This is a genomic window from Phenylobacterium sp. P4_E10 (genome assembly GCF_056401675.1).
Genome location: NZ_JBFUIW010000010.1, coordinates 1 through 110,700, shown reverse-complemented (window position 1 = coordinate 110,700; position 110,700 = coordinate 1). Strand labels below are relative to the sequence as shown.

Sequence of the window (110,700 nt, the reverse complement as noted above, 5' to 3'; positions counted from 1 at the left end):
GGTGAAGCTTGCTCGGACGATCGAGCGCTATGGGTACGTCTCAACTTCAGCGCGGCCGTGAGCGGACCTGGTTTGGCGGTCCCTAGGATGCAAGCGCCGCGGTAAAATAGCCCGCCGCGCGCTTCGCCGTGATCTCGACATCGGCGCGCCGGGGCACCAGGGCGTCGGGAAGCTCGATCTGCTGAACGATGTGGAGCCCGCCGTTCTCCAGGGCTTCCGATTTCTGATTGCTCATCGACACCCAGCGATCGATCCGGCGCAGGCCCAGCCAGTGCAGCACGTCGACCGACAGCGACTGGAACCGCATGTCCGAGACGCCGGCCACGGCCTCGGTGTGGGTGAAGTAGTCTGCCGGGCGGTCGCCGCAGGTCGACTGGCTCCGAGCGTTGTAGACGAGCAGCTTGACCACCTCGCCCAGCGCCCGGCCTTCCTTGCGATTGTAGATGATGACGCCAAGCCCGCCCTGCTGCGCCTGGCGGATCGCTTCTTCGACGCCAAAGGCGAGATAGGGGCGGCATGTGCACAGGTCGGAGCCGAACACGTCAGAGCCGCTGCATTCGTCGTGAATGCGGCAGGTGATCCGGGTCGAGGTCCGGCTCAGCCGCGCCGGATCGCCAAACAGATAGACGCTGGTGCCGCCGATGGGCGGCAGGAAGACCTTGCGATCGGGCTGCGAGAGTAGTGCTGGGTACATGCCGTCGGTGACGGTGAACAGGGCTTGCCGCAGCGCCTGTTCGGGCAGGCCCAGGCGATCGGCGACCCCTGGCAGCCACCAGACGGGCTCGATGGCGATCTTGGTGACGTGGATGTCTCCCATGCGTCCCAGGACCTGCCCGTCGGCCGACAGGCGGCCACATTGCAGGGCGGCGTTGACCTCGGACATCGACAGGTGGCCGGCGGTGACGGCGATGCTTGGCCGGATGTCCATGCCGGCGGCGCGCTCTACGGCGAACACCTGGCCGACCCTGTGGCCCCAGGGGTCCATGCTCACGATGCGTCCAGGTTCGGACCATTGAGGAAAGGGTCCGAAGGCGGCCGGGGGCGAGGTCCCGGTCAGGTCGGGCCGGTGACGGGCCGACAGGTCGCCGCTCGCCACCGCCAGGGCCTGGTAGATGCTGAACGCCCCGGCGTGGACGCCGATGGCGTTGCGATGCTCGCCGGCGTCGAGCCCAGCCACCACCGGACCTCTGGCCCGGGGATCAACGGCGCCCCAGTGGATGATCGGAGGTTTTGTCATCGGGCCGCCGCCTTGGCCTTGGGTGAAACCGGACAAAAGCCATGGCGCGCGTCCAGGTCTCCGCCTCGGCGCAGGATGAAGACGATCTGTTCGAGGCGACTGAGGCCGACCACGGCGGCAGTGAAGGGGATCCACCAGGCCCAGTTCGTCAGGACCACCAGCGGCCACAGCATGAACAGCAGAAAGGCTCCGGCCTTGGCCGACCAGAAGTGGAACATCATCATCCGGCCCGCCAGCAGCCGGGAGACCGGGAGGTAGAGCAGGGGAGCACCGAACAGGACGACCAGGGCCAGCAGGTGGTCATGGACGACCCCAGGGATCGCCAGAATCAGGAACAGCAGGATGGCCACTGAGAAGACGTTGTCGACCGCGGCGTCCAGCTGAGCTCCGAAGGTCGAGGCCTGGCCCATCCGGCGGGCCAGCCAGCCGTCCGCCAGGTCCGTGGCGCAGGCCGCCAGATAGACGCCGAGGGCCCATTTGGGTTGGCCCAGGACCAGGAGGATCAGGATGGGCGCGATCAGCACGCCCCGTGAGAGGGTCACCAGGTTTGCGAGCTTCAGCCGCCCGCCTTCGATGACCCAGGATCTCATCGGCATGGGCCGCTCTCCTGTTCAACGAGGCGCAGGGTGGTTGGCCGCGCGATCAAGGCGTCGACCGAGAATGCGCCGCCGTGCAGGGGACAGACGATCTGGTCGTCCGCGTTGACGAAGCCGAACTTCAGCGGGCCGCCCCGGTGCGGGCATTGGTTGAGGACGAGGTAGAGCTCATCCTCGCGCCCCAGCAGAAAGTATTCGCGGCCGTCCCGGCGGATGGGGGGCAGGTCCTTGCCGATCCAGGTGGCGCTCATGCCGACACCGCCGTCGGGAGGCGACCGAAAGCATCCTCGGGGAAGTCCGCGAAGAGCTGGGCCTCGACGACGCCGAGACCGCCAACCTGGATCAAGACGGCCGGGTCGAGGGCGGCGGCGCTAAAGGGCGTTACGGGCGCGCCAAGGCGGCAAAGCTCGGGTCGCCGGGGCTCGGCGCGCCGTTGCTCGACGGCGGCGTCGAACGCCCGGCTGACCGCCAGCATCTGGTCGCCCGCCTTGGCGAAGGCCTGCCGGGTCAGCTCCGCCCCCGCGACGATCTCTACGCCGACTTCCGGCCCATGGGCCGCCACCAGCGGCGCGGCCACCTCCTCGATCACCATGCGGGTGTGGTGCAGGTCGATATGGGCGTGCTCGCCGAAATAGCGGGCGTCCACCTCAGGATGGAACTTCGCCAGATAGCGGAAATGGTCCCGGGTCGAGCGCTGATAGGCCGTCTCGGCGTGCAGCAGGAACCCGATCTGCAGGAACAGGTGGCGCGGGTTCTGGAACAGGCAGTGGATGGTGTTGTGCAGGCGGAGGGAGGCGGTGTCGAACAGCGGCCAGCAGGCGTTGTATTCGTCGGGCAGCCCAAAGCCGCGCATCACGGCGCGGTACAGCATGCTGTGCTTGCGATCGTGCACGCCATAGCCGAATTCGTCGATCAGGATGCGGAACAGCGCCGACTGGGCGGGTCCGAATTCGCCGATCAGCCCCAAGGCCGAGGCGGAGGCCTCCGCCAGCAGGTCTGCCGAGGATTGCAGCAGGAAGTTGCGGTAGTGAGCTGCGCGATGGGGGCTGGTCTGCAGGAAGGCCACGAAAGGGTTTTCCGGCGCATCGCGGACCGTCTTCACCAGGGCTTCGGCATAGGCGGCCCAGTCTGTCCCCATCGACGCCGCGCGAGCCCGTTCGATGGTCGGGGCGATCAACAGGTCTTCGAGCTCGGCGCGAGCGCCCTCGACGAGGGCCAGGGTCGCGGGGTCGTAGCGGCGGCGAAGCTGCTCGACGGCGTTTCCCGCCGCGCCGTCAGCCGGCAACAGGACGTAGCGCGATTGATAGGCCCGCATCAAAGTCTGGTGGCGGGCGTGGATCAGGAGAGCCGGATCCCTCGCGAGATCGCCCTCGGCGTCGATGCGCATGTCCCAGATCGCCGGCTCGCCGGGCTGGCCTCGTCCCGACAGATGGCGTCCGATGCGCCCGATGTCGGCGGCCTCGATCATGCCGCCTCCAACGGGCTGTAGATCGAGATGGCTACGCCGCTCAGCGCGAACAGCTCGTCCAGCCGCCACCGCGACAGGGCTAGCGCGGGGCCGCCCGGACCGGCGCGCAGGTAGGTCGGGGCGTCCTCGGCGCCGGTGATGACCGGGATCTGCTTGATGATGATCCGCGACACCAGGCCGAGGGCGTGGAAGGAGTGCAGCAGGCGCGAGCCGCCCTCCACGATCAGACTTCGCACGCCGCGCGCGTCCAAAACGGCCATCAAGGCCGGCAGGTCGACCTCGTCGCCGCCGCAGACCACCACCTCGACATGAGGGCGGCTCTCCAACTCGGCGATCGTCGTGGGCAAGGCCCTGGCGGAGACGGCGATCAGGGTCGACACCCCGTCGTTCAGCAAGCCGCAGTCGCGCGGCAGATCGCCAAGGGAGCAGGGGACCACGCGCAAGGGATTCGCCCCCTTGGCATGACGTACTGTCAGTTCAGGATCGTCGTTCCGAACGGTGCCGGCGCCGACCATGATTGCGTCATGGGCCGCCCGCTGGCCGTGAAACCAGGTCCTCAGATCGTCACCATAAAATCCGAACAGGTCTTTGCTCGACGCCCCCGGGCCCAGCGACAGCTTGCCGTCGATGGTCAGTTCCGACAGCGTTGTGACTTGAACCATCGATCGGCCGCCACTTGAACTCCGACGATGTTAAACGGTCAGCTTAGCCGTTGGTTTCCCTTGAGAAACGTCGTTTGCCAAATGACGATCGCCGTCACGCCCAAGCGCCCTGGGTGGTCGCCGATCGGCAACGTTGGCGGTGCTAGCGATACATGGGTCGTGCGGCGGCCAGGTCATTGCGGATCGTCGTCGCTGCGACGCCGGCCTCGCCCATGGCGTGGCTGATTTGGTCAAGGCCGATGACGACGTCGCCCGCCGCGTAGAGCCCCGGGATCGTGCAGCGCTGATGAGCGTCGACGACGACGCAGCCCTCGCCAGTGATCTTCGCGTCCAGCATCACCGCAAGACTCGAGTGAGGGTCGCTCCCGAGCGCCGGATAAAGCGTCTGGACGTGCGCGCGCCCGGCCTGACCAAGCACGCTGATCCCGTCGTCTTCAAGCCGGATATCGCTCGCCGGGCCCTCCAGCAGGACCACCTCCGCGTCCTTGAGCGAGGCTCGCTCATCGGCGCTGAGCTGGTGGCGCTGCGGTGCGATCAGGGTGACGTGACGGGTGAAGGTCCGCAGGAAGAGCGCCTCGGCGGCGCCGTGGCCGCCCGAGCCCAGCACGCCCACGATCTGGTCCCGGACCTCGAACCCGTCGCAGACCGGACAGTAGCGGAGCCGGCCGCTTGCGAGCGCCTTCGCGTGCAGCTCCTCGCTCATCTCCGGCCGGCGGTTGGTGACGCCGGTCGCCAGCAGGACGGCGCGCGCCCGGACCTCGCCTCGGGAAAGCGTGGCGACAAAGCCGTCGCCGTTCCGGGCCAGTTTGTGAACGTGGTCCTGGATGATCTTGGCGCCGGCCTTCAGCGCGTGGGCGCTCATGCGGGCCAGCAGGTCCTTTCCCGAGACGCCGTCCGGAAATCCGGCATGATTGTGGGAGCAGGCGATGAGCAGCGCCCGGCTGTCGCCGGCGTCGATGACGACGACATCGAGTCCGAGGCGGCCGGCGTAGATCGCTCCGGTGAGGCCTGCGGGACCTCCGCCGATGATCAGGCAGTCCACTGTATCGCTCACGTGAAGCTCCGCGCTCGAACGAGCGGACAGGTGAACGTCGCGGCGCACTGGCGGTTGCCCCGGCTCACCACACCCATTTGAGGTGCGGCGGGCCTTCGGGCGCTAGATCGCCCGCGCGCGCCCTTCCCAATAGGGCGCCCTGACCTTGTTGCGCTGGATCTTGCCAGCTTCGCTGCGCGGAAGCGCTTCGACGAAGTCTACGCCGCGTGGGATCTTGTACTTGGCGACAAGCTTGGAGGCGAAATCCAGGATGTCGCGACGCAGATCGTCCGAGGGTTCGTATCCGGGACGCAGCTGGATCACCGCGCGGACCTCTTCGCCCCACTCGTCGTGGGGAATTCCCACCGTGCAGCTGTCCTCCACCGCGGGGTGCTTGATCAGCTCGTTGTCGATCTCCTGCGGGTAGATGTTGACCCCGCCGGCGATGATCGTCTCGGCGCTGCGGCCGGTGAGGTAGAGCCAGTCGTCCTCATCCAGATAGCCGACGTCGCCCATGGTGAAGTAACCGTCGCGGCGGCCGGCGTCGGTCTTGGCGTCGTCCTTGTAGTAGGTGAAGCCGCCCTGGTCCTTGAGGCTGAGATAGATGGCGCCGGGGACGCCCGGCGGGCGCTCCTCGCCGTTCTCGTCCAGGATCTTGGCGGCGTCCTTGTGCGGGCGGCGGCCGACCGCGCCGGGGTGGTCCAGCCAGTCCTGCGAGGTGATGGTGAAGCCGACGCCCCCCTCCGAGCCGGCGTAGTATTCGAACAGCACCGGCCCCAGCCATTCGATCATGGCGCGCTTCACTTCGGGCGGGCAGGGCGCCGCGCCATGGGTGATGCGCTTGAGCGAGCTCAGGTCGTACTTGGCGCGGACCTCTGGCGGCAGGGCCAGCATGCGCTGGAACATGATCGGCACGAAATGGCCGCGGGTGATCTTCTGTTCGTGGATGATCTGCAGGACCTGCTCGGCGTCCCACTTGTCGATCAGCACCGTCGGCACGCCATTGTTGAGCGCTCGGCGGATGTCCCCCGCCAGCGGAGAGGCGTGGTAGGCCGGTCCGGTGCAGATGTGCTTGTCGACGGCGCGGTCGTAGATCGGGTCGTAGCCGCCGATGGCCTGGGCGTTGGGCTTGTAGACCCCCTTCGGCCGGCCGGTCGTGCCGGACGAGTAGAGCATGGTCGAGCCGCGCACGGGGTCGTCGATGTTCTCTCCCGTGTACGCGGCGATGCCGGCATAGGGGGCAAAGTCCGGCAGGTCGCCGCCGATGGCCACCTTGACCTTCAGCTGCGGACAGGCCGACGCCGCCTCCGCGATGCCCGCGATGCGGGTGTCGGCGAAGAGCGCCTTGGCCTCGCAGTTGTCGACCACATAGGCGATCTCATCCGGCTTCAGGTGCCAGTTCACCGGGGTCAGGCGAAAGCCGCCGCGCAGGGTGGCGAACAGCACCTCGGGGAACTCGACGCGGTTGGAGCAGACGATGGCGACGGCGTCGCCGGCCTGCAGGCCCCGGTCGCGCATCAGCCGGACCAGGCGATTGGCGTTGGCGTTCAGCTCGCCGAAGGTGCGGCTGCGGCCAGAAACCTCAAGGACCGCCATCTTGTCCGGCTGCAGGTCGGCCCAGACGGCCATGCACATGCCGGAGTCGACCGCCGCATCCACCCGGGCCTTGATCTCGGCCCCCTCGAGCCCCGCCGGCGCATTCATCCCCATGTCTCCCGTTTTCTTTTCGTTGTCTTGGCCCGCAGTCGCGGGACGGCCTCAGCTCCAGAGCGGAGAGGAGGCCTTCATGGCGCGGATCATGAAGGTGACGCTGGCGACGTCCTGCCCGCTGGCGGCGTCGGCGATGTCGACGTCGTACCAGACGTTTTCCGTCTTCGGACTCTCGGTGATCTTCCGCATCGTGGTGCGGCCGACATAGTCCTTGTCGGCCAGCAGCGGCCCGGCCAGATGGCGGACTTCCAGAGCGCCGAACAGGCCGACATAGGGCGTCTTGGCCTTGGCCATCACAAAGGGGCGGCTCATGTGCGCCAGGCGAATGGCGTAGGCGGGCGACAGCACGCCTTCGGCGTCATAGAGCGGCAGGCGCTCGGTGATGCGGCCAAGGCCCACGTCAAAGTCGGCGCGGTTCACCCGCATCGGGATGTCCGAGGTGGTGTCGCCCGCGCGGACGTCAGCGTAGATCCGCAAGCGGGCGGGATCGGCCTCGGCCTGCTCGGCCATGCGGCGGGATAGTTCCGAGCCTGCGTCGCGGGCCTTGGGCGAGGCCGTTCCGACGCAGACCTGCTGGCCGGCGCGATTGAACATCTGCAGGCGCGCGCGCGGGTCGCCGGTCTGGACGACCGCTTGAACCTCTTCCTTGTCGACCGTGGCCTGGCTGAAATGCAAGGAGATGTCGCCAGTCTCGAACCAGGCGCGGCCATACATCTCCACCAACATCGGCACGAACTGGTCCATGTGGACCGAGCCCGGCACGGTGCCGCCCTTAAAGCCGAGTTTGGAGGCGACCTCGTCGTTGTGGATCGAGCCCGGCGCCTGCTGGAAGCCGTTGTGCGGGGCGCGGAACTCGCCGGTCAGGGTGTGCTGGGTGGCGGCGTCGCTCATGGCACGGCTCCTTCGGTGACGAGGCCCATCATGTCCTCGAAATTGGCGCGGTAGAAACGGTCGCGGTCGTCCTCGCTCAATCCGTCGAAGGTGCGTTCGAAGCGGGCGATCGGGTCATTGGTGCCCTCCGGGTGCGGGTAGTCGCTGGAGAACATGTAGAGGTCGGCGCCGCTGTCGCGGATCAGGTAGCCGGCGTCCTCGCCCGGGAACGGCGTGAACTTCACTTGGCGGCGGATGATCTCGGAGGGCTTGGCCGAAAGCTCCTTCAGGTAGGGGTCGGTGCGGCCGAAGGAGCGCGCGCCCATGTCCATCTGCCGTAGGAAGCCCGGCACCCAATAGGCGCCGTACTCGATGACGCCGCCGCGCAGTTCCGGCTGGCGATCGAAGAGACCGTCATAGACCAGCGCGCCGAGGAACATCTCGGCCGAGTGGGGCAGGGCGACGTAGTCCTTGAAGCGCAGGTTCTCGCCGCCGCCGTGGAGGTCGGGCGACCTGGGCTTGCCGTTGTTCACATACTCCTGCGGCAGGGTGCGCGAGCCTGCGCCGATGTGCAGGACGAACGGCGTGCGGGTCGCCGCCAGCAGGGCCCAGAACGGATCGAGGTCCGGGTGGCCGGGAGATTTGTCGCCGGCCGCCGTGGAGGGCACCCAGATCGCGCGGCAGCCGAGGCGGATCGCCTCCTGCGCCTCCTCGAGCGCGCGGGCAGGGTCGTCCAGCGGCACAAAGGCGACGCCCAGCAGGCGCGGGTCGCGGCAGAAGGCGGCCATCGCCTTGTTGGCGGCCCGCGCCCCGGCATAGAGCACCGTCTGGTCGCTGCTGGTCCGGAACGGCCGCAGGGCCGAGGTCGGGAAGACAAGCTGGCTTGCGAAGCCCAGTTCCTCGAGCGCGCGAATCCGCTCGGCCGGATCATGGGCGCCGTAGGCGAGCCGCCCCTTGGGGCCGCCGATCAGGCCCTCAATGATTTTTTCCTTCGGCGCTTCGATCGGTGGGCGGGTCGAGGGCGGGTCGCGGCGCAGCAGCCGGTCCTTCATGGCGTCTTCGGCGAACGGGACCAGCCAATCGGCCGGCTCCATGACGTGGCTGTCAGCGTCGTGGAAGACGCGCCCGGCGGCGTAGGGCATGTCGTTTCCTCCTCGTTATTGACATTGACACTATGACATCCGTTCGGGCCTGTCTCGACAAATGCGGGCGACCAGGATCGCCGTCGGGCCCGCGCAAACTCGCCTCGGCCCGCAAGCCGGTCTAAACGCGAAGCTGGGCAAAGACGCTTGAGTCGAAAGGCCGATGATCAACCGCCGGATTCATAGTCAGCACGAACAGCTCGCATGAGCCGCGTGCGACTTCGGCGGGGCCAGCGCTTGGCGCCCGAGGCGCGCCGGGAGAGCCTGCTGGCGGTCGCCGCGGACCTGCTGCTGGAACAGGGCTATCTGCCGCTGGGCGTGCAAGACCTCGCCGACGGCGCGAAGGTCAGCAAGGCCCTGGTCTACAAGTATTTCCCCGGTCCGCACGACCTCTACAACGCGCTTCTCGAGGCGAGATTCGCCGGCCTGATAGAGGCTGGCCTGGGTCCGGCGGCGCGAAAGTCGGGCGCCGTTGAGCTCGCGGCGGCGACGGCGGAGGTCTACTACCGCTACGTCGCCGAGACCGGTCCGCTCATCCAGCTCATCTTGCGCGACCGGTACATGGCCGGGCAGGTCTCCCGTGGTGCGATCGCTGTCCGCGACCGTTTCGTCGGAACCGTGGCGCGCGCTGTTCGAGAAGAGTTCGGCCTGCCGGTTCGGCGGGCCGTTGCGTGCGTCAGCATCGGCCTCACCATGCCCGAAGAGTGCGGACGCCTGGTCTATCAGGGCGATCTCGACCTTGAGCGCGGGGCGGTTCTCTGCCGGGAACTCGTCCTAGGCGTGATCGACGTCGTCCGTCGGGGCGGGCTGGAAGCGCGCCGCTAGTCGCCTGTTGCCGGCCTCGACGATCTCGGCGGCGAGATCCTCCGCCAGTTCAAGGCCGAGCCGTCCACGCGCCAAGAGCCGGCCGGTGCGCAGGACGGCGCTGGTGAGGACCGTGGTCGCCGCCCTGGCGACATCCTCGGGCACGCCGTGGCTGTGGCTGAAACGACCGGCGACGACCTCGGTATTGGCGGACCGCAGGGCGCGTTGCTCGCGACGCAGCCCCTTGCGAACGGCCGGCGCGGCCTGCAGCACCTGGAGGAGTCCCCCTCGGCTTGCGACCTCGCGCAGATAGGTCACGGTGGACAGCCGCAGCCGCTCGGCCGGCCGGGTGGCGGTGTCGATGCGCTGGAGCCGGGCCGCGCGCACCGACTGCAGTTCGCGACGGGCGAGCTCGATCAGCAGGTCATCCACCGACGGGAAGAAATGATAGGCCCGCGGGGCGGTGAGCCCGACGTCACGCGCGACGCGCTTGATGGTGACCGCGTGCAGGCCCTCGCGCACGATGATCTGCGCCGCAGCGTCGAGCAGGCGCCCGCGGCGCTCTTCGAGCGGCAGCTTCGGGCTGGCGCGCCGGGCGACTGCGCGGCCCGGTGAAATCGGCAGCGCGTCCTCCACTCCAGGCGGCGCCGGTGGCAGTTGGGGCGGGGAGGGCGGTCGCCCCGCCTTGACCTTCCCCCAGTGTCCGCGTGAGGGGTAAGGGATCGCGGTCCGATCGCAGATCTTGGCCAGCCCGCTGGCGCTGAGGCCGAGCTGGCGCGCGACGACCGACAGCGGCTCTCGCCACACGCGCTCGAAGAGCGCTTCACGGGTCAATTCGATGGTCTGCGGCGCCGTCATTGAAGCCCTAGCATAGCCGTACTCCCGCCCCGCACCAGTGCCGCCGGCCGAGCGCCGAGGTTTGCGTGATGACAATCACACTACTTTGGATACAACCCTCCCCTACGTGATACGACGGGATGGCAGACATGCAGGCGACGCTCTCAGCTCCGGACGCCCTCGAAGACTTCCGCCATGAGGTTCGCGCCTGGCTGGACGAGGCCTTCCCCTCCGAACTTGCCGGACGCGCGCCGCAGGCGGGTGAGGCCGAGCCGAGCAGCGAGGCGTTTGGTCGGTGGAGGTCCGCCCTCTGCCTAAAGGGCTGGGCGACGCCCACCTGGCCCGCGGCCTATGGCGGCGGCGGCCTGACGACGGCGCAGGCGCGTGTGCTGCGCGAGGAGATGCGCCGGGTCGGAGCCTGGAATCCGATCGGCTACAGCATGGGCGTGCGGATGCTTGGGCCCACCCTCCTGGAGTACGGAACCGAGGCGCAGAAGCAGGCACACATCCCCCGTATCGCCCGCGGCGAGACGCGCTGGTGCCAGGGCTATTCGGAACCGGGCGCCGGTTCGGACCTGGCGTCGCTGCAGACCCGGGCCGAAGACCGTGGCGACCACTTCCTGGTGAACGGCCAGAAGACGTGGACGAGCGGGGCCAACCACGCGGACTGGTGCTTCTGCCTGGTCCGCACCGACCCGACCCGCAAGCACGACGGCATCTCGTTCCTGCTGATCGACATGCGCTCGCCCGGGGTGGAGCCGCGGCCGATCCAGCTGATCTCGGGGCGCTCGCCGTTCTGCGAGACCTTCCTGACGGACGTGCGGGTTCCGAAGGACAACCTGGTCGGTCCTCTGAACGGCGGCTGGACCGTCGGCAAGCGGCTGCTGCAGTACGAGCGCCAGCGGAGCGAGGACGCCCCGCCGCGGGCCACCGAGAAGCGCCCGATCGAGGAAGTCGTCGTCCAGTACCTCGGGCGCGACGAGACCGGGCGCCTGGCCGACCCCGATCTGCGCATGCGGCTGGCGCGGCACGCGATGGAGCGGCAGGCCTTTGCGCTCACCATGCAGCGCGCGGCGCTCGAAGCGGGAGCGGGCGGGCCGACCGCGGCCACCTCCATCCTGAAGAACGTCTCGTCGCTGCTGGTCCAGGAGCGCGCCGAACTTCTGGTCGAGGCCCTCGGCCAGCAAGGGCTGGGGTGGGAGGGCGATGCCTTCCAGACCGACGAACTGGCCTTCGTCAGGGAATGGCTGTCGGGCAAGGCCAACACGATCTTCGCCGGGTCCTACGAGATCCAGAACAACATCATTTCCAAGCGCATCCTTGGCCTGCCCGAGCATGCGGCGGCGAGCGCCGAAGGCCGATAAGCCCAGGACCCCTAAGCGGCGACACGAGCGGTGGAACTTGAGCGATGGTCGGCGCCTTTCACTTCGGCGACCGGTCAGGGGCGCTGCGCCTGTGGCCGGATATAGCGCCACGCCGCGACCGCGCTGCTGCTGAGCAGGGTGGTTTCGTGGCTTGAAAACGGAGCTTGAGAGTCTGGGTCTGGTCCAATGTCGGACAGTCACCGCATCGGAAGTCGCATAACCGCCGCTCCTCAGGAGACGGCCGGGGTGAACACAGCCGCTGGCCTTGAGCACGCACAGGGCGACCCGCAGGTGCTGGCTGCGCTCTACCGGTTGACCGATCGGCTGTTCCGCGCCGAAACCGAACAGGACGTCTACCAGGCCGGGCTTGACGCCATGGGCGAGGCCATGGGCTGCGAACGCGCCTCAATTCTACGCTTCGACGACCAGCACGAGATGCGGTTCGTGGCTTGGCGAGGTCTGTCTGACGCGTACCGAGCGGCCGTCGACGGCCACACGCCTTGGACGTCCGGCCAGCGCGATGTCGAGCCGATCATGGTGGCCGACATCGAGGGCGCCGGTGAATCGGCGGCGATCACTGCGTCTATTCTCAAGGAGCAGATCCGGGGGCTGGCCTTCTTTCCCCTGACCATCGCCGGGGCGGTGGTCGGCAAGTTCATGGTCTACTATCGCGGACGGCACGACTTCACCGAACGCGAGGTCGGCGTGGCGGTGACGATCGCCCGGCAGCTCGGCTTTGCGCTCGAACGCCTCACGGCGGCGGAGGCGATCCGGCGCGAGCGCGAGCGCTTCGAGGCGGTTATTGAGTCCATTCCGGTGATGATCAAGATCTACGATCCGCAGACCGGAGAGTTGATCCTGAACAAGGAGTTCTCCCGGGTCCTGGGTTTTACGAGCGAGGATGCCGAGACGATCGACCTGATGGCGCGTCTGTTCCCGGACGAGACCGTCCGCAAGCAGGTCGCCGAGTTCATGGAGTCCTGTCCCGAGGGATGGCTCGACACGCCCATGACGACCGCGACCGGTGGGCCGGTCGAGGCCAGCTGGGCCAACATCCGGCTCTCCGACGGCACGCGCGTCGGGATCGGCGTCGACATCACCGAGCGCCATCGAGCCGTGGAGCGCCAACAGCTGCTGCTGCGCGAAATGGATCACCGGATCAGGAACCTCTTCACGCTCGCCAGCGGGATCGTCTCGGTAAGCGGCCGTCGAACGCGCGACGTCGACGCCCTGGTCGAGGACGTGCGCGACCGCCTGGCGGCTCTGGCCCGCGCCCACGCCCTAACGCTGAGCGGGGGCGGGGAGGAGGCCCACTCGACCCCGGTAAGGCTGCAGTCCCTGATGGCGGCCATCCTCTCGCCCTACACAGACGGCGAAGGGCGGATCACGATGGCCGGGATCGACGCCGAGCTCACCGACCCTGCGGTCAGTTCACTGGCGCTGCTGCTCTATGAGTTCGCGACCAACGCCGCGAAATACGGAGCGCTTTCCGCCGAGCAGGGACGTGTCGTCGTCGAGACGACCCAACAAGGCGGCCGCTTGAAGCTCGTCTGGCGAGAGATCGGCGGCCCCTTGCTGGACGCCGAGGGGCGGCCAGAGGGCTTCGGGTCGCGTCTGATGCAGGCCAGCACGCGCCAGTTGGGCGGGGAGCTCAAGATCGAGCGGCGACCAGAAGGCCTCGAGATCACGCTGCACCTGCCGCTGGATCGGATTTCGCCGGAAGCCCAGACCGGGCGCGCGACCACCCAACGCCTGGCGTCGTGACCGCCCGGGCGGGCCAGCGATTGGCCTAGTCGAGCTCGATCCTTGAGGCTGATACCGCGGGCCGCGCTCGCTCGACCTATTTGCCGGCGGCAGGAACCTTGTTGGTCGCGCGGGCTTCCTCTCCCACCTCTCGAAGGATTTTCACAAATGTTACGAACCTATTTAGCCGTCGCGCTCGGCGCGACGCTGCTGTCGGCGTGTGGCCAGCAACCTGCCGCCCAGGCCGCCGACGACACGAAGGGGCCGGTGGTCGCCGCCTCCGAAACGCCCCGCAACGCGGCGATCGACGCCACGGCGGGCGGCGGCGAACCGGGACCGACCCCGGGCGCCAACTCCTTCACCGAAGCCCAGGCCAGGGGCGCGATCGAAGGCGCCGGCTACGCCGTCGTCGGCTCCCTGACCCAGGACGCCAACGGAATCTGGATGGCCAAGGCGACGAAGGACGGAGCCCAGGCCAACGTCACCGTCGACTACAAGGGCGCGGTCAGCGCGTCCTGAGCCCCAAGCACAGCACCAGAATTGGACATGCAATGAGCAAGACCATCACCCGGCTGTTCGACAGCCATCTCGAGGCCCTTAACGTCGTCGACGACCTTGAAACGGCCGGCGTCGATCAGGACCAGATCAGCATCGTCTCCAACAACGCCGACAATTGGCATGAGGGCCACAGGCATGCTGGAGGCGCCTCGCGCACCGGAGGCCCTCTGGGCGACCGCAACGGCGACGGCGAGAACGATGTGGCCGACGGCGCGGGCAAGGGCGCAACCGCCGGCGGGCTGATCGGCGGCGGCGCGGGCCTGCTCGCCGGACTGGGCATGCTGGCCATTCCGGGTCTCGGCCCGGTGGTCGCGGCCGGCTGGCTGGTGTCGACCGCAGTCGGCGCGGCCATTGGAGCGGCCGCAGGCGGGACGGCGGGCGGCTTGCTTGGGGCGCTTAAGGAAGCGGGACATTCCGACGAGGACGCCAACATCTACGCCGAGGGCGTTCGTCGCGGCGGGACCTTGGTGAGCGTGCGGGCGGACGAGGACGAGGTCGGCCGCATCGAAGAGATCCTGGAACGGCGCACGTTCGTCGACACCGCCCGGCGTGGCGAGACCTATCGCCAGGCCGGCTGGTCGCGCTTCGACCAGGCCGCCGCGCCCTACAGCGCCGACGACGTGACGCGCGAGCGCCAGGCCTATCTGAAGGAGGACCGCTCCTTCATCACCGCCGAGCCCGGTGGGGCGCGCACCCTCGACGAGCCGCTCTCCGGCGAGCGTTCCCTCGATCGGCCCGATGCTCCGCGCACCTACTAAAACCTGAGTTCGGACCATCGGACCCCGGCCGCTCTGCGGCCGGGGTTTTCGTTGTGGCTGGCGTGGATTAGGCCTTTTCCAGACGGCGTATGAGAGCGGCCAGCTCCCCTTGGCCGTAGGGCTTGGCCAGGCGTGCCACGTCCTTGGCGACGCCGGGCGCCAGTTCGGCATAGCCGGTCGCCAGGGCCACGGGGACCCAGGGATAGTCCCGCTTCAACGCCTCGATCAGATGCAGGCCGCTGAACCGCGGCATTGCGTAGTCGGTGATCACCAGGTCGAACGGCAGGTTCTCCAGCGCGCTGAGGGCCTCCACCGCCGAACTGCAGGTATGAACCTGGTGCCCGAGGTCCTCCAGCATGGCGGCGATGTTCAGGAGCACCAGTTCGTCGTCGTCGACCGCCAGGATGCTGAGCGGCCTGACCGGGGCAAGCGCGTCCGGCGCCTCCAAGGGTTTGGCTATTGGGGGGGCGGTGCTGGCGCAGGGAAGCCAGATGTCGACGCGTGTGCCGTGGCCCGGCCGGCTGTGGAGCGAAAGGCGGCCGCCTGACTGTTCGGCCAGGCCGTGCACCATGGGCAGGCCAAGGCCGGTGCCCTTTCCGACGCCCTTGGTCGTGTAGAAGGGCTCGAGCGCCCGGGCGAGCGTGTCCGCGTCCATGCCTTCGCCGGTGTCGCTGACGCTCAGCTTCACATAGTCGCCGGCGGGGAGGGCCGTTTCGGACTTGGCCGCCAGCGAGACCGTGCGGGCCTCGATCTTGATCTCGCCTCCGTCCGGCATGGCGTCGCGGGCGTTCAGGGCCAGGTTCAGCAGCGCCATTTCCAGCTGATTGGCGTCCGTGCTTACCGGCGCGAGCCGCATCGGAAAGCGCGTCACCACCTCGATCGAAGACCCAAGCGAGCGCTGCAGCAGGTCGGTCATTCCGCCGACGAACTTCGCCACGTCGACAGCCTCGACCCGAAGGTCCTGTTTGCGCGCGAAGGCGAGCATCCTTTGGGTGAGGTTCGCGCCGCGCCTGGCGCCCAGCATCGCATTTTCCAGCAGGGCCTCGGACTTCGGGTCGCCCGGCAGCCGCTTGCGCAGCAGTTCGAGGCTGCCGATGATCGCCGTCAGCAGATTGTTGAAGTCGTGGGCGACCCCGCCTGTCAGCCGCCCGATTGCGTCGAGCTTCTGGGACTGCAGCAGAGCCTGCTGGGTTTGCTCCAGAGCCTCCTGGGCGCGCCGTCGCTCGGTGATGTCACGGGTGATCTTGGCGAAGCCGATGATCTGGCCCAGGCTATTGCGGATCGGGTCTATGACCACGTTCGCCCAGAACTGCGATCCGTCCTTGCGGACCCTCCAGCCTTCACGCTCGAACCGACCGGCCTCGACGGCTTCCTTGAGCGCCGTTTCCGGCAGTCCGGCCTGGCGATCCTCAGGAGTGTAGAAGCGCGAGAAGTGCTGGCCGATCGCCTCGTCGGGCAGATAGCCCTTGATCCGCTCGGCCCCGACGTTCCAGTTCGTGACGAAGCCGGCCGGGTCGAGCATATAGAGCGCATAGTCGGTCACGCCCTGGACCAGGAGACGGAACTGCTGCTCGCTTTCCCTGATCTTGGCTTCGGCGCGCCTGCGTTCGGTGAGGTCGCGCGTGACCTTGGCGTAACCGACCAGCTCGCCTCCCGGTGTCCTGATCGGATCGATCAGAACGTGGGCCCAGAAGCGGCTGCCGTCCTTGCGAACCCGCCAGCCTTCGCTCTCGAAGCGGTCCTCCGCCGCGGCGATGGCCAGCGCCCGGGCTGGCCGGCCCGCCTGGCGGTCCTCCTCAGTGTAGAACCGGGAGAAGTTCTCGCCGAGGATCTCGGCTTCGCAATAGCCCTTGAAGCGTTCGGCGCCTGCATTCCAGCTGGTGATCCGGCCGGTGGGATCGAGCATGTAGATGGCGTAGTCGGTAATGGCGTCGACGAGCAGTCGGTAGCGCCCGTCATCCATCAGGGCTGCCTTGAAGTTTCCCAAACGGCCCATGACACTCCCCTCAAGCTGTTCACTCGTAGTCAAAGCTTGAGCGTGCGCGAGGGGCGAAGGTTCCCTCGCTTGCCCGCTGGGCGGCGCCTTGGCTCCGGGCGGAGCAGAAGCCAGGCAGGCGCATTTGACTGAGATGACACCTCCCCCGCGGCCGGCGAAGCGGTCACGCAAGACCCTCTCGCGGGCCAATCTTGAGGCGCTGGGCGCCGCGCGGTTGGCGGAGATCCTGCTGGAGGCCGCCGACGAGGACGCCAATCTCAAGCGACGTCTGCGCATGAACCTCGCAGGGGAGGTCAGCCCGGAAGACCTCGCCGCCGAGATCGGCAAGCCGCTGGCGGCGATTGAGACCCGCCGCTCGCGGGTCAGCACGCGCGGCTACAAAGGCTTCGTGCGAGATCTCGACCTGCAGCGCACGATGATCATCGGGCCGCTGGCCGATCAGGCCCCTAAGTTGGCCCTGGAGCTTCTGTGGCGGTTCCTTGCGATGGCGCCCGCGGTCTTCGCGCTCACGCGGGACGCCCGCGGCCTGGTCGCAGAAAGCTTCGAGGCGGCGCTCGGCTCCTTGGCGGACCTTATCGGCAGGGCCGGTCCCGACCCCTCCGATCTCGCCTGGCGCGCCTCCGCGCTCATCGAGAACGACCGGACGGGACGCTACGGCGAGCTCGTCGCGCTCATCGGCCCATCGCTGAGCGCGCCGGCGCGCGGCGCCTTGCGGGCAGAGGTCGATGCCCTGTGGGCGAAGTCCAGGCGGTCGGAGCGTCTGCGTCTGGACGCACGCAGGCTGGCCGACCTGGACGGCGACGCCGACGGCTATGTCGCGACCTTTTCCGAGGCGGAGAAGGACGATCCGGCCTCCGGCGCTGCGATCGTTCTGCGATTGACTGCGGCGGGCCGGCTTAAGGATGCGGAGGCGGCGCTTCGGCGCTCGGCGCCGCCCATTGGCCGCGAGGCGCGCGGACGGGCCGATTGGGATGACGCCCAGATCGCGCTGGCGGAAGCTTCAGGACAGGCCGAACTGGCGCAGGAGCTGCGGTGGGCTGCGTTTGAGCGGGGCCTTCGGGTCCAGCCGCTGCGCGATCATCTCAAGCGGCTCTCCGGATTCGACGATGTCGAGGCAGAGGGGCGCGCGATGGCCGCCGCCCTCGCACATCCACGCTTTTCGGACGCGCTGGCGTTCCTGATCGCCTGGCCGTCGACGACCGATGCGGCCAAGCTCGTGCTCGCCCGCGCCGATGAGATCGAGCCCGGTAGGGTCGAATTGCTCGAGACCGCCGCAGGCATGCTCGAAGTCCGACACCCGGTCGCCGCCTCCCTGCTGCTGCGCGCCATGGTGGGTGACACCCTGCGCTGGCGACGTGCGGAGCGCGCCGAGGCAGCCAGCCACCAGATCGAGCATCTGCAGAGCCTGGCCGCCGGCGTTGAGAATTGGGGGGACCAGGAAACTCATGAGGCGTTCGTCGAGCGGGTCGGCCGCCAGGTTTCACATCGGCGCGTCGGGTGACGTCCGGCTGGCATCCATGGCGATCGCTGACCCATTGAGATCCAGGCCCGCCGCTTCGTCCGTCCATGAGAGCTTCGTAAGGCAGCAGGACAGAACCGCGCCGTAGCGGCGGAGAAAGGGTGTCCGATCGGCGGGCGAAAATCCTGCGGGCGTCGATCAACCTTGCGTCGTTTTAAACAAAAGCATCGAGGCGTTGTTTGGCAAAGTAATTGCGAAATCTGTCGACTGACAACCCGCGTCAGACAGTCTGAATTCCCGCCGTTAAATTATATTACCTTGACTCAAGATTGAGGGTGGTTTGCCCTCGACATTAATGGCAGCGCTTTGGGGAAAATTCATGGACCCTGTCAAACAGGTGCTCTTACAGGCGGCGGGCGTTTTCTTCGAGTTTGCAATGCCCCATCTTGGCAGGGAATTAGATGCGGGTCGCAACAGCGGGCATTCGGTCAAGCTGAAACGTGCAATACTTCAAGCTCGGATGCGGCGAGCACAAAGATCAGGGGACGTGGACGGTCTCCAGCGTGTGCTTGATTCATTTTGGCGGAGCGCCTCGGGCGACAAGTTCCACGTTGAGCAGGGTCAGGCGAGTTTCGAGCACTTCCGAGCGAACCATGCCAAGGCGATCGACGCCCTTGATCAATTCGTCCGAACCTCGGATCTCGGCTTCTCGCGGCTTGTAGAAATCGGATGCGGGAACGGCGCTGCATTAGCCTATTGCGCCGAGAAGCTTCCCTGGGCCGAGCAGGTGGTCGGTATAGATATCAATGCCGGCGCCATCGACCGGGCCGTCGCAGGTCAGCCGCCCGGATCTCGGCTGGATTTTGCATGCGCCGATGCGGGAGATTGGCTGGCGGCCCACCCGCAAGCTGGAACGGTGATGCTCTCCAACGGCGGGGTTCTCGAGTACTTCTCGCAGCAGGGCGTTGACCGTCTGATTCAAACGCTGGCGCTCTCCCGGCCCGCCGCTCTTCTGCTGCTAGAGCCTTTGGACGCCAGCCACGATCTCGACCAGCAACTAGATTCCTACCCCTTCGATTCAGCGGGCGGGGCTGGATCGGAGACCACCTTCTCGCACAATCACAGAGCCCGGCTGCAGCAGGCTGGCTTCGAAGTCGTCTTCGCTGAACACACTCAGTTCGCCGCCACCCGAGGCATCATAATACTCGGTGTTTTGCGGTAGGGGCCGCCGCCACAACCACTGCCGTCGCCCTCCCAGGATGGAGGGGCATGAATTGGCGCACGCGAAACGGGCGCGTTCGCTTCCAATGTGCTTGCTGGCTGTGACTTAGACCCCGCCTGGGGGTGTGGTGTTTCCCCAACGCCTTGAAAGCGTTGGGGAAACATGGTGCCGCCGGGCAGGATTGAACTGCCGACCTCAGCCTTACCAATCGCGTAGGTTGTATTTCGTATTCTTGGAGAATCTACGAAAACGTCCGCAAAAACACGATGTTAGTTTCGAAAAAGCCGTATGCTATTGGCGGTGATTTGCGCTCGTGTGCTTATTATGTGCTTACTAGCATTACCTATGAGGGTATGGTTGTGGGCGTCGATCATTCAGGACGGAAGGCATGGGCGGCGAGCGCAAGAGGCTGACGAAGCGGGCGGTGGAATGCGCCCCCTCTGGGCGCACCGACGCCTATCTCTGGGACAGGCAAGTCGTGGGCTTTGGCCTCAAGGTCTCGCCGGCGGGCGGCCGGGTCTATGTGCTGCAGTATCGTTTCGGCGGCCGAACCCGCCGTTACAGCATCGGCCCGCACGGATCGCCCTGGACGGTGGAGACGGCGCGAGAGCGGGCGCGGATCCTGCTGGGCCAGATCGCCAGCGGCGAAGACCCGCAGGAAGCCAAGACAGCGGCGCGCCGGGATCTGACGCTCGCCCAGCTGTGCGACCTCTACCTTGCCGAGGGTCTGGCCACCCGCAAGGCGAACTCAATCTCCTCGGCCCGCAGCGACATCGAAAACCACATCAAGCCGCTGCTGGGGGCCAAGCGCGCCAATCTGATCACCCGCCAGGAGGTCGAGCGGCTGCTCCGGTCGGTCGCCGAAGGCACGACGGCCAGGCAGGCCAAGAGCGCCAAGAAGCAGGGGCTGAGCCGCGTTCGCGGCGGGCGCGGCGCGGCCAATGCGGCGGTGGTGACCCTCTCGGCGGCTATGAGCTTTGCCGTGGCGCATAAAATCCGCGACGACAATCCGGCCTATCGGGTGCGCCGATATCCCGAAAAGAAGATCGAGCGGTTTCTCTCTCCCCTGGAACTGGCGCGGCTCGGCGAGGCCATCGCTGCGGCCGAGGCGCTGGGGGTGGAGCACCCATCGGCCATCGCAGCTCTGCGACTGCTGATCCTCACCGGCTGCCGCAAGAACGAGATCCTCACCCTCAAGCGCGCCCACATCGACAGCTATCACCGGTGCCTGCGGCTGCCAGATAGCAAGACCGGCGCGAAGGTCGTCCATGTCGGAGCGCCGGTCATGAAGGTGATCGAGGCGATCAAGCCGACCCCTGGAAACCCTTATCTACTGGCGGGGACCGGCGGGGAGGGGCACTTCGTCAATCTGCAGAAAGCCTGGGATCGCGTGCGAGAGGCCGCCGGTCTGGAGGATGTGCGGCTGCATGACCTGCGCCACGCCTTCGCCAGCCTCGGCGCGGCGCGCGGCGACAGCCTGCTTGTGATCGGGGCGCTGCTGGGTCACCGCACCGCCTCCACCACCGAGCGCTATGCGCACCTGGCGGCCCACCCGGTAAAGGACGCCGCCGAGCGGATCTCCGGCGAGATGGCCCGGTTGCTTGGCTATGGCGAGGAGGTCTGCTCGCCGTCGCCCGAGCCGCAGATCGAAGAGGAAGAGGTCGACCAGGTGCGCGCGGTGCTCGGCCAGGTGCGCCGGGCGCGCTGGCTCGACACACGCGCGGCCGCGGCCCTGGTCGGTCACACCGTCGGAACCCTGCAGACCTACCGCTGGATGGGGGTGGGGCCGCCCTTCCGAAAGATCGGGCGCAGGGTCGTCTATGACGCGGGCGAACTGGAAGTTTGGCGAAGCGCCAACGGGCCCATCGGCGAGGGCGACGCGCCCTCATTTGCGCAACTCACATAACGGCGATATCGGTTTGGTTGCGGCCCAGGGGGAAACACCTATGAATTGGAATGCTGCGTCCCAAGTGGCGACGACATTGGGCCTGGCGGTGGCCGGCGTCAGCGCCGGCCTTGCCCTGATCACCTACCGAACCCAGGTTGAGGCCCAGGCCGACGTCCATATGCACGGCCTGTTCAACGGGTTTCTCTCGGCCCAATTGCACAAGGCTGACCCGGAAGCGCTTGAGACGCTGAAGCTCTACGTCCTTGAGGAAATGGTCGATTGGGTGCGCGAGCAGGAACGTGCGCTGCTCTGGTGGGGCTGGTCTCGCCCTTTCTCGATTAGTCGGCGGCGCAAAGAACTCAAGCAGTGGGAATCTACCATTCGCGGTAATCTGGGCGATCCCAAAGAGATCTACGAGCGGATCAATCGCGAACAGTCCAAGCCCTCTTATGGGGACGCCTTCCACGCCTTTGTGGCCAAGTGCTGCGCCGAGCCCCAAGGCGCCTGAAGCCTAGGGACCCCGTAGCTTTGCGGGTTGCGGGCGACGTGGCCTTGCGGCGTCCTTGCCAATGGCCGCGCTCGAGATCGGCGGCTCTGGCAATGGAGACGTGCTCGATGAGCGAGCGACACCCCGATGCATCCCCGCGCTACCTGCGCACAGATGAGGCCGGACGCGTTCTGGGCCTCTCAGGCCGCACCTTGGAGAAGCACCGCAGCTCCGGCACAGGTCCGGTCTACCGAAAGATCGGCGGGTTGGTGGTCTATACGGCCGCTGATCTCCACGCCTGGGCGGACGCGGGCGTGCGTAGCTCGACGTCTGACCCGGTCAGCCGGAGCGGGCGCCTGCGGCCGGCGAGCCGGCGAAAGAACCACTGCGACTAGCAGGCATGCTGATCGTGGTTAGGGCGACAGGTACCCCAGGCCGATAGCGCGTGACACCGCCTGGACGCGGGTGCGCACGCCCAGGCGTATGCATGCTTCGGCGATGTAGTCGTCGACCGTACGCCGGGAGATGCCGAGGATCTGGCCGATGTCGGGCGAGCTCTTCCCGGCTTGGGCCCATCTGAGGCATTCGATCTGCCGCTTGGCCAGCAACGGTGGGACGTCGGCATCGATCATGACTGGTCTGCTCGCCGCAGCCCGGGCCAGGTCGAATGCAGCAAAAATCTGAGCCGCCGTGAGCCTGGAAAGGCCCTCGCCCAGCGTGTCCATGACCTCTTCCAGGGAGGAGAGCGCGATGCTGACGGCCTTGTTGTCGGCGGCGAGGACCGCGAGCTCGGAAGAGCCGAAATGAGGGCAAAGCAGCAAGGCCGGCAGGTCGCAGTCGGTGGCGGCGGCAAAGGCGGCCAGTCGATCGAACGTGAGGCCCCGTCCGGCTTCAAGGTCGTCGTAAGTCGCCAATGGCATGTCGAGGATGCAGGCCAAACCGCGCCGGCTCATCCTGCGTCGACGGCGGATGCGCCCGAGAGCCTCCCCCAATGCCCTAAGCTCGCCGGAGCTGGCGCCGTCCGCCATTCCGCCACAACCTCCGGATGTTATGGAGTTCAGCCATAGCCCAGATTGCCAGCGTGCGCGCCCCCGCATTTTTACGGGGGGACTGTCGCTTCAGTCGGCGGCGCAATCTGGCGCTCGATGGACGCCCGCGGCCTCATACCCTTCATGAGGGTCTGGCGCGCTCGCAAAACCTATGAGAAGTTGAATCTGGAATCGACGGCTCGATACCGGCGATCCCCGCGCAAGACGTGTCGAAGCGACCCCGCTTGTCGGGCGGCCCACCGAATACAAAACCACATCAGCCGATCCTGCAGGTCGGCGTGGGAATAGGTGGGGCGTGCTTACTTGCTTCGCACGTATCGAACCGCCCGGCTTCTCGGGCTGCGCGGCAAGAAGCAGGGAAGGACCATGGAGAAGCTCTCCACCAAGCGGCGGGGGCTGGCCGCATCCCGCCGTGGCGATCCAAGCCAAACCGGCGCCACTGACGGCCAATCGCCAACGACTGCTGTGCGCTCACGCGACTCTCGCGCGGAGGGCCGGATCGCGGGTCTCTTTCGCACGTACGGCGCCTGGCTCGCTCGGGCCCTCCGCCGGCGCTACGGCGAACAGGCAGAGGATCTCGCCCAAGAGGCGTTTATGCGGGCGGCGAAGTATGGCGAGGCTGGCGCGGTGATCCGCCATCCCAAGGCGCTGCTGCTTCGCATCGCTCACAACGCCGCGGCCGATCAAGCCCAGAGGCACTCAGAGGCCGTGGCTCGCGCCTCGGTCGTGATCGAATTCTCGGACTACGTCCTTGAGCCGTCCCAGTCCGCCGAGCAAATCGAGCTCCTGTTGCTCAAGCAACTGATCATGCGGATGCCGCCGATCTATCGCGACGTCTTCGTGCTCAGCCGGTTTCGGGCGATGAGCTACGGCGAAATCGCGCAGACCCTCGCGCTCCCGCTCAAGACCGTCGAGTGGCGCATGTCCAAGGCGCTGGCGTACTGTTCCGACGCGCTGGCCGATCAGGGCGATGATTGACGTGTCCAGGCCGCTAGCCAGCTTGGGCGGGAAATGTCGTAGAGTGCTCTTTGACCGAGCTTATCGGCGAAGGCCGGCCTCACGTTTCAGCTAGCGTACGACGGGCTCGTCGCACGGGCTCGAAAGGGCTGCTTCAAAGCGACCAAGGAAACCATGATCACACCAAAGCTCATGTCCGTGCGGACTTGATGTGGAGAACGCAATTTTTGCCGCCCGCAGGTCGTCGCTGCACCGAAGCTGGGCCTCCCCGACGACGCCGCCGTCGGGGCCAAGGACCACCAGCCAGTAGGGTTTCCACGATGGGCTGGCCAGGGGCGCGCGGCAGCCTCAGGTGGGCCGGTCGGCGCCCGATCCGCTCCGCGCGGCTTCGACACCCGAACGGACTACGGATTCTGCCTTGTCGACTAACGAGCCATCGTCTCCGGTGAGGCCTTGGTCGCCCGCCTCCTGCTTGGCCGCTGCAATTGCGGCCTCTCCGGAGGCGCGAAGACCCTGGGCGGCGGCGGCGAGTTTCTCTTGCCCGGCCTCGACGAGATCATCGCGGGCGGCGCCGAACGTGCGGTCCTCCAGTGAGGTCGCCGGCAGCGCTGCTCCCACGGCCACGCCGACTGCGAGACCTAAAGCGCCGATAATGAGCGGCTCCTGCTGCAGAATGTCCTCGAACGATCTGGCCGTCTTGCGCCCCGCGGCGCCCGCCTGACCGCGCAGGTCGTGCAAGCTCTCTGTCGCCCGGTCGGTGACGTTTGAAATGGCGTCCTTTACGCCGCTGGCCGCTTCGCTGACCTTGTCGGCCAAATGCTCGGCCTTTCCCGACACCCCATGGGAAGATGAGCTTGGGCGAGCGATGTCCATGTCCGGATTGCTCTGATAGGTTCGCGCTAGAGCGTCCGAAGCCTCGTGGTCGCCCCTGCCCATCATCAGCCAGGCGACGCCGGCGCCGATCATGGCCAGCGCCACCGGGTTTTCTCGCACTTGCACGCCGAGATTGCTCATCATCTCGCCGGCTCCGCCTCCTTTGAAACTGCGGCTGATTTCATCGATCAACTGCCCAGGGGTCATCTTGTCCTTGAGCGCCTCGACCGTGCGATCGAGCTCGCCGCGGGCCGATTCAACTTCGCGTTCGATGTCTTCGGAGGAGCGGTTCATGTGACTTGTTCCTTGGCCAGGTGTGCGTCCTTCTCGGCCTGACGCAGGCTGCGTTCGGGCGTGAGCTGGCTTGGCGCAGCCGCCTTGGCCCCAGCGCGAACGAGCACAACGCCCAGGATGGCCACGGCGACGCCCACGATCAGCGAAGCCCAGCCCGCGCCTATGACCTTGGCCAGTGCGATGACGACGGCCTGCAGGAGGATCAGCAGGGCGACCATCAGACAGATTGCGCCCGCAGCAATCTCGCCGGACGCTTTCGCCAGCTGCCCCATCTTTTCGGAGACTTCGGCGCGGACGAGCTCGGATTCCTTGCGCAGGAGGCCGGTGAGGTCGCTTGAAAGGTCGCCGATGAGCTGCGGGAGGGTGCGATTATCGCTATCAATCATGGCTCAAGCCTCGGGTCCGAGTTGGTCAGGCGAGGAGTCTTCGCCAGCGCTCATGGCCGTGGTGGCTTCGTCCTGAAACGCCGCCGGTTCTGGGCCTTTCTCGTGTTGAGCAGAGCTGCGCGCAAAGCGCCCGATGGCCACCCCCGCTAGAACTGCGCCAGCTAGAAATGCGGTCGGATTGTTTCGTCCAAGATCGCGAGCGGCCTGCAGCATTGCTTCGGGTGTCTTCCCGGAGATGGTGCGCGAGAAGGCCTGTAAGCCGTCGGCGGCCTGACCGGCCAGTTGTGCGGCGAAGGTCTGTTCCTGCGCGCCCAGATCGTCACGCGCCGTGCGGATCGCATCGGCAAAGACGGCCAGGGCGTCGCTCACCGCCGACTTCTTCTCCTCGACCTGACCGATGACTTGTTCGCGCGCACGCTCAGCGAAGTGGGCGGCTTCTCCGCGAACAGCCTCGCTCGCTTCACCGATCTTTTCCCGCGCCTTGGCGACTTCATTGCGGGCGATGTCGCGGCCCGTGGTGGAGGAGGAGACGCCGCTAGCGCCCCCTTCGGGGTAGGTGCTCGACATGTCGTTGCTCCATGAAAATGCCTAGGTCAAACCCAGGAAGGAGAGGACGGCCAGCACGACAACGACGAGTCCGACCAAGTAGATTATGCTGTTCATGCCCGCGGCTCCTAAGTTGGAGACATCTCAAGCGATCACAGGGGCTTAGGTTCCTAAGGCGTGGCTTGCGCGGACAGGAAATTCTGCTCCGCCAGCCGAGCGCGTTCGAGCGCGTGGATAAGTGAAAGCCTGGGGCCGACGGTGCGCTGCGCGGCGGCGACGGGGGCACGACGCTGGGGCCCGCAAGCTCGCCCAGCACGCGACCTCCAACTCTTTCAAGTCGCGATCGACCAGCTATGAGTCATGGGCCAACCTTGCCCGGCGGTGGGTTTTGTTTGGACCGAGCCGGGCTTTGAAGCAGGGCGCGGCGGAGCGGGAGTCTGATGAAGCGGGCGGGTGTCCAATCCGTAGGGATCGGGTAGAAAACGGATCGCACCGTTCTCGACGCGCGCGGTCCGATAGACGATGTACACCGGTACAGGCTTTCGGAGGGTTAGGCGCGTCTCGGGCGGCCTCTCGGTCGACCATGATGCTCCGAACAACCAACGTCCCAACTTGTCCGATTGAGCCAGTCTCACGCAGCCGGCGCTTCGGTAAGCGGGGAGGGCGGAGAGCCGCCCACGTTCGGGGGTATCGTGCAGATAGACCCCAAGAGCGTTCGGCATCGCGAACTTGACACGGCCCAGCGTATTGGCGGGGCCAGGACGCTGGCGAACACGGAGCACCGCGCCTTGCGCGACGGTGGCCCAGTCGACAGTTTCGGCGCGAATCTCGGCCGCGGCGGGCGTCCAATCCTGGAGCACTTCCATGTTTTGGTCCAAGAGCGTGCGAGGCCCGGCGCGCAATACGCGCGGGGCGACACGCCGGCTCACGAGATCGGGCGGGATGTTCCAATAGGGATTGAGAACGGCGTAGCGCAACTGCGCGGCCATCAAGGGCGTCGGATCCTCGCGCGCGCCCGCGACGATGCGCATAGAGGCGACCGGTTTGTTCCGCTCATAAAGCCATAGTCGAGCGGCCGGCACGTCGACGAGGACGAACCGTTCGCCCAAATCGCTGGGAAGCGCCCGCAACCGTTCGAGATTGGCCTCAACCTTCGCATCTTCAGCGGGCGATAGGGCCAAAGCCGCGCGGGCGGCGACAAGCTCGGCGTAGAGGGGGTTGCCGTGGATCAGTCCCTCGAGATGTTCGGCTAACGAGGGTGCTCGCGCGGCCGCGCGAAGGACATCCAGTCCATTGCGAGGCGGCGCCAGTTCGCGATCGGCGAACTCTACGCGAACTGTCGAATTGCGCGCCGCCAGTGCTGCGCGCACGAGGGCTTCAGAAAGCGCCAGTTCCGCATTCGCCAATGCTGCAGGTGAACCGCCGACGGCGCGTTGGATGCTTGCGGCTAGCCGCTCGTCATTTCCGGAAAGGGTGAGGACGGCTTGCGCCTCTGGACGGAGTTTGCCATGGCGCACCCAAAGCGGCTCGGGGTGTTCCCGATAGAATGCGGTCAACGGATCCTGCGGCGAGGCGGACAGGCTATGTCGGAGCACCTGCGCGGCCAGGTCGGTTCGAAGCTGGTCGACCTGGCCGGCGCAGGCAGCCAGACCCACCGCCGCAAGGAGCCCGCACCCGTAGCGAAGGCGCGTAGCTGGGAAGCGCACGGCGGCCGCCCGGCAGGCGGGTTTAGCCCCGCTCGCCCGCCATCTGTGTGGCTTGATCGTTCACCGCCCCCGAGGTTTGAGCCGTGTCGGCGCCGTACGCACCCGCGTTAGGCGTCTGCGCGGTTGAACGGTCGGGCGATGATGGGGCCATCGTCGATGGCGGCGGTGCGGCTGGAGCGACCACATCCGGTGGCGCGGTCTGGTCCATCTGGGGGGCGGTTTGCGCGATGGCGACGCCGCCGGCCACCAACGCGGCAACGCTTCCGACAAGGAGAAAGTTACGAAGCATGTCCGAGTCTCCTTTGGTTTATTGGACGCCCATAAATCGGCGGCCCAATATATTCGTTCCGGGTTGGCGCAATATTTATTCAATAATCATTGCTAAGTTTATCATTTGATATTCAAGCGGCGGCGTGTTGAGGCGGGTGTCGCTGGGGCCGGATCTGGCGAACAGCCCGAACGCTCTATATTGCTCAGTCCCTTCGCGCGCCGCCGATTAGTTCCGGGGGCGCTGGCGTGAGCTCTACCCAGACCGACGCATGGTCGCTGGCCTTCGGCCTTCCGCGATGCTCGCGGTCCACCCCAGCCCTCGTCATGCGCGCGGCGGCGGCCGGGCTCAGGAGGATATGATCGATCCTCAGCCCGGCGTCCCGCGCATAGGCGTTTCGCAGATATTTCCAGAAAGTATAGACGCGCTGGCGCGGGAACTGGCGCCGCAAGGCGTCGGTCCAGCCGCGGCCGAGGAGCTGGACATAGGAGTCCTTTAGCATCGGCTGGAAGAGTGCGTCATCTCGCCAACGAGCCGGAGCATAAACATCAAGATCGGTAGGAATGATGTTGAAGTCTCCTGCCAGGATCGCCGGCGCGCCCGAGCCCAGTAGCGCATCGGCCCTGGCGGCAAAGCGCTGAAACCAGCCGAGCTTGAAATCGAATTTGGCGCTCCCAACCGGATTTCCGTTGGGGGCGTAGAGGGAGGCGACGACGAGGCCTTCCACAGCGGCCTCCAAATAGCGGCTTTGCGCATCCTGCAGATCGCCGGGCAGTCCGCGCCGGGTTTCGACCGGCATGGCGCCCCTGACGAGCACCGCCACGCCGTTCCAGGACTTCTGGCCGTGCCAAAGCGCGCCGTAGCCCGCCTTTTCCAGGGCTTTAGCCGGAAAGTTCTCATCGGGCGCCTTCAATTCCTGCAGGCAGACAACGTCCGGCTTGGTTTCGGCCAGCCATTCGAGGAGATGGGGAAGGCGCGCCGTGACGCCGTTCACATTGTAGGTGGCGATCCTCAAGGTCGCCGGCCGGCGCAAATGCGACCTAGGGATGCCCCAGCGGGCCGTGACTTAAGCGCTCGCAGCTGCATCGCGAGGTAACGGCCCAGGCCGCAGATGTGTTGCGGTGGTGTTCTCCGCAGGCGCCAGCGATCGCAGCATGCCCGTTGGGCGCGCAGAATGCCCGGGGGAGCCTAGTATAGGTCAGCGGCGCCTAGGCGATCACCCCGTCTCCGACTGGGGGTCATGTCGTGGGGCGCCGCCGTCATCACCACGTACTGGCGGTCGCCGCCTCCTTGTGCTCGCGTTGGCGTCGTCGCCGTGCGTCAGTTCGAAATCAACGCAATCACCAGAATCGCCAAGGCGGCGATAACTAGCCAGAAGACGATTATGCGCCCGGCGGGCCTGGAGTTGATGGGCGGCGCCGGCGCATGGCCCGTACGGCCGTCATCCACGCCGGGGGCCGAGTCCGCCGCATTTGTGTGGGTCGCTCTTGGATTGGTCATTCTGCACCTTTCTGGAGCACCTGATCTGAATTCACCAAGCCTGACGAATACTGCTCCGGCAGCGCGCGCTGACTACGGCGTTAACCGCATCGCGCCGATCGCGTCGAACCAGCCAAGGAAGCGGCCGTCTGCGGCGACGAGCTCGTGGCCAAAGAGGCTCGCTGCGCCAAATGCGAGATTGGCCGCCTCTTGATCGCTGTCGCAGTCGAGATTGAGTTCGCCCTCCACCTCTCCATCCAGACCTATGACGAGGACGGTGTAGTTCCTGGGCAGTATAAGGTCAGATATCATCGAGCGGACGCAGCTCCCCGACCGAATTTTGGACCAGAAGCAGGATGGGATGTCCGCTGAGCGCGCCGATCTTGAGCAGCCGCAGCCCAGCCTCCTCGGCATCGACCCGATAGCGGAACGTCCCCCATCGCCGTCCATGGCTCATCAGACTCCAGCCATCAGCGATCCGCACTACGGCCAGTTCTGAGACGTTCTGCGACCCGGAGACTTCCATCATCGTTACAGCAAGGCCCAATGGCCAAGCGAGCGCATTCACCTTTGATGGTTTTCGATCGCCCGAGCACAAAGTTGCGGCCAGGCGATCAACTTATGGAACCGCGAGGTGGAAGGCGGAGTCTCCTGAACTCAGCTTGTTTCAACCGGCGAATATGCTGTTGGATAGACGCGACATCATCGTGATCGGCGGGTCGGCAGGATCCCTTAAGCCGCTGCGGACCCTGCTCGGCGGCCTCTCGGCCGACCTGGCGGCGAGCGTTTTCATCGTCGTTCACCGGCCGCAGACAGGCCCACACTATCTGGGGCAACTGCTCACCAAGGGCTCGGCGCTGCCGGTGACCTATGCGCACGAGTACGACGCCATTTCGCCCGGACGGGTGCTGATTGGCCCGGCCGGAAAGCACCTTCTGCTCTCCAGCCACCATGTCGTCTTCGGCCACGGGCCGAAGGAAGTCATGGCCCGTCCATCTATCAACGCCCTGTTCCGCTCGGCTGCACTTGCTTTCGGCCCGCGGGTGATCGGCGTGCTGCTGAGCGGCCTCCTGAACGACGGGGCCTCCGGACTGGCCGCGATCCGGGAATTGGGCGGCGTCGGCGTCGTGCAGGATCCCGCTGAGGCCGAAGCGCCGGACATGCCGCGTGCGGCGCTGGCGACGGCGGGCGCCGATTTCGTCGTTGGCGCTGAGGGCTTGGCGGGCTGTGTCGCTCGCCTCGTGCAGGAGCCGCCCGCACTCGGTCGTCCGGCCCCGCTGGGCCTTCAACTGGCTGTTGACGCCGCCCGGGGGCCCGGCGGCTCAAGGCCACGCCGCAAAGGGGGAGGGGGCCTGTCTCCCGATATCGAGGAGGCGTTGCTTCTGGCGCTGCGGATTCTGGAGGAGCGCGAGGAACTGGTCAGCCGTCTGGCCAAGGAGGTGGCGGCGGCCGGCAAGGGCGCGACCTTGCAATTCTACTCAAGCCGCAAGGAAGATTATCGCCGCAACGCCCAGACCCTGAGGTCAGCGCTGGCCGATATCAGGCGTGTTGAAGCCGTCGAACCGGCCTATGATGAAACCGATTGGGCGACGGGAATCTAGGCGTCGTCATTCTGCGGCGGCAGAGACAAAAGGTATGCCCGTGGCGATGCGAGCCAAGTCGAAGCAGAAGACTCCGGGCGAGCCGCCCGTCATGGTCGCTGTCGCCGCTTCGGGCGCGAGCTTGGCGTCGCTGAACCAGCTGTTCAAAGTGATCGGAAAGTCCAACCCCGCCAGCTACGTAGTCGTACTTCGTCAGGTGAACGGTGTGAACGCCGAGGAAGTCGCCGACGAACTTGCTCGGCTGAGCGGCCTGCCCGCACAGATCGTCGGCGATCAGCTGATCCCGCAGGCCGGAAATATCTATGTCACGCCGCATGGCGCCCTGACCCGGTTCGAGGACGGGCATGTCAGGGTCACGCCCGCACCGGAGGCGCCCGAGCACCGTGCGTCGATCGACAGCCTGCTGACATCATTGGCCGAGGCCTATCGTCATCGGTCGATCGGCGTCGTGCTTAGCCATCTCAACGCCGACGGCTTGGCCGGTATTGCTTCACTGAAGGAAAACGGCGGCCTGGCGATCGCCGAGTACGATCCTCAGGGCAGTTCGCCCCCCGCGCTCGACCCGGCCGGGGTGGCCGATTTCGTGCTGCCGGTCGAGAAGATCGCTGAGCAGATCAACGTCCACGTCAAGCATCTCGCCGTCACGCCTTCGATTGCAGAACAGGCCGAAGCGGTCGAGGCCGGGACGCGGACCAGTTTGAACCGCATTGCAGCGGTGCTGCGCAACGCGACGGGGCATGATTTCCACGGATATAAGCAGAACACCTTCATTCGCCGGGTTCAGCGCCGCATGCAGGTGCGGCAGATCGATCACCTTGAGGCCTACGTCGACTTCCTCCGCGCAGAGCCTGAGGAGGTGGGGCGCCTGTTCCAGGATCTGTTGATCGGGGTGACCCAGTTCTTCCGCGATCTTCCGGAATTCTCGCTGCTGGAGACGGACGTCGTCCCGAAGCTGTTCGCCGGCAAGGGCGCAAGCGACCAGGTTCGGGTCTGGGTGCTTGGCTGCGCGACGGGAGAGGAAGCTTATTCGATCGCCATCCTGCTGCGCGAACACATGGCTGGCCTCGATATCGTCCCCCCTGTGCAGATCTTCGCCACGGACATCGACGGCCGAGCTCTGAACCTGGCCCGGGCTGGGCGCTATCCCGAAAGCATCGCAAAGGACGTATCGCCCGAAAGGCTGAGCCGTTGGTTCATCAAGGAGGGGGCGACCTACAGCGTGGTCAAGGAACTGCGGGAGATGTGCATCTTCTCCCAGCATAACGTGATCCGAGATGCGCCGTTCTCCCGCACCGACCTGGTGTCTTGCCGCAACCTGCTGATCTATCTGACGGCCGAGCTGCAGGACCGGGTCATCCCGCTGTTCCACTTTGCGCTCAGGCCAGGAGGCTTCCTGTTCCTCGGGCCGTCCGAAACCGTAACGCGGCATGCGAAGCTCTTTGCACCTCTGGATCGGCGCCACCGGATCTTCCGGCGTCTCGAGAGCCATGCAAGGGTGCTGCCGCAGTTTCCTCTGGCGGCGGGCGCGCGCGGTCGCATGGCGCCGAGCGCTCCCAGCGAACGCCGGGTGCGGGCCGACAACAGCCTGGCCAAACAGGCCGAGCGGATCGTGGAGCGCTACGCACCGGCCTACGTCCTTCTGGACGATCAGTATGAGGTGCTGCAGTTCTCGGGGCGCACAGGCCGTTATCTGGAGCCTGCAGCGGGCGCGGCGAACCTCAACTTACTCAATCTCGTGCATCGAGATCTGCGGATCGACCTCCGTTCCGCCCTTCACACTGCGGCGAACGACAAGGCCGTGGTGAAGCTGGACAGGCTCCGCATCGAGAGCGACGGCGAACCACACCTAGTGGACCTTGTGGTCGAGCCGCTTCAACTCGGCGAGGCCGGCCCCAATTTCATAGTTCTGTTCCGAGACGGCGGCGCCGCCGCGCCGGGGCAGGGCGAGGAAGCGCCCTCGGCGGCGGCGCTTCGCGATGAACATGTCCTGCGTCTGGAAGCGGAGTTGCGGCTCACCAAGGAGCGGCTGCAGGCGACGATCGAAGAGCTCGAGAGCACGAACGAGGAGCTCAAATCCTCCAACGAGGAATATCAGTCGATCAACGAGGAACTGCAGTCGGCCAACGAGGAACTGGAAACCTCCAAGGAAGAGCTGCAGTCGGTCAATGAGGAGCTGCAAACCGTCAATGGCGAACTGGCGCACCGGGTTAACGAGTTGGCGAAGGCCAACTCCGACATGAAGAACCTGCTTGAAAGCACGCAGATCGCGACGGTCTTCCTCGACAATGATCTGCGCATTAAGACCTTCACGCCCAGCATCGCCGAGGTCTTCCACCTGGTCGAGACAGACCATGAGCGGCCGATCAGTCACATCGCCTCACGGGTCCTCTATCCGCAGCTGGAGGAAGACGCTCAGCGAGTGATCCGAACGCTCGGGACTATCGAGCGCGAGGTGGTCGACGCCAGCGGGGCGGCTCATTACCTCGTTCGCGTTCTTCCCTATCGCAGCGTGGACAACTTCATCGCCGGGGTGGTGATCACCTTCGCAGACGTCAGTGAGATCGTTCGGGCGCGGTCCGATCTGCACGAGAGCGAGGAGCGCTATCGTCTGATCGTCGAGAGCGCCAGGGACTACGCGATCGTTTCGATGGACGCCGAGCGGACCATCAATGGCTGGAACCCAGGCGCGGAGAATATCTTCGGCTGGCGCAGCAGCGAAATCGTCGGCCAGAAGCTCGACCTGTTGTTCACGCCGGAAGATCGCATGGCGGGGGCCGCCGCCGCCGAAATCAAGACCGCTCTGCGGGATGGGCGCGCCGGCGACGATCGGTGGCACCAGAAGAGCGACGGTTCGCGGTTCTGGGGCTCGGGCATTCTGATGCCGCTGCGAGATCGCAATCAAGGCTTCGTCAAGATCCTTCACGACCGGACGCAGGAACGCGAGCAAGTCGAGCGCCAGAAACTGCTGACGGCCGAGTTGCAACACCGGGTGAAGAACATCTTGGCCGTGGTGCGTTCGGTCTCCCAACGGACGCTGGAGAAGTCGGCCGATCTCGAAGAGTTCCGGGCCCATTTCGACGGCCGGCTGCGGGCGCTGGCCCGCACCCAGAGCGTGCTCGTCCGCAGCGCCTCGGGCCTGGTAAGCCTCGATGAACTGGTGAGGGACGAGATGCTCTCCCACGCTGCTCAGGAAGGCGATCAGGTCAGCATCGACGGACCACCGGTCACCCTCCGCGACCGGCAGGCGGAGATCGTTTCCCTGGCGCTGCACGAACTGGCCACCAACGCCGTAAAATATGGAGCACTATCGCGAACCGGCGGTCACGTGTCGGTCGCCTGGCAAGTCTTCATCGCCGGCGCTGAGCCGCGGCTTTCGCTCAGCTGGATTGAAACGGGGGTTCCGGTGATGGACGCCAACCCACGTCGTCATGGCTTCGGTCGCGAGCTCATCGAACGGGGCCTGCCCTACGAACTCGATGCGGCGACCTCCCTGGAATTCGCGCCCGGCGGCGTTAGGTGCACGATCGAGCTGGCGATCGACGAACTCGAAGAGCCGAGCGAGGACGAAGGGGAGGTGGCGTGAGCGGGGCTCTTAGCGGACGACGCGTGTTGGTCATCGAGGACCAGTACCTGATCGCTCAAGACATGTGCGCGCTCGTCCGCGAACTGGGCGGCGATGTGGCCGGGCCAGTCGGTCGGGTCAGCGAGGGCTTGGACATGATCGATGGCGACGGGATCGATTTGGTGTTGCTGGACGTCAATCTCGCCGGTCAGATGATCTTCCCCGTGGCGGTGGAACTGAAGCGCCGCTCTGTCCCTTTCATTTTCGCCACGGGTTATGACGCCGCGGTCATTCCGCCTGAGTTGACCGCGGCCCCGCGAGTTGAGAAGCCTGTGACCGCGGCGGCGTTGGTCGCGGCGTTGAAAAGTTTGGAGTCGAGTACGCGAAATTAGGGGATTTCGATGAGCGCCACGCAGGTCCGTCCGCGCATCGCAGCCGATCCAAGGGATATCCTCTTTCGTCGGCTTTCCGCCTTTGCCTCTCTGAGCCTGGCAGACTGTGGCATCATCCGCGGCCTGCCGTTGAAGACGGAGGTCCATGAGGCTGGGTCCGAGCTGATTGCGGAGGGTGCCGTTCCGCAACGCTCTCGTGTCCTCGTCGCCGGGTGGGCCTGCCGCCAGCGGCTGTTGCCCGACGGGCGCCGGCAGATTTTCAACTTCATCCTTCCCGGTGACGGGGTCGGCTTCTGCAGTGGCCAGCGAACGCCGGCGCCGACCACGATCGTGGCGGTGACGAGCGTCGAGCTGATCGACGCCAGTCCGTTGCGCGAAGCGGCCAACGACCGACGGACCTATCCGGGCCTTGCCCTAGCCATTGCGGCTGCGGAGCGGGCCGAGGAGGCCCTGCTGCTGGCTCAGATCGTCCGGCTGGGCCGCCAGACCGCCTACGAGCGGATGGCGCACTTCCTGCTTGAGACCCGTGATCGATTGGCGCTCGTCGGGCTCGGAGACCAATTGCGCTTTCCGCTGCCGCTGATTCAGGAGACGCTCGCCGACGCGCTGGGGCTTTCGATCGTCCATATCAATCGAACCCTCCAGCAGTTGCGGCGCGATGGCCTCATCGAGCTTCGCGCCAGCACAGCGATGCTGCGCCGCCCCGAGCAGCTGACCGCAACCGCCGATTATCGCCCGGTTTCGGATGGGGGGCTGCGTCAGGCAATTTAACATGGGTGAATGCACGGGCGCAGGCCGGAGCGCCCCATGTTCGCGTGTTGCCGTCGCGCGGGCGGTCGAGGTGTTCCCATGCGGCATCTGGTTGACCCTTGCCGTCGCCTTTCCCTGACCGCCCGCGCAGTAGCTGAAGCGTCGGAGTCGGCGCAGCGGGGTGAGAATGACTTCGACGACGCTGAGCGGCCAGGAGCCGGCTGCGCTCTATCGGTTTACTGACCGACTATTCCGTGCCGAAAGCGAACGAGATGTCTACGAGGCCTCCCTCGATGCGATAGCTGAAGCCATGGGCTGCCAGCGCGCCGCGATCCTGCGTTTCAACGAGCGCAACGTCATGCGGTTCGTTGCGTGGCGCGGTCTGTCCGATGGCTACCGGATCGCGGTCGACGGCCACTCGCCATGGACAGCGGGCCAGCGCGACGTGGAGCCGCTGACGGTCTCCAACATCGAAGACGCTGGCGAGTCAGAGGCGATCACATCAGTCATTCTGGGCGAGAACATCCGAGGACTGGCCTTCATTCCCCTGACGATGTCCGGAGGCGTGGTGGGCAAATTCATGGTCTACTACGAGGATCCCCACGCCTTTACCCAGCATGAAATCGACCTGGCTGTCACGATCGGCCGGCAGATGGGGTTTGGCCTGGAACGCTTAGCCGCCGCCGAGATTTTGCGCCGCGAGCGCGAGCGCTTCGAGGCTGTGGTCGAGAGTATCCCCGTCATGATCAAGCTCTATGACCCGCAGAGCGGCGAGTTGATGCTCAACAGTGCGTTCTCGAAGGTGCTGGGCTGGACGGGGGACGAAGCGCGGGGCGTGGACCTGATGGCCGAGTTCTTCCCGTCAGAGCCCCTGCGCGAAAAGGTGCGCAGTTTCATGTCCCGAGGGTTGGCTTGACACCCCTATGGTCACCCGGATGGGCGCCCTGGTCGAAACCAGTTGGGCGAACATCCGTCTGTCGGACGGAACCCGGGTCGGCATCGGGCTGGACATCACCGAGCGTAAGCGGGCGCTTGAGCGCCAGCAACTGCTGTTGAATGAAATGGATCATAGGATCCGCAATCTCTTCACGCTCGCAGGCGGCATCGTCTCGCTGAGCGGCCGAGGGCAGAGCGATGCCGCCGCCCTGGTCGCGGACGTCCGCGAGCGGCTCGCGGCGCTGGCCAGAGCACATGCGATGACGGTGGCCGGCGCGGATGGTGCGTCCGAGCAGAGTGCGGGCCATCTTCATGCATTGATCACCGCGATCCTCTCTCCGTACGGCGTGGGACAAGCCGCTCGATATTCGATCGTGGGCCGCGACCTGGCCCTCTCAAGCGAAGCCGTCACGTCGCTCGCGCTGCTGTTCTACGAGTTCGCCACCAACGCGGCGAAGTACGGCGCCCTCTCAAGCGAGCAGGGCCGTATCCAGGTAGAGTGCGCCGCGCGTGACGGACAGATGTCGGTGACCTGGCGAGAGCTCGGCGGTCCCCACCTCGGCAAAGAGCAGGGGATCGAGGGCTTCGGTTCTCGGCTGCAACAGGCCAGCGCCAAGCAGATGGGCGCCGACCTACGTCGGGAATGGCGGCGAGAAGGCCTCGTCGTAAAGCTGCGCGTTCCGATAGAGCGCCTAGCCCGCGACCATTCGCATGTCAGCCAACGATTGGCCTCTTGATCCTCAAAAGAAAGCGGCCGCCCGGAGGGCGACCGCAGTTAACCAGCGAATTGGTTCCAGGAGATTTGATCAGCGACGATTTTCCCATCCGCGGCGCGCCGCCTCCGCGTGTCCGCGAGAATCGCCGAACCAGCCGCCGTGGCCGCGATCGCCGTCGTCGTCGCGGCTGCGGGAGCGATAGCCGCGACGATCATCGTCGTCGCTGGTGAACCGGCCGCGGTCATCGCGGTCGCGATCTTGGGTTCTGTAGCCGCGCCGATCATCGTCGTAGTCCCGGCTCCTATAGCCGCGATCATCGTCGCTCATGAAGCGGCCGCGGTCGTCGCGGTCACGGTCCTCAGACCGGTAGCCCCGGCCGTCATCACCATCGTCATAGCGCCCGAAACTGCGGTTCTCGCCCCGGCGTTCGGCCCAACCGCGGCGCGCAGCTTCGGCGTGACCTCCAGAGTCGCCGTACCATCCTCGGCCGTCGTCGTCGCGTCCGCGCGATGAATAGCTGCGCCCGTCGTCGTAGCGGCTGCGGCGATAGCCGCGGTCATCGTCGCTCATGAAACGGCCGCGTTCGTCCCGGTCGGGACCTTGTTGTCTCGCCACGTCTTCCTCCGATTGATATCCCGCCCCCACGCGCTCAGGCCCGCCGATCGAAACGCTTGCCGAGGGCGACAGTCGACGGTTCTGGAGGGCCTGCTTCTCGTCCCGGACCCGTCGGGCAAGTTCCAGGGTGTCGACTCCGGCCGCCTTCGCCTTGGCGAAGAGGCCCTTTCCCGGAGCTTCTTCCTCCCCGACGTGGTGCTTGATCTGCTCGGCGAGCACCTTGACCTTCGCGTCGCGAAAGCGGTCTGTGCGGTCGCCGTGCAGGAGATCGCCGATCAGGACCTTGGCGCTGTCGTGTTCAACCTGCGCTTCGTCCAATGGTTCTTCGTCCGACGCCGCCTGCCGACACGCCGGATAGAAGATCTTCTCCTCGACCAGCGTATGTATGACGAGGGCCCTGCACACCTCCTGAATGATCTGTTCCTTGCGCTGGTCGTTCGCCGCTTCGTACTCCCCGAAGAGACGTTCCACTTGTCTATGGTCGGCCTTCAGCAACTCGATCGCTGACCCTTCCGCCGCGGCGGAAGCGGCGCCTTCAGTTGTGGTTTCCTCCTGTTTGGGGGGTGGAAGTTTGCCTAGGCGCTGCGTCAGGGGGTGCTCGCGCCGTTCTCCTCGTCCTTTGCCATGGTTCCTCCGGCAACCGCGTCCTTGGTGAGCCAAAGGCCCTCGCGGATGTGGGCAGTAAACCCGCTTGCATGATCTCCGTTTCAGCTGTGCCGATGATTTAAAGGGCGGGATAGGAGTAACAAATGTTATTGCGCCGGACCTGCGCTGCAAAGCCTTTGCAGCATCGCCTTCTAGGTGCGCCATAGCGTAAGATCTATTTATGGTATTGGCGTCGCAACTGCCGATGACCGCTACGGTATCCACAAAATCTATCGTCGAATTTGCATCAATTGTGAATGAGGCGCGGATGAGCGAGGAATAGGTCTCCGATCCTTTGGTCGATATTTGAAGGAGCCGAACGATGAACGTTGAGTTTCGCGTCCAAGGCGACGGTGACACCTGGAGCGTACGTCGGGGCTCGACCGCGCCGTTGACGTTCAGCAGCGAGGGCGCAGCCATTGCTGCTGCCGAGGGCCTGGCCCGTTCAGCAGCCGCGCACGGCGAAAAAGCGTGCGTGCGGATCTTGCGGGATTTCGGCGAAGAGGAACGCTGGAAGTTTGCGCCCGATCCGTTCACTCGGCGCGAAGGCGTCAAGTACGAGCCGGAAGCCGACGCTCGCCAAGGCTGAGACGCACGCGCTTGTGGCTGCCTAGAGCTCTTCGACATGCAGGTTCCGCAACCGGGCTTCCCTTGGAGGCCGTTTGGAGGAGGCTGCGTGAGCTGGACCAGATCAGCTCAATATCGCTCGTCGTGGGCCTTTCGCGATGCTCGCGGGCCGCGCGGAGGGAAACTGGCCAGTAGTGTCGGATACCCAACAAGGCGCTGTTTTTTCTGCTGAAATGCATCTCCGCCGTAGGAACGCAGCGGGGCGAGGGTCGTTTTTCCCCTCCCAAGGAAGTCCGTTTTTAGGGTCGGGCGAGCGCGGCGCGCTGAGCCCAAAGGTCAAGGAGCGAGGATGTCGAACGATCATCTCTCGAAGGCGCTTGAGAGCGATGCGCCCCTCACCGCCGCTGTTCACCAGCGCGCCGTGGCAGGCGAGGCGGCCGAGGCCCGGGGGTGGCACGAGGCCGCGCTCGTCGGCCGGACTATTACAATCAATAGGCCGCGCGCCGAGGTCTATGCGTTCTGGCGCGACTTCCGCAATCTTGCTCAGTTCATGGAAAACGTCGTCAGGGTCGAGCCAGGCGACGATCGGCGCTCCCACTGGGTTATCGAAGCGCCCGGCGGCAGGACTGTGGAGTGGGACAGCATCCTGACGGAGGAGCAGCCCGAGCGGCTCCTGAGCTGGGAGTCCGCCGAGGGCGCCGACATCCGCAACACCGGGCGCATCGAGTTTCGTGACGCGCCGCCGGGACGGGGCACGGAGGTGACGGCGAGCATTGTCTACAATCCCCCCGGTGGAGATCTCGGCAAGCTGATCGCCAAGCTCTTCCAGAAAGAACCGAAGGTGCAGGCCAGGCGCGATCTGCGCCGTTTGAAGCAGCTGCTTGAGACCGGCGAAATCTCCACCTCGGCGGCCCCCGACGCCGGCCCCCGCGGCAGCTTTTCCTAGGTCTCCAGTTGAGGACTTTCGCATGCGCGCACTGACCTGGCACGGCAAGCACGACGTTCGGATGGAGAGCGTTCCCGATCCGAAGATCGTCAATCCCCGCGACGCGATCATCAAGATCACTTCCACAGCGATCTGCGGCTCGGACCTGCATCTCTACGACAGCTACATACCGACCCTGCACCGCGGAGACATCCTCCGACATGAGTTCATGGGCGAGGTCGTAGAGGCTGGGCGCTCAAGCACCCTGCAGAGGGGGCAGCGGGTGGTCGTGCCGTTCGTTATCGCCTGCGGCAAGTGCTTCTTCTGCGAGAAGAGCCAGTTCGCCGCCTGCGACAACTCCAACCCCGCCGAGAAGGCCGACATGTCGGAAATCATGTACGGCTATCCGATGACGGGAGCCTTCGGCTATTCGCACCTGACGGGCGGATATGCCGGCGGTCAGGCCGAGTACGTCCGCGTTCCCTATTCCGACGTCGGCCCGATCGTCATCCCCGACGGCCTAGAGGATGAGAAGGTTCTATTTCTCTCTGACATTCTTCCCACGGGATGGATGGCCGCGGAAAACTGCGACATCGAACCTGGAGACACCGTGGCGGTCTGGGGCGCTGGTCCCGTGGGCCTGTTCGCCGTCCAGAGCGCATTCCTACTCGGCGCTCATCGGGTGATCGCAATCGACCACCATCCACATCGCCTCGATCTGGCCCGCCAGAAAGGCGCAGAAGTGATCAATTATCACGACGTGAAGGTGCGCGAAGCGTTGTTCGAGATGACGGGCGGCATCGGCCCGGACGCGGTCGTCGACGCCGTCGGGATGGAGAGCCATGGCTTCTCCTTCGACAACATCGTTGATGCAGTGAAGACCAGCACCAAGCTTGGCACCGACCGGACCCACGCCCTACGCGAGGTTATTATGGCTTGCCGTAAGGGCGGGCGGGTCTCCGTCCCGGGCGTCTACGGCGGGATGGCCGACAAGTTCCCCATCGGAGCGCTGATGGAGAAGGGCCTGCAGCTCAAGATCGGGCAGACCCACGTCCAGAAATACATGCCCATGCTCCTGGAGATGATCGGCGAGGGCAGGATCGACACCACCTGGCTGATCAGCCATCGGCTGCCGCTCGAGGACGCCCCCGAGGGCTACAAGATGTTCAAGGAGCAGCAGAACGAAGTCACCAAGGTCGTGCTCAAGCCCGACTGGCAGAAGGAAGCCGCATGATGTCTGAACTTCGCCCGCTCGCCGTGGTCACCGGCGCGTCGTCGGGGATTGGCTATGAACTGGCCAAGCTGTGCGCCGAGAACGGATATGACCTCGTGATCGCCGCTGATCGGCCCGAAATCGTCGAGGCCGCACAAGCCTTGGGGGCCATGGGCGCCGCCGTCGATCACCTCCTAGTGGATCTCTCCACCCTCGAGGGGGTGGATGAGCTTTGTGAGGTGATCGGCGAAAGACCGGTGGACGCACTCTTGGCCAACGCCGGTCACGGCCTAGGCAAGGCGTTCCTCGATGAGGATTTCGAGGCCGCTTTGCACGTCGTCGACACCAATATCACCGGCGCCATCTATCTCGCCTATCGGATCGGTCGCGAGATGCGCGAACGCGACCGGGGGCGCATTCTGTTCACCGGCTCCATCGCCGGGCTGATGCCGGGCTCCTTCCAGGCGGTCTACAACGCCACCAAGGCTTTCGTAGACAGCTTCGCCTGGGCGCTGCGCAACGAGCTCAAGGACACGGGCGTGACCGTAACTTGCCTCATGCCAGGAGCAACCGAGACCGAGTTCTTCGAGCGCGCCGGGCTGGAGGACACCAAGGTCGGCCGTTCCAAGAAGGATAATCCCGCCGACGTCGCCAAGACGGGCTTTGACGCGATGATCAAAGGCGAGGGCGACGTGATCCACGGCTTGAAGAACAAGGTGCAGGCCGCGGCTGCGGCGGTGACGCCCCAATCGATACTCGCCGAACAGCATCGCAAGATGGCCGAGCCAGGCAGCGGCGAAACCTAAATGGCGCGGGGTGCTGGAGGCGTTCGCGCCGCGCTCATCAGAAGGCGCCTAGCCGGTCGGAGTCGAAGGCGACTTCACTCGATCTGGTCCATTCGGCATTGGGCGGGAGCCTTGTCGGGCCTCATTCGGATGAGCCGCACCCCATGTCGAAACCGGCCTGCGGAGACATGGTCGAAAGCAACCTCCACTACAATTTCCGGGCGCAACGGCTCCCATTGCGCCGACCGATCGCTAGACCAGCGACTCGGGCCGCCGGGGGCTGCGCCGGTAAAGCCGGGGGCGGCGCGCAATGACTCGAGCCGTTCGGTAAGAGCGGGCTTGTCCACGGCGCCTAGGCCCGCGGCGAAGCCCACGTGATTGAGCAGGCCGTGGTCGTCGTAGAGACCAAGCAGCAGCGAGCCGACCAACCGGCCTCGGCTGGCATACCGGAACCCACCGACGACGCAGTCAGCCGTTCGCTGGCGCTTGACCTTGACCATCGTGCGCTCGCCTTCGTGGTAGCGGTCGACGAGCCGCTTGGCGACGACCCCTTCCACGACGCCGCCTTCCAGCCAGGCCTGCGCCGTTAGACGCTCGGCCACGCCTGGCGTCAGCGAGAGTTGCGCAAGAGGGCCAGCATGCGCAATGAAGGCTTCCAGCGCCGAGCGTCGCGCGTGGAAGGGTTGGGGCCGCAGATCTTCGCCCGATGGGCTCTGCAGCAGATCAAACGCGGCATAGGCGGCCGGATGTTCCTCAGCCAGCCGCCGAACGCGGCTCTGCGCCGGATGCAGGCGCTCCTGGAGGGCTTCGAAGGAGAACCCGCCGCCACGAGCGATCAGCAGTTCCCCGTCCAGGACGAACAGATCAGCCGTCAGGCTCGCGAACATCGTCGACATCTCAGGGAAATAACGCCCGAGGTCCTTACCGGCCTTGGATTGAAGCCTGACGCCGTCGGGGCCGCGGAACGCCAGGCAGCGAAAGCCGTCCCACTTAGGTTCGAACCACCAGTCCTCGCCTTCAGGCAAGCTGTCAGCCGACCGCGCTTCCATTGGCCACGACACGCTGATCAGGGAAGGGGCCTTGCTGCTGACGCCCAGATCTTGCGTTCGGTGAGGGCGCCGGATCATTGGGGCACCGCGCAGTCTCAGGCGTGGGAGATACGCGAACCGCCGTCCGCCAAGGCTGCAGCGGCGCCGGGTCCGGCCAGGCCAAGTACGAGGAAGCTCCGCCCGCGCAACGCATTGAAGTTGATCCAGATCTGACAAAGGTCGCGGCGGAAGCGCTCGCCCAGCATCGAAGGCGCGCCTGGGCCCGCGGGCTCCTGCACGGTCGGCTCTTGACCCGACAGGTTGGGGTTTCGAACGCGGTCCTGCTGGCTCATGGACTGCTCCAGACAGGCCAAAAACGAAGGCGTTAGCGCCTTGTTCCGCCAGCACGGTCCATTCGTAGCAATGGGCGTCAGGCGACTACTATTCGTGACCGCACCTCCACTCATGACGGCGCCGACAGCCTACTTCTGGCGCGCTGGCTTCAGGTGGCGGCCGGCCACCAGCATCTTGCCGGCGTGGCGGGCCTTGGCCGCCTCGATCAGGGTGCGCGCGGCGTTGAGCACTTCGCGCTGGATGGCGCGGTCGGCGTCCAGCGCCTCGTGGCTGGTCGCATAGGGCGCCCAGTAGCCGATGTAGCGATCAAGTTCAGCGTTAATCCCGGCCGGGACCAGGTCCATGAAGCGCAGCCAGTCTGAGACGCTGCGGCGGACGTTCTCGGCGCCCTCTACGTCGCCGTGCACCACGACCGAAAAGACCCGGCCCTCAAGATGTTTGGGATAGTCCCAACCAGCCAGTTCAACGGCCTTGGCCTTCTTCGCATCCTTGCCGTGGGTAAGGGTCGGATCTGGGTTGCCGCCGTCGGCGCAGACCAGCCGGTCCATCATCAGCTTCAGCGGCGAGGAGACCTGATACCAATTGACTGGGGTGATGATCATCACCCCATGGGCTTCGACCCACATCGGGTAGATCTCGTTCATCCAGTCGTGGACCTGGCCGAGCGCGTAGTTCGGATAGCAGGAGCACGGCCAGTGGCAGAGCGCCGCGGCGGTCGAGAAGCAGGCCTTGCAGGGGTGGATCTCGCGGCCGAACTCCGAGGCCAGCCGCGAGAGGTCGAGGAGGTTCACGGAGACGCCTTCGGCCTCCATCTCCTCGCGCGAGAGGTCGGCCAAGCGGTAGGACTTCGACATCTCGCCCGGGCAAGTGTGCTCGCTGCGCGAGGAGGCGTTGATTATTAGGATGCGGCAGGACCCGTCCTGATCGTCGTGCCGCGCCTGGGCTGCCTCGATCGCAGCCTTGGCGGCCAGCCAGTCAGTGGAGAGGTCATATTCTGGATCGGCATAACCGGAGCCGGCCTTGCGGGTGCGCGGCGCCTTGCGGCTGTTCGAATAGGCGTCCCAGGCGGCGGACATGATCTTGTCGAGCTCGACGGCGAGTGGTTCGAAGACCGGATCGACGAAGGCGCTGAGGTAGCGTTCGCGAAATTCCGGCTCGGACAGTTCAGGGCTCGGCATCCCCTTGCGGGGCTCTGGGGTGTTGGCCATCGGCTCTGGGGTCTTGCGCATCGCCGCTTCCTTTTCGCCCGATGGCAACGGCGTGCGCAGGTGAGGGTTCCGCCAGGGGCTGGGAGCGCCCGCGCGGCGGAACTGGCTCTGCTGATCCAAGATCGATCAGTCGCCACACGAGGTCAGGCGTTCGGCCGCTGGCGGTTGGCGCACGACGCCTGGATGCAGGCCTTACGCATCGTGGCTTGGCGGAAAAGGCCTACCCTCGCTTAAGAAGGGGGTGGCTTTAGCCTGATGATGAAGCCGCAATTGGGCGCGACGTCGAATGGCCCTCCGACCTGCGCGCCTTCGTCGTCGCGCGTGGAGGACAGCAGGACTTCACCGGCCGGCAGCTCCAGATGTCCGCCCCTTCCGCCGACGTCCAGAAAGACCAGGAGGCGGCGATCTCGCCAGCTTCGCTCATAGACCAGCAAGCTTGCGCCGGAACTCACAGCTGTGAAGTCTCCCGCCCACAGCGCCGGCTCCCTGCGTCTAAGGTGAAGCAGCGCCTGATAGAGGTGCAAGATGGAGGTGCTGTCCGCCAACTGGCGGGCGGCGTTGGCCTCCTGCCAGTTCGAGCTCAGGAGCAGCCATGGTTCGGCGGTGCTGAAGCCGGCATGGCGCGCATCAGACCACAGCATCGGCGTGCGGACCGGATCGCGGCCGAGCCCGAGCCCAGGCGTACGCAGCTCCCAGGGATCGCGGACCTGAGCCCGGGCGATGGCGGTGTCGGTCATGCCCAGTTCATCGCCCTGATAGAGCGTGGGGGTTCCGCGCAGGGTCAGCAGGAGCATCGCCGCCACCCTGGCCTGGGCGACCCCCAGCCGGGAGGCGAGTCGAGAGCGGTCATGGTTCGACAGCACCCAGTTCGGCCAACCGCCCTCCGGCAGCAGCGTTTCATAGGCGCAGACAAGATCCATGATCGCCGCGGCCGTCCAGGGCGTGGTCATCAGGTGGAAGTTGAAGGGCAGGTGGAAGCCGTCCTGGGCCCCTCCATAATAGTCCATCAAGCGGGACAGCGGCAGGTACGCCTCTCCAATCAGCACATGTTCCGAAGCCCTGGCGTCGAGACGGCGGCGCATGGCGGCGATCGCGGCATGCACCTCGGGCTGGTCGACGGTGTGCGTGCGCAGCAGCTGCTCGGTCGGCGCCTGCCCCGGACGCCAGTCGGGGTTCGGGGGATTGTCGGTCAGCTGCTCGTCCTCAAACAGATGATGGATCGCATCGACGCGAAACCCGTCCACACCCTCGTCCAGCCAGAAATCCAAGACCTCCAGCATGGCCCGCGCCACCTCGCGATTGCGCCAGTTGAGGTCGGGCTGGGAGGGCAAGAAGGCGTGGTAATAGTACTGTGAGGTTGCGCGATCCCAGGTCCAGGCTGGCCCCCCGAACTCTCCGCGCCAGTTGTTGGGTGGGGCCCCGTCCGGCGCTGGATCGCGCCATACGTACCAGTCGCGTCGGGGGCTGGTCCGCGAAGCACGGCTCTCGACGAACCACGGGTGCTGCTCCGAGGTGTGGTTGGGGATGTAGTCGAGGATGAGTTTCAAGCCGCGCCGGTGCACCTCCTGGACCAGCTGGCGAAAGCCCTGCCTTGTCCCGAACAGGGGATCGATCTCCCGGTGATCGGACACGTCGTATCCGAAGTCGGTCATCGGGGAGGCGAAGATCGGGGACAGCCAGATGGCGTCGACACCGAGTTCCGACAGGTAGTCGAGGCGGGTGATGAGCCCCTCTATGTCCCCGACCCCGTCGCCGTCGGAGTCCTGAAAGGACCGGGGGTAAACCTGATAGATGGCGCCGTGCCGCCACCAGACGAAGTCTTCGTGCACGAACGTTCTGGCGTCCCCGCCTAGCATGAGCGGATGGTCCCTCGGTGCCGAGGCAAACAACAGCGGTCGGGCGCAAGAGTTCCGGCGGAACCTAAGCTGCGTCCGGCTCTTGTCGTGGGCGGAGGATCGCATGGCTGAGCCCCTAAATCCGCCGCCGGTTGTGGGAGCCGGCCGCAAGGAGCTTCCGGCATATGTCGCCAATGGCCTGATCGGGCTGCGGGTGCGTCACATGCCGCTTGCTGCGGGTATGGCGCTGCTCAGCGGTTATACCGGCGAGCACGCCGAGCGGAAGATCGAAGCCGCCGCGGTGGCGCCCTATCCGCTGGCAGGCGACCTGGCCTTGAATGGCGTCTGGCTGTCCGATGTCCCCGAACAGGTGACGGAACTTGAACAGGCCTACGACTTCGCCGCGGGCGAATTGACCAGTAGGTTCACCTTTTCCGCGGAAGGGCGGACGGCGCAGGTTGAGGTGATCACCTTCTGCAGCCGTAGAGAACCAACCCTGGCTTGCCAGGAGATATCCATCCAAGTCGATGCCGCTTGCGAGCTCGAGGTGCGGGCCATTCTGGATGCGCGCGGGTGTGATGGCCGGGCGCTGCGCCAGATGAGGGACACTCCCGGCGAGAGCGGATCTTCGATCGACGGCGCGCTTTTGTGGGAGTCGGCCGGCGGGCTATCTGCCTGCGGACTCGCCCTGGCTTCGGAGTTCCTCGGCGCCGGCGCTGTGGTTGCCGCGCGGACGCCGCTACAGAACGACCAGCTGACCAGCCGCTACGTCGTGCGCGCCCGCGCCGGTAGGACCCTGCGCCTGCGGCAGATGACCAGCCTCGTCCCCAAAGCCATGCACCACGCTCCCGATCAGCATGCCGTGAGGATCGCCGCCAAGGCGCGGCGCACGGGGTTCGATCGCGTCCGAGCCGGCAACCGGGCCGCCTGGGACGAGATCTGGAAGGGGCGCATTGTGCTGCACGGCGCAGGCAGGGCGTGGCAGGGGCTGGCCGACGCGGCGGTTTTCTACCTTAACACCTCGGTCCATCCCTCATCGCCAGCCTCCACCTCGATCTTCGGCTTGGCGACCTGGCATGACTATCACTACTACTTCGGCCATGTGATGTGGGACATCGAAGCCTTCGCCGTCCCGCCGCTGCTTCTCCTGCAGCCGCCGGCCGCCGCAGCGCTGCTCGACTATCGGGCGCTGAACATCGAGGGCGCCCGGCGCAATGCGCGGGCCTGGGGCCGGCGAGGGGTGCAGTTCCCCTGGGAAAGCGCGCCCGGGACCGGCGAGGAGGCCGCTCCATTGCCGGGCACGGCGGCTTGGCACGAGGACCACGTGTCCCTCGACGTGGCGCGCGCCTTCGCCCTCTATGCGGACGCCACCGGCGATCAAGAATTCCTCCGCACCAAGGCCTGGCCGGTGATTTCAGGCGTGGCCGAATGGCTCACGACCCGCGTCACCCCGACCCGTGGAGGCTTCGACATCCGGGAGTCGATGGGGATCGCCGAGCGCGAGGCTCCGGTCGACAACGCGGCCTTCACCAACATGGCCGCCGTGGTGGTGTTGGAGGACGCCGTGCGGGTCGCCGGGCAATTGGGGCGGCCGGCCGATCCCTTGTGGTCGCGCATCGCCGAGAAGCTGGCCATTCCGCGACGCGGGGCCGCTGTCGTCTCCCACGACGGCTATCGGACCAACGAGGAAAAGGGCGCCACGCCCGATCCCTTGATGGGACTGTTTCCGTTCGGTTATCGGCTTGACGCCGAGAGCGAGGCCGCCACGCTGGCGCTCTATCTGGGAATCTCCAACCACTACATTGGCAGCCCGATGCTGTCGGCGCTGTACGGAGCATGGGCGGCGCGAGCGGGAGACCGCCGCCTGGCGCTGAAGCTGCTCGAAGACGGCTATGGGAAGTTCTCGGTCGAGCGCTTCGGGCAAATCCTGGAATACCGGGCCGACCGTTTTCCCGAGCAGCCCCAGGCCGGCCCGTTCTTCGCCAATATTGGGGGCTTCCTGACCGCCCTGCTGTTTGGCTTCACCAGTCTGAGGCTGGGACCAGGTGAGCCTGGGACCTGGGCCGAGCGTCCCACAGTGCTTCCGGCGGGCTGGTCGGCGATAGAGGTCGAGCGCGTCTGGATCAGGGGCGCGCCGATGCGACTCCTGGCCCTGCATGGCGCCCTGACGCGCTTGGAGCCTGTTTGACCTCGGGCCCGAGTCTGGCGCGGGAAGCAAAAAGGCGATGGTCGCGAAGCCTGGAGGCTTGGCCGCCCGGGCGGCCGCTGCGCAGGTGGTCAGTCTCGCCGACGACGGACGGGGCGCGCAGCTGCTGGTAGCGGTTTCTGCGGCTCTGCCCAGCTCGCCGCGTGAAAGCCCACTGGAGGATCATTGGCTCGTAGCCTCGAAACAGCTTCATAGACCTCGAAGGCGGCGGGCAGTTGGTCGAGGCTCGCGAAGACTTCGAGCGCCGTGGCCAGCGCCCTCCAGAAGGCCGGCAGGCCCCGCGGCGCTCGAACTCGGCCTGTGGAGCGCCGAAGATCTCGGCCGCACACGTCGAAATGGCCACTACGCCGTCGCAGGTCCAGATCGATCTGCGCCGTGGGTGGGTGAGGGCGCGGCCAGAGCACGTCTTTATTTGACGCTCGGCGCTGATGGCTGGCGCTTCTGCGCGTTCTTCTGTGAATGGAGCACCTGCGACCATTCTCGCAGTCGGAACTGGACGAGGAGCGGGAACGCCTCGCGCGAATGTTCGAGCAGGCGCCAAGCCTGATGGCCCTGTTGCGCGAGCCCGCGCACCAAATCGTGCTCGCCAATCACGCGTTCCGGGCGCTGTTTGGGGATGCCGAGCTGATCGGGCGGAAGGTCGCCGACATCCTGCCGCCTTCGCTGGCGCGCGCGGCGCTACAGGCGCTCGACGAGGCCTATAGGACCGGCGAATCGATCCGCCGATCCCCGGTCCCGTTCCCGCTTCCGGGCTCGGACCGGGCCGGAGAAGACAGGCTGGTCGATCTCGTGTTGCAGCCGATCACCGATCGCAGCGGTTCGGTCATGGGCATCTTCGTCCAGGGCTCGGACGTCACCGAGCGCATACGCGCCGAGCAGCGCCTGCGCGGCAGCTTCAAAATCAGCACTGTAGGCGTAGCCTTCTGGGACCAGGACAACAGGCTGGTCGAGGTCAACGACGCCTTCCTGGCCATGGGGGGCTATGCACGCGACGAATTGCTCGGCAAGAGCTGGCGGCATCTGACGCCCCCGCAATTCTGGCCGCTGGTCGAGAGGGCCATCGAGCAGGTCCGCAAAGACAGGGAGTCCATCCCTTACGAGAAGCCCTATTACCGCAAGGATGGCAGCCTTTGGTGGGGCAGGTTTGCCGCGCGGCGGGTGAGTTCCAGCGAGGTGGTCGAGTTCGTGCTCGACGTGACCGATCGTCGTGAGGCGGAGGAAGCGCTGCGCGACCGCGAGCGCCGGCTACAGCTCATCGTCGATACCGCGACGGACTACGCCATCCTCACCACCGACACCGAACGCCGAGTGACCAGCTGGTCGCCGGGGGCCGTCCGGATATTGGGATTCGAGCCGCAGGATATCCTCGGGCGCCCCGCCGACGACATCTTCACTCCGGAGGATCGCGAGGCCGGCGCCCCCGAGAGGGAAATGGAGCTGGCGCGAAGGGACGGCAGCGCCCCGGACATCCGCTGGCATATGCGCAAGGACGGGCGGCGCGTTTACCTAAACGGCAACCTGCATCTGTTGAGGGGCGCCGGTTACGAGGAACTCGGCTTCCTCAAGATCGCCCGCGACGAAACCGACCGCATGCGGGCCGATCTGGAGATCCGCGACGCCGAAGAGCGCTTCCGGCTTGCCGTCCGCGCCACCAAGGACGCGATCTGGGACTGGGACCTGACCGCCGATCACATCCAGTGGAACGAGGCGGTCGAGACCCTGTTTGGCTATTCCTCGCAGGACATTGAGCCCTCCAGTCAATGGTGGAAGTCGCATATCCACCCGGACGAACGCGAACAGGTCGTAGCCACGATCAACGAGTTGATCGAAGGCCAGGAGACCAGCTGGACGGCGGAGTACCGCTTCCGCAGGCATGACGGCTCTTATGCCGACGTCATCGACCGCGGAACCGTGCTAAGGGCCGAGGACGGCGCGCCGTTGCGGATGGTCGGGGCGATGCACGACCTCACACGGCACAAGGAAGCCCAGGCCTATCTGCGGCAGTTGAATGAGACGCTTGAGCATCGCGTGCTGGACGAGGTCGCCGCACGGCTGCGGACCGAGGAGGCCTTGCGTCAAAGCCAGAAACTCGACGCCATCGGCCAGCTGACCGGCGGGGTCGCCCACGACTTCAACAACCTGCTGACGGTCATCCGCGGCGCCGCCGAGATGCTGCGCAGGCCGAGCCTGGCCGAGGAGCGCCGCGCCCGCTACGTGGAGGCGATTGTCGAGACCGCCGAGCGCGCGGCCAAGCTCACAGGCCAGCTTCTCGCCTTTTCGCGGCGCCAGGCTCTGCGGCCTGAAGTGTTCGATGTTGGCGAGCGGATCTTGGCCATTCGCGATATGCTGGCCACCGTCGTCGGCTCGCGGGTGACCTTGATCACCCGCACAGATTGCGGAACCTGTCATGTCGAAGCCGATCCGATCCAGTTCGAGACGGCGCTGGTGAACATGGCGGTCAACGCTCGCGACGCCATGGACGAGGTTGGGGAGCTGCGGATCAGCCTCCAGCTGGCGAGCCGGATTCCGCGCATCCGCGGCCATGGCGAGGCCACGGGCGACTTCGTGGCGGTCCGGGTCAGCGATACCGGAATCGGCATCGACCCTGACAAGCTGGGGCAGATCTTCGAGCCGTTCTTCACCACCAAGGAGGTGGGCAAGGGGACGGGGCTCGGCCTCAGTCAGGTTTACGGCTTCGCCAAACAGTCGGGCGGGGAGGTGAATGTCGAGAGCCGGCTTGGCAGCGGCACGACCTTCACACTTTATCTGCCGAGAACCACCGAGCGGGCGGAAAGCGAGGTTGAGCGCGACAGTGACGGCGAGCAGCTCCAAGGGCGCGGGCACATCCTAGTGGTCGAGGACAACGAGCAGGTCGGAGCCTTCTCCACGCAGCTGCTTTCCGAACTGGGCTTTGAGACGACTTGGGCCCCTAGCGCCGATGCGGCGCTTGATATCCTGGCCAAGGAGCAGGGCCGGTTCGCCGCGGTGTTTTCCGACGTGGTGATGCCAGGCATGAACGGCGTGGAACTCGGCCATGAAATCCGTCGCAGATACAAGGACCTGCCGGTCATCCTCGCCAGCGGATACAGCCACGTCCTGGCTAAGGAAAGCCGCCACGGTTTCGAGCTCCTCAACAAGCCCTATTCGATCGAGGACCTTACCCGCGTTCTGCGGCGTGCCATTCGCACGCGCTCGCGGGCCGCGAACCGATGATGGAATTTTGGACCTTCTCCCTGGTCTTCGTTTTCCTACTGGGGCCTGCGTCTGCGTCCTGATTGCAGTGGCTACACACCGCTTCTCGAAGCCCCGCTAAGGGAGCAAAGAACTCCTGCGGCCCTCCGGGGGCCGAGCGCACGCGTCGCGCCGCTTGAGCCTTATCGGGCCGGCCCAGGCCGCTTCTTGCTTTTGAATGTTGCTCCCACGGCGGCCGCGTCCGGCCCGTCCGGTCCGGCCGCCTCCCGCGCCTTGCGCCCCGTGCGCTTCACCGCGCCCGCGGACATCAGCCCTGGACGCTCGCCCAGCGGCTCGGCGGCATTGGCGTTGCGGCCGCGGGTTTGATTTTCCTTCGTCATGGCCACCTCTGATAGCGCTCTGCTGCTGAGCGTTCTGCTGCCGGCCACAACGTTCGTGGCCGGAAAGTTTTCCGCGACCGCATCGCCGGCGCGTCCTGCTCCTAGAGCTTTGCCTCGCTCGTTTGCCGGGTTGGATGGCGCCGGTGTCGATGCCGGTGGAAAGACCGCCGCGATCATCGGTCTTGGAGTCGACCGGGGTGGAATGTGGGCGCAGTTGGCGTCCTTCATCTGGGCTTCTTTGGACAGCTCTTTCCCTGGGTCAGGCCACCTAAGTGCGTCGGACATCTTCTTTTCCGTCACGGCGGAGGTGTCCCGCTTTGGCGCTTCGGCGGCCGGGCTCGTCTGCGGGTTGGCAAGGTGGCTGGCCCTGGCGGCCCAGCCGCCAAGTCAGCGAACGCCGGCGTCCCCAGCGTCGTTTCCGCGTTCGATGTCGTCGCTTTCCCTCCTAACGCCCGGGTCTTGTCCCGACGGGTCAGCTTGGTTCTCGTCTTCCGGTCGGAATGTACGTTGTTCCTGGCCGCCCTGTTGGCCGGCCTGGGCTTGACGTTGGTCCCGGTCGGGTGACTGTTGATTGGGTTGGTTTTGAGCGCCGGGTTGTTCCTGGTCCGTCATTGTTTCCTCCTGTTAATGCAGGTCGAAACGGAGTCGTTCGCTGTCGAGTTCCTTCAGCAGAGCTGGAGCCGCGTCAAAATTGACCTTAAATTTACTTATGTTAACTGGAATTTTCCAGAACCGTCGAGATCTCGACACTGCACTCTTCGGAATGGCCGTGCTTGCGGCGCTGACAAATACTGTTTAGGGCGCGCGAGCGACGCGCCTAGGAATGCGAGCCGCATTGCGCCGATCGCTTCCAACCAGCCAAGAAATCGGCAGTCCACGGCGACGAGTTCATGACCAAAGAAGCTCGCTGCGCCAAATGCGAGGTTGGTCGCCTCCTGATCGAGATCGAGTTCCCCTCTTCGCCCAGACCTTGCCGGCCTCCCGATCGAACTTGCAGCAGGCGTTCTTCATCGTTCCCCGGTCATCGACGCGCCCGCACCATTTGCGCCAGTTGCTCATCAAAGCTTTGCTCTGCCCGCACGCCCACCAGAACGACAACATGGCGCCCAGGCGAGTGTTGATCGGGGCGGGGGCAAGAACCTTCGCTTTCGAACCGCGCCGTGGTGTTCGGCCGCCACCGGGCGACACGGCTTCTGGCGATCCTCATGCGGCACGCTGGGTGGCGTTGATGCCCGCAAGCTCTTTGAGGATCAGGGCCATCGCGCGCGAGGGCGAAATCTCATCTCGTCGAACGCCGCCGTTCTCGATGGTCGCAGCCAGGAGATCGCGCGCCCGGCTCACCCGGCTCTTGATCGTTCCGACCGGACATCTGCAAATGTGCGCAGCTTCGTCATAAGACAGGCCGCCAGCCGCGACCAGGATGAGGGCTTCACGCTGCTCGTCCGCAAGGACATTGAGAGCCCGGCGCACTTCGTCCAGCTCCAGATTTGCGATGGGATCGGAAAGCGTCTGCGATAGGCGTTCGCCCCGTTCCGGCGTGAGCTCTACCCAGCGGCCCGACTTCCGGAGGCTGGAATAGTAGAGGTTGCGCATGATCTTGAACGTCCAGGCCTTGAGGTTCGTCCCAAGGGTGTAGCCGCTGCGGCACTTCAACGCTTTATACAGCGCGTCCTGGGCGAGGTCCTCGGCCTCTGAAGGGTCTCGGCAGAGATAACGGCCGAAAGCGCGCATCTGCGGTATCAATTCGATGAGTTGCTCCATGAACGCATCGCGGTCGATGGAGGCCTGCTCCGGCCCAGCCGGCCTGTCGAGCTGCATTTGTCAGGCTCCACATCCCATTTGATCCTCAGAGCTCTACATCTTGCGGGCTGACGGCACATTTGCATTTGAGGTTCGAGGAGGGCGGCTTGAGAAGCTGAGCTGAGGTCACTGAACGGATCCGTCGCGAACATTTCACATCCCCTTCGCGCCAGAACTGCTGCCCACGGGAGCTTTGCAAGGGCCGCCAACGGTGGTGGGGCGACGAAGACGCCAACGAGCGGCGCGACCGACTTCACCCGTGACGTCAGGCGCTCGACGCGACGGCCCTCGGACAAATGAGGAGCCGCCCACCGGGCGGCTCCAAGTTGGACCAGTCGGAACTGGCCTAGCCTGACCAGGGAGTAGTCAGCGGCGATTTTCCCATCCACGGCGAGCGGCTTCGGCATGTCCGCGGGAATCTCCGAACCAGCCGCCCTGACGGTCGCGATCGTCATCGTCGTCCCGGCTTCTTGAGCGGTAGCTGCGGCGGTCGTCCTCGTCATCACGCGAGCGCCCACGGCTCGCGCCGTCGCGCTCCTCCCAGCCCCGTCGGGCTGCTTCGGCATGGCCGCGGGAATCGCCGAACCAACCACCGCGTCCCCTGCCGTCGTCGTCATCGCGACCGCGAGAGCGATAACCGCGATCGTCGTCGTCGTTGCGTCCGCGCGAGCGTGAACCGCCACGATCGTCATCGCTGACAAACCTGCCGCGGTCATCGCGGTCGCGATCCTGGCCGCCCTGGCTGCGGTAGCTGCCGCGATCGTCGTCGCGGGCGAAGCGCCCGCGATCGTCGCGATCACGATCATCGCGACCTCCGCTGCGATAGCCTCGGTCGTCGTCGCTCATGAAGCGACCGCGGTCGTCACGCTCGCGCTCTTGCGTGCGATAACTGCGCCGATCGTCATCATCGTCGCGCTGGAAGCTTCGGCTCTCCCCGCGGCGTTCGGCCCAACCTCTCCGGGACGCCTCGGAATGACCTTCGGAGTCGCCGTACCAGCCGCGGCCGTCATCGTCATCGCGACCGCGTGAGCGATAGCTGCGATCATCGTCGCGATCGCGTCCGCTGGCGCGGTCGCGACGGTCGTCATCGCTGACGAAGCGACCACGCTCGTCGCGGTCTGATCCTTGTTGTCTCGCCATGATTTCCTCCTGTGAATAGCGATCGCGTCCCGACGGGGGGCGGATCGAGACGAGCGGTGAGGGCGACAATTCGCCCTCGCGCGCTTCCAGAGTCTTCTTCAGTTCGCCGATCTTGACCGCGAGCTCGGGGGTATCGAGGCCAGCGGCCTTCGCTTTTGCGAAGATGCCCTTACCCGGCGCTTCCTCCTCGCCGACGTGGTGCTTGATGTACTCCGACAGCACCTTGACCTTGGCGTCGCGGAATTCGTCTCCGCCGCGCGCCGAAGCCAGGTCCGAAATGAGGACCTTGGCTCCGTCGTGCTCCACCTGCGCTTCGTCGAGTGGCTCCTCATCTTCGGCTGCCTGCCGGCACGCTGGATAGAAGACCATTTCCTCAAGCATGGTGTGGATCGTTAGAGACCTGCAGACCTTCTGAACGATCTCGTCCTTCTTCCGGGCCGAGGCCTTCTCGTATTGAGAGAAGAGCTCCTCCACCCTGCGGTGGTCGCGCTTGAGCAGCTCGATCGCTGACCGGTCGGGCTCCCCGCTCGCAGCGGAGCTGGCGCTTGCGTCCGAAGCAGCCGCCGACAATGCGGTCTTGTTTTCCCCTTCGGCAGTCGCCTGGCCCAGCTGTGTCTGCTCCGAGCTCTTGGCGGCGGCGCTATCAGCATCCTTTCCCGACGCGACTTCCTTTTCGGCCATGCGAACCTCCTTCAAATCATACGCCGCGCCGATGCATGCGCGCCGCCGTGCTGGGAGTGAAAGCATCTCGGATGTCAAAGTTTCAGCGTAACTAGAGAAAATTTCCAGAACTATTATATGTTAATAGCGTAGGCGTAAGATGGTGGCGTAAATACCTCCATCTGATGTAGTGTAGGTTCTCGTGAAAACACAAAAGGTGACGCTTTTTGAGGCTTCCGAGGTCGCGCTTGCCGATACTTTCGCAGACTTTCCGTACCTACGCGGCGCCGCTGATCGGTCCAACCCGCGGCCCCAGTCGCCTGTGACCCAATCAGCGCAGGTCCAGGCCGCGAGCATTATAGGGAGGCGGCGGCGATAGAGCGGGGGCGCGTCAGCGTCTGGCGCACCGTTGCTTCGCGCGGGGACAGGGCCTGCGTTAGGCCGCAGGCGGGGCGACGTAAGGGGCGCCCGGACGGGCAGGCTTAGCCGCGCTCACCAGCCATCATGGACGTATCGCTCCGGGCGTCGCTGCTTTGAGCCACCGGCGGGAACTGTTCCCTCGACGAGGCGCTCCCAAGGACCTTCATAACATTTGTTGCAATCTGGACTTAGCATTGAGCCAGATTTTCGATTTTCTATAGTCAAGCCGTGAACCTATCGATCCCGGTAAAGTTTAAGTCCGGAATTTTCGGCGGGAGTTTTTTATGGCGGACAAGATATATCGCACGCGCAACCCTGGCGAGGGTGGAGAAACTCATTAAACCGTCCAGGGCGACGACGTTGTACTGACAACGCAGCAGGGCGCGCCGGTCGCCGACGACCAGAATACGTTGAAGACCGGAGCGCGGGGACCAGCCCTGCTTGAGGACTTCCATTTCCGCGAGAAGATATTCCACTTCGACCATGAGAGGATCCCGGAGAGGGTCGTACATGCCCGCGGGTTTGGGGCCCATGGATACTTCGAGACAACCCAGTCGTTGTCGGACGTCACTCGAGCGGACATCTTCCAACGGGTGGGCGAGCGCACGCCCGTGTTCGTGCGCTTCTCCACGGTAGCCGGCAACAAGGGCTCATTTGATCTCGCGCGCGATGTGCGCGGCTTCGCCACGAAGTTCTATACCAAAGAAGGTAACTGGGACCTCGTTGGCAACAACATCCCGGTGTTCTTTATCCAGGACGCCATGAAGTTCCCGGACGTTGTTCACGCCGCCAAGCAGGAGCCGGACCGAGGATTTCCCCAGGCCCAGACCGCGCATGACAACTTCTGGGACTTCATCTCCCTGACCCCAGAATCCATGCACATGGTTATGTGGATCATGTCCGACCGGGCGATCCCACGCTCGTTCCGGTTCATGGAGGGATTTGGCGTCCATAGCTTCCGCTTCATCGACTCCGCGGGCGGATCGACTTTCGTGAAATTCCACTGGAAGCCGAAGCTGGGCCTGCAGTCGGTGATGTGGAACGAGGCGCAGAAGATTAACGGTGCCGATCCCGACTTCCATCGGCGCGATCTGTGGGACGCGATTAGTCTGGGCGACCCGCCCGAGTGGGAGCTCGGCGTCCAGTTGTTCGACGACGCCTTCGCCGAGTCCTTCGAGTTCGACGTCCTCGACGCGACCAAAATCATTCCGGAAGAACTGGTTCCGGTGCGCATCGTCGGGCGGCTGGTTCTCGATCGCACCGTAGAAAACTTCTTCGCCGAGACAGAGCAGGTCGCATTCTGTACGCAGAACGTGGTTCCGGGCATCGGCTTCTCGAACGACCCACTGCTTCAGGGCCGCAACTTTTCGTATCTGGACACCCAACTGAAGCGGCTCGGCGGCCCCAATTTCACCCATCTGCCGATCAACGCGCCGAAGTGTCCGTTCGCGACATTCCAGCAGGACGGACACATGGCGATGGTCAATCCGACCACCCGAGCCAATTACGAACCCAACAGCTGGGGCGTGGGGCCGCGGGAAAGCCCTGAGCGCGGTTACAGGCACTTTGCGTCCGAGGAGGCCGGGCAGAAGCTGCAGGTCAGGCCCGCCTCGTTCGCCGACCACTACAGCCAGGCGCGCCAGTTCTATGTCAGCCAGGAGCCGATCGAGCAGAAGCACATCGCCGACGCCTTCACCTTCGAGCTGTCCAAGTGCGAACGACCCGACATCCGCGAGCGCATGGTCTCCCATCTGCTAAACATCGACGAAGGCATGGCGCAGAAGGTCGCCACGGGCCTTGGGCTCATCCAGATGCCAGAGCCCGCCCCGCCCGCCAGCTCGATCATGGACCTGCCCCCGTCGGATGCGCTCAGCATCCTCAAGCGGCCGCATCCTGGCCTGAAGGGCCGCAAACTCGGCGTCCTGCTCACCGACGGCGCCAGCGCCGCCGTGTTCAACGCCCTGGCCGAAGCGGCTGCCGCCGAGGGGGCGCTGGTCGAGGTGGTGGCGCCCCGGATCGCCGGCGCGCTGCTCGACGACGGGACCGCCGTGGCCGCACAGCAGAAAATCGACGGCGGGCCGTCGGTCCTCTACGACGCCGTGGCCGTGCTGGTTTCACTCGCATGGGCCGAACCCCTGAGCCTAGACAAACCCTCGAAGGACTTCGTCAGCGACGCCTTCGCCCACTGCAAGTTCATCGGGTTCAACGCCTCCGCGCAGCGGCTCCTTGAAAAGGCTGGGATCGCCGCTGTGGACATGGACGATGGCCTCTTGCTGCTGGACGAGCCCAGCGATGTCGCCGGCTTCATCGCGGCCTGCCGGCCCATGCGATTGTGGACCCGTGAGCTGCTGACTGACCTCGATGCACAGGTCGCGGCCGCACCGCCGGCCTAGGAGGGCCGATGAGCGTTGCCGACGGGGGGCTGGACCCCGCGCCGGTTCCACTTTTTCAATAGAGTTCGCATGTCCCAAGTTTCGTTCTGTTGTTCAAATCGAGTTGCAGATTGCCCGGTCAACCCGCGGGCCGCTCTGGCGGGGGTGGTATGATCCCACAGCGCCTGAGTATGGCTGACGGCGTGCATGCCGAGCGGACTGGCAATCGCGAACAATGGCTGACAAACCTAGCCGTGCTTCTGCGCCCGTGGTTTGAGCGCCAGGGCCTGGATATCCCCTTGCGCGTCCGGTTGGGCGTGGGCGCTCTGTCGCCGAGCCGCCGGGTCCTTGGTGTCTGCCACACTCTCGCCGACCGCGACGGCTATCGGCACATCACGATCTCGCCGTTCATCGACGACCCGATCGTTGTGGGGGCGGTCCTCGTGCATGAACTGATCCACGCGATCCTGCCCGAAGAGGAAAATCATGGCGTCCGGTTCGCCGCAGCGGCGCGACGTCTCGGCTTCAAGGCGCCCTTCACCCGCGTGGCGCCGGGGCCCGAACTGAGGGACCTGCTGACCGAACTGGTCCGGCGCGTGGGCCCATATCCGCACAAGGCGCTGTGCTTGCCTGGCGGCGAGGCGATGTCCGGATCGCTCGGCGAGCCTCAGCCGATGCTCGCAGCCGCTCGCTAGGTGTCGGGCGCTGCGGCTGACGCCGGCGGCATTTTCGGGACGCAGGCGACTGGGTTGCAACACTGGCAGGTTGGCCGTGCAAGCCGGCAAGCGGAACTTGGAGGGGTGATAATTTCGATCCTGGGCGCCCTGCACAGGTTCAGTTCGCGGGGCGCACGGTTGGCGGGCGCAAGGCGGCAGCGCGCTCCCGCCCGGCGCGCCGCCGCGGAAATCACCCCTGGGGTTTGGGCATCGGCTAGTGCGGCGCCGCGCCGGATTTGAGCTGCTTCACATGGTCGAGGTGGCTCTGGATCTTCGGCGCAGCCCCGGCGGCCGCCTTTTTCAAGCCGGCGTCGTCGCCATTGTCGGCGTAGCCCTGCATTAGGGTCAGCGCTTCGGTATGGGCGGCTTCCTGCTGATCAAGGTACACGCGGTCGAAGTCCGCCGCGGGCGCGGCGTTCAGGTTGTCGATCAGGCCCTTGCGGCGTTCGTCCAGGCCGGCGGGAGGCGTTTTGCCGGCCGCCGTGATCAGCGGCTTCATGGCGTTGGACATCGCGGTGTGGTCGCTGACCATCACCTTGCCGAAGTCCTTTACCCCAGCCGACTGACCCTTCTTTTGGGCGATCTGGCCAGCCTGGATTTCGTACATGTCGCTGATGGCGGCATTGGTCACGAATGCATCGGTGGAGACCTGGCCCGCGGTCGCGGCCGCGGCGGTTCCGACAGCAGCGGAAGTCGCGTCCTGAGCTGAGTTGACGGCCTGGTTCGATGTGCCGGCATCGGCCGGATCGGCGACCTCATCCTTTTGCTGGCAGCCGGCGATGGCGAGGGCGGCGACTAGCGCCGCGCTAAAGGTAATGCGGTTCATCCGTATGCTCCTCGCTAAACAGGCTTGAGGGAATGTCGCGCACAACGCAGTTGCGGCGGGAGAATGGACTTCTCGAGAAGCGATCAGACGCGAAGGACCGTGGCTCATCGGGCCCGTCCTGGCGCTGCAGCCGCACCACAGCTCGATCTGCTTGCGCCGCTAGGGCTTGCGCCATTGCGCTCGGCGCCCTCATGGCGGCGTCCTGATTGAACCCGCGTTGGGAGTGGTCGCGTCTTGGACCACGCCAGCCGCTGGCCGCATCTTCGCCGGGACTTGCATGCTCTGTCCGCAGGCGTGGTGCTCCGCGCTCACGCCAGCCAGTCCAAATCGTCCGCCATCGACAGCGCCGCCTCGAAGCGTCCAAGGAAGCCATTGCCGGACAACAGGTCATGGCCGTAGGGGCTGGCGGTGCTGAAGGCCATGATGACCGCCTCCTGCGAGTCCTCGCAGTCCAATGATGCCTCACCGACCGGCGCGGCATCCGGACCGTAGACCACCAGCCAGAATTTCGAACCCGACGCTGACATCAGCGCTCTCCCCGGAACGTGCCGCTGTGCCAACGAAGTTGCGGCGTGACCGTTCCGAAACTCGGAGATGCCGAGATTGAAAAAGTGTCGGAATAACAAATGATAAGGCGAGGTTCTTCCCGCCAGGGGCTGACGTCGGTCACCTCGACAGCTGATCCTGAGCGCCGCTGCAAGTTGCTAGCGGGGCCTGTTGGTCCGGGCGCTTGAACCCTACCGATGCGGCCGGTGCGCGGACGGTTTTGCCTCCCTAGGGGGGCCGGGTCCGGCGCAGCTCTCGACGATGCCGGCGACGGCCAGATCATTGATGCTGTCGAGGATTAGCAAACCGACGCCGCTAGTCGCCCAGGCCCTCAATGGTGGCGGCTTCCTCGTCCTTGGCTACGCCTCTCTCCTTGCTATGACCGCGCGGTGTCTTTGACTCGCTGCGCAGCCTTCCCGCCATTCTCGACCCCGATGATTGTAAAGCCGACACCCCGCAGAGCCTCGTACTGGCTCCAGAAGCTGGTGAGCGTCTCGAGAAACCCGGGAGCGAGATCCTCAACCGCCTTTGTCGCCGCATAGCTCAGCGATTCCTTGGCCACGCCGAGGAGGCGATCGTTGCGAGATGTCTTGTCATCTTCCGACTGTTGCGCCTCGATCACGCCGATCGATCTGACCTCGACCATTACGCCCATGGGCAGCGGCTCATCATGCAAAATCATGATGTCGAGGGGGGCGCCATCTTCGGCCCGTGTCCCGGGAACGAAGCCGAAATCCACCGGGAAGCTCATGCCGGCAGGCAGGAGCCGTTTGAGCGTGAACGCCTGCAACTCAGCATCGAAGGCGTATTTGCCGCGCGCGCCCTGACTGCACTCGACGATCGCCCGGCAGGAGCGCGCCTTGGTGTTCAGCTCATGGGGCAGGGCGGTCAGGTCGGTCATGGCGGGGATCTCGTTCGCATTCTCTTCCCAACTCTGCCCATCGAATTGAGTTCAGGGTGCACGTAGCGGCGCGACGTTGAACCGCGATGGCGGCCCGGCGTTGGTTCTACTTCGCCGACCGGAGAGATTCTCATGCCCGCCAAGTCCGCCGCGCAACAAAAGGCCGCCGGGGCGGCGCTTTCAGCCAAACGGGGCGACACCCCAAAGGCCAAGCTCAAAGGCGCGTCCAGGCAGATGGCGGACTCGATGAGCGAAAAACAACTCGCCGACTTCGCGCACACCAAGCGCAAGGGCAAACCCGAGCACGTGAAATCCTGATGCTCGCGGGGCTTGCAGCGAGAGGGCGCACAATGCAGCCGGCTGTGATCAAGACCGCCGGCTATCTGGTCTCCTGCGTTAGCGTCGCTCTCCTCGGCTGGGCGGCCTATCCGGGTGCGGAGAAGGCCGGGCTTTTGCCGGCTCTGTTCGCGGGGATGGCCACCTCCCTAGTTGGTATGGCGCTGCGCTGGCTCTCCTATAACGTCGAGAAGCGGCGCGAGCCGCAAGGTGGCGCACAGGCTTGAGCTCCCCCCGCGCCGAGGGTGAGATCACATCAGATCAAGCCACTTCTCCGGTGGGCGCTGCCCCGCCGAGACCCGCCGCGCCGAGGGCGGTCGGAGGAGCGGCGGCAGATAGCCGGTCTTTACGAATGCATTGCGACCCCAGTTCTCGTCGAATCCGTCATTGTGCGGGCTGCCAAACAGCCCTTCGCCTGGACCTGAGAGGGAGCGCGATAGAGGCGGGGACGGCTCCGATCTTTCTGACCAATCCTGCTCCGACGCGGCTCTTGGCTGTGACCTGGCCGGGGATTTGGCTTCGCCCCTCGCTCGGTCGCAACGGCGGCGTCGGCGTCTTTCCCCTGCGCGTACGCGCATTCCTCGCGAGGCAAAGACCCCGCCGCTTCGCCGTCCTGCGCTGACGCTGCGGCCCTGCGGGTGCGTCCGGTCAAGGCCCCCGGCTCCCCAGGTCGCCATCGAGGCCGCGATCGGCGCGGACTTAAAGCAGGAAACGGAGACATTCCATGGCCACAATCGGCGCTTTTCAGAAACAAGCCGACGGTTCCTACCAAGGCTCGATCAGCACTCTCACCTTGAACGTCAAATCCGCCGAGTTCCGTCCAACGGGGAACGCGAGCGGCAAGGGCCCGGACTTCCGAATCTTCATCGGCCAGACCGAAATCGGCGCAGCCTGGCAGAAGACCTCGCGAGAAGAGCGCCCCTACCTCGCGGTCAAACTCGACGACCCGAGCTTCGCGGCCCCCATCTACGCCTCTCTGGTGGAGGCTGACGCCGGCCACAGCCTCATCTGGTCGCGCAGCCGCGCCGACTAAGGCCCAGCGCGCTCCGCCAAGGCGGGGCGCCGCTCCCCCACAAGTTCAATTCGACAGGAGGCCGCCATGGCGCGCCCGACCGAAGAAACTCGCCCAGATCTCTACGCCCGCGTCACCCACGCCATCATCGCCGACCTCGAAGCTGGGGTCCGCCCTTGGACCAGGCCTTGGTCAACCGAGCACCTGGCCGGATCGATCTGCCGGCCGCTGCGGCACAACCTTCAGCCCTACAACGGCGTCAACGTCCTGCTGCTTTGGGCGCAGGCCTGCGCCAGCCGATACGCCGCGCCCGTCTGGATGACCTTCCGCCAGGCGCTGGAACTTGGCGGCTGCGTGCGCAAGGGCGAGCACGGCACGACCGTGGTCTACGCGAGCAGCATCGCGCGCAACGAGACTGGCGAGGGCGGCGAAGACGTCGAGCGCCAGATTCCGTTCCTGAAGGCCTACACCGTCTTCAACGTCGATCAGATCGACGGTCTGCCGACGCAGTTCCTGATCCAATCCGCGTCGCAACTGGAGCCGCGCCAGCGCATCGACAGAGCAGAGATGTTCTTCGGCAATCTGCGCGCCAACATCCGAAACGGAGGCCATCAGGCCTACTACGCGATCCATTCCGACTACGTGCAGGTTCCGCCGTTCGAGTGCTTTGCAGACCCCGAAGGTTATTACGCGACGCTGGCTCACGAGTGCACGCACTGGACGCGTCATCCGACCCGCCTGGACCGCGACTTCGGCCGTAAACGCTGGGGTGACGAGGGCTATGCGCGCGAAGAGCTGGTAGCCGAGCTCGGAGCGGCGTTTCTCTGCGCGGACCTAGGCCTGGAGCTGACGCCCCGCGAAGATCATGCGGCCTATCTGGCTTCGTGGCTCGAGGTGCTGAAAGGCGACAAGCGCTTCATCTTCAGCGCGGCGGCTCACGCGCAACGCGCTGCAGACTTCCTGCATCAGCTGCAGCCGGGCGGGGAGCGCGCCGTGAGGCGCGCCGGCGACCTGCCTCAGGCTAGCTTCAATGGGCTCCGAGATGACAAGCAGAGGGAGCATTCCGGGACTATGGTCGGGCATCTCGCTGTTTAATATGACGTAATTACCGCGGCGCGTTGGAACCCCCGAAACGATCCTTCAGTTCTGAGTTTCGTTCGGTGGGCCAGCAGCGCGGTTCATCCTGTCCTTCCTTGATCCGCTGCTGAGGGCGAGAGCGCCGGCGTTTCTAGCTGGCGCTGTGGCCCCCCGTTGTGCAGCGGGGGGCCACACTCCGTGGGGGCCCCAAACGGCGACCCGTCCGGCTTGAGGAGATCTTTTCACGTACGCGGAGCCAGCTCGCTCTGGTGGCCCCCCGCTTCACCCAGCTTGCAGCTCAACTCGACCAGATAGAGGACCTGAAAGATCCAGCTGCAGAGACGCTTTGGGCCTTGGCCAGCTGAGCGACTTGCAGAAGCGGAACTGAAACGAGTTCAGTCTGTTGCCGCTTTCTGGAGGAGAGCCATGTTCGCGAACACCCCACTCTCTCGAACGGCAGCGCCGTTGGGTCAGGCCGCCTTGCGGCACATCGCCGTGCGATAGGGGCGCGGGCCATGCCGCGCGACACAGGCCTCGCGGTCCGACCGTCAGTTCGGCCCTCGTTGGGCCGCCGAATTCGTTCGGTTGCGCTCTTCAGCCAGCTCGGCCCGGGCCTGGTCACCGGGGCCGCGGACGATGACCCTAGCGGTATCGCCACCTACTCCCAGACCGGCGCCCAGTTCGGCTATGGCCTGCTCTGGACCATGGTGCTGACCTATCCGCTGATGACGGCGATCCAACTGGTTAGCGGCCGGATCGGACGGGTCACGGGCTGCGGCCTGGCGCGCAATATGGGGGAGGTGATCCCGCGTCCCGCGGTCACCGCCCTGGTCGCACTGCTGTTCATCGCCAACACCATCAACATCGGCGCCGACCTCGCCGCCATGGGCGCGGCGGCCGAACTGCTGGCAGGTTGGGGCGGCCACCTCTTCACCATCGGCTTTGCGCTCTTTTCGCTGCTCCTGCAGATGTTCGTGCCCTACAGGCGCTACGTTCGCTTCCTCAAATGGCTCACTCTGGTCCTGTTCGCTTATGTCGCGGTGCTCCTAATCGTGAAGCTTGACTGGGACGCTGTGGCCAGGGGACTCATTGTCCCGGACCCCGCTGTCTTCGCCTCCAAGGACGCCGTCACGACCATCGTCGCGATCTTCGGCACCACCATCAGCCCCTACCTCTTCTTTTGGCAGGCGGCGCAGGAGGTTGAGGACGTCAGCAACGACGCCGCGGCCAAGCCGCTGACGGACGCCCCAGAACAGGCTCGGCCAGAACTGAAGCGGATCAGGGTCGACACCTTCGTCGGCATGGCGGTGTCAAATGTGATCGCGCTCGCCATCATGATCTCGACCGCCGCCACCCTACACGCCAACGGCGTCACGACGATCAATACGGCTGCGGACGCGGCCAAGGCGCTTGAGCCCGCCGCAGGACCCTTTGCCTTCTTGCTCTTCGCGCTCGGAATTGTCGGCACGGGGCTACTTGCCATTCCGGTCCTGGCCGGCTCAGCCGCCTACGCCGTCGGAGAGACCCGAGGCTGGACATGCAGCCTTGAGAACAAGCCCTGGGAGGCGGTCGGCTTCTACGCGGTCATAGGCGCCGCGACCCTGCTGGGAATAGCCATCGACTTCTCGGGCCTCGACCCGATCAGGGCGCTCTATTGGAGCGCGGTGATCAACGGGGTGATCGCCACGCCGATGATGGTGGTGATGATGCTGGTCGTCTCCCGCCGCGATCCGATGGAGGAGTTTCGGGCGGGCCGAAGGCTGCGCCTGTTCGGATGGCTCGCGACCCTGGTGATGGCGGGCGCGACCTTGGCGATGCTAGTCAGCATGTTGATCGGGGGGCGGGATGAACGAGATCGTCGCAACTTCTTCGGTACGCATCCGGGCAGCACCGCGGCAGCTAGGGAATTAGCGCCAACTTCGGCTTGGCGACCGCCGGCACAGGATCAGATATCCATCGCCTGGGTTGATCGGCCCAGGAAAAGGGCAACCGCGACCGGCTGAGGGCCGACTTTGTCAACGGCCTCGGCCAGTTCCACTTCGCTGCACTGCAGCTTGTCCGTCATCTCGCGCACCTTGGCCTCATTCGAAAGGTCGATTGGCTCGTGCGGGTCGACGGTCTTCGGCTCATCGGGTCGCATGGCGATCTCCCGTGACTAGCCTCCCCGCGGGGAAAGCGCCCTAGTGCTTTTCGCGTTCCATTAACGATTTCAGCATGGCCGTAACCCTCGTCAGGCGCACGCTACACTCCGCCGACAGGGGCTCGTGGCGGGCCACGTCATGATGCAAAACGGCGGCAAGATCGCGCTTGTCGACCGCTTGCCCGCAGCTCTTACAGAGATAGTAGTGCTGCGCGTCCGTGGGGGTCCGGGCTCCGACGTACTTGCCTACATAACCGAGCTTCGGATTGAGCATGGAACCAACCTCCGTCCTCGGCTTTCAGACTCGCCGGAGAGGCGGGAGGTTCCGATGGCCGAGGAGAGAAGTCGGTCACAACGCCAATACGTCCCGGCGAAAATGCCAAGTGTGTTCTTGCCATTCCAACACCCTCGCCTGGTCGCGGCGCCGCCTGACGGCGTGCGATGGATTCATGAGGTCAAGTTCGACGGCTATCGGGTGCAGCTGCACGTGCGGGGCGGCGCGGTGACGATCTTCACGCGCAACGGCCATGACTGGACCGCGAAGTTTCCCGAATTGGCCCACGACCTTGCCGTATTGCCCGACTGCATCCTCGATGCTGAGCTCTGCGCGCTCGACCCACAAGGCCATGCCGACTTCTCACGCCTGCACGCGTCGATCGTGCCGGGCCGCACGGCCGGACTCGTCGTCTTCGTTTTCGACATTCTGTGGGGCAAGGGTGAGGACCTCCGGCCCTATACGCTCACGGGCCGGCGGCACGTCCTTGAGGAGGTCTTGGGCTTCTCGTACAGCGAGCGGATCCGCGACGTCGAAAGGTTCCCGAGCGGTGGCCGTCCCTTGCTGGCATCGGCCTGCAAGCTCGGATTGGAAGGGGTCGTCTCCAAGCTCCTCGACGCGCCCTATAGCGCCGGGAAGTGCGACACCTGGGTCAAGGTCAAGTGTCGGCCCTCGCAAGAGGTGGTGATTGGCGGTTGGAAGCAGGCGTCGCTCAGCCCGTTCAAGGCGCTGCTCGTCGGCGTTTACGATAAGGGCCGATTGACCTATGCCGGCAGCATCAAGGCCGGCTTCTCTGCCCCCGGAGATCTACTGGCCCGCCTGAAGGCGCTGGAGACTTCCGTCTCTCCTTTCGTCGCCGGCGAGCAGCCGCGCAAGACCGCGGACATCCATTGGACCCGGCCAGAACTCGTGGCCGCCGCCGAGATCGCCGAATGGACCGCCAGCGGCCAGCTGCGGCAGGCCAGCTTCAAAGGACTACGCGAGGATAAGCGACCTGAGGAAGTCGTGCGCGAACCCATTGAAGTGGCCGGGAACCAATGAGCCGGAAGGCTGTTCTGTGCCCGTCGTCCATTCTTTTCCCGGGTGGACGCGCCGCCTTGGAGCGGAGGGGCCCCGTCGGTGTGTTCCGCAGGACAGCCGGCGGGGTTCGGCTCGCACCCTTCTTAGCTGGATCTCCGATACCTATCGAAGGTTAGCCGTATGCTGCGGCCCCATAGCAGTCCAAAACGCAACGCGGCGTTGCACCGTCGCCGACATCTCGATCTGGCGCATGCTTAGCCGACTGCTTGGCGGAAGACCGCTTCCACATTGTAGCCGTCAGGTCAAAGACGAAGGCTGCGTAATAGCCGCCCGGATAGCCACCAGCCCTCAGGCCAGGAGCGCCGTTGTCGGTCCCGCCCGCCCTTAAGGTGTCCTTGTGGAAGGCGTCGACTTGGTCGCACGACTGCGCCCTGAACGCGATGTGCTGACGCACTCAACGGGCGTAGGAGGCGATTCTCCCCCGCCCACGCCGCTCCCGCACGTTAGCGACGGCCCCTTCGTGACGGGCCAGCGACCTGTGGCCCGGGCCGATGTCCAATTGAAGGCTGCGGCCCGCGACTTCGCCGCGCCGGGCCACGACCATCGCATCGCCCGGCAGCCATGCGGTTTATGTCAGCTAGCGCCGGACGGTCGGGGTCCTCATCGAAATGGCCGCAGAGCCGCCGCAGGCCGCAGCAGCCCGGTGGCCGGAGTTATGGACCCGAGCTGAGCAACCTGGCGGGTGAGCTCTAGATTGTCCTGGTCGGTGACATCAATCGGGCCGTCACGATGCCCCTCCAAATCTCCAGACGCTGAGCGCCGGAGCCGGATCGTTTCCAGAGCCATCGCCAATGGCGTAATGAGAAAGATAGCCGCGCCTTCCTGACGCAGTTCGCGCGTCGACTTCCCCACGGTAGCAACGCACGCGAGTCAGCTAGTCATGCGCCATGCTGATCGACACGGCCGCTCTGGCGCTGCGCACTCAAAGGCAACTAGAACTATGCTACGGGACGTTCACCCGCCGTGTGGAAGTCCATGCCCTCGGCTACTCCAAGACGGGGCGGCCCGTCCTGCGCGCCTGGATACGCAGTGGCCGCTGGGGCGAGGCGAAAAGCTGGAAGCTCCTCGATCTGGCCGATGTCCAGGAGGCGGAAGTCTCGGGCGAGGCCTCGATCGCGCCGCGTCGCGGCTACCGCCGCGGCGACCCTGCCATTGCACGCATCGTCTGCGAGCTCTGAGGCGACCAGCTTCTCGCCGACGCCCATAGTTGCGGATGACCGCCTGGCGCCAGGAGCAGAAGTTGGGATCGCGCCGCACAGCGGACATTCAGCAGTCCTGACGAGCAGGCGACCTCACAACCATCGGTCGCGCAAGCGCATGACAGCGTTCCGAGCTCGGGCTAAACGAGGGCACGTTGGGGGACGACATGGCCGATGCAGACATTGACGACCTAAGCTTGGATCGCCTGCCGCCGGATCTTCGCACTTGGGCCAATAGCCAGGGCTGGATGGGACTGCGGCCGGTCCAGGCCAAGACTTGGGACTGGTTCGACGGCAACGCGCTGGCCCACCATGACCTTATCGTCTGCGCCCCCACCGCCACCGGCAAGACTGAGGCCGTATTCCTGCCTCTTCTTGCCCAGCTCGGCGAGTGGGATGGCAACGGCTTTGAGGTCCTCTACATCTGCCCGCTAAAGGCGCTGATCGATCAGCAGACCGCACGGCTGACGCCGCTCTTCAAAGCCAAAGATCGGCCGGTCACTGCTTGGCACGGAGAGGCGCGGGCTGGCCGCGCCGCTGCGGAGCGCCGGCCTGAGGGCCTGCTGATCATCACCCCGGAATCCCTTGAGGGCCTGCTCCGGCGCGGCCATGCCAAGGCCATGTTCGCGGGCCTGAAGGCCGTGGTGATCGACGAATTGCACGCCTTCTTCGGCACACCCCGCGGGGTTCAGATCATCGCCCAACTTGCCCGCCTGGATGCCGCCTTGGGCCGCCGAGTCGCGCGCATAGGCCTGTCGGCCACCTTGTCCGACGATGTCGAGGACGCCGCGAAGAACTACCTCCGGCCGCCCACAAAAGGCCGGGTCGCGGTGGTAAGCGACGATACGCCGATCACCCAGATCACCTTCGAGGTGCGGGCCTTCATCGACGAAGCGGCGACCGCTGAAGCGCCCCGCAACGCCAAGACCCAGCTTCTGGAGAATTTGCGGACCTCGATCGCCGAGCCAATGGTCGAGGATGGCGGAGTGCGCAAAGCGCTGGTGTTCTGTAATTCGCGCGCGATGGTGGAGTGGTGCGCCACCGAATTGCGCACACCTCGGTCCGGCATCGACGGCGTGGACTCTCCTGATCTGTCCCATCTGGTGCTTCCCCATCACGGATCGCTCGACCGCGACCAGCGCAAGGCGGCTGAGGCGGCTTTACGTGACCCGGACCGCGTCACCCTGGTAGTCAGCAGCCCCACCCTCGAGCTCGGCCTCGACGTCGGCGACATCGAGCACGTCGTCCAGGTCGATCCGGGGCCAAGCGTTGCATCGTTACGGCAGCGCCTCGGCCGATCGGGCCGACGGGCTGGAAAGCTCTCGCGTTTGACCTTGCTCGTGCGCGAGGAACTCGGCGGCGATGACGCCCACCCTTTGGCCCGACTCCACGTCTCCCTGGTCCAGGGTCTGGCGCAACTGGTCTTGGTCCACGACCGGCGCTTCGAAGCCCCGACCCCGGGGGCGCTGAATCTGTCGACCTTCGTCCAGCAGACCCTGTCGATGGCCTCGGAAGGCGTGACCCGCGACGATCTCGACCAGATCTTACTCACCAACGGTCCCTTCGTTGATCCCGAAACCGAGCTCTATGGTGCCTTGATTGAGCGGCTCGGCCGGGAGGCCGATCCCGATCTGCCGGGAGTGCGGCCGTTGTTGCGGCCGCCAACCGATGACCTGCCGTCATGGGGGCTAACCCCAGACGGCGAGTCGATCACCAACAGCCCGAGCTTCGGCGCGGCCTTTGACGGAGGCTGGCAGTTCACAGTGCGCGCGGGCGGCGAAATCCTCGGCCAGATCCCCGGCGGCCACAATCTTAAGGCCGGTGACCCGGTGTTCTTCGCCGGTCGCCGCTGGGCTGTGCAGGCCATTATCGATCGACCGCCGACCGTGCTGCTGCAGCCTTCCGGCGGCGGCCGGCCACCCCGGTTCGCAGGGACGCCGATCTCGCCGAGCGGGCTGGTCGTCCAGACCATGCGCGGCCTGCTCAGTGGAGCCCGGGCTCTCCCCGCGATCCAATTGGACGGCACGGCGACCTCACTCTGGCAGGAGGCGCGCACCGCCTACGAGGCCCTGGACCTCGACACGGAGCCCTGCCTAGCGTGGGAAGACGACGTCCTGGTATTGCCGTGGACTGGGCCTCGCGCTCAGGGCACCCTGATCGCGGCCCTTCGCCATCTCGGCGTGAACGCCGGCCCCGCCCACGTCGGCATCGTGGCGATCGGCCAGACGGTCGGGGCCGTGAAGGCGGCCCTCGCCAAGATCGCTACCTGGGACGGACTGCCGCCAGCCGACGACCTGGTTCGCAGTCTCCGCAGCCCCCGTTTCGAGAAGTTCGACGGGGAGCTCGGCCCCTACTTGCAGCGCCGGAACTACGCGTCGGCGAGACTTGACGTCGAGGCTGCAAGGACGGCCGCAACGCAGGCGCTCAAGCCGTCACCACCGGCGATGCCTCTGGCCCAATAACTAGGAATCCGGCGTCAACCTTCTGCGCCGTCATCTGCAGATCGGCCAGCAGCGCAGACAGCAGCCGGTAGGACATGACCTCCTGATGCCCCTCCTGGCCATTGGCCAAAAGCCTGCGCGCTTCGCGCCAATGAGCCTCCGTTACATGCGGCTGCAGGACGACAAGGCGTCGGTCATCGAAGAAGTGGGTCGCACGCAGGGCCGCACAAATCTCCGTCATGGCCGTGGCATGGGCGTCGCCGATCACCCGAACGCCATCACGCCAAAGCCGGGGCTCTCCCGCCTTTCGGTCTTCAAGTTCCTCCGCCAACAGCTGTCCGTCGAAGTAGCGCAGGTTCTTGCGCGCCTGGCTGACCACCACTTCATAGGCGGCCACCGAGATCTCCCGATTTTCGGAATCTGACCCGGCCCCCTTGGCATGGACCAGCCACAAGCGCCGGTCATCTGGTGCGTAGAAAATGAAGTCGGCGATCTCACCGGCCCCGTCATCGCAGAGCGCCCAGAGAGGCCCCGTCAGCGCTGGGATTTCGGCGGGCAAACGTTCAAGGCACCAGTCCAGGAGCGATCGCTGCTGCCCAATCGCCTCTAGGTCGGCGACATCTTTATCCCCCTTCGCCGACTTCTTGGTCGGCTTCTCCTTCTTCAGCTCCACTTCACCGGCGTTCACTGTGAAGGTGCGCCACGCCCACGCGTCGAAGCGGACATCGCGGTACTCAAGAACGCTCACCTGGCGGTCCGCCAGGATGTGACCCGTCTTGTACCAGACCGCCAAACGCCGGCTGAGGCCGTCCCCCTCGATCAGGGATTCGAACAGCTCGAGGTCTGGATTGGTCGGCGAAACCTGGAATTCGCTGCTCACCGACAGCGCCACCCCGTCGGCTTCCACCACCGGCGTGACGGTCAGGATCATCAGCAGGACGCCCCGGCGCGATACCTCCACGGTGAAGCTGGGCGTTCCGGCGATCGCCGCTCCGAGCTTGACCTCACCGTCGGCGAACCACGCCAACTCCTTGTCCGCCTTCAGCGACGCGTCGCCGGCCTGGACGCCGGCGCCATCCTCCGACAAAGGATCGAGGTCGCTGAGTGGGCGGAAGGCGACCTCGAATGCCGTCTCCGCCTTCTGGATCTCGTCGGGCTCCGACGTCTTGGCGAGGTCGCGAAACCCCTTCTGACCCAGGCCCGCGGCTGCGACGTTCGCCAGGTTCACGCCTTCCAGCCGGGCAAACAACGCGTTCAAGGTCGTAGAGAGCTCCCCGATCCGCTTACCCTTGTGCGACCAGACCCGCTGCTGTTTCAGCGACAGACCTAGGAACTTCGGGGTCTGGTTCTCGGCGATCGACACCGCGGAGGTCAGCCGGAAGGTCTGGTCGGAAAACGGGTCCATGGCCTCCTTCAGATCGAGACCCATCAAGCTCTTGCGGTTCGGCTTGGTCTTGACCGCCCGATGTAGCCCCCAAAGGGCGGCCTGCCGAGCCTCCCCCTCTAGGCAGACCGCCTGAAGCGCCCTGTCATCGAACGGAACACCGCAAGGATCACCGGACAGGGTCGATCCAAACCGCCCGGCCGTCACAAACTCCCGCAGCCGCGCCGCCACCGCGTCCTGGGTCGCATGTACAATGAGCCGCCCCGGCCGCTGGGCCGGACCGGCGGCCGCCCCAATCAGCGCCAGGTGCCAGATCCTCTGACGAAACGCCGCCTTCGGGTCATCGACCACATCGGCGTCATCACCGTCTCCATCGAAGGGGAGCGGCGGTGCTGACCGTTCTAGCCAGGATGGTGCGGTGTCTAGCTGGTAAACGGCCCCGGTATAGATCCAATCGCCCACAGCCTGGGGCGCCAGGCTCTCCACCGTTTCGACGCCTTTGCGAAGATTTCCCGTCGCAGGATCGACGCTGACCAGGGTCTCGATACGCGCATAGAGGCTGTCGGCCACGACCTGGGGCGTGCGACCGTCCGCGATCTGCAGCGGAAACAGCGCCACAGAAGGGTTGAGATCCAGCACCGTCAGCAGTGATTCAATCATACCGATCCCATCCCACGTCATCGCCCAATCCACCTTACGGTCCAGCAAGATGTTGCGCCGGTAAAGTGAAGCTTTAGGCGGACCTGCGACAACTGATGCGCTTCGGCCTATCGCGTAATGTCGGACCTAGCCGAGTTGGATGCCTGGCCGGAGAACCGATGCCGAGCGCCGATCACTCAGGTCGAGCCCCACGCGACCGACGCCGAACGGGACGAGGCGTGGAAGCGCATCCAAGCAGCGGCGAAAAAGCTCGACGTGAATTTGGAAGAGCGCAGCTGGCGCGAACGGCGTCAGCAGCCACCATCGATGCAGCGACTACAATGCAAGCGTCATAGTCGAACACAGGGGCCCTTGCCTTACGCGCCGCGGGCCCGCTCCGCCCAGGCTTGGCGTGACGTAGGTGCGTCGCCCTGGGCTGCTGTCCACAACGCTATGTCTCTATCTACCCGATGGGCAAGCATCTTCATCCGGGGTATTTCGTGCGGAGACAAGGAGCGGCGGGACGTTGATGAAGACGAGTAGCCCGCCTCCAACGAAGGACATTTTCTTCGATGAGTCCGGCTTTACCGGCCGCGCACTCCTCGATCCGGCCCAGCCGAACTTCGTAATCGCCTCGACGATCATTCCGGACGCGGAAGCCGAAGAGATTCTTCGGCGCTCATTTCCGCGATATCAGGCTGATGAATTCAAGTTTCAGAAAATCTGGGGGCGCCCTGTCTACCGCCAACAGCTTCCTGCATTTTGCGAGGCCGTAGGTTCGGTCAAAGGCGGCGTTTACATTTGGCGGATCGACAAGAAATTCTCCGTCCTTGTGAAGCTAATCGACTACCTCATGGAGCCGATCGCCCATTCTCAAGGGGTGGATTTCTACAAGGACGGATACGGCTACAAGTTGGCGAACTATATTCATTTTGGGCTTGCCCATATGGCTTCGCCCGGACTGTACGACGCCGTGGTCGGCGCGTATTTCGAGTTCGCCAACGCCCCGTCCGAACAGAGCCTCGACCGTTTGCGGTTCAGGCTGAACCTCATGGCCAACAGCGCAGACGCGGAGTTGCGATGGTTCTTTAGGGCGGCGCATACCGGGGCGATCCTGTTCCATCGCTTCTGCGACATCGAGACTTTTCGCGACACCTTAGAAATCTATCTTACTTCGATGCTGAGTTGCGTGGGCTATTGGTCAGGCCAGATACCAAACCGGCTGCGCTTGCGGCACGACCAGTCAAACGCGTTCTTTGCGCAGCGTGGCCTTTGGGACGCCATGACTTCTCAGGACGTTCCCGAGCAGCTTCACCCGGTGGCCAATGGCCCACCGATCAGGTTTCCGCTGCCCGTCGATGCCACTGAGCCGACGGACTCCAAGGCCAGCTACTCCATACAGCTCTGCGATCTCATTGCCGGCCTTACGGCCAAGATAGGCCTGCTTCGAGAGACTGAAAATGGGCGCGCGGAGTTTGAGCCCATCCTGAACACCAGTTTTGCGCATGTGCCGATGAACGGCGTCGCTCCGGCACCGGACTTCCCCACCTCGCATCCGGCCAATCTGGATGGACCTGATCCAGTAGATCAAATGCTGGGCATCATCCGGGCAGGTGGCGGACTTTCTAAATTGTAGGAGCAAACATAGAGCGGATAAATGTGTGGTCGGAGCCCAATAGCCTGGAGGCTATCGGGAGAAGGTCCGCAAACGCTTCTTAGTCGGCGGGCGGTACGTTCGGATTCTCGATCAGAAACAGACGGTCCGCTGGTCTAGCTTCTATTACTCGTTGCGCCGCGAACATGCGCATCGCTGACGTCGGCGCAGGATTCAGATTGATGTCGTTGACGCGGAATGGCGTAGTATCTGTAAAGTACACGGGACCACGCACGCCCCACCTCGAACCATCCGCAAAGCCAAACTCCAGTCGCCAAGCAAAGTTTTCGTCCGCGTCGCCAGACTCGATAAGCAAACGGTCAAACCACAGCGGATCTCCCATTCCGGGATCGCCGTATGCAGCAATAGATGCTTCCCAAATCCGCTGCCGTGCCGCGATAACCTTGCCCTTGTTTCCCGGATCTCTTGGAAACGAGACAGGAGTGCCAGAAATTTCTTCCAGCAACAGACTTCCAAATCGCATCCATAGGGAGCCAGTTTGGAGCAACTCGTCAGAAACTTCGTACTGGCTAAAAATTCTCAGTAGGTCGGTCCGCAGCTCACTTAGGCCCAACGCGGCAGGGACCACCAAGTCAATCGCACCATGTTCGCCTATGTCACGATTGAGGCGCTCAATAAGAGCGAGGGCAACAGCGCTATTGAGTTCGCTATGCTGCAACCAGTCGCCGAAGAACTTGGCGGTTTGATAAATATCGGCGAGCCCTTCCCTTTCAATCAGCTTCCGAACCTGACGGAATATTTGCCCCATCTGATCGACATTCAGAGCGCCGAGACCGCGCGGCTGACTTGTGTATCGCGCAAGCCGCTCTTTTAGGTTCTGGGCGGGCGTTGGTGGGCGCATGCGGGTCGCAACTTCAGTCCGCAAGTTGAGCCGTCGGCTCACCTCGCCCAAGCATTTTCGAGAATCGACGGTAGTCCTTGTTTTCGCGCTGCCAGCGGCCAGCCACCACGGCCGGATGCACGGCAGCCGCAGCGGCGATGGTCATAATGCCCTCCGCGTCAAGATCAGGCGAACGATGCTGTCTCCAGATTTTCGGCGGGATCAGAACGTCCTGCGCAAACTCGTCCGCCTCTTCCTCAATATCGTCCGAGGTCTTCAACTCAAGGTCATCCAAAATCACAGGACGGCTAGCATTCAGATGACGGGCGACGTGGCAGAACTCGTGCAGCAACGTGAACCAGAAATTGTCGAGCCGGTCATAGCGTAACGTCACGGCGATCACCGGCGCACCATCTGTCCGGCGAAGGGCGGCGCCATCAAGATAGGTCCCAGGGAGGTGCTCTAGCACTACGAAGGCGATCCCGAACGACTTCAGCAGGCGCGGCACCCGCGCGGGGCCATCGGGATGAACACTGAGGCGAGCGAGTTCGCTGCCCCAAGCTGCGTCAACCTCCCCCGGCATCCCGGGCGGAAGCTTGATCGCATTTGCTTTGGTGATGACCGCGGCGCACCACGCGTCCAGGGCCGCAAGATCAGTCTTCGCGTTCGTCCGCTCCGTACGGGTCTTGCGCAGCAAGGCTGCCTGCCAGGCCTGCGGCATGATCCGGTCAACGAACTGATCGATCGTCTCGCGCGCCTTCATCACCCCAAACGTCTTGACCTTCTGAACTGCCGCCTGCGATGGCTGCTGCCGCTTTGTTAGCGGCAGCGGGGCCGACGGCGCGATCAGCGACGCAGCTGGAATACCCAAGTGTCGGTTTAGAGCGCGGATCATTTCGATCGAAAGCGACCTAGCGCCGGACATCACCTCCGAGACGCGCGCCCGCGATCCAATGTAGGGCTCAAGGTCGCGGGGCTGCAGGCCCAGCTGAGTCATGCGGAAACGAATGGCGTCGATCGCCGCGACCGGCGGAAGCTCATACTGGCTCCGCTCCCAACGCTCGATAAGCGCCTGCAATACCTCCAGCTCGTCGAGCGACTTAGCGTCGGTCTTCGACATCAGGCTCGAGGCGCGCCGCAGGGTGTCGTCGTAGGTCCTAGACGACCGTATTGGCGCAATCTTCATCGCAACACCTTGCGCGGCCGGGACGGAGCGGTCCCTGACCGCACGTCGCGGCTTCCGGCGAATTCTATCAAGGCGATTCCCAATCTATAGTTGAAGGCGATCACAGTGCTCACCCGTTCGTCCAGTGCGACGATCAGTTTGTCCTCTTCCCAGGACGCGCGGGGGAAGCATTCGGCGACATCTTCCCGACACCGCCAATCGGCGGCTTCCAATTCGGCCCAAAGTGCCGCGCAGGCACCGCGCACGGCGGACGAGGCGTCGGCCGCGGCTTCGATCAGCACGGATGCTCCCATGAGCTTCATCGTCCTCGGATAACCCCTTCAGGCGATTCAAACATAATAGATCCCAAAATGGGAGCACTCTATTGCACCCCCTCCCGAAACATGTGAGACACCATCAGCGCTCCCATTTTGGGATCGCTTAGGAGAGACAAGATGCAGAACGGCGACAACGACCCTCCCGACCACTCTCGCGCTGCCGGCCCCAGCCACGGCCCGAAGGAGATGACGGTCCATTTCCTGCACCTTGGGGATCGCGAGAAGGCGAACTTCAAGGTTGCGATCGACCGCACGCTGCAATCGATTTGGGACCAGGCCTACGTTGAGATGGAAGTGACGAAGACTGACCGCGATGTGCTTCAGGCACCCGCGAAGAAGGGCAACCCCGTCAGCCTAATGGACCACCTGAGCCTGACGCTCGCGCAGGCTCAGCAGGCGAAACTCTGCGACAAGGACTTCGAAATCGCCGCCGGCACCGGCGGAGCCTAGCGTGGCGTCCTACACCGAATCGCCGACCCTGGACCTCGCGGCCGGCCGCGAGGTCCTCGACTGCCACCTAGCGCAGGCCCTGGCGCTACGAGGCGAGACGCTGGAGAACTTAGCCTGGCGTAGGGTTGGCCCGAGACGCCTGCTCGTGCCGTTCCGCGCGACGCGGGATGGGCGCGGCGACGACTATCTGCTCCGCCTCGACTTCGTCACCAATCACCACTGGCCGCCGAGCGCCCAATTCGTTGACCCAGAGACACTCGACTATCGCGGGGTGATTGACCAACATCACCTGCCGCGCCTGGAGTCGCCGGAGGCGCACGTGCACGCGGCGTACACTTGCCCGGCCCATCCCGCGCCACAACAGCTGATCTGCTGCTCGGCGACGCTCGAATACTACACGACCCTTCATGGCGGCGAAGACGCCAAGATCTGGCGTGAGGGCGATACGTTCCTGACGACCTTGGGCGCCATCGGCCGCGCCATGGCCTCCCACTACCAAGGAAGGTTCTCCCCACATGGTCAATGATGAAGGCTGGCGCACGCCGCCTCGGACGGTCTACCGGCCGACTGGCGCTGTCCTCGAAGTGCCACTGGACGCGGTGGAGGCGACTCTGAAGCTGCTGCAGCGCGCCGGTGCTCGTGAGTCTGGGCTCTTCTGGTACGGGCCGCGCGGTGCCCAGCGCAGCGTCGTTACCTCAGTGCGGGCACCGCGCCAGCAGATGAATCCCTTCAACTACCGTGTCACCGCCGAGGCGATGCGGGAGATGGGCGCTTCGCTTCCCGACGACCTTCGCCCTCTGGCCCAAGTTCACAGCCACCCCGGAGATTTCGTCGAGCACTCGCCCTACGACGACGAGATGGCAAGCACCCGACGCGCGCTCTCTCTGGTCTTCCCGCGCTACGGCCACCTGAGGTCTCCCTGGGCACAGGGGATCGGCGTTCACGAATGGCAGGACGACTACTGGCATCTACTGACCCCGGCTCAAGCGCTGACTCGTTTGGTGATTGGCCCGCGGGCTGGTGTCGAAAGGATCGATTTCCGATGACCGCTGAGCTTGACATTGGCGACCGCCACCTGCGGTCCCTGGACGGCTTTGAGGATGTCACTAGGACGCTGAGCGTGCGCGTTGTGGCGGGCGAGATCTTCGCCTACCCGTCGGCGCAACACCTGGTCGCCTGCCTCGCCAACCTGCTCGGCCGCCTAGTCAAAACAGTCTCTCGAGTGCAATTTGACCTGCCGTCAGGCCCCTGGAAGGTCCCAATGGGATGGCCGGGCGGCGCGTTATCGCCAGCCGACACCCTAGCGGAGTTGGGGAGTTGGGCGACCGCCGGAGAAGTTCCGATTTCGGTCGGCGAGGGCCCCGCCTGCGATTTCACTATCTGCGTCGGCCCCAGGCCCAAGGCCTTCGTCGATCCTATCGACCTTTGTGTGTTTGGGGCCGGCTGGCGCGCCTGGATCGGTACCGAATCCCAACTCTCGGCCTTCCCGCCGCCGGACCTCGAGCAGTGCAATCCGCTCGGCCCTTATCTTGGCGCCTGCCTGGCCGCTGGCGAGGTGTTTAAGCGCGCGCGGCGCCTGAAGCGCGGCACATTCGCCAGCAACTTCGGCTACTCACTCTGGACGGGCTTTGAAGGTGCTTGGCCTACGCTCGGAGACGGCCCACCTCTACGCGATATGATACTCCCGCCCATCTACATCGTCGGGGCCGGCGCCGTAGGCCAAAGCCTGCACGCGATCCTGGCCGCCGCCGAACTGCGCGCCACTTACCTCGTCACGCTCGACGACGACGTCCACGACGGCACAAACCTCAACCGTTGCGTTCTCGCAGGGGTGGGGGACGTCGACCATCCGAAGACCGAAGCGATTACACGCTGCAGGGAGGCCGCCAACCTAGATGGTCTGGAGTTCCAGGGGACGCTGGCGCAGTACGTCATGCGCGGCAACTCTGTCGGCCTGCGGGACGACGTCGCGGCGCTGGAAGCTGCTGACTGCTTCCCGATCGTCATCTCGGCGGTCGACAAGAATACCTCCCGGCAAGACATCCAGGGCCTAGCCCCAGACTTGGTGATCGGCGGTAGCACAGTCGGGCTTAGCGCCAAGTCCAATGTATACGATGGCGAGGAAGGCGCGCCTTGCCTCGGCTGCCACAACCCCCCCGAAGACGATGGAGCGCGGCTGCGCGAGGTGGAGCAGCGCGTCCGCACCATGTCGGAAGATGAGCTCCGCACATATCTAGACGGCCAAGTCGAGGAACTCGACCGCGTCGTCGCCTACGTTCAAGGCGCCGAGAAATGCGGCTCCGTTGGCGAGGCCCAGTTCCAGGCCTTCGCAACGAGACGAGACAAAGAATTCTCCGTCTCATTCGTCTCGATGACCGCCGCGATCTTGCTCGCGACGCGCCTCGTGCACCAGCTCGCGCCTGCCAGCTCGAAGCGCCAGCGCCCCGGGATGTCTACAGTAGCGCTTCGAAATCTCGCTACCGGCGACGACGCCCTATCGAAAGACGCGTCTTGCCCGCGATGTCGCGGAACGTAGGCCCCTTCGCGGAGGGACGTGTGCCGACATCGAGCCTTCTAGTGGTTCTAGCGCAGTTCAGAAGAGCGGACCTCATGAAGGTCCGCTATGAGCCGATTGTGTTGAAAAAGGCCGGTTGAAGCGGTGACTCGGGCCTGATTCACTCTCCTGACGACGGGAGGGACGGCCATGATGGGTGATCGCCGAGTCGACCAGGCGGCGCTGTTCTACGAGTTCTCGCTCGAGCGCCACGTGCCAGCCGACCACATGCTGCGGGCCATCGACAGGTTCGTCGACTTGGAGGGCGTGCGCGCCCACGTGGCGCCATTCTACAGCCCGATTGGCCGGCCCTCGATCGATCCGGAGCTGCTGATCCGGATGCTGATCGTCGGCTATTGCTTTGGCATCCGGTCGGAGCGCCGGCTGTGCGAGGAGGTACATCTCAACCTCGCCTATCGCTGGTTCTGCCGGCTCGGCCTCGACGGCGACGTGCCCGATCACTCGACCTTCTCCAAGAACCGCCATGGCCGCTTTCGCGACTGTGATCTGCTGCGACATCTGTTCGAGACGGTCGTTGAGCGCTGTATGTCTGAAGGTCTGGTGGGCGGCGAGGGCTTCGCCGCCGACGCTAGCCTGATCAAGGCCGAGGCCAACCGTCAGCGCGGCGTCCCAGGCGCCGAAGGGCTTCCGCCTGAGGCGGCCAGCCGGGCCATCAACGAGTACCTGGCGGTGCTCGACCACGCCGCCTTTGGGGGTGCGACGCCAGTCGTGCCGAAGTTCATCTCGCCGGCCGATCCGGCCTCACGCTGGACTGGCGCCGACAAGGGGCCGGCCTATTTCGCCTACGCCACCAACTATCTGATCGATCTCGACCATGCGGTGATCGTTGACGTGGAAGCCACCACGGCGGTGCGCCAGGCCGAGGTCGGCGCGGTCAGGACGATGATCGAGCGGGTGCGCGAGCGACATGATCTGCAGCCTGCCCGGCTGGCGGCGGACACCGCCTATGGCTCGGCCGAGATGCTCGACTGGCTGGTCAACAAGCAGCGGATCGCGCCGCACATCCCGGTCATTGACAAGTCCGGCCGCGACGACGGGACCTTCGCCCGCAGCGACTTCACCTACGATCCAGCCGCCGACACCTATCGCTGCCCGACCGGCAAGACGCTGAAGCGCAACCGCCGCGCCTTCCGCACGCCGCGGCCCAATGCGCCACCCGACGACACCTATCGCTATCGGGCCACCAAGGCAGACTGTGACGCCTGCGATTTGAAGAGCCGCTGCTCGCCCAACACACCGGCGCGGAAGGTGACCCGCTCGATCTACGAAGGCGCCAGGGACCTTGCCCGCGAGATCGCCAAGACCGACGCCTACATCACCTCAAGGCGAGAACGGAAGAAGGTCGAGATGCTGTTTGCGCACCTCAAACGGATTCTGAAGCTCGACCGCCTGCGGCTGCGTGGTCCCCAAGGCGCCCGAGACGAGTTCCACCTCGCCGCCACGGCCCAAAACCTGCGCAAACTCGCCAAGCTGATCCCGCCGCCGAGCCTCGCAACGGCATGAAGGGGCCGAGCGGCCCATCGCGCCTGCTAGCTGTCCCGACCGAGAACCGACTTCTTCAACACAATCAGCCCATTGCGGCCTATTTCGCCGCAGCGTCTCTCGAGTTCAGCTTCGCTTCACAGACCTGCTGCACAAGGCTTTGCAGCACGCCGACCCGCTCGCTCAGCCAGGTCAGCTCCTCATCGCTGATCGTGTAGTTGGGCGAGTACCGCGCCTCGACATAGGCGCGGCGCAGCAGTTCGAAGCAACGCTGCTCGAAGCGCGTTGATCGCGGCCAGGCCGCCGCCAGAGACGGTTCGAGGCGCTCGGCCTGGGACCGGAGGAAGTTCAGCCTGTGCGACTTCGGACTGTAGAGGGTCAGCACCAGCAGCACACAGACGTAGAACCGCTCAGTAGCCTGGTGGAGCTGAAAGGCCGCCTCTTTGGCTCGGCCCTGTGACGCCGCGTAGCGCCCAGTATCGGCAAAACCGGCGGCGCTCAAAAACCATTCCTGGAAGAGGTCCTCTGCCTCGGCGAGCGCGGCCTCGGCGCTCAGCGGCTCCGGTCTCTCGAACTCATGCCCTGGTGCCTCGTAAAGCGCGGCGCCGTCCTTGAGGATGTCGACGAAGAAGTAGCGGCCAAGCCGCAGCTTCTGGTTCACGTCGGCCAAGCTGTGGACGATGAAGTTCACCGGCGCTGAGATGTGCTTGGTGATCGTCACCTCCTGGAGCAGCCGCTCGTCGGCCTTGGCCCAGTATTCGACGACGTCGGTCAGATCCTCGTGGTCGACCACGACCAGCAGGTCGTAGTCCGAATAGTAGCCGCCGACCGGATCGGCGACCCAATCGCCGCGGGCGTAGGATCCAAACAGGATCACCTTGAGAATCTGGCCATTGCGGCGATGCGCGTGGCTGCGATGGGCCTTGGCCGCATCGAACTCCTCAAAGAGGATGCGCACGATGCGTTCGAGCTCGCTCTTCTTGTTGGTCGGCAGATGGTCGAGGTCGGTGCGCATCAGGACCTTTAAGTGGCTTGAGCGTGGGCGGCTGGCAAGCCGTCAAGGTTGTGGTGTTTCGGAACGCTAGGCATCGAACAGCCCCTTGAACTCAGGATCGGCGAAGTGCCTGACCTTCCAGGGCGCCAGCACCGCCTTTCCAGGGCGGAGCAGCAGCAGGCGGTCTGACCGCATCCGCAGGATCTCGTCGGGCGTCATCAGCGGCCTGGCGACATAGTGCTCGGTGTTGCTCTCGCCATGCGTGGCAAACGGCTGGTTGAACGCCTGCGAGCTGCTGGTCCCGACGCTGGTGTAGTGGTCGGTCATCGTGCCCAAGGTGCGCGAGACCCAACTGGCGGTATCAATGTCGGCGACGTTGAATACCTGGATCGCGCCGGCGTTGGAGAGGAAGGTCCCGGCCTGCTGACCATAGATGCCGCGTAGCTGGTGGATGTCCTGGCAGATCGCCCAGAGCTGCACGCCATAGCCGGCCATCAGCGCGAAGGCGCGCTCGACAGGCTCAAGCCTGCCGAGCGCCGCGAACTCATCGAGCAGGAACAGCACCGGGCGCCCAGGCGGACGAAAGCTTGAGCCGCGCGCCAGGTCGTGGATCGCGAGCGAGACCAGCAGGCGCAGCCAGCGCGAATAGGTCGAGATCCGCTCGGGCGGCAGGACCAGGAAGATGCTGGCGCCGCCGGCCTTCAGATCGTTGAAGGCGAAGTCGCTGGCCGAGAGGCTCTCGCGCATGCGTGGGCTGTCCAGGAAGTGCGTGTGCCGCTGCGCCGCCGAGAGCACGCCAGCGGCCTCGCGGTCGCTCTTGGCGAGGTGGCGATTAGCGGCGCGGGCGATGAGCCCGCCGGCCGCGCGGCTGGCCTGCATGCGCTTCAGTTCCCCTGAGAAAATCTCCGGCGCTGTGGTGAGCATTTCGCGCACCCGCGAGAGCGTGCAGCCGCTCGGGGCGAAACTCGCAACCACATGCATGATGAGGCCGGCGATCAGCGCCTTGGCTTCTTCGTTCCAATGCGCCTCGCTGACCTGGTGCGGCGGGTCATAGACGAGCGCATCTGCAATCAGCGCCGCGTCATCAGCAATGTCCGGGCTGTCTTCGCGCAAGCCCGCCAGCGGATTGAACCGCGCGAGCGGCTGGCCGGAGACCTCGAACGGGTCGAGCACATGCACCGGCCCGAAGCTGCGCCGCGCCCTCGCGGCGATGCGCGCATTCTCGCCCTTTGGATCCACGCAGATAATCGAGCGGTCGCAGGTCAGTAGGTTCGGAATGATCGCGCCGACGCCCTTGCCGGACCTGGTCGGGGCGATGGTGACGACGTGCGCAGGACCGCCATATCGCATCAGCCATCCGTCGCTGGCCCGCCCAACGATCAGCCCGTCCGGACGGGTGAGGGCAGGGCGCTCAATGGCTTCGTCGCCAAAGGTCGCAGAGCCATGGGCGTCCATATAGACGGGCCGTGATTTGGCGCGAGCCTTGCGGAAGGCGATCCAGCCGCCCAGCGCGAGGCCTGCGTAGCCGAAGGCGTCGCGTGCGATCTGCGGGAATTGATGGTCCAGCAGCCCAGCGAGGAAGAGGCCGACGCTGACGATCGCGACCCCGCAGAACGCGCCGACTGCGATGTCGAAGACGAGGTAGACGACAGCGAGGGCTCTCATCGATCGTCCTCCGCGAGGCGCGGGCGAAAACCGCGAAAGATTCCTGCGTGTTTTCGCTCGCCCACTGCGGCTTCAAAGGTGCGCTTTCCGCGCCGCCGCCAGAGCTCGCGCTCATGGTCGCCATCTGGACCTTGAGCCAGATCGGCCAAGCCGAGCAGGGCGCCGTAGATCATGGCGCGGTCGTCGCCGGTGGCTTCGACCAAGCCGGACTTTTGCAGCAGGCCGCCGAGCTCGATCAGCCGGCGGGTGCGTTCGCGTCGCTCGCTCATCCAGGGTCTCGTTTCGCTGCGCGCCCTTTGGGCTTCGAGCCGCCGGCGGGCGCTGATGATCCGGCGCTCAGCTTTCGCCCAGTTCGCCAGGCGTTGCAGGAGTTGGCGTTGGCCGCCGCGCTTGGAGCTTGCGAAAGAACGCCTCGCCCTTGGCGCGCCAGTCGTCCTTCTCCGCGGGCTTGGCGTCCTGCGCTCTGAGCAACAGGCCCGCGAGGATCTCGAGCTGGATGCTCTCGCCCACGGTGGCCATCACCAGCTCGCCAAACTGGTTCACACGCTTGGCTTTCAGGTCCCTGGCCTTCTGCGCCAGGGCGCGCAGCTCGGCGTCGATGTCGCGTGGCTTCCTCATCCGCGGATCTCCTGTTGGCCTGGCGGGCATCACGAGGCGGGAAGTCTGCGGTGCGAGCCGGCGGCAGGGGACCCCGCAACCTTACGGGGTGTGCAGTCAGTCACGACGGCCGGAAGGTCGGAGTGCGCGCTTATACGTCGTGTCGACGTTGCGCTTCGCAGGATCGAGGCATGGCGATCTACCATTTCGCAGCCAAGGTGATCAGCCGCGGGAAGGGCTCGAGCGCGGTTGCGGCGGCGGCCTACAGGTCGGCCTCGCGACTGTTCGATGAGCGCATCGAGCGCACGCACAATTTCACCAGCAAGGCCGGCGTCGTTCACTCCGAGACCTTGCTGCCGGAAGGCGCGCCCGAGCGCTGGAGCGACCGCGCAACCTTGTGGAATGAGGTCGAGGCCGCCGAGCTGCGGAAGGATGCGCAGCTCGCCCGTGAAGTTGAGTTCGCGCTGCCGCGAGAGATGCCGCAGCGGGAGGCCGTCCAACTGGCCCGTGACTTCGTGCAGCGAGAGTTCGTGTCGAAGGGGATGGTGGCCGATCTCAACGTGCATTGGGACATCGGCAAGGATGGCCAGGCCAAGCCCCATGCGCATGTGATGCTGACGCTGCGCGAAGCTGGTGAGGCCGGCTTCGGCGCCAAGGTTCGCGACTGGAACCGGACCAACGCGCTTGGCAAGTGGCGCGAAGCCTGGAGCGCCGACGTCAACCGGCGCCTGAAGCAGCTCGGCATCGAAGCGAGCGTCGATCATCGCACGCTCAAGGCGCAGGGGATCGATCTCGAGCCGCAATCAAAGATTGGGGCGGCCGCCGCGCGTAAGGAAGGCCGGGCCGAGTGGTCGGAGCGGGCGGAAGTCCATCGCGCGATCGCCGCGCGCAATGGCGAGCGGATCATCTCTGAGCCGAGGATCGCGCTGGATGCGATCGGACGCCATCAGTCGACGTTCACCGACCACGATCTCGCCCGCTTCGTACATCGGTACACAGACGGGAAAGAGCAGTTCGACGTGGCTCTGGCTGCGGTGCGGGGCAGCTCGGAGATCGTGCGCCTCGGGCGTGATGGCGCAGGACGCGAGCGCTTCACCAGTCGCGACATGCTAAGCGTCGAACAACGGATGGAAGCGGCAGCGATGTCGCTGGGACGCGCACGCTCGCATGGCGTCAATGATAGCGCCCGCGAGCGCGCGCTGTGGCTCTCAGAACGGGCCGGTCTGAAGCTATCGGCGGAGCAGGCCGATGCGTTCCGGCATGTCACGGAGAGGCGTGGCCTGTCGGTCGTCATCGGCTACGCAGGCACCGGCAAGAGCGCGATGCTCGGCGTCGCCAAATCGGCCTGGCAGGCGAGCGGCTATCAGGTTCGTGGGGCGGCGCTTTCGGGCATGGCGGCCGAGAACCTTGAAGCTGGGTCCGGGATCGCCTCGCGTACGCTGGCGAGCTTCGAGCACGCCTGGGAGCAGGGCAGGGAGGTGCTGACCCCAAGGGATGTGTTGGTCATCGACGAGGCCGGCCTGCTCGGCTCACGGCAAATGGAGCGCATCCTTGGTAAGGCTGAGGCCGCCGGCGCAAAGGTTGTGCTGGTCGGCGACCCCGAGCAGCTGCAGGCGATCGAAGCGGGAGCTGCCTTCAGAGCCATCGCCGAGCGCCAGGGCTCCGTGGAGCTCACGCAGGTTCGTCGTCAACAGGTCGATTGGCAGCGGGCGGCGACGCGTCTGCTGGCCACGGAGCGCACTGGCCAGGCGCTGGCCGCCTATCATGCCTCCGGCATGGTGCACGCGCACCCCGACGCAGCTTCGGCGACGCGAGCGCTGGTGTCGGGGTGGGACCGCGCCCGCGTCGAGAACCAGACCTCCAGCCAGGTGATGCTTGCCTATCGGCGCGTCGACGTCGCCGAGCTCAACAGTTTGGCCCGTGAGCGCATGCGGGAAAGCGGCGCGTAGGGCAATGATGAAGCGGTTGCGACGGCAAGCGGCGAGCGAATTTTCGCGCCGGGCGACAGGGTGATGTTTCTGCGTAACGAGCGCTCGCTGGGCGTGAAGAACGGCACACTGGGCGAGGTTCGGGTGGTCAGCGACGGCGCGATGCGGGTGCGTCTCGACGGCGGCGCCGAGATCGCCGTCGAACTCAAAGACTACAACCACCTCGATCACGGCTACGCCTCGACAATCCATAAGTCGCAGGGCGTGACCGTCGATCGCGCGCACGTTTTGGCCAGCGCGCATATGGACCGCCACGCGACCTATGTGGCGCTCTCGCGCCATCGGGATGAGGTCACGCTGCATTATGATCGCGAGACCTTCGTGGATCGACGGGCCCTGGAGAGCGCGCTGAGCCGCGAGCGGGCTAAGGACACAATCTTGGACTACGGCGCGCGGCGCGATCGTGATGAGACGCGCTCCGGCGTCTTCGCAAGCTTCCGGCCTCGCGCCGATCAACTTCAGCCGGCCCAGGCACCGCTGGAGATGCCGTCCCGCGGCCCCGTGCAAAAGCAGCCCGATCAAAGCCAGCAACTCAGTCTGGATGGGCCTGGCAAGCGGGGAAGGGGGCTCGAGCTGTGAGCGAGCGCGGCGCCGAGGAGGCCTTCGACAATCTGCGCGGCGAGGTGGCTTTGCTGCGGCGGGTGATCGAGGGGCTGCTCGCGGAGCCGTCCAAAGCGTCTCCGGAGATCGCCCGACAGCTTCGCAGCCAGGCGGGTGAACTCAAGCGCCTGGCTGATGAGACCGAGCGTCTGGCTGGTCAGCCGGTGCTGGCCCTCACGCCAGAAGCGCTGGCCGATCAGCTTAGGGGGATGAGGCGCACCGTCGAGAATGAGCTGCATGCACCATGGAGGGTCGCAATAGTTGACGTAGAGAGGGCCGGTGCGGAGCTTGCTCGTTGTGCGGGGCAGGTACGAACCTCGGAGCATCAGCGGCGGCAAGTGACCATCGTCGCTTTGATGAGCGGCTCGCTGACGCTCGCCAGTTGGCTCGCCCTATCAGGGCCGATTGCGAGAGCTTTGCCAAAGCAATGGCAGGTTGCTGAGCGCTTGGCGGCGGCCACGCTGGACGAGAGTCGCTGGGAAGCGGGGCGGCGTCTCATGGGCCGAGCAGATCCGGCTTCCTGGCGAGAAATCGAGGCTGCAAGAGAGTTGATTGCTCAGAACGGACCTGCGCTGAGGCGATGCGCTCGGGCCAGCTTGCGTCCAGGGGCAGAGCGCCGTTGCACGGTAAATCTGCCAATAAGGAGGGGTTGATTCCGAAGCCCGCGGCGTAGACCGCTGTGGGCTCTAAGCGGTTCATCCGTATGTCCGCTGCCAGACATCAAGGGGGGCTCCGCGGCAATGACCGCGTTGGGCTCAAAGCGGTCCACTGCGACGTCCGCTTCGCGTCGAGCCAGCGCCGGCGCCGATCACCGGGCTTCGCTCAAATCGGCCCACCACAGCTGGCGCGCCGCATTCTAGGTCAGGCGGTCCATCCACCGTCGATGGTCAGGCTGGCGCCCGTCATGTATCCGGCGTCCGGCCCAGCCAGCCAGGATACGAGGCCCGCTATCTCGTCTGGCCGGCCGTCGGCCGCCAGGCGGCGCACGATGGCGGCGCCCATGCCCCGTGATCCGCCGAAGACCAAGGCCGGGGCGGTGGATGTTGAGATCGTCATCGGAAACTCCATTATTGACCACACAGTCCATAATGGATGTAGATAGAGGATCGATCGGTCAAGAATAATATTGACTGATTGGTCTGAAACCCAGATAGTGGCGGGATGGGACGCCCAGCCGAATTCGACCGTGACCAAGCCCTCGGGGCCGCGATCCGTGTCTTTGCGCGTCACGGCTTTTCGGCCACCTCGCTGAGCGACCTGCTTGAGGGGATGGGCATTGCCCGGCAAAGCCTCTACGGGGCTTTTGGAGACAAGCGTCGGCTGTTCCTTGAGGCTCTGGAGCGCTACTCCGACGCCTCGCGACTGCGGATGCAGGCGGCAATGGACAAGGAAGACAAGGCGCTAGCCGCGTTGGAGGCTGCGCTCATGATCGACCTTGGGACCGGAGCAGACCTGGAGACGGGGTGCCTGGGGGTGGGCTCGATCGCAGAGTTCGGTCGGTCGGACCCAGAGGTCAACGCCTTGGGCGACCGCGCCGGTGCGGAAATCGCGAAAATGCTCGCCCGTCGCGTTCGAGACGGCATGGCCAGCGGCGAGCTCAAGGCGAGCCTCGACGCCGACGAGGTCGCCAGAATGCTGTTGACGCTGAAGTCCGGCCTCAAGATCTCGGCCCGAGGCGGAGATGACCAGGTGAGGCGGAGCGCACGCCTGGTGCTCTCCGGGCTTGCGGCTGAGTGAGGCGCGCGGGTCCGCAATAGGCGTCCGAGCCCGAGCCTGCTCTTGGCGCATGGCTGACGGAATGCGGACATGGACATTGTTGGGAGGCTGCTACGGTGGCCCTACGGCGCGACCGCGCTTGAGCGGCGGTTTCCTTCCCCCACTACAGAACCGCCGAACAGAGTGAATTGAAAGGACGGCGACATGGCTTTGCTTGACGAGCTCAAAGCTGACCAACTGGCGGCACGTAAGTTGAACGACCGTCTGAAGGCTGACTTGCTCACTACACTGATCGGCGAAGCTACGCAGATCACGACCGAAGAGTTCAAGCGCGGCGTCACGGAGGTCACTGATGAAAAGATTGCCGCAACCGTCGCGAAGTTCCTAAAGAATACGAAACTGACGCTGGAGAACCTCGCGAGCGAGCGCGCGCGCCTGATCGAAGCCGGCAGCGATGCGTCGAAGATCGACCAGCGCACCAGGGCCGCGGAAACCGAACTGGCAATCCTTTCCTCATATGGCCCAAAGCAGATGACGGAAGCGGAACTACGCGAGGCCATCAACGATTTCCGGGCCAAGAACCCCGACGCCAACGTCGGGACCATCATGGCCCACCTGAAAACTAGCTTCGGCGGTCAGTATGACGGCAAGGCAGCCAGCGCATTGGCCAGGGGGTAGGGCACGCCCGCCGTCAGGAGCTAAGCCCTCCCATCGTCCGCAGTGGTTGGAAGCGGACCTTCGCCCCCGATCTGCGAATGACCACTTCCCGCGCGGGTCCCAAGGTCCGCTGCTGGCGCTAGGCGGTCATTCCCGTTGAGCCGCGGCTGGACCCAACGAGGGCCGCGCCGTCACCTGAAAGGGCTCGGCGGGTCTTAGTGCGCCGCGGCCGATCAACGTCCGGAATGCGCCAGCCCGCGCACGGCTCGGACGCTACATCGGCGCAATGACTCAATCTTATGACCATCAGAACACGCATAACCTGGACACGGGCAGGATCCTGTATCTGGCCTTGGCTGCGGCCGTCGCGACATCGACGAGCTATACGGTTCAGCCTGAGCTTGCGTTGATCGCGGCGGACCTGAACGCGTCCCTCGCCGCGACCAGCGCCGCCGCCGGCATGCCGATCATCGGCTACATGCTGGGGTTGGCGCTGTTGGTCCCGCTTGTCGATCGCACGCCTGCCCACGTCCTGATCCCAGCGCAACTCGTAGCGCTCGCTAGTGCTCTGGCCCTGTCGGCTCTTGCGCCCTCAGTCGAAGTCTTCGGGGCGGGCCTCCTGTTGTCGGGAATCTGCGCGAGCACCGGCGCGCAGATGAGCACGCTGGCGGCCAAGTACTCTGCACCCGAGCGCCAGGGGCGGGCTCTCGGAACCGTGACTGCGGGTATATCCGCTGGCATCCTCCTGGGCCGATTGCTCGGCGGGGGACTCACCGACGCAGTCGGCTGGCGAGCCATGTTGGTTCTCGTCGCCGCAGCCTGCCTGGCCTGCGCCGCCGTCGGGCGCGCCCTGCTGCCGCGCTCCGTTCAACCCGCCCCAAGCTCCTGGTTGTCGGGACTAGTATCTTCGCCCCGGCTTCTACGCACATATCCGGGGCTGCTGATCGCGGCCGGCACCGGCGCACTATGGTTCTTCGCCTTCAGCTTGGTCTGGGTGGGCGTTTCGCTCGCCCTCTCACTGCCGCCCCATAGCCTCCCGCCTACGATGGTCGGTCTCTACTCACTTGCCGGTCTAGCCGGCATGGCCGCAACGCCCTGGGCCGGACGTCTGGCGGACCGTTTCGGAAGCAAGATGGTCGTCATGATCGGCCTCAGCCTTGCCGTGGCCTGCACCCTCGCCGCGGCGGCTGGACTGGGTGTCGCGCCCCTAACCTTGGCTGCCCTGGCGCTTTTCGACGTCGGACTCTTTAGCGCGCAGGTCGCAAACCAGCGCCAGGTGCTGCGCCTGGACCCGCTCCGACCGGCGCAGCTTAACAGCATTTACATGGTCATTTACTTCGTCGGCGGCAGCCTGGGGGCGGCCGCTGGCGGCCCGATCGTGTCGGCCTTTGGCTGGCCAATCGCCGCCGGAACGGCCGCTTTGGCGATGGTCCTGGCGCTCGTTCTCTACGGCTGCCGTGCGCCTACCGCGGATGGTGTGGGCGCACCATCATCGGCGCCGGGGGAGTGAGATTTACCTAGGCGGGGGCGCGCGACCTAGTCGTCCTCACAGGGCCTGGACACGGGGCGCGGGGGCAAGAGGGCCAGAGGCGCGCTTAGGAAGTCTGGGATCGAGGTTCAAGCCCGCTATTTGGACGAGAGGGAACGTCTGCAGCTGGCTCCAGGCGGTCATTCGCCGCTGACCACGCTATGAGCGGAACGGTCACGAAGATGACGTCGGCCCGCCTCGTGCCCTGAAGCCCGTAGTGGGTCGACAGCAGGCCGCAATTCAATAAACAGCAGGGGCCCGCAGCGCGGCCATTGGGGGGGCTGTGACGACACTGTTTTTTCTGGTCCTGGCGACAGGACTGGCTCCGTTGATCATCGGGACCCTGCGGCTAAGGCCGTCGGCAAGCGGTCCATCGGTGCAGATCAGCTCAATAGTGCTCTGCGCCCTGGCCTTCAATCTGAGCTTCTTCTGGCAGGAATTGTGGCTCGTCGTGCCCAAGGCGTTGACGCCGGGGCTGTACCCCATCCTCTACCACAACGATCACGACTGGAGCGGCGAGGCGCCGACCGTCGAACTCTTGCAGGGGACCGGCGCGCTGGCGACGCTGGCAAGCGGGCTGGCGTCGTGCGCGGCCCTGGCCCTGCGGCGTGGCGGTTCCGCCACGCAGCGGGCGTTTCTGTTCTGGATGGGCTTTGAGGGCCTCTTCCAGGCGCTGACCCAGCTGGCGATCGGCACGCTGCTCCCGGGCAACGACATGGGCCGCGCGCTGACCTATCTGAATGTGGGCTCGGTCGCCAAAGCGGCCCTATTGGTCCTCGCAGTCGCGGGAATGTCGTTGGCTGGCCTCTGGCTCGCGCGCTTATGCCCCAGCGAACTGGGAGTTCGCGCAGGCGGCCGAACGCGGGCCTTCGCCTATGGGATGATGATCGTGACCATGGCCGCGATCGCCCTGATCATCCCGTTCCGCCTGCCGCGCCCCCTTGTCGAGGTGGCGCTCATCCCCTTGGTGGTGAATCTGGTCGGTGTAGGCTGGTTGATCATCGGGGCAGGGATCAAAGGCCCGGACGCCCAGAGTGTGGTGGAAGGCCAGCCCGGCTTGGTCGGTCCGGTTCTGGCTCTCGGCGTGACGTTTGCCGTATTCCAACTGGTTCTGCGGCCAGGCGTGGCGTTCTGACTCGGATGGGCGAAAGGTGGCCGGATCAAGTGAACGAAGCGACGCTGTCGGAAAGTTAGGTGCTCACAGCGCCGGTTTTGAACGGTCCGCAGGAGCGACCGTGAAGTCCGCTTTCGGGCCGAATGCAAACTTCCGCTATTGGCGCATTTCTGTCGAATTCGGCCGCTCCGAGCGACAGCACCGAGAAGCGGACCTCACGAACGACAGGGTAGGGTGGGAAGCCGACCTTTGGCTCGCTCAGCGAGCAGCCGCCTGCAACAGCGCCGCTGTGAGTTCCTGCGGCCGATCAAGCATGATGTCATGGCCGCAGGCGATCTCCCGCGTCGACCAGCCCCGGGCCTTGGCGCGCTCGTAGAAGCCGGTGAACGGTGTCCCCTCCCAGCCCGCCGCGTAGATGTAGTGGATCGAGCCAACCGCGGCGGCGCTGGGGTCCAGATGCAGCTTCTGCTGGAAGCTTGCCAGCGGCTGATCGGTGCACTGGTCGTCGACCCAGGCCCGGTCAGCGGCATTGACGTTGAACACCGCCGCTGGGATCGGCGGCACCCGCCAGCCGTCGCCGAGCGCCGCGGCCGCCTCCAACTGTCCCTGGCGATGTTCCGCCGGCAGGGTGTCATGCAGGGACTGACCGTTCTCCAGCACGAAGGCGTCCAGGTAGACTAGCGCCGCGATCTTCTCGCCCATTCGATCCGCGACTCCGCTGATCACGCAGCCCCCATAGGAGTGACCCACCAGGACAACGTCTGTCAGCTCCTCCCAGCGCATCAGGTTGGCGACATCGTCGATGTGCGTATGGAGGTCGACCTCCCGGGACAATAGGTGACGCCGCTCGCACAAACCGGTCAGGGTCGGGGTGAACACGGCGTGCCCCTGGGCGGTCAGCTCCTCGCGCACCCGCTTCCAGCACCAACTGCCGTGCCATGCCCCCGTAACCAATACGAAAGTCGCCATCGCCAGCCTCCCGCCGCTCCTGCGCCGATAGCGTAACACGGGTATGCCACGTACTGCCAAGCTTACTGGCGGCGTTCGACCGGAAACCGGACTCTGCGCATGACCTTGCAGAGTCCACACTTGGCTCTGCGGGCGCTCGGCAAGCAGCCAGAGGGCCAGCGGAACGTCCGCTGTTGGGCCGAGGACCAAGGTCTCTTCGTGGCGCATTCGAGACTGATGAGGTCCACCTGGGACAGGCCGAGACGTGGAGTTGAGCAAGGTCAGGTGAGGGTCGATCTTGGTCGCTCTAACTGCGGCCAATCGGGCGCTTTCGGTCGATGGCGACATCCCGGGAAGTCGACCTATTATGAGGCCGTTTCGCGGAGAGGGGAGTGTGACTTGAGGTACTTGCTCCTCATTGCCGCTTTGCTAGCAGCCGGTCCGGCCCTCGCCGTACCTCCGGTAGGCCCGAGGAAGGCCGAAGCTGCAGTCGTCGAAGCGTACGCTGCTGCCCTTGAGCGGAATGATCTCCCAGCCTTTCGCAGCTTGATCGCAGACGATGCGACGATCGTCGATGGCGCGGGCAAGGTGATCGACAAGAACGATTGGCTTGCGACCGCTGGAGTCGACTTCCCTCGCACCCGGCGGACGCGGATCCTGAGCGCTTTCTCGGGCTACGCTCCAGTGCCCGGTCAAGTGACCAGGCGGTTCGTGCTCGTGATCGAGTTCACCCGCTGCCATCCCAACGCCGTTGAGTGCTTCCCGCGCTGGCGCACTGAAACCATCACGATCGCCGCCGATAGGATCATCCAACTGCAGACTTCCAGCGACTTCGATCTTCGTCGATCGGGAGCGGGAGTATGGACATTTTACGATTAGCACTTCGCAGTGAGTAGCGTCCGCTTCTCGGCAAGAAACGAACTTCCGCTGATGGCGCACTTACGACCTGAGCTGACGGCTTTTGAGCCTCTTCGCCGCGGCTTACCGATCCCACCACGATGCGAGGCGTTCGAGTTCGACGGCCCGGTCGGCGGCGTGGTCCGACCGACAGAGTAAGTCTTCGAGTGGATGCAACGTGCCGCCCTTGGATAGCGCCGACTGGAAGGCGCAGTCGTCACTGATCCAGCGGTGCCATTGGTTCGAGGCTTGGAGTCTTTCGCCCTCGAGGCTCGGTTGGGCGCGCTTGTCGAGCATGACCTTGCGCACGACTGCCTTAACCCGATCCTCTCTAGCCTGAAGCAATGCTTCCCATGCCTTCGCTGAGAAGGCGGCGCAGTCGTTGAGATCGTGCTGACTCATGGTCCCATGCGACAGCTCGCATTCGTTATAGGCCGATCTCTTGCAACCGCCAGGCGGCCCAGCCTTGGCTAGGCAGCGCTCAATGATGAATCGCGCGGATTCGCTGCCTTTGTCATCTGACCAAAATGCCGCCTGAGCGGCCGGTGGGGCCGCTCCAGCCGCAGCTGAATTCGTGGGCCATGCGGGAAATAAGAGAACTAGCGCGGCAACCCACCCGATCCTCACTGTGCGCCTCCTCGGCTAAGGGCGTCAAGGAAACGACGATAGATTGTGGTTGTCGACGATACAATCTAAAAGGTAACTTCACGAGTGATTCTCAGTGAAGCCGCGCGCTACGGTTTAACCGGGCCCTCGGCCGGCGTGCGTCAACCCACGAATATCCAATCCCCGGTCAGCGACGACAGTGACACTCCGACCAGCACCATCTGCCCGCCCAGGCCCATGGTAATGATTGTGTCGGCTCCAACTTGCGCCACGGTGTACGTCGTCCCCGGATCCAGCATTACGCGGTCGCCTTCAGCCCGGTTGAAGTCGGTCACCCGGTCCAGGCCCGCGTCGCCGAAGCTATGGAATAGGTCGGCCCCGGCGCCGCCGGTGACGACGTCGTCGCCCCGGTCGCCCGAGACGTAGTCGTCTCCCGCGCCGCCTAGTACGACGTCGTTGTCCTGGCCTCCGCGGACGGTGTCGTTCCCGTCACCGCCTTGGCAGGTGTCTGCGCCGATGTTGCCGTAGACGATGTCCGCGCCGCCGTCGCCGGTCAGCAGGTCGTTGTCTTTGCCGCCGACAACCCAGTCGTCGCCGGCCCCGCCGGCCACGGTGTCGGCCCCCGTGTTGCCGTTGATATCGTCGAAGCCCGACCCGCCCTGGATGCGGTCGTCGCCCGCTTCGCCGCGCAGATAGGTCTGTCCCTGGCCTGTGTCCGCAGCGCCAGGAGGCAGAGTCGCGGAGATGGTGTCATCACCATTGCCGCCCCAAATGGCGTCGCCGCCGCCGGCGCCGGCCAGCACGTCGTCGCCGTCATAGCCCCGCAGAAGGTCCGCGCCCGGGCCGCCATTGACTGTATCGCTCCCCGCCAGGATGGTCGCGAATGCGGCCTGGGTGGCGTCGGTCGCTACCCAGGCCCCGATCCCAGTCGCCGGCAAAGAAAGGCCGGCGAACTGACCTCGGATGACGCCGAGCCGAGAGCCGAGGTCCGCGAACGTGAGCTCGGTGACCGTTCCTCCCGCGAGCTGCTCGTTGGCGTCGTAGGCGAGGCCGACCCCCACGAGATCCGCCGTCGCGAGGAGCCCGTCTAGGACAAGGTGGGTCGACGTCGCGAGGTCGATGTCAGCGCCCAGCAGGTGCGAGATGTGGGCGTTGTCGAGGTTGCCCGAGATGGTGGCCGTGACGCCGCCGCCGGCGGGCGCCAGGGATCCGGTGGCGCGCGGGGCGGTCACCGTCGCGACAATGTTCGACGCTTCGATTGCGTCGAGCGTCCGCGAGCGAAGGGTCACCGCGTCGTCCGCCGTCCGGTCGTCGGCCTGGCTGTCGGCGAAGACGATGACGTCGCTTCCAACCTGCACGGCGACGTAGTCGACAGAGCCGTACGCGATCTGGGCGTCGGCGAGCGATTGGGCTGCGGCGAAGGAGCCCGCGGTCGCCTCAAGGTAGTTTGTTTCCGACCCGGCGGGCCTTAGGAAACTCACGCGGTCCTGCGGGCCCCAATCGAGCACGACGTCCCTCTGGCCGACTGCCGCAGGGGAGTCACCCGCCTCGACGATAAACAGGTCGCTGCCGTCGCCGCCAACCAGGCTGTCGGCGCCGTCACCGCCGCCCAGAACGTCGTCGCCGCCCGCGCCGTCGAGGATATCGGACATGCCGGAGCCCGCCAGTCCATCGTCGCTGGGTCCGCCCCTGAGGGAGCCGGCGCCAGGAATGCCGATCGCGAAGGCGGACCCGTCAGGGAAGATGATATCAGCGCCGCCGGCCAGGCCGACCCCAAAGACGACGGTCCGGCCGCCTGGGATGGAAAGCACCGACAGCGAGGCCGGCTCCGTCGTTGTCGCCGCGTTGAACGTGACCCGCATGCCGGCGCCCGTGGCGGCCGGATACGAAAAGACCAGGGTGTCGTTGGCGCGGTCGAACGCCAGCGCCTGCGCCGCTGTGATGGTTTCGAAGACATAGGTCGACATCGACCCAAGCGCCCCCCAACGCTCGAAGACCCGCCCTAAATACCCGGGTCGCAAAGGCGACGATGGGTGAATGGGTCCGCTACGTCAACGCGTACCGAGAGATCGCTCAGCTGGCGGGCGTGGGCCGTTCCCGCCGGCTGATGGCTGTGCCTGGCGCCGGCCCGGTGCTGGCGAGCGCGATGGTCGCCAGTGTGCCGAAGGAGTGATGTGAACCGGTCGAACCGGGAAGCGGGAGAACCCAGCGCGCCATCGGGCCTCGAGCCCGGGCTTTGGTCGGGACCCAGCTTCGCGGAAGGCATCATGGCCAGCGGTCCATGCACCGCACCAGGTCGAAGACATGGCCGCACCGACCAGCGCTCACAGAACTCTCAGATCAATCTTGCCAACGGGGGAGCCGTCCAGACATGGCGCGAACGGTCTTAAGTCAGCAGGTTTGTCGGAACGCCCAAGACAGGACCGGCCTGCGCTAGCCGCAGGTCAAGGGTGTGCACCATGGCTCCATGGTCGGCCGCAGCTGCAAGATGCAGTGCGTCACCGGCGCGGAGGCCAAGCGCATGCTGGTCCGCGAACTTGGCGGCCGTCCGGAAATGCGCAGCGGCGACCGGCAAAACGGTGAAGGTTTCGGCTGTGAGCCTGTTGAACATCGCCAGCGCCGCTGCGCGCTGCTCGAGGGTGATCTGGCCAGTGCGAAGCTTGATCGACATGGCCGATGAAAGCTCGGTCACGGTCCAATCGCTGATGAGCAGCTCCGCCGGATCCTGCTCGGTCATCCACGCCTGTGCGCGTCCCGTCGCCGCTTCATTCGACAGCGCCGCGACGATCAACGAAGTGTCGAGATAGTGCACTAGTAACGATCGCCGTCTCGCATCGCGCGTACGAGGTCGGCAGCGGTCTGCGATGAGGCGGGCGTCGCCGACGTCAGCCTCTGAAGAGCTGCAAGATCGATCCGCTTGCGAGGGTTCGCGACAGCTGTCAGGCGCGCGACGCGCTTGCCCCGACGGGTGATGTCGATCGAGCCGCCCGCCTCCACGCGATCAACGAGTTCGCTCAAATGGGCCTTAGCCTCCGCCAGGCTGATCGCGCTCATGGAATGCTCCTGACCATCTAACTAGTCATATAGCGTACCGCTAACGAGAATTCCAGCATCTCTTGATGGCCACCCGCTACGACTTCGAGCAGGACAAGGAAGGGCGGACGGTGTTCGACTCTTCACCGGGCAGCCGGTTGTGATCGGCGGCGTGCTGCAGGTCGGCCTGGACATGCAGGATGCGTCAGCCCTGGCCGAGCTGCTCGAGTAGCCTGCGATGAAGCGCACCCGGAATCTAAGGCAATAGCCCGATGGGGCCTCCGATCGGCGTCCGATTACGCAGCGAGCGGTCGTAACTCGCGTGGCTCCCGACCCAATGGCAGAAGAGTCGGCTGTCCGGGCCCCTGATCAATACCCGCCGATGATCGGCAGGATCTCTCCGGTGATGTAACTGGAGCAATGGGGTGAGGCGAGGAAGACGTAGGCCGGTGCGATCTCCTCCGGCTGGGCGGGGCGCTTCATCTTGGTCTTGGCGCCGAACTGGCTGACGTCGGGCGCCTGCTTGTCGGCGGGGTTGAGCGGGGTCCAGACGGGGCCTGGCGCCACGGCGTTGACGCGGATGCCCTTGGGGATCAGGTGACCCGCCAGGGCGCGGGTAAAGGCGTGGATACCGCCCTTGGTCATCGAATAGTCCAGCAGCTCCTTGCTGCCCTCGATGCCGGTGATCGAGCCGGTCATCAGGATCGCCGAGCCAGGCTTCATACGCGGGACCGCCGCCTGGGCTAGGTGGAAGTAGCCGTAGAGATTGGTCTTCAGCGTGCGGTCGAAGTGTTCTTCGGTGAGATCCTCGAACGCCTCGACGTGCTCCTGAAACGCGGCGTTGTTGACCAGGATGTCGAGCTTGCCGAAGGCCTCCATGGTCCTGGCTACGGCGTCCTTGGCGAAGGCGGGATCGGCTACGTCGCCGGACAGCAGGATAGCTCGGCGGCCTTCCTTCTCGACCGCGGCCTTGGTCGCCTGGGCGTCCTGGTCCTCGGCGAGATAGGCGATGGCGATGTCGGCGCCTTCACGTGCGAACAGGACGGCGACCGCGCGGCCGATACCTGAATCGGCGCCGGTGATCAGGGCCACCTTGTCCCTCAGCTTCTCCGAGCCCTTGTAGAACGGAGCGTCGTACATCGGCTGCGGGTCGAGGGCGGCCTCCAGGCCGGGCTTGTGCTGGTGCTGCTCGGGGAAGGGCGGAGCGGGGTACTCGCGGGCGCCCGCCTGCATGGCCGGTTCGTCGTCCACACCTTTCAAGGATCGTTGCTCCTTGGCGTCGACCTGTTCCTGAATCCTGCGTTCGGCCTGGGCCGTGCGATCGGCCTGGATGGCGTACTGCTCGCTGGGTTGGGTCATGGGCGAGTCCTCCGGGCTTGCATTCAGGGCAATCGCGCCAGCGGCCCCTCGGTTCCCAAGCCACAAAGCCCGCCGGTTGGGGCGGGCTCAGTCGTCGCGGCAGCCTAGCCGACAGATAGCTCTTTCGACGCCGAACATTGCCGCGATCTGCGGCTGGGTCGCCCAAATCGTGTTTGTTCTGGGTGTCGAGCGTGCACTCGGCAACGAACTCGCCGGTGTCATTTCTACTTGCCGACGGACGGCCGAGCCGGGCGACTTCGCGTTCCTCAAAGTGAAGGCCGTCCTCAGCTAGACGTCAGAGGAAGCGGCTGATGAGTTCTTGCATGCAGCGGGCCGACAGGACGGATCGTCCTCGTCGGCCCGCTCTCATCAGGACGACTGGCACGAAGAACCGTTCACAAGGCATATCGGCGCAAGCGACGCGAGTGCGCGCTGCTTACTATATGCTTACTAGCTGTGCCGTGGAGTGATGTCGGGGAAATTGGTCGGGGCCCAAGTCTTTGAAAAACTTGGGCCCCGATGGTGCCGCCGGGCAGGATTGAACTGCCGACCTCAGCCTTACCAAGGATGCGCTCTACCACTGAGCTACGGCGGCGAAAGGCGAGGCGGGGGCTATAGCCAAACCCGTCGCCGGAGTGAAGCCCCAATATGAAGAAACTGCACTTGACCTGCATGTCGTCTCGCCGCACCCCCGTATTTTGATGGGAAAGCAGGACAAAACCCCCGCTCAGGAGCGTGAGGACAAACTCGCCGCGGCGCTGCGGGCGAATCTGCGGCGGCGAAAGGCGGGCTCCAAGCCGACGGCCAAGCCGGCCCCGGAGGTCGACGATTCGGACAAGCGCTCGTGAAGCGGGGCCGCTTCCGCCGGTCGCCCCCGCACGCTAGATAGCGCCCGAAGGGCTGAGGTCAGCGCGGCGTTCGCGCATCTCCCTTCCGAGGGACGAGTTTGGATCGCATCGTCATCACCGGCGGCGCGCGGCTGAAGGGTGAAATCCCCATCAGCGGCGCCAAGAATTCCGCCATCAAGCTGATGGCCGCCAGCCTGCTTACCGATGAACCCCTGCGCCTGACCAACATGCCGCGACTGGCTGACACCCGGTTTCTGGCCCGCCTGCTGAAGCGCCTGGGCGCCGAGATCGTCGAACAGGACGGCGATGACGGGGCTGAGACCATTCTCCATGTCCCGGAGATTGTCAGCGCCTTCGCGTCCTACGATCTGGTCCGCCAGATGCGGGCCTCGTTCAATGTGCTCGGCCCCCTGATCGCGCGGACCGGCCACGCCAAGGTCTCGCTGCCCGGCGGCTGCACGATCGGCGCGCGTCCGGTGGACCTGCACCTGGAAGCGCTCCGCTCGCTGGGGGCCTCGATCGATCTGCACGAGGGCTATGTCTACGCCCAGGCCCCCCGCGGCCTGACCGGCGCCGAGATCGTTTTCCCGTTCGTCTCGGTCGGCGCCACCGAGCACGCGATGCTCGCCGCTGTGCTGGCCAAGGGCGAGACGGTGCTGAAGAACGCCGCCTGCGAGCCGGAAATCGGCGATCTGGCCGACTGCCTCAACGCCATGGGGGCGAAGGTGGAAGGGGGCGGGACCTCGACGATCCGCATCCAGGGCGTCGATCGTCTGCACGGCGCCACCCACTCGGTGATCCCCGACCGTATCGAGACCGGCACCTTCGCCCTGGCCGCAGCGATGGCCGGGGGCGAGGTGCGCCTGACCAGGACGCGCAGCGATTTCATCGATTCGTTGCTGGGCAAAATGGTCGAGGCCGGGGTCGAAGTGACCCGTCACGCCGACGGCATGACCATCAAGCGCAACGGCGGGCGGCTGCAGGCTGTGGAGATCGAGACTGATCCCTATCCGGGCTTCGCCACCGACCTGCAGGCCCAGTTCATGGCCCTGATGACCCTGGCGGACGGTGAGAGCGTCATCCGCGAGACGATCTTCGAGAACCGCTTCCTGCACGCTCCGGAACTGGCGCGGCTGGGGGCCGAGATCGCGGTCTCGGGCGGGGAAGCTCGGGTGCGCGGCGTCGCGACCCTCGGCGGCGCCCCGGTGATGGCCACCGATCTGCGCGCTTCGGTCAGTCTGGTGATCGCTGCCTTGGCGGCCAGCGGTGAGACGACGGTCAGTCACGTTTATCACCTGGACCGTGGTTTCGAACGGCTGGAAGAGAAGCTCGGCGCCTGCGGCGCCAATGTCCGGCGCATCGCCTGCGACGGCGAGTCCGAGGAGTAAGATGACCCAAGCCATTCGCCTGCTGGCGCAGGACGCCGACGACCTCGCTGTGATCGCCGCCGCCCTCCAGGACGCCGTGGGCAAGATCGGCGATATCTCTTACGAGCCGGCCGCCCGCCGCCTGACCCTGGTCTTCAACCGCTATCGCTGGGAGGGGAAGGGCAAGGAGCGCGTTCGCGCGGCCCTTCAGCTCGGCTCGGTCGACAAGGTCCAGGCCCGCAAGCTGCGCCGTACCGCCAAGGACGCGGTGGTCGAGCTTTTGAACATTGCCTTCGAGCCGAGCGACGCGCCCAGCGGCGCGGTGGTGTTCACCTTCGCCGGCGGCGGCGACCTGCGCGCCCAGGTCGAATGTCTCGACGTGGTGTTGGCCGACGTCAGCGCCCCCTGGGCGACGCCGCGGACGCCGAAGCACGAGCTCTAGGCGGCCGTCTATCGGCGCCTTCCTGCAGTTGCCGGCGGGAAACCTGCCGAATTGCGCCCTATCGGCAGGCAAAACCGCCCTTTCGGCGGGGTTGCCGATAGCCGATCGGCGATTCTGGGGGTTATCGGCACGACCGCGCGCCGCCTCGCCGATGGCGCGGCCGGGCCTAGCCCTGTGTGGCCCTGGCCGCTAAAGAGCGCGGCATGCGCCGCTTCTCCTTCACCGACCCCGGCTTTGAGGCCGCCTTCGCCGCCTTCATCGACGAGCGTCGCGAGACGCCGCAGGAAGTTGACACTGCGGTCCGCGACGTCTTGGCCGCCGTCCGCGCCGAGGGGCTTGAGGCGCTGCTCCGCTTCGCTCGCCAGTTCGACAAGGTCGAGATCGACGAGACCACCATCCGCGTCTCCGCCGAGGAGATCGAGGCCGGCGCCGAGGCTTGCCCGCCGCAGGTGCGCGAGGCCATCGCCTTCGCCGCCAAGCGGATCGCCGCCTATCACAGCCGCCAGCGTCCGGCCGACGTGGCCTTCACCGACGAGGCCGGGGTCGAGCTCGGCTGGCGCTGGACGCCCTTGGAAGCGGTGGGGATCTACGTTCCCGGCGGCCGCGCCGCCTATCCCTCGACCGTGCTGATGAACGCCGTCCCGGCCAAGGTGGCCGGCGTCGAGCGGATCGCCATGGTCACGCCGCCGGGCCGTCTGCAGCCCGCCGTGCTGGCCGCCGCCAAGGAAGCCGGCGTCACCGAAATCTGGCGCGTCGGCGGAGCCCAGGCGGTCGCCGCGCTCGCCTATGGCGCGGGACCGATCAAGCCGGTCGACAAGATCGTCGGTCCCGGCAACGCCTATGTCACGGCCGCCAAGCGCCGGGTCTACGGCACGGTCGGCATCGACGCCCTGGCCGGGCCGTCCGAGATCGTGGTGGTCGCCGACGGCGCCAACCGGCCCGACTGGATCGCCGCGGACCTGCTGTCCCAGGCCGAGCATGACCCGGCCGCGCAATCGATCCTGATCACCGACGACAAGGCTTTCGCCGCCGCGGTCGAGGCGGCCGTCCTGGATCAGCTCAAGACGCTCAGCACCGGCGAGGACGCCGCCGCCTCCTGGCGCGACCATGGCGCGGTGGTCATCGCCCCGCTGGACGAGGCGCCTCGCCTGGTCGACCTGATCGCGCCCGAGCACGTCGAGTTTGCGATGGACAACCCCGAGCGGCTCTCCGACCGGGTCCGCCACGCCGGCGCGATCTTCCTGGGTCGGGTGACCCCTGAAGCCATCGGCGACTATGTGGCCGGCTCCAACCACGTCCTGCCCACCAGCCGCGCCGCGCGCTTCTCTTCGGGCCTGTCGCTGTACGATTTCATCAAGCGCACCTCGATCGTGAAGTGCGACGCGGAGTCGTTCGCTATCCTCGGCCCGCACACGGTCGCCCTGGCCGACGCCGAGGGCCTTCCGGCCCACGCCCGCTCGGCGGCAATCCGCCTCGGACAGCCTTCGCAAAGCTGAACAGTTCCTGTCAGCCGCGTCGCGGAGGCCGTTCAGGAAGGCACAGCTAGTTTCTCCGTCATCGGGGCCGCACGGCCCTGCAGCAAGCCAATGACGGAGACCAGGCAATGCGCACTCTGAAGACTTCCAAGCTGATGCGCGGCGCGGCTGTGGCCACGCTGACCAGCGTGATCGCGGCGGGCGCCGTCGGTGCGGCCAACGCTCAACAATACCGCGCCCCCACCGGCGGTGGGATCGGTTCGGTCGTCAGCTGCGACGCCCAAGGCAACAAGCAGGCCGGCGGCGCGCTGATCGGCGCCCTGCTGGGCGCTGCGGCCGGCTCGAACCTGGCCAAGAACGACCGAGGCACGGGCACCGCCATCGGCGCCGTCGCCGGCGCCGCCACCGGCTCGTGGGTCGGTTGCAAGATGCAGCGCGACCAGGTGGCCCAGAACAACTACGCCTACGGCCAGCCGGCCTATCGCCCGGCCACCTACGTCCAGAACGGCTATCGTCTGAACGGCGACGTGGCTCCGGCCAGCTACGTTCGCGACGGCGGCTCGTTCGTGGCCAACTCGAGCGTGAACGTCCGCGGCGCGCCCAGCACCGGTTCGGCCAAGGTCGGCGCCCTGCGCCCCGGCCAACCCTTCCAGGCCCTGGCCCGGGTGCGCGGCACCGAATGGATCCTGGTGGGCCAAGGCGGCGTCGGCGTCGGCTATGTCCACGGCGCCTATGTGCAGCCGGCCGGCTACCAGCAGGCCAGCTACCGCTACTAATAGGCTCGCCTGATCGATGAAGGGCGTCCGGCGCACCACGCCGGGCGCCTTTTTCGTGTTCGTGGCGCCACAGCGCGCGTCGCAGGATGACGTTAGGGGTTGGTTTGCAATAAAGCTCCGGGCAAGTCTCTCCCACATCGCCATGGCCGACGAAGACCGCACCAAACATCGCCTGCAGTCAGTTGAGATCGACGAGGAATCCCTCGCGGCGGTTTCGCGCGACCAGGAACAGGAGCGGCAGATCGCGATCTTCGATCTGCTGGAGGAGAACTATTTCCTCCCGGAAGGCGCCGAGGGCGGTCCCTACGACCTGCGCATGGGGCTGATCGAGAACCGGCTGGTGCTGGATGTCCGCGGCCCGGCCTACGAAAAGCGGCACATCCTCTCGCTCTCGCCGTTCCGCGGCCTGATCAAAGACTACTTCATGATCTGCGAGAGCTATTACCAGGCGATCCGCAACTCCTCACCCCAGCAGATCGAGGCCTTGGACATGGGCCGTCGCGGTCTGCACAACGAAGCGTCCGACCTTCTGCGCACGCGGCTGCAGGGCAAGATCGAGACCGACCTCGACACGTCGCGCCGGCTGTTCACCCTCATTTGCGCTCTGCATTGGCGGGGATAGGACGTGATGCCCGCTGACCGATCCCGGCCGCCGCTCCCCGGCGCGGTGCTCTTCGCCTGCAATTTCAATCGCGTGCGCTCACCGATGGCCGAGGCGCTGCTCAAGCGCGTCCTGGGCGACCGGGTCTATGTCGACAGTTGCGGCCTCAAGCGCGAGACGGTGGTGGACGGGGAGGGGGCCGACCCCTTCGTACGCTCAGTGATGGAAGAGATCGCCGTCGATCTCGCCAGCCATGCGCCCAAGACCTTCGACGACCTGGAGGACTCTTCCTTCGACCTGGTGATCTCCCTGACCCCCGAGGCCCAACACCGGGCGGTGGAGATGACCCGCGGCCGCGCCGCCGAGATCGAGTACTGGCCGACCTTCGACCCGACCATCGTCGAAGGATCGCGGGAGGCGCGGATCGCCGCCTATCGCGAGGTGCGCGATAACCTCGCCCAGAAGATCGCCGAGCGTTTCCCGCGCTAGCTATTGGCGCTCTGAGCGCGTAAAGCGCTCTGCGCTATAATCTTCATGCCCGGTCCGCGATGCGATTCCGCCCGCGGGCCGTTCACGATTCGAACGCCAACTGGGAGCCTGCATGGCGAAAGAAGAACTTTTGGAGTTTCCGGGCACGGTCAGTGAAGTCCTGCCCAACGCGACCTTCCGCGTGAAACTTGAGAACGATCACGAGATCATCGCCCACACCGCTGGCAAGATGCGTAAGAACCGCATCCGCGTGTCGGCCGGCGACAAGGTCCTGGTCGAGATGACGCCCTATGACCTGACCAAGGGCCGCATCACCTTCCGCGTCCGCTAGAGGCCGCTTGGCCACTATGCCGCCTCAGCGCCTGGTGCTGGCTTCAGCAAGTCCCAGGCGGCTGGATCTCCTGCGCCAGATCGGCCTCGTCCCTGACGAGACTGTCCCTGCGGAGATCGACGAGACCCCCCTCAAGACCGAGACCCCGCGTCTGACCGCGCTTCGCCTCGCGGCGGCCAAGGCCGCGAAGGTCGCTGACGCGCGCCCGGACGCCTACGTGCTGGCCGCTGACACCGTGGTGGCCGTCGGGCGCCGCATCCTGCCCAAGGTGGAGACTGAGGGCGAGGGCCGCCGTTGCCTGGAACTGTTGTCGGGCCGCGCGCATCGCGTGATGACCGGGGTCGCCGTGGTCGGCCCGGATGGTCGCACGGCCAACCGGCTGGTGGAGACCCGCCTGACCTTCAAGCGCCTCACCAAGTCGGAGATCGACGCCTACCTCGCCGGCGGCGAGGGGATCGGCAAGGCGGGGGGCTATGCGATCCAGGGCCAGGCAGGCGCCTTCGTCATTTCAGTCCAGGGCTCCTATCCTTCGGTCGTCGGCCTGCCGCTGTACGAGACCGTGAACCTTTTGCGCGGCCTGGGCTTTGTCGGGGCATGAGCGAGCGGACTCTCTTTCTTGACCGTGGAATCGGTGAGAGCCGGGGCGTGGTGCTGTTGGACGGCCAGCCCGAGCGCCTGCTGATCGCTCGCGACGGCGAGGACCCCGCCACCAAGCTCGGGGCCCGTCACGTGGCGCGGGTGCGCAAGGTCGAGCCGGCCTTCGCCTCGGCCTTCGTCGACCTGGGCGGCGTCGAGGCGCTGCTGTCCTTCCGGCCCGATGCGCGGCCGGTCGAGGGCCAGTCGCTGGAGGTCGAGATCCGCAGCGAACCGCGTCTTGGCAAGCTCGCCACCGTCCGTGTGATCGGCCCGGCCGATGGCGCGCCGCGCCTGCTGGCCCCCGCGCCCGACCTTGAAGAACAACTGGCCGGTTTCGCCCGCGGCGGCGCCATCGTCAGCGGCCGGGAGGCGCGCCTTGCGGCCGATGAGGCCCAGGCCGACGCCCTGGAGATCGTCCATAAACTTCCCGGTGGCGGCGACATCGCCATCGAGCCCACCCGCGCCCTCATCAGTGTTGACGTGGATATCGGCGAGCGGAAGGGCAATGACGTCAAGCGCGTGACCCGCGCGGCGAACCTGGCGGCCCTGACGCACGGCGCGCGCTTGCTGCGCCTCAAGAGCCTCGGCGGCATCGTGATCTTCGACCTGGTCGGCCGCGGCCACGACGGCAACGCCATGCTGACCGCCGCGCGCACCGCCTTCGCGCCCGACAATCCCGGTGTCGCCATCGGCCCGATCGGGCGCTTCGGCACCATGGAGATGACCATTCCGCGCCGGACGCCGCCGCTGTCGGACATCCTCTGTGACAGCCAGGGCAGGCTCTCCGACCTGACGCTGGCTCTGCAACTGATCCGCGCCATCGAGACCGAGGGCGCCAATCAGCCCGGCGCGCGCCTCACCGCTGACTGCGCCCCGGGCGTCGCCGAAGCGGCCGCGCCGCTGGCCAAGCTGCTGGCCGGCAAGATCGGCGGGCGCTTCACGATTCGTCCGCAGGCCGCTGCGGCCCGCGGCCATATCCAGGTCAGCGCTCAATGAGCGCCCCGTGCCCGATCTGCGGCAAGCCCGCCGAAACCGAGTATCGGCCCTTCTGCTCAAAGCGTTGTGCGGACGTCGATCTGCAGCGCTGGCTCAGCGGCCGCTACGCCATTCCGGCCGCCGATGACGAAGCCGTCGACGACGGAAACCAAGAAGACTGAAACCCCGCTGGACAGGCGCGAACGCCTCTTCTATAGACGCGGCTCCCGCGCAGACGGGACCGGCGCCTGGGTAGCTCAGTTGGTAGAGCAGCGGATTGAAAATCCGCGTGTCGGTGGTTCGAATCCGCCCCCAGGCACCACTTTTCCCACAAGGTTTTGCGTAGGCTAGACGCCCCCTTCGGGAAGGGCGTTTTCCATTCGTGGCGCGCTCGTTTTCCAATCAACTTTGGCGAAGCGGTTCTGAACGCCCCCAAGCATTTCGTTTTGGGCCTTCAAACGGTCGGCGTCGCGGCCGTAGATCGCCGCCATAGCTAGTGTGCGATCACCGATAGCGGCCGCGACTTTAAATTCAGAGTGATCGCCCTACCGCGCGAACGTTCCGATCGTGTGGCGGAAGCCGTGGAATGAGCATCCTGGGCGTAGGGCGCCCGACGCCGTCAGCAAGCGCACCCGCTTGAAGAACGAGGCCCGTAAGCCGCTTTCACTCCACGGCGCCGCACACGCGTTTACCGCGATTTCCAATGCGGGGAGGACGCCCCGACGGCGCTCCCAGGCGTCCGCGAGGATGTCGGAGAAGGCGAACTGCATTTCGCAGTGTTCGGATTCTTGCCGGGGACCCATGCGAGTTTCTTGCCGTCATAAGCGCCCCAGCAGACGCTGAGCGCGCCACCCGCCCGCATCCCGGCAAAGAGCCCGAGTGCGAAGGGAACGACAGGCTGAGGAGGGCATCCTGCTAGGAAGGCTTTGGGGGAGCGATTTCATCCCCATTGCCGGTTGTCGGAGCGCCCTTCCCGCAAACGCGCCCACTCCAGCAGCAGCTAGGCACGATCGTTATAATTAAAGGCCGATGGTCACGACGACCCGCACGCGGTCTCCGGGCGCAATCGCTAACCGCCTTCTGACCTCGGCCTTGATCGGGAGCAGGAATGCTCCGGCCTTGCTGTCCGGAAACAAGGATGTGCGCCACGTCAAGTCGCCGATGGTCGCCTCGACCCGCATCGATCCCCAAGCGCCAGCTTGGCCCCCCCGGACGACTTTAAGGGGCGACGTCCAGTCCGTCGGCAGCGTGATGAAGCACCACCCGCCCTTACCGGGGTAGGTCCAGAGCTCACACTCGGCTTCGTAACGAAACGACACGGCCCCTCAGCGAACGACGATCGGCGCGAACGCGCTCTGCCTAAACTATTTTGGAGGCAAAGCGCCGGTAAATTGCACCGCCAGATCGCGGCCGTCAGATGGCCTATGGCGCCGTCGTTGAGGCGCATGGAAACCCAAGCACCATCTTCTCTTAGCCTTCATCGCTTCAGAGAAACCGCGAAAGCGCGCGCCAGTCGGCCAGCTTGCGGTCGAAGTCCAGCGTGTGCGCTGGGCTGCTTGAGGGCAGGGCGACGAGAGCGTAGTCCCGAGAAGTTCCCAGTTGCCGACGGCCGATGGTGGCGGCCTTGCCGCCATTGAACGCGATGGCCTTCAACTCGGGCAGGGTGACGGCCATGTCGTCCAGGCGGTTCGAGACATGGGCGCGGATGTTGGTGTCCAGGCTCCCCTGGCGTTCGGCGGATGCGATGACGTCCCAGAGCCCAACGCCCGCATTGAGCAGCGTCGCAAGCCGGTCGTCATAGCCCAGGGTGACGAGGCCGCGTCCGGTGACAACTTCCATCAGCCGCCAGAACTGGTTGCGCGGGTTGGCATAGTACTGCGCCTGGCGTAGCGACTGCTCGCCTGGAAGGCTGCCGAGCACCAGCAGCCGCGTGCGGGTGTCGACCACCGGCGCAAATGAGGTCTTGGCGACGGCGGGCGTCAAAGTGTCGGACATCTAGCGCAGACGAGCCGGGTTGCCTGCCGCAGTCGCGCCGCTAGGTACGTCGCGCGTCACCACTGCGCCGGCCCCGATGATCGCGTCGTCGCCGATGCTGACCCCCGGCAGGATCAGCGCGCCGCCGCCGATCCACACATTGGCGCCGATCCGGATCGGGCGGCCGAACTCCACGCCGGCGCGCCGTTGCGCTGGATCACGCGGATGGTCGGCGGTCAGGATTTGCACGCCGGGGCCGACCTGGGTTCCGGTTCCGATGGTCACTTCTGTCACGTCGAGCACCACGCAGCCGAAATTCAGGAACACGCCGTCCGCGAGATGGATGTTGTAGCCGTAGTCCACATAGAAGGGCGGGCGCACGTTGACGTGCTCGCCCACGCTTCCAAGCCCCTCGCGCAACAGCCTATGGCGGTCCTCGGCGCTCAAGCTCAGCGCGGCGTTGAAGCGGGACATCCAGATCTGGGCCGAGGCCGCTTCGTCCCGCAACTCCGGATCTCCCGGATCGTAGGGCTGGCCCGCCAACATCTTCTGCTTTTCCGTGGTCATTTCACCTCCGCGGAGCCATGGCGCCCAGGACACGCCAGTCAGGACATCGGCCGCCGGTGACCGAACGCTGATTGACTCGGGGCCGGCAGGCTCCCATTTGCGGCGCCCAACGGCTCCTGACCGATTTTCGTGCGCGCCGGCGCCAAATCGTCAGGCTCGGTGCTGTTATTTTCAGACCGGCGTTCCGTCAGACTTGCTGCAGTGCAGCATTTTATTTCGTTCAAATGTAGCATTTCGACCGGGATTACTTGGGTCTGTCATTGTGCGTCGCAGCAATGCATGCGCGGGCGAGGCTAACTTGGGGTCGCACCCAAAAGTATGGCCTCTTGACGCTTGGAAAAGGTGTTGCCAAAGGACCCCTGCCGCACGTCTAACATTGCGGTAAGATTTTGGGTTCCCGCTCTGGGAGCATGAAATCGCTCCCGTATCCGAACGCCCAGTTTCACGTACGTGGAAATAGGCGCCACAGGTCGGGCGCAGCGAAGCGGCTCTCGCGTCTTGAACGGATCAAACCGGTCGGGACGACGGGCTTATTTAGTTAGGGTAGGAGACGCTCTCGCGCGACGACCCTTCGGTCCAAACGTGCTAGACCAATCAGGAACTGGCGACAGATGCTCGACAACAAACGAAAGACCCCTTTCATCGCTCTCATTGGCGCCGTCGCGCTGATGGCGAGCGCGCCGGCGTTCGCGCAGGAAGCCGCCGCTCCGGCCGCTCTCGCGCAGGAAGCCGCCGCTCCGGCCGCTC

At 65.5% G+C, this 110,700-nt stretch carries 110 protein-coding genes and 2 tRNA genes; 59 read left to right on the top strand and 53 right to left on the bottom strand.

From position 1 onward, the window contains the following. Positions 1-82: 82 nt before the first annotated feature. The 9 genes from AC1DQJ_RS13340 to AC1DQJ_RS13300 all read right to left on the bottom strand — a co-directional run bounded on the left by AC1DQJ_RS13340 (position 83) and on the right by AC1DQJ_RS13300 (position 8,718). On the bottom strand, positions 83-1,237 hold the full coding sequence (locus AC1DQJ_RS13340) for a GTP cyclohydrolase II (RefSeq protein WP_477604026.1): 1,155 nt from the start codon (positions 1,235-1,237) through the stop codon (positions 83-85). Beyond that, the gene (locus AC1DQJ_RS13335; protein ID WP_477604024.1) at positions 1,234-1,833 is read right to left on the bottom strand and encodes a CDP-alcohol phosphatidyltransferase family protein; all 600 of its coding nucleotides are present in this window, start codon (positions 1,831-1,833) and stop codon (positions 1,234-1,236) included. Before AC1DQJ_RS13335 ends, AC1DQJ_RS13340 begins: the two co-directional genes overlap by 4 nt. Continuing rightward, a complete protein-coding gene (locus AC1DQJ_RS13330; RefSeq protein WP_477604022.1) occupies positions 1,824-2,084 on the bottom strand; it encodes a Rieske (2Fe-2S) protein in 261 nt (86 codons plus the stop codon). Before AC1DQJ_RS13330 ends, AC1DQJ_RS13335 begins: the two co-directional genes overlap by 10 nt. Continuing rightward, positions 2,081-3,301, bottom strand: a complete 1,221-nt coding sequence (locus AC1DQJ_RS13325) for an iron-containing redox enzyme family protein (RefSeq protein WP_477604020.1) — start codon at positions 3,299-3,301, stop codon at positions 2,081-2,083. Before AC1DQJ_RS13325 ends, AC1DQJ_RS13330 begins: the two co-directional genes overlap by 4 nt. Beyond that, a complete protein-coding gene (locus AC1DQJ_RS13320; protein ID WP_477604018.1) occupies positions 3,298-3,963 on the bottom strand; it encodes a RibD family protein in 666 nt (221 codons plus the stop codon). Before AC1DQJ_RS13320 ends, AC1DQJ_RS13325 begins: the two co-directional genes overlap by 4 nt. Positions 3,964-4,105: 142 nt before the next feature. After that, entirely contained in the window at positions 4,106-5,017 is a 912-nt protein-coding gene (locus AC1DQJ_RS13315; RefSeq protein ID WP_477604016.1) for an NAD(P)/FAD-dependent oxidoreductase, read from the bottom strand. A gap of 102 nt (positions 5,018-5,119) precedes the next feature. Continuing rightward, positions 5,120-6,706 (bottom strand): AMP-binding protein, encoded by a 1,587-nt coding sequence (locus AC1DQJ_RS13310; protein ID WP_477604014.1) that lies wholly within the window; start codon positions 6,704-6,706, stop codon positions 5,120-5,122. Positions 6,707-6,754: 48 nt separating this feature from the next. Then, the gene (locus tag AC1DQJ_RS13305; protein WP_477604012.1) at positions 6,755-7,597 is read right to left on the bottom strand and encodes a hypothetical protein; all 843 of its coding nucleotides are present in this window, start codon (positions 7,595-7,597) and stop codon (positions 6,755-6,757) included. After that, positions 7,594-8,718 (bottom strand): amidohydrolase family protein, encoded by a 1,125-nt coding sequence (locus tag AC1DQJ_RS13300; protein ID WP_477604010.1) that lies wholly within the window; start codon positions 8,716-8,718, stop codon positions 7,594-7,596. Before AC1DQJ_RS13300 ends, AC1DQJ_RS13305 begins: the two co-directional genes overlap by 4 nt. Before the next feature lie 204 nt (positions 8,719-8,922). On the opposite strand from AC1DQJ_RS13300, the gene AC1DQJ_RS13295 reads away from it, so the two are divergent. Further along, on the top strand, positions 8,923-9,543 hold the full coding sequence (locus AC1DQJ_RS13295) for a TetR/AcrR family transcriptional regulator (RefSeq protein WP_477604008.1): 621 nt from the start codon (positions 8,923-8,925) through the stop codon (positions 9,541-9,543). On the opposite strand, the gene AC1DQJ_RS13290 is transcribed toward AC1DQJ_RS13295, so the two are convergent. Beyond that, the gene (locus AC1DQJ_RS13290) at positions 9,493-10,380 is read right to left on the bottom strand and encodes a TetR/AcrR family transcriptional regulator (protein ID WP_477604006.1); all 888 of its coding nucleotides are present in this window, start codon (positions 10,378-10,380) and stop codon (positions 9,493-9,495) included. The genes AC1DQJ_RS13295 and AC1DQJ_RS13290 overlap by 51 nt on opposite strands. A 128-nt stretch (positions 10,381-10,508) precedes the next feature. Between AC1DQJ_RS13290 and AC1DQJ_RS13285 the strand changes: the two genes are divergently transcribed. The 4 genes from AC1DQJ_RS13285 to AC1DQJ_RS13270 all read left to right on the top strand — a co-directional run bounded on the left by AC1DQJ_RS13285 (position 10,509) and on the right by AC1DQJ_RS13270 (position 14,782). Beyond that, positions 10,509-11,723 (top strand): acyl-CoA dehydrogenase family protein, encoded by a 1,215-nt coding sequence (locus AC1DQJ_RS13285; RefSeq protein ID WP_477604004.1) that lies wholly within the window; start codon positions 10,509-10,511, stop codon positions 11,721-11,723. A 246-nt stretch (positions 11,724-11,969) separates the two neighbouring features. Next, positions 11,970-13,487, top strand: coding sequence for a sensor histidine kinase (locus AC1DQJ_RS13280; RefSeq protein WP_477604002.1), 1,518 nt, complete (start codon positions 11,970-11,972; stop codon positions 13,485-13,487). Between the two features lie 147 nt (positions 13,488-13,634). Beyond that, entirely contained in the window at positions 13,635-13,985 is a 351-nt protein-coding gene (locus tag AC1DQJ_RS13275) for a hypothetical protein (protein WP_477604000.1), read from the top strand. Positions 13,986-14,017: 32 nt separating this feature from the next. Beyond that, positions 14,018-14,782 carry a hypothetical protein gene (locus tag AC1DQJ_RS13270; RefSeq protein ID WP_477603999.1) on the top strand — a complete coding sequence of 255 codons (765 nt, stop codon included), beginning with the start codon at positions 14,018-14,020 and terminating at the stop codon, positions 14,780-14,782. A gap of 67 nt (positions 14,783-14,849) precedes the next feature. Here AC1DQJ_RS13270 and AC1DQJ_RS13265 read toward each other — a convergent pair whose 3' ends face one another. Continuing rightward, a complete protein-coding gene (locus AC1DQJ_RS13265; RefSeq protein WP_477603997.1) occupies positions 14,850-16,778 on the bottom strand; it encodes a hybrid sensor histidine kinase/response regulator in 1,929 nt (642 codons plus the stop codon). A gap of 133 nt (positions 16,779-16,911) precedes the next feature. Here AC1DQJ_RS13265 and AC1DQJ_RS13260 point away from each other — a divergent pair, with 133 nt between their 5' ends. The 5 genes from AC1DQJ_RS13260 (at position 16,912) to AC1DQJ_RS13240 (ending at position 22,229) form a co-directional block, all read left to right on the top strand. Beyond that, entirely contained in the window at positions 16,912-18,279 is a 1,368-nt protein-coding gene (locus AC1DQJ_RS13260; RefSeq protein WP_477604116.1) for a DUF6880 family protein, read from the top strand. Positions 18,280-18,616: 337 nt separating this feature from the next. Next, positions 18,617-19,459 carry a class I SAM-dependent methyltransferase gene (locus tag AC1DQJ_RS13255; protein WP_477603995.1) on the top strand — a complete coding sequence of 281 codons (843 nt, stop codon included), beginning with the start codon at positions 18,617-18,619 and terminating at the stop codon, positions 19,457-19,459. A 388-nt stretch (positions 19,460-19,847) separates the two neighbouring features. Beyond that, positions 19,848-21,365: a tyrosine-type recombinase/integrase gene (locus AC1DQJ_RS13250; protein WP_477603993.1), complete on the top strand. Its 1,518-nt coding sequence runs from the start codon at positions 19,848-19,850 to the stop codon at positions 21,363-21,365. A 40-nt stretch (positions 21,366-21,405) separates the two neighbouring features. Continuing rightward, positions 21,406-21,855: a hypothetical protein gene (locus AC1DQJ_RS13245; RefSeq protein ID WP_477603991.1), complete on the top strand. Its 450-nt coding sequence runs from the start codon at positions 21,406-21,408 to the stop codon at positions 21,853-21,855. A gap of 107 nt (positions 21,856-21,962) precedes the next feature. Beyond that, positions 21,963-22,229, top strand: a complete 267-nt coding sequence (locus AC1DQJ_RS13240; protein ID WP_477603989.1) for a helix-turn-helix transcriptional regulator — start codon at positions 21,963-21,965, stop codon at positions 22,227-22,229. 18 nt (positions 22,230-22,247) lie between these two features. Here the strand turns inward: AC1DQJ_RS13240 and AC1DQJ_RS13235 are convergent, their stop codons facing one another. Continuing rightward, complete coding sequence (locus AC1DQJ_RS13235) at positions 22,248-22,862, bottom strand: helix-turn-helix transcriptional regulator (protein ID WP_477603987.1); 615 nt, start codon at positions 22,860-22,862, stop codon at positions 22,248-22,250. A gap of 387 nt (positions 22,863-23,249) precedes the next feature. On the opposite strand from AC1DQJ_RS13235, the gene AC1DQJ_RS13230 reads away from it, so the two are divergent. Beyond that, the gene (locus tag AC1DQJ_RS13230; protein WP_477603985.1) at positions 23,250-23,861 is read left to right on the top strand and encodes an RNA polymerase sigma factor; all 612 of its coding nucleotides are present in this window, start codon (positions 23,250-23,252) and stop codon (positions 23,859-23,861) included. A gap of 327 nt (positions 23,862-24,188) precedes the next feature. On the opposite strand, the gene AC1DQJ_RS13225 is transcribed toward AC1DQJ_RS13230, so the two are convergent. The 8 genes from AC1DQJ_RS13225 to AC1DQJ_RS13190 form a co-directional block, all read right to left on the bottom strand. Next, positions 24,189-25,007 carry a DUF3618 domain-containing protein gene (locus AC1DQJ_RS13225; RefSeq protein ID WP_477603983.1) on the bottom strand — a complete coding sequence of 273 codons (819 nt, stop codon included), beginning with the start codon at positions 25,005-25,007 and terminating at the stop codon, positions 24,189-24,191. Then, positions 25,004-25,393: a phage holin family protein gene (locus AC1DQJ_RS13220; protein ID WP_477603981.1), complete on the bottom strand. Its 390-nt coding sequence runs from the start codon at positions 25,391-25,393 to the stop codon at positions 25,004-25,006. The genes AC1DQJ_RS13225 and AC1DQJ_RS13220 overlap by 4 nt, the downstream gene beginning before the upstream one ends. Positions 25,394-25,396: 3 nt before the next feature. Then, a complete protein-coding gene (locus AC1DQJ_RS13215) occupies positions 25,397-25,960 on the bottom strand; it encodes a hypothetical protein (RefSeq protein ID WP_477603979.1) in 564 nt (187 codons plus the stop codon). 311 nt (positions 25,961-26,271) lie between these two features. Then, positions 26,272-27,594: a L,D-transpeptidase family protein gene (locus AC1DQJ_RS13210; RefSeq protein ID WP_477603977.1), complete on the bottom strand. Its 1,323-nt coding sequence runs from the start codon at positions 27,592-27,594 to the stop codon at positions 26,272-26,274. A 73-nt stretch (positions 27,595-27,667) separates the two neighbouring features. Continuing rightward, a complete protein-coding gene (locus tag AC1DQJ_RS13205) occupies positions 27,668-27,934 on the bottom strand; it encodes a hypothetical protein (RefSeq protein ID WP_477603975.1) in 267 nt (88 codons plus the stop codon). Positions 27,935-28,118: 184 nt separating this feature from the next. Then, positions 28,119-28,928, bottom strand: a complete 810-nt coding sequence (gene xth / locus AC1DQJ_RS13200; protein WP_477603973.1) for an exodeoxyribonuclease III — start codon at positions 28,926-28,928, stop codon at positions 28,119-28,121. A 557-nt stretch (positions 28,929-29,485) separates the two neighbouring features. Further along, on the bottom strand, positions 29,486-29,641 hold the full coding sequence (locus AC1DQJ_RS13195; protein WP_477603971.1) for a hypothetical protein: 156 nt from the start codon (positions 29,639-29,641) through the stop codon (positions 29,486-29,488). 52 nt (positions 29,642-29,693) lie between these two features. Continuing rightward, positions 29,694-29,921 carry a hypothetical protein gene (locus AC1DQJ_RS13190; RefSeq protein ID WP_477603969.1) on the bottom strand — a complete coding sequence of 76 codons (228 nt, stop codon included), beginning with the start codon at positions 29,919-29,921 and terminating at the stop codon, positions 29,694-29,696. Between the two features lie 157 nt (positions 29,922-30,078). On the opposite strand from AC1DQJ_RS13190, the gene AC1DQJ_RS13185 reads away from it, so the two are divergent. From AC1DQJ_RS13185 to AC1DQJ_RS13160, 6 genes are all read left to right on the top strand, one after another. After that, a complete protein-coding gene (locus AC1DQJ_RS13185) occupies positions 30,079-30,993 on the top strand; it encodes a chemotaxis protein CheB (protein ID WP_477603967.1) in 915 nt (304 codons plus the stop codon). Positions 30,994-31,027: 34 nt separating this feature from the next. Next, on the top strand, positions 31,028-34,576 hold the full coding sequence (locus AC1DQJ_RS13180) for a CheR family methyltransferase (RefSeq protein WP_477603965.1): 3,549 nt from the start codon (positions 31,028-31,030) through the stop codon (positions 34,574-34,576). Continuing rightward, on the top strand, positions 34,573-34,947 hold the full coding sequence (locus AC1DQJ_RS13175) for a response regulator (RefSeq protein ID WP_477603963.1): 375 nt from the start codon (positions 34,573-34,575) through the stop codon (positions 34,945-34,947). Before AC1DQJ_RS13180 ends, AC1DQJ_RS13175 begins: the two co-directional genes overlap by 4 nt. Positions 34,948-34,956: 9 nt before the next feature. Next, the gene (locus AC1DQJ_RS13170; protein ID WP_477603961.1) at positions 34,957-35,718 is read left to right on the top strand and encodes a Crp/Fnr family transcriptional regulator; all 762 of its coding nucleotides are present in this window, start codon (positions 34,957-34,959) and stop codon (positions 35,716-35,718) included. A 166-nt stretch (positions 35,719-35,884) separates the two neighbouring features. Continuing rightward, positions 35,885-36,613, top strand: coding sequence for a GAF domain-containing protein (locus AC1DQJ_RS13165; protein ID WP_477603959.1), 729 nt, complete (start codon positions 35,885-35,887; stop codon positions 36,611-36,613). Positions 36,614-36,620: 7 nt separating this feature from the next. Then, the gene (locus AC1DQJ_RS13160) at positions 36,621-37,370 is read left to right on the top strand and encodes an HWE histidine kinase domain-containing protein (RefSeq protein ID WP_477603957.1); all 750 of its coding nucleotides are present in this window, start codon (positions 36,621-36,623) and stop codon (positions 37,368-37,370) included. A 69-nt stretch (positions 37,371-37,439) separates the two neighbouring features. Here the strand turns inward: AC1DQJ_RS13160 and AC1DQJ_RS13155 are convergent, their stop codons facing one another. Then, complete coding sequence (locus AC1DQJ_RS13155; RefSeq protein WP_477603955.1) at positions 37,440-38,459, bottom strand: hemerythrin domain-containing protein; 1,020 nt, start codon at positions 38,457-38,459, stop codon at positions 37,440-37,442. A 472-nt stretch (positions 38,460-38,931) separates the two neighbouring features. On the opposite strand from AC1DQJ_RS13155, the gene AC1DQJ_RS13150 reads away from it, so the two are divergent. The 4 genes from AC1DQJ_RS13150 to AC1DQJ_RS13135 all read left to right on the top strand — a co-directional run bounded on the left by AC1DQJ_RS13150 (position 38,932) and on the right by AC1DQJ_RS13135 (position 42,120). Further along, positions 38,932-39,198, top strand: coding sequence for a hypothetical protein (locus tag AC1DQJ_RS13150; protein ID WP_477603953.1), 267 nt, complete (start codon positions 38,932-38,934; stop codon positions 39,196-39,198). Positions 39,199-39,525: 327 nt separating this feature from the next. Then, positions 39,526-40,122: an SRPBCC family protein gene (locus AC1DQJ_RS13145; protein WP_477603951.1), complete on the top strand. Its 597-nt coding sequence runs from the start codon at positions 39,526-39,528 to the stop codon at positions 40,120-40,122. A gap of 22 nt (positions 40,123-40,144) precedes the next feature. Beyond that, positions 40,145-41,335, top strand: a complete 1,191-nt coding sequence (locus AC1DQJ_RS13140) for a zinc-dependent alcohol dehydrogenase (protein WP_477603949.1) — start codon at positions 40,145-40,147, stop codon at positions 41,333-41,335. A 23-nt stretch (positions 41,336-41,358) separates the two neighbouring features. Continuing rightward, positions 41,359-42,120, top strand: a complete 762-nt coding sequence (locus tag AC1DQJ_RS13135) for an SDR family NAD(P)-dependent oxidoreductase (RefSeq protein WP_477603947.1) — start codon at positions 41,359-41,361, stop codon at positions 42,118-42,120. Positions 42,121-42,194: 74 nt separating this feature from the next. Here the strand turns inward: AC1DQJ_RS13135 and AC1DQJ_RS13130 are convergent, their stop codons facing one another. From AC1DQJ_RS13130 to AC1DQJ_RS13115, 4 genes are all read right to left on the bottom strand, one after another. After that, positions 42,195-43,148: an ATP-dependent DNA ligase gene (locus tag AC1DQJ_RS13130; RefSeq protein ID WP_477603945.1), complete on the bottom strand. Its 954-nt coding sequence runs from the start codon at positions 43,146-43,148 to the stop codon at positions 42,195-42,197. Positions 43,149-43,243: 95 nt separating this feature from the next. Further along, positions 43,244-43,480 (bottom strand): hypothetical protein, encoded by a 237-nt coding sequence (locus AC1DQJ_RS13125; protein ID WP_477603943.1) that lies wholly within the window; start codon positions 43,478-43,480, stop codon positions 43,244-43,246. Positions 43,481-43,609: 129 nt separating this feature from the next. Next, positions 43,610-44,710: a flavodoxin family protein gene (locus AC1DQJ_RS13120; RefSeq protein WP_477603941.1), complete on the bottom strand. Its 1,101-nt coding sequence runs from the start codon at positions 44,708-44,710 to the stop codon at positions 43,610-43,612. 209 nt (positions 44,711-44,919) lie between these two features. Next, positions 44,920-46,518, bottom strand: coding sequence for an alpha-amylase family glycosyl hydrolase (locus tag AC1DQJ_RS13115; RefSeq protein ID WP_477603939.1), 1,599 nt, complete (start codon positions 46,516-46,518; stop codon positions 44,920-44,922). A gap of 130 nt (positions 46,519-46,648) precedes the next feature. On the opposite strand from AC1DQJ_RS13115, the gene AC1DQJ_RS13110 reads away from it, so the two are divergent. Together AC1DQJ_RS13110 and AC1DQJ_RS13105 are read left to right on the top strand one after the other, a co-directional pair. Further along, positions 46,649-48,712: a glycoside hydrolase family 65 protein gene (locus AC1DQJ_RS13110; RefSeq protein ID WP_477603937.1), complete on the top strand. Its 2,064-nt coding sequence runs from the start codon at positions 46,649-46,651 to the stop codon at positions 48,710-48,712. A 477-nt stretch (positions 48,713-49,189) separates the two neighbouring features. Beyond that, positions 49,190-51,943 carry a PAS domain-containing hybrid sensor histidine kinase/response regulator gene (locus AC1DQJ_RS13105; protein ID WP_477603935.1) on the top strand — a complete coding sequence of 918 codons (2,754 nt, stop codon included), beginning with the start codon at positions 49,190-49,192 and terminating at the stop codon, positions 51,941-51,943. A gap of 161 nt (positions 51,944-52,104) precedes the next feature. Here AC1DQJ_RS13105 and AC1DQJ_RS13100 read toward each other — a convergent pair whose 3' ends face one another. The 4 genes from AC1DQJ_RS13100 to AC1DQJ_RS13085 all read right to left on the bottom strand — a co-directional run bounded on the left by AC1DQJ_RS13100 (position 52,105) and on the right by AC1DQJ_RS13085 (position 56,807). Further along, positions 52,105-52,302: a hypothetical protein gene (locus AC1DQJ_RS13100; protein WP_477603933.1), complete on the bottom strand. Its 198-nt coding sequence runs from the start codon at positions 52,300-52,302 to the stop codon at positions 52,105-52,107. Positions 52,303-53,505: 1,203 nt separating this feature from the next. After that, positions 53,506-54,120 (bottom strand): sigma-70 family RNA polymerase sigma factor, encoded by a 615-nt coding sequence (locus AC1DQJ_RS13095; RefSeq protein WP_477603931.1) that lies wholly within the window; start codon positions 54,118-54,120, stop codon positions 53,506-53,508. Positions 54,121-54,468: 348 nt separating this feature from the next. Then, positions 54,469-55,923 (bottom strand): hemerythrin domain-containing protein, encoded by a 1,455-nt coding sequence (locus AC1DQJ_RS13090; RefSeq protein ID WP_477603929.1) that lies wholly within the window; start codon positions 55,921-55,923, stop codon positions 54,469-54,471. A gap of 620 nt (positions 55,924-56,543) precedes the next feature. After that, a complete protein-coding gene (locus tag AC1DQJ_RS13085; protein WP_477604122.1) occupies positions 56,544-56,807 on the bottom strand; it encodes a hypothetical protein in 264 nt (87 codons plus the stop codon). Between AC1DQJ_RS13085 and AC1DQJ_RS13080 the strand changes: the two genes are divergently transcribed. Together AC1DQJ_RS13080 and AC1DQJ_RS13075 are read left to right on the top strand one after the other, a co-directional pair. Then, positions 56,733-58,715 carry a catalase gene (locus tag AC1DQJ_RS13080; protein ID WP_477603927.1) on the top strand — a complete coding sequence of 661 codons (1,983 nt, stop codon included), beginning with the start codon at positions 56,733-56,735 and terminating at the stop codon, positions 58,713-58,715. The two genes, AC1DQJ_RS13085 and AC1DQJ_RS13080, sit on opposite strands and share 75 nt — an antisense overlap. Positions 58,716-58,885: 170 nt before the next feature. Beyond that, positions 58,886-59,389 (top strand): hypothetical protein, encoded by a 504-nt coding sequence (locus AC1DQJ_RS13075; RefSeq protein ID WP_477603925.1) that lies wholly within the window; start codon positions 58,886-58,888, stop codon positions 59,387-59,389. A 235-nt stretch (positions 59,390-59,624) separates the two neighbouring features. Here the strand turns inward: AC1DQJ_RS13075 and AC1DQJ_RS13070 are convergent, their stop codons facing one another. The 3 genes from AC1DQJ_RS13070 to AC1DQJ_RS13060 all read right to left on the bottom strand — a co-directional run bounded on the left by AC1DQJ_RS13070 (position 59,625) and on the right by AC1DQJ_RS13060 (position 61,683). Beyond that, positions 59,625-60,344, bottom strand: a complete 720-nt coding sequence (locus tag AC1DQJ_RS13070) for a DUF4142 domain-containing protein (RefSeq protein WP_477603923.1) — start codon at positions 60,342-60,344, stop codon at positions 59,625-59,627. Positions 60,345-60,544: 200 nt separating this feature from the next. Next, positions 60,545-60,763, bottom strand: coding sequence for a hypothetical protein (locus tag AC1DQJ_RS13065; RefSeq protein ID WP_477603921.1), 219 nt, complete (start codon positions 60,761-60,763; stop codon positions 60,545-60,547). 395 nt (positions 60,764-61,158) lie between these two features. Further along, complete coding sequence (locus AC1DQJ_RS13060; protein WP_477603919.1) at positions 61,159-61,683, bottom strand: inorganic diphosphatase; 525 nt, start codon at positions 61,681-61,683, stop codon at positions 61,159-61,161. A gap of 132 nt (positions 61,684-61,815) precedes the next feature. Between AC1DQJ_RS13060 and AC1DQJ_RS13055 the strand changes: the two genes are divergently transcribed. From AC1DQJ_RS13055 to AC1DQJ_RS13035, 5 genes are all read left to right on the top strand, one after another. After that, entirely contained in the window at positions 61,816-62,001 is a 186-nt protein-coding gene (locus AC1DQJ_RS13055; RefSeq protein ID WP_477603917.1) for a DUF3008 family protein, read from the top strand. A gap of 32 nt (positions 62,002-62,033) precedes the next feature. Further along, entirely contained in the window at positions 62,034-62,246 is a 213-nt protein-coding gene (locus tag AC1DQJ_RS13050; protein WP_477603915.1) for a hypothetical protein, read from the top strand. A gap of 497 nt (positions 62,247-62,743) precedes the next feature. Then, a complete protein-coding gene (locus AC1DQJ_RS13045) occupies positions 62,744-63,052 on the top strand; it encodes a DUF736 domain-containing protein (protein ID WP_477603913.1) in 309 nt (102 codons plus the stop codon). A 66-nt stretch (positions 63,053-63,118) separates the two neighbouring features. Then, the gene (locus tag AC1DQJ_RS13040) at positions 63,119-64,126 is read left to right on the top strand and encodes an ArdC family protein (RefSeq protein ID WP_477603911.1); all 1,008 of its coding nucleotides are present in this window, start codon (positions 63,119-63,121) and stop codon (positions 64,124-64,126) included. A gap of 497 nt (positions 64,127-64,623) precedes the next feature. Next, the gene (locus AC1DQJ_RS13035; RefSeq protein ID WP_477603909.1) at positions 64,624-66,111 is read left to right on the top strand and encodes an NRAMP family divalent metal transporter; all 1,488 of its coding nucleotides are present in this window, start codon (positions 64,624-64,626) and stop codon (positions 66,109-66,111) included. Here the strand turns inward: AC1DQJ_RS13035 and AC1DQJ_RS13030 are convergent. Together AC1DQJ_RS13030 and AC1DQJ_RS13025 are read right to left on the bottom strand one after the other, a co-directional pair. Continuing rightward, the gene (locus AC1DQJ_RS13030; protein WP_477603908.1) at positions 66,054-66,248 is read right to left on the bottom strand and encodes a DUF3606 domain-containing protein; all 195 of its coding nucleotides are present in this window, start codon (positions 66,246-66,248) and stop codon (positions 66,054-66,056) included. The genes AC1DQJ_RS13035 and AC1DQJ_RS13030 overlap by 58 nt on opposite strands. Positions 66,249-66,288: 40 nt before the next feature. Further along, a complete protein-coding gene (locus AC1DQJ_RS13025; protein ID WP_477603906.1) occupies positions 66,289-66,522 on the bottom strand; it encodes a hypothetical protein in 234 nt (77 codons plus the stop codon). 54 nt (positions 66,523-66,576) lie between these two features. On the opposite strand from AC1DQJ_RS13025, the gene ligD reads away from it, so the two are divergent. The 3 genes from ligD (at position 66,577) to AC1DQJ_RS13010 (ending at position 71,263) form a co-directional block, all read left to right on the top strand. Continuing rightward, the gene (gene ligD, locus AC1DQJ_RS13020) at positions 66,577-67,563 is read left to right on the top strand and encodes a non-homologous end-joining DNA ligase (RefSeq protein WP_477603904.1); all 987 of its coding nucleotides are present in this window, start codon (positions 66,577-66,579) and stop codon (positions 67,561-67,563) included. 926 nt (positions 67,564-68,489) lie between these two features. Beyond that, a complete protein-coding gene (locus AC1DQJ_RS13015) occupies positions 68,490-68,780 on the top strand; it encodes a hypothetical protein (protein ID WP_477603902.1) in 291 nt (96 codons plus the stop codon). Between the two features lie 188 nt (positions 68,781-68,968). Further along, complete coding sequence (locus AC1DQJ_RS13010) at positions 68,969-71,263, top strand: DEAD/DEAH box helicase (RefSeq protein ID WP_477603900.1); 2,295 nt, start codon at positions 68,969-68,971, stop codon at positions 71,261-71,263. Here the strand turns inward: AC1DQJ_RS13010 and AC1DQJ_RS13005 are convergent. Next, positions 71,226-73,334, bottom strand: coding sequence for a hypothetical protein (locus AC1DQJ_RS13005; protein ID WP_477603899.1), 2,109 nt, complete (start codon positions 73,332-73,334; stop codon positions 71,226-71,228). The two genes, AC1DQJ_RS13010 and AC1DQJ_RS13005, sit on opposite strands and share 38 nt — an antisense overlap. A 460-nt stretch (positions 73,335-73,794) precedes the next feature. Between AC1DQJ_RS13005 and AC1DQJ_RS13000 the strand changes: the two genes are divergently transcribed. After that, positions 73,795-74,901, top strand: a complete 1,107-nt coding sequence (locus AC1DQJ_RS13000; RefSeq protein WP_477603897.1) for a DUF3800 domain-containing protein — start codon at positions 73,795-73,797, stop codon at positions 74,899-74,901. Positions 74,902-74,980: 79 nt separating this feature from the next. On the opposite strand, the gene AC1DQJ_RS12995 is transcribed toward AC1DQJ_RS13000, so the two are convergent. From AC1DQJ_RS12995 to AC1DQJ_RS12985, 3 genes are all read right to left on the bottom strand, one after another. Further along, positions 74,981-75,781: a hypothetical protein gene (locus tag AC1DQJ_RS12995; protein WP_477603895.1), complete on the bottom strand. Its 801-nt coding sequence runs from the start codon at positions 75,779-75,781 to the stop codon at positions 74,981-74,983. Positions 75,782-75,794: 13 nt separating this feature from the next. Continuing rightward, the gene (locus AC1DQJ_RS12990) at positions 75,795-76,880 is read right to left on the bottom strand and encodes an ImmA/IrrE family metallo-endopeptidase (RefSeq protein WP_477603893.1); all 1,086 of its coding nucleotides are present in this window, start codon (positions 76,878-76,880) and stop codon (positions 75,795-75,797) included. A 62-nt stretch (positions 76,881-76,942) separates the two neighbouring features. After that, positions 76,943-77,227 carry a hypothetical protein gene (locus AC1DQJ_RS12985; RefSeq protein WP_477603891.1) on the bottom strand — a complete coding sequence of 95 codons (285 nt, stop codon included), beginning with the start codon at positions 77,225-77,227 and terminating at the stop codon, positions 76,943-76,945. A gap of 153 nt (positions 77,228-77,380) precedes the next feature. On the opposite strand from AC1DQJ_RS12985, the gene AC1DQJ_RS12980 reads away from it, so the two are divergent. The 5 genes from AC1DQJ_RS12980 to AC1DQJ_RS12960 all read left to right on the top strand — a co-directional run bounded on the left by AC1DQJ_RS12980 (position 77,381) and on the right by AC1DQJ_RS12960 (position 81,791). Continuing rightward, the gene (locus tag AC1DQJ_RS12980) at positions 77,381-77,713 is read left to right on the top strand and encodes a hypothetical protein (RefSeq protein WP_477603889.1); all 333 of its coding nucleotides are present in this window, start codon (positions 77,381-77,383) and stop codon (positions 77,711-77,713) included. 1 nt (position 77,714) lies between these two features. Continuing rightward, positions 77,715-78,239 carry a hypothetical protein gene (locus AC1DQJ_RS12975; RefSeq protein ID WP_477603887.1) on the top strand — a complete coding sequence of 175 codons (525 nt, stop codon included), beginning with the start codon at positions 77,715-77,717 and terminating at the stop codon, positions 78,237-78,239. Then, entirely contained in the window at positions 78,229-78,759 is a 531-nt protein-coding gene (locus tag AC1DQJ_RS12970) for a hypothetical protein (protein ID WP_477603885.1), read from the top strand. Before AC1DQJ_RS12975 ends, AC1DQJ_RS12970 begins: the two co-directional genes overlap by 11 nt. Further along, positions 78,756-80,249 carry a ThiF family adenylyltransferase gene (locus AC1DQJ_RS12965; protein ID WP_477603883.1) on the top strand — a complete coding sequence of 498 codons (1,494 nt, stop codon included), beginning with the start codon at positions 78,756-78,758 and terminating at the stop codon, positions 80,247-80,249. Before AC1DQJ_RS12970 ends, AC1DQJ_RS12965 begins: the two co-directional genes overlap by 4 nt. A 168-nt stretch (positions 80,250-80,417) precedes the next feature. Next, entirely contained in the window at positions 80,418-81,791 is a 1,374-nt protein-coding gene (locus tag AC1DQJ_RS12960; protein WP_477603881.1) for a transposase, read from the top strand. Between the two features lie 79 nt (positions 81,792-81,870). Here AC1DQJ_RS12960 and AC1DQJ_RS12955 read toward each other — a convergent pair whose 3' ends face one another. The 4 genes from AC1DQJ_RS12955 to AC1DQJ_RS12940 form a co-directional block, all read right to left on the bottom strand. Beyond that, positions 81,871-82,785 (bottom strand): HEPN domain-containing protein, encoded by a 915-nt coding sequence (locus AC1DQJ_RS12955; RefSeq protein WP_477603880.1) that lies wholly within the window; start codon positions 82,783-82,785, stop codon positions 81,871-81,873. A 66-nt stretch (positions 82,786-82,851) separates the two neighbouring features. Then, the gene (locus tag AC1DQJ_RS12950) at positions 82,852-84,429 is read right to left on the bottom strand and encodes a type IV secretory system conjugative DNA transfer family protein (protein WP_477603878.1); all 1,578 of its coding nucleotides are present in this window, start codon (positions 84,427-84,429) and stop codon (positions 82,852-82,854) included. Continuing rightward, the gene (locus AC1DQJ_RS12945; protein ID WP_477603877.1) at positions 84,426-84,698 is read right to left on the bottom strand and encodes a conjugal transfer protein TraD; all 273 of its coding nucleotides are present in this window, start codon (positions 84,696-84,698) and stop codon (positions 84,426-84,428) included. Before AC1DQJ_RS12945 ends, AC1DQJ_RS12950 begins: the two co-directional genes overlap by 4 nt. Positions 84,699-84,765: 67 nt before the next feature. Further along, positions 84,766-85,047, bottom strand: coding sequence for a conjugal transfer protein TraD (locus tag AC1DQJ_RS12940; RefSeq protein ID WP_477603875.1), 282 nt, complete (start codon positions 85,045-85,047; stop codon positions 84,766-84,768). 170 nt (positions 85,048-85,217) lie between these two features. Here AC1DQJ_RS12940 and traA point away from each other — a divergent pair, with 170 nt between their 5' ends. The 3 genes from traA to AC1DQJ_RS12925 all read left to right on the top strand — a co-directional run bounded on the left by traA (position 85,218) and on the right by AC1DQJ_RS12925 (position 88,267). Then, entirely contained in the window at positions 85,218-86,975 is a 1,758-nt protein-coding gene (gene traA / locus AC1DQJ_RS12935) for a Ti-type conjugative transfer relaxase TraA (RefSeq protein WP_477603873.1), read from the top strand. Between the two features lie 63 nt (positions 86,976-87,038). Continuing rightward, a complete protein-coding gene (locus AC1DQJ_RS12930; RefSeq protein ID WP_477603871.1) occupies positions 87,039-87,593 on the top strand; it encodes a hypothetical protein in 555 nt (184 codons plus the stop codon). Continuing rightward, positions 87,590-88,267 carry a DUF6118 family protein gene (locus tag AC1DQJ_RS12925; RefSeq protein ID WP_477603870.1) on the top strand — a complete coding sequence of 226 codons (678 nt, stop codon included), beginning with the start codon at positions 87,590-87,592 and terminating at the stop codon, positions 88,265-88,267. Before AC1DQJ_RS12930 ends, AC1DQJ_RS12925 begins: the two co-directional genes overlap by 4 nt. 208 nt (positions 88,268-88,475) lie before the next feature. Here AC1DQJ_RS12925 and AC1DQJ_RS12920 read toward each other — a convergent pair whose 3' ends face one another. Beyond that, positions 88,476-88,670: an SDR family oxidoreductase gene (locus tag AC1DQJ_RS12920; RefSeq protein WP_477603868.1), complete on the bottom strand. Its 195-nt coding sequence runs from the start codon at positions 88,668-88,670 to the stop codon at positions 88,476-88,478. 105 nt (positions 88,671-88,775) lie between these two features. Here AC1DQJ_RS12920 and AC1DQJ_RS12915 point away from each other — a divergent pair, with 105 nt between their 5' ends. From AC1DQJ_RS12915 to AC1DQJ_RS12900, 4 genes are all read left to right on the top strand, one after another. After that, positions 88,776-89,351 carry a TetR/AcrR family transcriptional regulator gene (locus AC1DQJ_RS12915; protein WP_477603867.1) on the top strand — a complete coding sequence of 192 codons (576 nt, stop codon included), beginning with the start codon at positions 88,776-88,778 and terminating at the stop codon, positions 89,349-89,351. Between the two features lie 183 nt (positions 89,352-89,534). Continuing rightward, the gene (locus AC1DQJ_RS12910) at positions 89,535-90,008 is read left to right on the top strand and encodes a GatB/YqeY domain-containing protein (protein WP_477603865.1); all 474 of its coding nucleotides are present in this window, start codon (positions 89,535-89,537) and stop codon (positions 90,006-90,008) included. A gap of 265 nt (positions 90,009-90,273) precedes the next feature. Continuing rightward, positions 90,274-91,497: an MFS transporter gene (locus AC1DQJ_RS12905; RefSeq protein ID WP_477603864.1), complete on the top strand. Its 1,224-nt coding sequence runs from the start codon at positions 90,274-90,276 to the stop codon at positions 91,495-91,497. A gap of 301 nt (positions 91,498-91,798) precedes the next feature. After that, entirely contained in the window at positions 91,799-92,650 is an 852-nt protein-coding gene (locus AC1DQJ_RS12900; RefSeq protein WP_477603862.1) for a hypothetical protein, read from the top strand. Positions 92,651-92,887: 237 nt separating this feature from the next. Here AC1DQJ_RS12900 and AC1DQJ_RS12895 read toward each other — a convergent pair whose 3' ends face one another. Further along, positions 92,888-93,598 (bottom strand): alpha/beta fold hydrolase, encoded by a 711-nt coding sequence (locus AC1DQJ_RS12895; protein WP_477603860.1) that lies wholly within the window; start codon positions 93,596-93,598, stop codon positions 92,888-92,890. Between the two features lie 378 nt (positions 93,599-93,976). Between AC1DQJ_RS12895 and AC1DQJ_RS12890 the strand changes: the two genes are divergently transcribed. Continuing rightward, complete coding sequence (locus AC1DQJ_RS12890) at positions 93,977-94,456, top strand: DUF4440 domain-containing protein (RefSeq protein WP_477603858.1); 480 nt, start codon at positions 93,977-93,979, stop codon at positions 94,454-94,456. A 102-nt stretch (positions 94,457-94,558) separates the two neighbouring features. Here AC1DQJ_RS12890 and AC1DQJ_RS12885 read toward each other — a convergent pair whose 3' ends face one another. Together AC1DQJ_RS12885 and AC1DQJ_RS12880 are read right to left on the bottom strand one after the other, a co-directional pair. Then, a complete protein-coding gene (locus tag AC1DQJ_RS12885) occupies positions 94,559-94,876 on the bottom strand; it encodes a lysozyme inhibitor LprI family protein (protein ID WP_477603856.1) in 318 nt (105 codons plus the stop codon). 365 nt (positions 94,877-95,241) lie between these two features. After that, entirely contained in the window at positions 95,242-97,047 is a 1,806-nt protein-coding gene (locus AC1DQJ_RS12880; RefSeq protein ID WP_477603854.1) for a calcium-binding protein, read from the bottom strand. A gap of 62 nt (positions 97,048-97,109) precedes the next feature. Between AC1DQJ_RS12880 and AC1DQJ_RS12875 the strand changes: the two genes are divergently transcribed. Next, positions 97,110-97,253: a hypothetical protein gene (locus AC1DQJ_RS12875; protein ID WP_477603853.1), complete on the top strand. Its 144-nt coding sequence runs from the start codon at positions 97,110-97,112 to the stop codon at positions 97,251-97,253. A 213-nt stretch (positions 97,254-97,466) separates the two neighbouring features. Here the strand turns inward: AC1DQJ_RS12875 and AC1DQJ_RS12870 are convergent, their stop codons facing one another. From AC1DQJ_RS12870 to AC1DQJ_RS12855, 4 genes are all read right to left on the bottom strand, one after another. Next, a complete protein-coding gene (locus AC1DQJ_RS12870) occupies positions 97,467-97,892 on the bottom strand; it encodes a type II toxin-antitoxin system VapC family toxin (RefSeq protein WP_477603851.1) in 426 nt (141 codons plus the stop codon). Further along, positions 97,892-98,134, bottom strand: a complete 243-nt coding sequence (locus AC1DQJ_RS12865; RefSeq protein WP_477603849.1) for a type II toxin-antitoxin system Phd/YefM family antitoxin — start codon at positions 98,132-98,134, stop codon at positions 97,892-97,894. Before AC1DQJ_RS12865 ends, AC1DQJ_RS12870 begins: the two co-directional genes overlap by 1 nt. A gap of 348 nt (positions 98,135-98,482) precedes the next feature. Next, complete coding sequence (locus AC1DQJ_RS12860; protein ID WP_477603847.1) at positions 98,483-99,472, bottom strand: SDR family oxidoreductase; 990 nt, start codon at positions 99,470-99,472, stop codon at positions 98,483-98,485. 520 nt (positions 99,473-99,992) lie between these two features. Further along, positions 99,993-100,067 (bottom strand) — tRNA-Thr (locus AC1DQJ_RS12855). Between the two features lie 351 nt (positions 100,068-100,418). On the opposite strand from AC1DQJ_RS12855, the gene murA reads away from it, so the two are divergent. The 11 genes from murA to AC1DQJ_RS12800 all read left to right on the top strand — a co-directional run bounded on the left by murA (position 100,419) and on the right by AC1DQJ_RS12800 (position 107,734). Further along, entirely contained in the window at positions 100,419-101,708 is a 1,290-nt protein-coding gene (gene murA / locus AC1DQJ_RS12850; RefSeq protein ID WP_477603845.1) for a UDP-N-acetylglucosamine 1-carboxyvinyltransferase, read from the top strand. Position 101,709: 1 nt separating this feature from the next. Then, positions 101,710-102,129, top strand: a complete 420-nt coding sequence (locus tag AC1DQJ_RS12845) for a DUF2948 family protein (protein WP_477603843.1) — start codon at positions 101,710-101,712, stop codon at positions 102,127-102,129. Between the two features lie 203 nt (positions 102,130-102,332). Beyond that, positions 102,333-103,625, top strand: a complete 1,293-nt coding sequence (gene hisD, locus AC1DQJ_RS12840) for a histidinol dehydrogenase (RefSeq protein WP_477603841.1) — start codon at positions 102,333-102,335, stop codon at positions 103,623-103,625. Positions 103,626-103,732: 107 nt separating this feature from the next. Continuing rightward, positions 103,733-104,380, top strand: a complete 648-nt coding sequence (locus AC1DQJ_RS12835; protein WP_477603839.1) for an SH3 domain-containing protein — start codon at positions 103,733-103,735, stop codon at positions 104,378-104,380. 142 nt (positions 104,381-104,522) lie between these two features. Next, a complete protein-coding gene (locus AC1DQJ_RS12830) occupies positions 104,523-105,002 on the top strand; it encodes a UPF0262 family protein (RefSeq protein WP_477603837.1) in 480 nt (159 codons plus the stop codon). A 6-nt stretch (positions 105,003-105,008) separates the two neighbouring features. Then, positions 105,009-105,470: an arsenate-mycothiol transferase ArsC gene (locus AC1DQJ_RS12825; RefSeq protein ID WP_477603835.1), complete on the top strand. Its 462-nt coding sequence runs from the start codon at positions 105,009-105,011 to the stop codon at positions 105,468-105,470. Between the two features lie 112 nt (positions 105,471-105,582). Next, positions 105,583-105,801, top strand: a complete 219-nt coding sequence (gene infA, locus AC1DQJ_RS12820) for a translation initiation factor IF-1 (RefSeq protein WP_111458197.1) — start codon at positions 105,583-105,585, stop codon at positions 105,799-105,801. 16 nt (positions 105,802-105,817) lie between these two features. Next, on the top strand, positions 105,818-106,399 hold the full coding sequence (locus tag AC1DQJ_RS12815; RefSeq protein WP_477604114.1) for a Maf family nucleotide pyrophosphatase: 582 nt from the start codon (positions 105,818-105,820) through the stop codon (positions 106,397-106,399). After that, entirely contained in the window at positions 106,396-107,433 is a 1,038-nt protein-coding gene (locus AC1DQJ_RS12810) for a ribonuclease E/G (protein ID WP_477603833.1), read from the top strand. Before AC1DQJ_RS12815 ends, AC1DQJ_RS12810 begins: the two co-directional genes overlap by 4 nt. Beyond that, positions 107,430-107,594, top strand: coding sequence for a DNA gyrase inhibitor YacG (gene yacG / locus AC1DQJ_RS12805; protein ID WP_477603831.1), 165 nt, complete (start codon positions 107,430-107,432; stop codon positions 107,592-107,594). Before AC1DQJ_RS12810 ends, yacG begins: the two co-directional genes overlap by 4 nt. Positions 107,595-107,658: 64 nt before the next feature. Continuing rightward, positions 107,659-107,734: transfer RNA gene (locus tag AC1DQJ_RS12800), tRNA-Phe, on the top strand. 697 nt (positions 107,735-108,431) lie between these two features. Here AC1DQJ_RS12800 and AC1DQJ_RS12795 read toward each other — a convergent pair. The 3 genes from AC1DQJ_RS12795 to AC1DQJ_RS12785 form a co-directional block, all read right to left on the bottom strand. Continuing rightward, positions 108,432-108,731, bottom strand: coding sequence for a DUF1905 domain-containing protein (locus AC1DQJ_RS12795; protein WP_477603829.1), 300 nt, complete (start codon positions 108,729-108,731; stop codon positions 108,432-108,434). Between the two features lie 166 nt (positions 108,732-108,897). Beyond that, positions 108,898-109,407, bottom strand: a complete 510-nt coding sequence (locus AC1DQJ_RS12790) for a DNA-deoxyinosine glycosylase (RefSeq protein ID WP_477603827.1) — start codon at positions 109,405-109,407, stop codon at positions 108,898-108,900. Next, positions 109,408-109,953 carry a sugar O-acetyltransferase gene (locus AC1DQJ_RS12785; RefSeq protein WP_477603825.1) on the bottom strand — a complete coding sequence of 182 codons (546 nt, stop codon included), beginning with the start codon at positions 109,951-109,953 and terminating at the stop codon, positions 109,408-109,410. Positions 109,954-110,700: the final 747 nt, after the last annotated feature.

Bases quoted from the DNA above. Each gene is read 5' to 3' on its own strand.
- AC1DQJ_RS13320 (WP_477604018.1), bottom strand. From the start codon at position 3,963: ATGGTTCAAGTCACAACGCTGTCGGAACTGACCATCGACGGCAAGCTG.
- AC1DQJ_RS12895 (WP_477603860.1), bottom strand. From the start codon at position 93,598: ATGGCGACTTTCGTATTGGTTACGGGGGCATGGCACGGCAGTTGGTGC.
- AC1DQJ_RS13110 (WP_477603937.1), top strand. From the start codon at position 46,649: ATGGCTGAGCCCCTAAATCCGCCGCCGGTTGTGGGAGCCGGCCGCAAG.
- ligD (WP_477603904.1), top strand. From the start codon at position 66,577: ATGGCCGAGGAGAGAAGTCGGTCACAACGCCAATACGTCCCGGCGAAA.
- AC1DQJ_RS13305 (WP_477604012.1), bottom strand. From the start codon at position 7,597: ATGAGCGACGCCGCCACCCAGCACACCCTGACCGGCGAGTTCCGCGCC.
- AC1DQJ_RS12835 (WP_477603839.1), top strand. From the start codon at position 103,733: ATGCGCACTCTGAAGACTTCCAAGCTGATGCGCGGCGCGGCTGTGGCC.
- AC1DQJ_RS12990 (WP_477603893.1), bottom strand. From the start codon at position 76,880: ATGTCGAAGACCGACGCTAAGTCGCTCGACGAGCTGGAGGTATTGCAG.
- AC1DQJ_RS12830 (WP_477603837.1), top strand. From the start codon at position 104,523: ATGGCCGACGAAGACCGCACCAAACATCGCCTGCAGTCAGTTGAGATC.
- AC1DQJ_RS12955 (WP_477603880.1), bottom strand. From the start codon at position 82,785: ATGCGCACCGACCTCGACCATCTGCCGACCAACAAGAAGAGCGAGCTC.
- infA (WP_111458197.1), top strand. From the start codon at position 105,583: ATGGCGAAAGAAGAACTTTTGGAGTTTCCGGGCACGGTCAGTGAAGTC.
- hisD (WP_477603841.1), top strand. From the start codon at position 102,333: ATGCGCCGCTTCTCCTTCACCGACCCCGGCTTTGAGGCCGCCTTCGCC.
- AC1DQJ_RS13325 (WP_477604020.1), bottom strand. From the start codon at position 3,301: ATGATCGAGGCCGCCGACATCGGGCGCATCGGACGCCATCTGTCGGGA.
- AC1DQJ_RS13025 (WP_477603906.1), bottom strand. From the start codon at position 66,522: ATGCTCAATCCGAAGCTCGGTTATGTAGGCAAGTACGTCGGAGCCCGG.
- AC1DQJ_RS13030 (WP_477603908.1), bottom strand. From the start codon at position 66,248: ATGCGACCCGATGAGCCGAAGACCGTCGACCCGCACGAGCCAATCGAC.
- AC1DQJ_RS13125 (WP_477603943.1), bottom strand. From the start codon at position 43,480: ATGAGCCAGCAGGACCGCGTTCGAAACCCCAACCTGTCGGGTCAAGAG.
- AC1DQJ_RS12940 (WP_477603875.1), bottom strand. From the start codon at position 85,047: ATGAGGAAGCCACGCGACATCGACGCCGAGCTGCGCGCCCTGGCGCAG.
- AC1DQJ_RS13075 (WP_477603925.1), top strand. From the start codon at position 58,886: ATGGCTGACGGCGTGCATGCCGAGCGGACTGGCAATCGCGAACAATGG.
- AC1DQJ_RS12875 (WP_477603853.1), top strand. From the start codon at position 97,110: ATGGGTGAATGGGTCCGCTACGTCAACGCGTACCGAGAGATCGCTCAG.
- AC1DQJ_RS13180 (WP_477603965.1), top strand. From the start codon at position 31,028: ATGCCCGTGGCGATGCGAGCCAAGTCGAAGCAGAAGACTCCGGGCGAG.
- AC1DQJ_RS12885 (WP_477603856.1), bottom strand. From the start codon at position 94,876: ATGAGTCAGCACGATCTCAACGACTGCGCCGCCTTCTCAGCGAAGGCA.
- AC1DQJ_RS13240 (WP_477603989.1), top strand. From the start codon at position 21,963: ATGAGCGAGCGACACCCCGATGCATCCCCGCGCTACCTGCGCACAGAT.
- AC1DQJ_RS13035 (WP_477603909.1), top strand. From the start codon at position 64,624: ATGCCGCGCGACACAGGCCTCGCGGTCCGACCGTCAGTTCGGCCCTCG.
- AC1DQJ_RS13205 (WP_477603975.1), bottom strand. From the start codon at position 27,934: ATGCTTCGTAACTTTCTCCTTGTCGGAAGCGTTGCCGCGTTGGTGGCC.
- AC1DQJ_RS12810 (WP_477603833.1), top strand. From the start codon at position 106,396: ATGAGCGAGCGGACTCTCTTTCTTGACCGTGGAATCGGTGAGAGCCGG.
- AC1DQJ_RS13245 (WP_477603991.1), top strand. From the start codon at position 21,406: ATGAATTGGAATGCTGCGTCCCAAGTGGCGACGACATTGGGCCTGGCG.
- AC1DQJ_RS12845 (WP_477603843.1), top strand. From the start codon at position 101,710: ATGACCCAAGCCATTCGCCTGCTGGCGCAGGACGCCGACGACCTCGCT.
- AC1DQJ_RS13170 (WP_477603961.1), top strand. From the start codon at position 34,957: ATGAGCGCCACGCAGGTCCGTCCGCGCATCGCAGCCGATCCAAGGGAT.
- AC1DQJ_RS13040 (WP_477603911.1), top strand. From the start codon at position 63,119: ATGGCGCGCCCGACCGAAGAAACTCGCCCAGATCTCTACGCCCGCGTC.
- AC1DQJ_RS13250 (WP_477603993.1), top strand. From the start codon at position 19,848: ATGGGCGGCGAGCGCAAGAGGCTGACGAAGCGGGCGGTGGAATGCGCC.
- AC1DQJ_RS12950 (WP_477603878.1), bottom strand. From the start codon at position 84,429: ATGAGAGCCCTCGCTGTCGTCTACCTCGTCTTCGACATCGCAGTCGGC.
- AC1DQJ_RS13255 (WP_477603995.1), top strand. From the start codon at position 18,617: ATGGACCCTGTCAAACAGGTGCTCTTACAGGCGGCGGGCGTTTTCTTC.
- AC1DQJ_RS12995 (WP_477603895.1), bottom strand. From the start codon at position 75,781: ATGCGCCCACCAACGCCCGCCCAGAACCTAAAAGAGCGGCTTGCGCGA.
- AC1DQJ_RS13235 (WP_477603987.1), bottom strand. From the start codon at position 22,862: ATGGCGGACGGCGCCAGCTCCGGCGAGCTTAGGGCATTGGGGGAGGCT.
- AC1DQJ_RS13285 (WP_477604004.1), top strand. From the start codon at position 10,509: ATGCAGGCGACGCTCTCAGCTCCGGACGCCCTCGAAGACTTCCGCCAT.
- AC1DQJ_RS12910 (WP_477603865.1), top strand. From the start codon at position 89,535: ATGGCTTTGCTTGACGAGCTCAAAGCTGACCAACTGGCGGCACGTAAG.
- AC1DQJ_RS12920 (WP_477603868.1), bottom strand. From the start codon at position 88,670: ATGACGATCTCAACATCCACCGCCCCGGCCTTGGTCTTCGGCGGATCA.
- AC1DQJ_RS13055 (WP_477603917.1), top strand. From the start codon at position 61,816: ATGCCCGCCAAGTCCGCCGCGCAACAAAAGGCCGCCGGGGCGGCGCTT.
- AC1DQJ_RS13335 (WP_477604024.1), bottom strand. From the start codon at position 1,833: ATGCCGATGAGATCCTGGGTCATCGAAGGCGGGCGGCTGAAGCTCGCA.
- AC1DQJ_RS12905 (WP_477603864.1), top strand. From the start codon at position 90,274: ATGACTCAATCTTATGACCATCAGAACACGCATAACCTGGACACGGGC.
- AC1DQJ_RS13230 (WP_477603985.1), top strand. From the start codon at position 23,250: ATGGAGAAGCTCTCCACCAAGCGGCGGGGGCTGGCCGCATCCCGCCGT.
- AC1DQJ_RS12970 (WP_477603885.1), top strand. From the start codon at position 78,229: ATGGTCAATGATGAAGGCTGGCGCACGCCGCCTCGGACGGTCTACCGG.
- yacG (WP_477603831.1), top strand. From the start codon at position 107,430: ATGAGCGCCCCGTGCCCGATCTGCGGCAAGCCCGCCGAAACCGAGTAT.
- AC1DQJ_RS12880 (WP_477603854.1), bottom strand. From the start codon at position 97,047: ATGTCGACCTATGTCTTCGAAACCATCACAGCGGCGCAGGCGCTGGCG.
- AC1DQJ_RS13150 (WP_477603953.1), top strand. From the start codon at position 38,932: ATGAACGTTGAGTTTCGCGTCCAAGGCGACGGTGACACCTGGAGCGTA.
- AC1DQJ_RS13060 (WP_477603919.1), bottom strand. From the start codon at position 61,683: ATGACCGACCTGACCGCCCTGCCCCATGAGCTGAACACCAAGGCGCGC.
- AC1DQJ_RS13160 (WP_477603957.1), top strand. From the start codon at position 36,621: ATGGTCACCCGGATGGGCGCCCTGGTCGAAACCAGTTGGGCGAACATC.
- AC1DQJ_RS13270 (WP_477603999.1), top strand. From the start codon at position 14,018: ATGAGCAAGACCATCACCCGGCTGTTCGACAGCCATCTCGAGGCCCTT.
- AC1DQJ_RS13050 (WP_477603915.1), top strand. From the start codon at position 62,034: ATGCAGCCGGCTGTGATCAAGACCGCCGGCTATCTGGTCTCCTGCGTT.
- AC1DQJ_RS12960 (WP_477603881.1), top strand. From the start codon at position 80,418: ATGATGGGTGATCGCCGAGTCGACCAGGCGGCGCTGTTCTACGAGTTC.
- AC1DQJ_RS13225 (WP_477603983.1), bottom strand. From the start codon at position 25,007: ATGAACCGCTCCTCCGAAGACATCGAACGCGAAGTTGAATCGGCCCGC.
- AC1DQJ_RS13310 (WP_477604014.1), bottom strand. From the start codon at position 6,706: ATGGGGATGAATGCGCCGGCGGGGCTCGAGGGGGCCGAGATCAAGGCC.
- AC1DQJ_RS12865 (WP_477603849.1), bottom strand. From the start codon at position 98,134: ATGAGCGCGATCAGCCTGGCGGAGGCTAAGGCCCATTTGAGCGAACTC.
- AC1DQJ_RS13295 (WP_477604008.1), top strand. From the start codon at position 8,923: ATGAGCCGCGTGCGACTTCGGCGGGGCCAGCGCTTGGCGCCCGAGGCG.
- AC1DQJ_RS13065 (WP_477603921.1), bottom strand. From the start codon at position 60,763: ATGTCAGCGTCGGGTTCGAAATTCTGGCTGGTGGTCTACGGTCCGGAT.
- AC1DQJ_RS12915 (WP_477603867.1), top strand. From the start codon at position 88,776: ATGGGACGCCCAGCCGAATTCGACCGTGACCAAGCCCTCGGGGCCGCG.
- AC1DQJ_RS13220 (WP_477603981.1), bottom strand. From the start codon at position 25,393: ATGATTGATAGCGATAATCGCACCCTCCCGCAGCTCATCGGCGACCTT.
- AC1DQJ_RS12790 (WP_477603827.1), bottom strand. From the start codon at position 109,407: ATGTCCGACACTTTGACGCCCGCCGTCGCCAAGACCTCATTTGCGCCG.
- AC1DQJ_RS13275 (WP_477604000.1), top strand. From the start codon at position 13,635: ATGTTACGAACCTATTTAGCCGTCGCGCTCGGCGCGACGCTGCTGTCG.
- AC1DQJ_RS12930 (WP_477603871.1), top strand. From the start codon at position 87,039: ATGTTTCTGCGTAACGAGCGCTCGCTGGGCGTGAAGAACGGCACACTG.
- AC1DQJ_RS13330 (WP_477604022.1), bottom strand. From the start codon at position 2,084: ATGAGCGCCACCTGGATCGGCAAGGACCTGCCCCCCATCCGCCGGGAC.
- AC1DQJ_RS13145 (WP_477603951.1), top strand. From the start codon at position 39,526: ATGTCGAACGATCATCTCTCGAAGGCGCTTGAGAGCGATGCGCCCCTC.
- AC1DQJ_RS13070 (WP_477603923.1), bottom strand. From the start codon at position 60,344: ATGAGCCACGGTCCTTCGCGTCTGATCGCTTCTCGAGAAGTCCATTCT.
- AC1DQJ_RS12945 (WP_477603877.1), bottom strand. From the start codon at position 84,698: ATGAGCGAGCGACGCGAACGCACCCGCCGGCTGATCGAGCTCGGCGGC.
- AC1DQJ_RS13290 (WP_477604006.1), bottom strand. From the start codon at position 10,380: ATGACGGCGCCGCAGACCATCGAATTGACCCGTGAAGCGCTCTTCGAG.
- AC1DQJ_RS13190 (WP_477603969.1), bottom strand. From the start codon at position 29,921: ATGATGGAAGTCTCCGGGTCGCAGAACGTCTCAGAACTGGCCGTAGTG.
- traA (WP_477603873.1), top strand. From the start codon at position 85,218: ATGGCGATCTACCATTTCGCAGCCAAGGTGATCAGCCGCGGGAAGGGC.
- AC1DQJ_RS12815 (WP_477604114.1), top strand. From the start codon at position 105,818: ATGCCGCCTCAGCGCCTGGTGCTGGCTTCAGCAAGTCCCAGGCGGCTG.
- AC1DQJ_RS13140 (WP_477603949.1), top strand. From the start codon at position 40,145: ATGCGCGCACTGACCTGGCACGGCAAGCACGACGTTCGGATGGAGAGC.
- AC1DQJ_RS13000 (WP_477603897.1), top strand. From the start codon at position 73,795: ATGAAGACGAGTAGCCCGCCTCCAACGAAGGACATTTTCTTCGATGAG.
- AC1DQJ_RS13045 (WP_477603913.1), top strand. From the start codon at position 62,744: ATGGCCACAATCGGCGCTTTTCAGAAACAAGCCGACGGTTCCTACCAA.
- AC1DQJ_RS13215 (WP_477603979.1), bottom strand. From the start codon at position 25,960: ATGTCGAGCACCTACCCCGAAGGGGGCGCTAGCGGCGTCTCCTCCTCC.
- AC1DQJ_RS12980 (WP_477603889.1), top strand. From the start codon at position 77,381: ATGCAGAACGGCGACAACGACCCTCCCGACCACTCTCGCGCTGCCGGC.
- AC1DQJ_RS13265 (WP_477603997.1), bottom strand. From the start codon at position 16,778: ATGGGCCGTTTGGGAAACTTCAAGGCAGCCCTGATGGATGACGGGCGC.
- AC1DQJ_RS13105 (WP_477603935.1), top strand. From the start codon at position 49,190: ATGGAGCACCTGCGACCATTCTCGCAGTCGGAACTGGACGAGGAGCGG.
- AC1DQJ_RS13165 (WP_477603959.1), top strand. From the start codon at position 35,885: ATGACTTCGACGACGCTGAGCGGCCAGGAGCCGGCTGCGCTCTATCGG.
- AC1DQJ_RS12825 (WP_477603835.1), top strand. From the start codon at position 105,009: ATGCCCGCTGACCGATCCCGGCCGCCGCTCCCCGGCGCGGTGCTCTTC.
- AC1DQJ_RS13090 (WP_477603929.1), bottom strand. From the start codon at position 55,923: ATGGCCGAAAAGGAAGTCGCGTCGGGAAAGGATGCTGATAGCGCCGCC.
- AC1DQJ_RS13260 (WP_477604116.1), top strand. From the start codon at position 16,912: ATGACACCTCCCCCGCGGCCGGCGAAGCGGTCACGCAAGACCCTCTCG.
- AC1DQJ_RS13100 (WP_477603933.1), bottom strand. From the start codon at position 52,302: ATGACGAAGGAAAATCAAACCCGCGGCCGCAACGCCAATGCCGCCGAG.
- AC1DQJ_RS13300 (WP_477604010.1), bottom strand. From the start codon at position 8,718: ATGCCCTACGCCGCCGGGCGCGTCTTCCACGACGCTGACAGCCACGTC.
- AC1DQJ_RS13010 (WP_477603900.1), top strand. From the start codon at position 68,969: ATGGCCGATGCAGACATTGACGACCTAAGCTTGGATCGCCTGCCGCCG.
- AC1DQJ_RS13120 (WP_477603941.1), bottom strand. From the start codon at position 44,710: ATGCGCAAGACCCCAGAGCCGATGGCCAACACCCCAGAGCCCCGCAAG.
- AC1DQJ_RS13015 (WP_477603902.1), top strand. From the start codon at position 68,490: ATGCTGATCGACACGGCCGCTCTGGCGCTGCGCACTCAAAGGCAACTA.
- AC1DQJ_RS12860 (WP_477603847.1), bottom strand. From the start codon at position 99,472: ATGACCCAACCCAGCGAGCAGTACGCCATCCAGGCCGATCGCACGGCC.
- AC1DQJ_RS13085 (WP_477604122.1), bottom strand. From the start codon at position 56,807: ATGGTCGAAGTGGAATATCTTCTCGCGGAAATGGAAGTCCTCAAGCAG.
- AC1DQJ_RS12785 (WP_477603825.1), bottom strand. From the start codon at position 109,953: ATGACCACGGAAAAGCAGAAGATGTTGGCGGGCCAGCCCTACGATCCG.
- AC1DQJ_RS13130 (WP_477603945.1), bottom strand. From the start codon at position 43,148: ATGGAAGCGCGGTCGGCTGACAGCTTGCCTGAAGGCGAGGACTGGTGG.
- AC1DQJ_RS13095 (WP_477603931.1), bottom strand. From the start codon at position 54,120: ATGCAGCTCGACAGGCCGGCTGGGCCGGAGCAGGCCTCCATCGACCGC.
- AC1DQJ_RS13340 (WP_477604026.1), bottom strand. From the start codon at position 1,237: ATGACAAAACCTCCGATCATCCACTGGGGCGCCGTTGATCCCCGGGCC.
- AC1DQJ_RS12965 (WP_477603883.1), top strand. From the start codon at position 78,756: ATGACCGCTGAGCTTGACATTGGCGACCGCCACCTGCGGTCCCTGGAC.